Source organism: Rhizobium sp. ERR 942, from assembly GCF_007828395.1.
Taxonomy (GTDB): Bacteria; Pseudomonadota; Alphaproteobacteria; order Rhizobiales; family Rhizobiaceae; genus Rhizobium; species Rhizobium dioscoreae.
In genome coordinates, this window is the sequence record NZ_VIUA01000002.1 from 747,401 (window position 1) to 860,703 (window position 113,303).

At 59.4% G+C, this 113,303-nt stretch carries 106 protein-coding genes and 1 pseudogene (2 of these 107 running past the window's edge); 59 read left to right on the forward strand and 48 right to left on the reverse strand.

Annotated features, from left to right (window positions below; genetic code table 11):
- Positions 1-491, reverse strand: the 5' portion of a protein-coding gene (locus FBZ97_RS10275; protein WP_145319071.1) for an alpha/beta hydrolase. Its footprint begins 352 nt before the window's first position; only the first 491 of its 843 coding nucleotides appear in the window; it begins with the start codon at positions 489-491; the stop codon falls past the left edge of the window.
- 307 nt (positions 492-798) lie between these two features.
- Between FBZ97_RS10275 and FBZ97_RS10280 the strand changes: the two genes are divergently transcribed.
- Positions 799-1,419: an ABATE domain-containing protein gene (locus FBZ97_RS10280; protein ID WP_113329534.1), complete on the forward strand. Its 621-nt coding sequence runs from the start codon at positions 799-801 to the stop codon at positions 1,417-1,419.
- A 114-nt stretch (positions 1,420-1,533) separates the two neighbouring features.
- Here FBZ97_RS10280 and FBZ97_RS10285 read toward each other — a convergent pair whose 3' ends face one another.
- Positions 1,534-2,691, reverse strand: coding sequence for a patatin-like phospholipase family protein (locus tag FBZ97_RS10285; RefSeq protein ID WP_145319074.1), 1,158 nt, complete (start codon positions 2,689-2,691; stop codon positions 1,534-1,536).
- Positions 2,692-2,729: 38 nt separating this feature from the next.
- Complete coding sequence (locus FBZ97_RS10290) at positions 2,730-3,476, reverse strand: acetoacetate decarboxylase (protein ID WP_145319077.1); 747 nt, start codon at positions 3,474-3,476, stop codon at positions 2,730-2,732.
- 206 nt (positions 3,477-3,682) lie between these two features.
- Between FBZ97_RS10290 and FBZ97_RS10295 the strand changes: the two genes are divergently transcribed.
- Together FBZ97_RS10295 and ppk2 are read left to right on the forward strand one after the other, a co-directional pair.
- The gene (locus FBZ97_RS10295; RefSeq protein ID WP_113329531.1) at positions 3,683-4,471 is read left to right on the forward strand and encodes a 3-hydroxybutyrate dehydrogenase; all 789 of its coding nucleotides are present in this window, start codon (positions 3,683-3,685) and stop codon (positions 4,469-4,471) included.
- 96 nt (positions 4,472-4,567) lie between these two features.
- Positions 4,568-5,482, forward strand: coding sequence for a polyphosphate kinase 2 (ppk2, locus tag FBZ97_RS10300; protein WP_113329530.1), 915 nt, complete (start codon positions 4,568-4,570; stop codon positions 5,480-5,482).
- A gap of 103 nt (positions 5,483-5,585) precedes the next feature.
- On the opposite strand, the gene FBZ97_RS10305 is transcribed toward ppk2, so the two are convergent.
- Positions 5,586-6,365: a class I SAM-dependent methyltransferase gene (locus tag FBZ97_RS10305; protein ID WP_145319079.1), complete on the reverse strand. Its 780-nt coding sequence runs from the start codon at positions 6,363-6,365 to the stop codon at positions 5,586-5,588.
- A gap of 336 nt (positions 6,366-6,701) precedes the next feature.
- Between FBZ97_RS10305 and FBZ97_RS10310 the strand changes: the two genes are divergently transcribed.
- Complete coding sequence (locus FBZ97_RS10310) at positions 6,702-7,985, forward strand: cystathionine gamma-synthase family protein (RefSeq protein ID WP_113350695.1); 1,284 nt, start codon at positions 6,702-6,704, stop codon at positions 7,983-7,985.
- A 38-nt stretch (positions 7,986-8,023) separates the two neighbouring features.
- Here FBZ97_RS10310 and FBZ97_RS10315 read toward each other — a convergent pair whose 3' ends face one another.
- Both FBZ97_RS10315 and FBZ97_RS10320 read right to left on the reverse strand, forming a co-directional pair.
- Positions 8,024-8,407 (reverse strand): SgcJ/EcaC family oxidoreductase, encoded by a 384-nt coding sequence (locus FBZ97_RS10315; protein WP_145319082.1) that lies wholly within the window; start codon positions 8,405-8,407, stop codon positions 8,024-8,026.
- A 209-nt stretch (positions 8,408-8,616) separates the two neighbouring features.
- Entirely contained in the window at positions 8,617-9,537 is a 921-nt protein-coding gene (locus FBZ97_RS10320) for a LysR family transcriptional regulator (RefSeq protein WP_145319085.1), read from the reverse strand.
- Between the two features lie 134 nt (positions 9,538-9,671).
- On the opposite strand from FBZ97_RS10320, the gene FBZ97_RS10325 reads away from it, so the two are divergent.
- Positions 9,672-10,445, forward strand: a complete 774-nt coding sequence (locus FBZ97_RS10325) for an SDR family oxidoreductase (RefSeq protein ID WP_069610216.1) — start codon at positions 9,672-9,674, stop codon at positions 10,443-10,445.
- A 37-nt stretch (positions 10,446-10,482) separates the two neighbouring features.
- Here FBZ97_RS10325 and FBZ97_RS10330 read toward each other — a convergent pair whose 3' ends face one another.
- The 4 genes from FBZ97_RS10330 to FBZ97_RS10345 all read right to left on the reverse strand — a co-directional run bounded on the left by FBZ97_RS10330 (position 10,483) and on the right by FBZ97_RS10345 (position 14,912).
- Positions 10,483-11,259, reverse strand: coding sequence for a FadR/GntR family transcriptional regulator (locus FBZ97_RS10330; RefSeq protein ID WP_145319088.1), 777 nt, complete (start codon positions 11,257-11,259; stop codon positions 10,483-10,485).
- 119 nt (positions 11,260-11,378) lie between these two features.
- The gene (araH, locus tag FBZ97_RS10335; protein WP_162748756.1) at positions 11,379-12,335 is read right to left on the reverse strand and encodes an L-arabinose ABC transporter permease AraH; all 957 of its coding nucleotides are present in this window, start codon (positions 12,333-12,335) and stop codon (positions 11,379-11,381) included.
- Between the two features lie 16 nt (positions 12,336-12,351).
- Positions 12,352-13,857 carry an L-arabinose ABC transporter ATP-binding protein AraG gene (araG, locus tag FBZ97_RS10340; protein ID WP_145319091.1) on the reverse strand — a complete coding sequence of 502 codons (1,506 nt, stop codon included), beginning with the start codon at positions 13,855-13,857 and terminating at the stop codon, positions 12,352-12,354.
- Between the two features lie 71 nt (positions 13,858-13,928).
- Positions 13,929-14,912: an arabinose ABC transporter substrate-binding protein gene (locus FBZ97_RS10345; RefSeq protein ID WP_069610212.1), complete on the reverse strand. Its 984-nt coding sequence runs from the start codon at positions 14,910-14,912 to the stop codon at positions 13,929-13,931.
- A 380-nt stretch (positions 14,913-15,292) separates the two neighbouring features.
- Here FBZ97_RS10345 and FBZ97_RS10350 point away from each other — a divergent pair, with 380 nt between their 5' ends.
- The gene (locus FBZ97_RS10350) at positions 15,293-16,186 is read left to right on the forward strand and encodes an aldose 1-epimerase (RefSeq protein WP_145319094.1); all 894 of its coding nucleotides are present in this window, start codon (positions 15,293-15,295) and stop codon (positions 16,184-16,186) included.
- Between the two features lie 55 nt (positions 16,187-16,241).
- Positions 16,242-17,018 carry an SDR family oxidoreductase gene (locus FBZ97_RS10355; RefSeq protein WP_145319097.1) on the forward strand — a complete coding sequence of 259 codons (777 nt, stop codon included), beginning with the start codon at positions 16,242-16,244 and terminating at the stop codon, positions 17,016-17,018.
- A gap of 17 nt (positions 17,019-17,035) precedes the next feature.
- On the opposite strand, the gene FBZ97_RS10360 is transcribed toward FBZ97_RS10355, so the two are convergent.
- Both FBZ97_RS10360 and FBZ97_RS10365 read right to left on the reverse strand, forming a co-directional pair.
- The gene (locus FBZ97_RS10360; RefSeq protein ID WP_145319100.1) at positions 17,036-19,240 is read right to left on the reverse strand and encodes a DUF1217 domain-containing protein; all 2,205 of its coding nucleotides are present in this window, start codon (positions 19,238-19,240) and stop codon (positions 17,036-17,038) included.
- A gap of 242 nt (positions 19,241-19,482) precedes the next feature.
- On the reverse strand, positions 19,483-20,490 hold the full coding sequence (locus FBZ97_RS10365) for a LacI family DNA-binding transcriptional regulator (protein WP_113329517.1): 1,008 nt from the start codon (positions 20,488-20,490) through the stop codon (positions 19,483-19,485).
- Between the two features lie 201 nt (positions 20,491-20,691).
- On the opposite strand from FBZ97_RS10365, the gene FBZ97_RS10370 reads away from it, so the two are divergent.
- The 6 genes from FBZ97_RS10370 (at position 20,692) to ugpC (ending at position 27,079) form a co-directional block, all read left to right on the forward strand.
- The gene (locus FBZ97_RS10370; protein WP_145319103.1) at positions 20,692-22,011 is read left to right on the forward strand and encodes an alpha-L-fucosidase; all 1,320 of its coding nucleotides are present in this window, start codon (positions 20,692-20,694) and stop codon (positions 22,009-22,011) included.
- 35 nt (positions 22,012-22,046) lie between these two features.
- Positions 22,047-22,832 (forward strand): DUF4037 domain-containing protein, encoded by a 786-nt coding sequence (locus FBZ97_RS10375; protein ID WP_113329515.1) that lies wholly within the window; start codon positions 22,047-22,049, stop codon positions 22,830-22,832.
- A gap of 86 nt (positions 22,833-22,918) precedes the next feature.
- Positions 22,919-24,133: a sugar ABC transporter substrate-binding protein gene (locus tag FBZ97_RS10380; protein ID WP_145319106.1), complete on the forward strand. Its 1,215-nt coding sequence runs from the start codon at positions 22,919-22,921 to the stop codon at positions 24,131-24,133.
- A 77-nt stretch (positions 24,134-24,210) separates the two neighbouring features.
- Positions 24,211-25,137: a sugar ABC transporter permease gene (locus tag FBZ97_RS10385; RefSeq protein ID WP_113329808.1), complete on the forward strand. Its 927-nt coding sequence runs from the start codon at positions 24,211-24,213 to the stop codon at positions 25,135-25,137.
- The gene (locus FBZ97_RS10390) at positions 25,127-25,981 is read left to right on the forward strand and encodes a carbohydrate ABC transporter permease (RefSeq protein WP_113329513.1); all 855 of its coding nucleotides are present in this window, start codon (positions 25,127-25,129) and stop codon (positions 25,979-25,981) included. The genes FBZ97_RS10385 and FBZ97_RS10390 overlap by 11 nt, the downstream gene beginning before the upstream one ends.
- A gap of 30 nt (positions 25,982-26,011) precedes the next feature.
- A complete protein-coding gene (ugpC, locus tag FBZ97_RS10395; RefSeq protein ID WP_145319109.1) occupies positions 26,012-27,079 on the forward strand; it encodes a sn-glycerol-3-phosphate ABC transporter ATP-binding protein UgpC in 1,068 nt (355 codons plus the stop codon).
- Positions 27,080-27,139: 60 nt separating this feature from the next.
- Here the strand turns inward: ugpC and FBZ97_RS10400 are convergent, their stop codons facing one another.
- Positions 27,140-28,243, reverse strand: a complete 1,104-nt coding sequence (locus FBZ97_RS10400; protein ID WP_246661730.1) for an LLM class flavin-dependent oxidoreductase — start codon at positions 28,241-28,243, stop codon at positions 27,140-27,142.
- Positions 28,244-28,369: 126 nt separating this feature from the next.
- On the opposite strand from FBZ97_RS10400, the gene FBZ97_RS10405 reads away from it, so the two are divergent.
- Entirely contained in the window at positions 28,370-28,927 is a 558-nt protein-coding gene (locus FBZ97_RS10405) for a winged helix DNA-binding protein (RefSeq protein WP_113329510.1), read from the forward strand.
- A gap of 6 nt (positions 28,928-28,933) precedes the next feature.
- Here the strand turns inward: FBZ97_RS10405 and FBZ97_RS10410 are convergent, their stop codons facing one another.
- The 4 genes from FBZ97_RS10410 to FBZ97_RS10425 all read right to left on the reverse strand — a co-directional run bounded on the left by FBZ97_RS10410 (position 28,934) and on the right by FBZ97_RS10425 (position 33,207).
- A complete protein-coding gene (locus FBZ97_RS10410) occupies positions 28,934-30,226 on the reverse strand; it encodes an ABC transporter permease (protein WP_145319114.1) in 1,293 nt (430 codons plus the stop codon).
- Positions 30,223-30,909, reverse strand: coding sequence for an ATP-binding cassette domain-containing protein (locus tag FBZ97_RS10415; RefSeq protein ID WP_145319117.1), 687 nt, complete (start codon positions 30,907-30,909; stop codon positions 30,223-30,225). Before FBZ97_RS10415 ends, FBZ97_RS10410 begins: the two co-directional genes overlap by 4 nt.
- A gap of 4 nt (positions 30,910-30,913) precedes the next feature.
- Complete coding sequence (locus FBZ97_RS10420; protein ID WP_113350711.1) at positions 30,914-31,378, reverse strand: hypothetical protein; 465 nt, start codon at positions 31,376-31,378, stop codon at positions 30,914-30,916.
- A 74-nt stretch (positions 31,379-31,452) separates the two neighbouring features.
- Complete coding sequence (locus FBZ97_RS10425) at positions 31,453-33,207, reverse strand: alkaline phosphatase (RefSeq protein ID WP_145319120.1); 1,755 nt, start codon at positions 33,205-33,207, stop codon at positions 31,453-31,455.
- A 300-nt stretch (positions 33,208-33,507) separates the two neighbouring features.
- On the opposite strand from FBZ97_RS10425, the gene FBZ97_RS10430 reads away from it, so the two are divergent.
- The 8 genes from FBZ97_RS10430 to FBZ97_RS10465 all read left to right on the forward strand — a co-directional run bounded on the left by FBZ97_RS10430 (position 33,508) and on the right by FBZ97_RS10465 (position 40,014).
- The gene (locus tag FBZ97_RS10430; protein ID WP_069610199.1) at positions 33,508-33,987 is read left to right on the forward strand and encodes an Lrp/AsnC family transcriptional regulator; all 480 of its coding nucleotides are present in this window, start codon (positions 33,508-33,510) and stop codon (positions 33,985-33,987) included.
- Positions 33,988-34,127: 140 nt separating this feature from the next.
- On the forward strand, positions 34,128-34,844 hold the full coding sequence (locus FBZ97_RS10435; RefSeq protein WP_145319123.1) for a methyltransferase domain-containing protein: 717 nt from the start codon (positions 34,128-34,130) through the stop codon (positions 34,842-34,844).
- A gap of 169 nt (positions 34,845-35,013) precedes the next feature.
- On the forward strand, positions 35,014-35,997 hold the full coding sequence (locus FBZ97_RS10440; protein ID WP_145319126.1) for a TerC family protein: 984 nt from the start codon (positions 35,014-35,016) through the stop codon (positions 35,995-35,997).
- A gap of 68 nt (positions 35,998-36,065) precedes the next feature.
- The gene (locus FBZ97_RS10445; RefSeq protein ID WP_113350716.1) at positions 36,066-36,377 is read left to right on the forward strand and encodes a hypothetical protein; all 312 of its coding nucleotides are present in this window, start codon (positions 36,066-36,068) and stop codon (positions 36,375-36,377) included.
- Positions 36,378-36,425: 48 nt separating this feature from the next.
- Entirely contained in the window at positions 36,426-37,055 is a 630-nt protein-coding gene (locus FBZ97_RS10450; RefSeq protein WP_145319129.1) for an exopolysaccharide biosynthesis protein, read from the forward strand.
- A 175-nt stretch (positions 37,056-37,230) separates the two neighbouring features.
- Positions 37,231-37,947: a hypothetical protein gene (locus FBZ97_RS10455; protein WP_145319131.1), complete on the forward strand. Its 717-nt coding sequence runs from the start codon at positions 37,231-37,233 to the stop codon at positions 37,945-37,947.
- A 160-nt stretch (positions 37,948-38,107) separates the two neighbouring features.
- The gene (locus tag FBZ97_RS10460; RefSeq protein WP_145319134.1) at positions 38,108-38,659 is read left to right on the forward strand and encodes a hypothetical protein; all 552 of its coding nucleotides are present in this window, start codon (positions 38,108-38,110) and stop codon (positions 38,657-38,659) included.
- Between the two features lie 347 nt (positions 38,660-39,006).
- Positions 39,007-40,014: a hypothetical protein gene (locus tag FBZ97_RS10465; RefSeq protein WP_145319137.1), complete on the forward strand. Its 1,008-nt coding sequence runs from the start codon at positions 39,007-39,009 to the stop codon at positions 40,012-40,014.
- A gap of 484 nt (positions 40,015-40,498) precedes the next feature.
- On the opposite strand, the gene repC is transcribed toward FBZ97_RS10465, so the two are convergent.
- From repC to FBZ97_RS10485, 4 genes are all read right to left on the reverse strand, one after another.
- Positions 40,499-41,806 (reverse strand): plasmid replication protein RepC, encoded by a 1,308-nt coding sequence (gene repC, locus FBZ97_RS10470; protein ID WP_145319140.1) that lies wholly within the window; start codon positions 41,804-41,806, stop codon positions 40,499-40,501.
- 155 nt (positions 41,807-41,961) lie between these two features.
- Positions 41,962-42,963 carry a plasmid partitioning protein RepB gene (repB, locus tag FBZ97_RS10475; RefSeq protein ID WP_113329496.1) on the reverse strand — a complete coding sequence of 334 codons (1,002 nt, stop codon included), beginning with the start codon at positions 42,961-42,963 and terminating at the stop codon, positions 41,962-41,964.
- Positions 42,964-42,967: 4 nt separating this feature from the next.
- The gene (repA, locus tag FBZ97_RS10480) at positions 42,968-44,161 is read right to left on the reverse strand and encodes a plasmid partitioning protein RepA (protein WP_069610191.1); all 1,194 of its coding nucleotides are present in this window, start codon (positions 44,159-44,161) and stop codon (positions 42,968-42,970) included.
- Positions 44,162-44,637: 476 nt separating this feature from the next.
- A complete protein-coding gene (locus tag FBZ97_RS10485) occupies positions 44,638-45,114 on the reverse strand; it encodes a ProQ/FINO family protein (protein ID WP_145319143.1) in 477 nt (158 codons plus the stop codon).
- 925 nt (positions 45,115-46,039) lie between these two features.
- Between FBZ97_RS10485 and FBZ97_RS10490 the strand changes: the two genes are divergently transcribed.
- Entirely contained in the window at positions 46,040-46,576 is a 537-nt protein-coding gene (locus FBZ97_RS10490; RefSeq protein ID WP_145319146.1) for a hypothetical protein, read from the forward strand.
- Positions 46,577-47,055: 479 nt separating this feature from the next.
- Here the strand turns inward: FBZ97_RS10490 and FBZ97_RS10495 are convergent, their stop codons facing one another.
- The 4 genes from FBZ97_RS10495 to FBZ97_RS10510 all read right to left on the reverse strand — a co-directional run bounded on the left by FBZ97_RS10495 (position 47,056) and on the right by FBZ97_RS10510 (position 49,861).
- Positions 47,056-47,562 (reverse strand): HIT family protein, encoded by a 507-nt coding sequence (locus FBZ97_RS10495; protein ID WP_145319149.1) that lies wholly within the window; start codon positions 47,560-47,562, stop codon positions 47,056-47,058.
- A 339-nt stretch (positions 47,563-47,901) separates the two neighbouring features.
- Positions 47,902-48,327 carry a DoxX family protein gene (locus FBZ97_RS10500; RefSeq protein ID WP_183808836.1) on the reverse strand — a complete coding sequence of 142 codons (426 nt, stop codon included), beginning with the start codon at positions 48,325-48,327 and terminating at the stop codon, positions 47,902-47,904.
- A gap of 76 nt (positions 48,328-48,403) precedes the next feature.
- A complete protein-coding gene (locus FBZ97_RS10505) occupies positions 48,404-48,844 on the reverse strand; it encodes a hypothetical protein (RefSeq protein ID WP_145319152.1) in 441 nt (146 codons plus the stop codon).
- A gap of 141 nt (positions 48,845-48,985) precedes the next feature.
- The gene (locus tag FBZ97_RS10510; protein WP_145320029.1) at positions 48,986-49,861 is read right to left on the reverse strand and encodes an ornithine carbamoyltransferase; all 876 of its coding nucleotides are present in this window, start codon (positions 49,859-49,861) and stop codon (positions 48,986-48,988) included.
- A gap of 267 nt (positions 49,862-50,128) precedes the next feature.
- On the opposite strand from FBZ97_RS10510, the gene FBZ97_RS10515 reads away from it, so the two are divergent.
- From FBZ97_RS10515 to FBZ97_RS10525, 3 genes are all read left to right on the forward strand, one after another.
- Positions 50,129-51,295 (forward strand): GGDEF domain-containing protein, encoded by a 1,167-nt coding sequence (locus tag FBZ97_RS10515; protein ID WP_145319155.1) that lies wholly within the window; start codon positions 50,129-50,131, stop codon positions 51,293-51,295.
- Positions 51,296-51,393: 98 nt separating this feature from the next.
- A complete protein-coding gene (locus FBZ97_RS10520; protein WP_113329490.1) occupies positions 51,394-52,095 on the forward strand; it encodes a GntR family transcriptional regulator in 702 nt (233 codons plus the stop codon).
- Positions 52,096-52,219: 124 nt separating this feature from the next.
- A complete protein-coding gene (locus tag FBZ97_RS10525) occupies positions 52,220-53,182 on the forward strand; it encodes a dihydrodipicolinate synthase family protein (protein WP_145319158.1) in 963 nt (320 codons plus the stop codon).
- Between the two features lie 86 nt (positions 53,183-53,268).
- On the opposite strand, the gene FBZ97_RS10530 is transcribed toward FBZ97_RS10525, so the two are convergent.
- On the reverse strand, positions 53,269-54,306 hold the full coding sequence (locus tag FBZ97_RS10530) for an Ldh family oxidoreductase (RefSeq protein WP_145319161.1): 1,038 nt from the start codon (positions 54,304-54,306) through the stop codon (positions 53,269-53,271).
- A 224-nt stretch (positions 54,307-54,530) separates the two neighbouring features.
- On the opposite strand from FBZ97_RS10530, the pseudogene glnQ reads away from it, so the two are divergent.
- The 3 genes and pseudogenes from glnQ to FBZ97_RS10540 form a co-directional block, all read left to right on the forward strand.
- Positions 54,531-54,766: pseudogene (glnQ, locus tag FBZ97_RS34360) on the forward strand (glutamine ABC transporter ATP-binding protein GlnQ); the annotation flags it as partial.
- Positions 54,766-56,007, forward strand: a complete 1,242-nt coding sequence (locus FBZ97_RS10535) for an FAD-binding oxidoreductase (protein WP_145319164.1) — start codon at positions 54,766-54,768, stop codon at positions 56,005-56,007. The pseudogene glnQ and the gene FBZ97_RS10535, both read left to right, overlap by 1 nt.
- Before the next feature lie 72 nt (positions 56,008-56,079).
- Complete coding sequence (locus tag FBZ97_RS10540) at positions 56,080-57,777, forward strand: aconitase X (RefSeq protein ID WP_145319167.1); 1,698 nt, start codon at positions 56,080-56,082, stop codon at positions 57,775-57,777.
- 46 nt (positions 57,778-57,823) lie between these two features.
- Here the strand turns inward: FBZ97_RS10540 and FBZ97_RS10545 are convergent, their stop codons facing one another.
- The 5 genes from FBZ97_RS10545 to FBZ97_RS10565 all read right to left on the reverse strand — a co-directional run bounded on the left by FBZ97_RS10545 (position 57,824) and on the right by FBZ97_RS10565 (position 62,642).
- Complete coding sequence (locus tag FBZ97_RS10545; protein WP_145319170.1) at positions 57,824-58,585, reverse strand: SDR family oxidoreductase; 762 nt, start codon at positions 58,583-58,585, stop codon at positions 57,824-57,826.
- Between the two features lie 13 nt (positions 58,586-58,598).
- Positions 58,599-59,411 (reverse strand): ABC transporter permease, encoded by an 813-nt coding sequence (locus FBZ97_RS10550; protein ID WP_145319173.1) that lies wholly within the window; start codon positions 59,409-59,411, stop codon positions 58,599-58,601.
- On the reverse strand, positions 59,411-60,277 hold the full coding sequence (locus tag FBZ97_RS10555; RefSeq protein WP_145319176.1) for an ABC transporter permease: 867 nt from the start codon (positions 60,275-60,277) through the stop codon (positions 59,411-59,413). The genes FBZ97_RS10550 and FBZ97_RS10555 overlap by 1 nt, the downstream gene beginning before the upstream one ends.
- 87 nt (positions 60,278-60,364) lie before the next feature.
- The gene (locus FBZ97_RS10560; RefSeq protein WP_069610179.1) at positions 60,365-61,528 is read right to left on the reverse strand and encodes a spermidine/putrescine ABC transporter substrate-binding protein; all 1,164 of its coding nucleotides are present in this window, start codon (positions 61,526-61,528) and stop codon (positions 60,365-60,367) included.
- Between the two features lie 22 nt (positions 61,529-61,550).
- Positions 61,551-62,642 carry an ABC transporter ATP-binding protein gene (locus FBZ97_RS10565; protein WP_145319179.1) on the reverse strand — a complete coding sequence of 364 codons (1,092 nt, stop codon included), beginning with the start codon at positions 62,640-62,642 and terminating at the stop codon, positions 61,551-61,553.
- Between the two features lie 187 nt (positions 62,643-62,829).
- On the opposite strand from FBZ97_RS10565, the gene FBZ97_RS10570 reads away from it, so the two are divergent.
- Positions 62,830-63,642, forward strand: a complete 813-nt coding sequence (locus FBZ97_RS10570; protein WP_113350734.1) for a LuxR family transcriptional regulator — start codon at positions 62,830-62,832, stop codon at positions 63,640-63,642.
- A 13-nt stretch (positions 63,643-63,655) separates the two neighbouring features.
- Here FBZ97_RS10570 and FBZ97_RS10575 read toward each other — a convergent pair whose 3' ends face one another.
- Together FBZ97_RS10575 and FBZ97_RS10580 are read right to left on the reverse strand one after the other, a co-directional pair.
- Positions 63,656-63,934, reverse strand: coding sequence for a hypothetical protein (locus FBZ97_RS10575; RefSeq protein WP_113389446.1), 279 nt, complete (start codon positions 63,932-63,934; stop codon positions 63,656-63,658).
- A complete protein-coding gene (locus FBZ97_RS10580) occupies positions 63,934-64,731 on the reverse strand; it encodes a thioredoxin family protein (protein WP_145319182.1) in 798 nt (265 codons plus the stop codon). Before FBZ97_RS10580 ends, FBZ97_RS10575 begins: the two co-directional genes overlap by 1 nt.
- Positions 64,732-64,850: 119 nt before the next feature.
- Here FBZ97_RS10580 and FBZ97_RS10585 point away from each other — a divergent pair, with 119 nt between their 5' ends.
- The 3 genes from FBZ97_RS10585 to FBZ97_RS10595 all read left to right on the forward strand — a co-directional run bounded on the left by FBZ97_RS10585 (position 64,851) and on the right by FBZ97_RS10595 (position 67,392).
- Entirely contained in the window at positions 64,851-66,071 is a 1,221-nt protein-coding gene (locus FBZ97_RS10585) for a helix-turn-helix domain-containing protein (protein ID WP_145319185.1), read from the forward strand.
- Positions 66,072-66,119: 48 nt separating this feature from the next.
- The gene (locus FBZ97_RS10590; RefSeq protein ID WP_113350738.1) at positions 66,120-66,752 is read left to right on the forward strand and encodes a PQQ-binding-like beta-propeller repeat protein; all 633 of its coding nucleotides are present in this window, start codon (positions 66,120-66,122) and stop codon (positions 66,750-66,752) included.
- Between the two features lie 358 nt (positions 66,753-67,110).
- A complete protein-coding gene (locus tag FBZ97_RS10595) occupies positions 67,111-67,392 on the forward strand; it encodes a hypothetical protein (RefSeq protein WP_145319188.1) in 282 nt (93 codons plus the stop codon).
- 131 nt (positions 67,393-67,523) lie between these two features.
- Here the strand turns inward: FBZ97_RS10595 and FBZ97_RS10600 are convergent, their stop codons facing one another.
- Positions 67,524-68,849: an MFS transporter gene (locus FBZ97_RS10600; protein WP_145319191.1), complete on the reverse strand. Its 1,326-nt coding sequence runs from the start codon at positions 68,847-68,849 to the stop codon at positions 67,524-67,526.
- A gap of 391 nt (positions 68,850-69,240) precedes the next feature.
- Between FBZ97_RS10600 and FBZ97_RS10605 the strand changes: the two genes are divergently transcribed.
- Together FBZ97_RS10605 and FBZ97_RS10610 are read left to right on the forward strand one after the other, a co-directional pair.
- Positions 69,241-70,956 (forward strand): ATP-binding protein, encoded by a 1,716-nt coding sequence (locus FBZ97_RS10605; protein ID WP_246661756.1) that lies wholly within the window; start codon positions 69,241-69,243, stop codon positions 70,954-70,956.
- On the forward strand, positions 70,953-72,257 hold the full coding sequence (locus FBZ97_RS10610; protein WP_145319196.1) for a sigma-54 dependent transcriptional regulator: 1,305 nt from the start codon (positions 70,953-70,955) through the stop codon (positions 72,255-72,257). Before FBZ97_RS10605 ends, FBZ97_RS10610 begins: the two co-directional genes overlap by 4 nt.
- A gap of 560 nt (positions 72,258-72,817) precedes the next feature.
- Here FBZ97_RS10610 and FBZ97_RS10615 read toward each other — a convergent pair.
- Positions 72,818-74,413, reverse strand: coding sequence for a DHA2 family efflux MFS transporter permease subunit (locus tag FBZ97_RS10615; RefSeq protein ID WP_113329473.1), 1,596 nt, complete (start codon positions 74,411-74,413; stop codon positions 72,818-72,820).
- A gap of 17 nt (positions 74,414-74,430) precedes the next feature.
- A complete protein-coding gene (locus FBZ97_RS10620) occupies positions 74,431-75,630 on the reverse strand; it encodes an HlyD family secretion protein (protein WP_145319199.1) in 1,200 nt (399 codons plus the stop codon).
- 122 nt (positions 75,631-75,752) lie between these two features.
- On the opposite strand from FBZ97_RS10620, the gene FBZ97_RS10625 reads away from it, so the two are divergent.
- The gene (locus FBZ97_RS10625; RefSeq protein ID WP_145319202.1) at positions 75,753-76,409 is read left to right on the forward strand and encodes a TetR/AcrR family transcriptional regulator; all 657 of its coding nucleotides are present in this window, start codon (positions 75,753-75,755) and stop codon (positions 76,407-76,409) included.
- A 56-nt stretch (positions 76,410-76,465) separates the two neighbouring features.
- Here the strand turns inward: FBZ97_RS10625 and copC are convergent, their stop codons facing one another.
- The 5 genes from copC to FBZ97_RS10650 form a co-directional block, all read right to left on the reverse strand.
- On the reverse strand, positions 76,466-76,834 hold the full coding sequence (gene copC / locus FBZ97_RS10630) for a copper homeostasis periplasmic binding protein CopC (RefSeq protein ID WP_145319204.1): 369 nt from the start codon (positions 76,832-76,834) through the stop codon (positions 76,466-76,468).
- A gap of 135 nt (positions 76,835-76,969) precedes the next feature.
- Positions 76,970-77,566: an SCO family protein gene (locus FBZ97_RS10635; protein WP_145319207.1), complete on the reverse strand. Its 597-nt coding sequence runs from the start codon at positions 77,564-77,566 to the stop codon at positions 76,970-76,972.
- On the reverse strand, positions 77,556-78,035 hold the full coding sequence (locus FBZ97_RS10640; RefSeq protein WP_145319209.1) for a copper chaperone PCu(A)C: 480 nt from the start codon (positions 78,033-78,035) through the stop codon (positions 77,556-77,558). Before FBZ97_RS10640 ends, FBZ97_RS10635 begins: the two co-directional genes overlap by 11 nt.
- A gap of 64 nt (positions 78,036-78,099) precedes the next feature.
- Positions 78,100-79,473, reverse strand: coding sequence for a PepSY domain-containing protein (locus tag FBZ97_RS10645; protein WP_145319212.1), 1,374 nt, complete (start codon positions 79,471-79,473; stop codon positions 78,100-78,102).
- A gap of 221 nt (positions 79,474-79,694) precedes the next feature.
- Positions 79,695-80,099, reverse strand: coding sequence for a hypothetical protein (locus FBZ97_RS10650; RefSeq protein ID WP_186449478.1), 405 nt, complete (start codon positions 80,097-80,099; stop codon positions 79,695-79,697).
- Positions 80,100-80,314: 215 nt separating this feature from the next.
- Between FBZ97_RS10650 and FBZ97_RS10655 the strand changes: the two genes are divergently transcribed.
- Positions 80,315-81,409: a diguanylate cyclase gene (locus tag FBZ97_RS10655; protein WP_113329465.1), complete on the forward strand. Its 1,095-nt coding sequence runs from the start codon at positions 80,315-80,317 to the stop codon at positions 81,407-81,409.
- A 159-nt stretch (positions 81,410-81,568) separates the two neighbouring features.
- Here FBZ97_RS10655 and FBZ97_RS10660 read toward each other — a convergent pair whose 3' ends face one another.
- The 4 genes from FBZ97_RS10660 to FBZ97_RS10675 are packed head-to-tail and all read right to left on the reverse strand — an operon-like array spanning position 81,569 to position 86,624.
- On the reverse strand, positions 81,569-82,690 hold the full coding sequence (locus tag FBZ97_RS10660; protein WP_145319218.1) for an ABC transporter permease: 1,122 nt from the start codon (positions 82,688-82,690) through the stop codon (positions 81,569-81,571).
- A 2-nt stretch (positions 82,691-82,692) separates the two neighbouring features.
- Positions 82,693-83,844 carry an ABC transporter permease gene (locus tag FBZ97_RS10665; RefSeq protein WP_145319221.1) on the reverse strand — a complete coding sequence of 384 codons (1,152 nt, stop codon included), beginning with the start codon at positions 83,842-83,844 and terminating at the stop codon, positions 82,693-82,695.
- Positions 83,841-85,601, reverse strand: coding sequence for an ATP-binding cassette domain-containing protein (locus tag FBZ97_RS10670; protein WP_145319225.1), 1,761 nt, complete (start codon positions 85,599-85,601; stop codon positions 83,841-83,843). The genes FBZ97_RS10665 and FBZ97_RS10670 overlap by 4 nt, the downstream gene beginning before the upstream one ends.
- Positions 85,602-85,613: 12 nt before the next feature.
- On the reverse strand, positions 85,614-86,624 hold the full coding sequence (locus FBZ97_RS10675) for an efflux RND transporter periplasmic adaptor subunit (protein WP_145319228.1): 1,011 nt from the start codon (positions 86,622-86,624) through the stop codon (positions 85,614-85,616).
- Between the two features lie 133 nt (positions 86,625-86,757).
- Here FBZ97_RS10675 and FBZ97_RS10680 point away from each other — a divergent pair, with 133 nt between their 5' ends.
- Entirely contained in the window at positions 86,758-87,459 is a 702-nt protein-coding gene (locus FBZ97_RS10680; RefSeq protein WP_145319231.1) for a CerR family C-terminal domain-containing protein, read from the forward strand.
- 30 nt (positions 87,460-87,489) lie between these two features.
- On the opposite strand, the gene FBZ97_RS10685 is transcribed toward FBZ97_RS10680, so the two are convergent.
- Positions 87,490-88,818 (reverse strand): DUF882 domain-containing protein, encoded by a 1,329-nt coding sequence (locus tag FBZ97_RS10685; RefSeq protein WP_186449479.1) that lies wholly within the window; start codon positions 88,816-88,818, stop codon positions 87,490-87,492.
- Positions 88,819-89,257: 439 nt separating this feature from the next.
- On the opposite strand from FBZ97_RS10685, the gene FBZ97_RS10690 reads away from it, so the two are divergent.
- The 11 genes from FBZ97_RS10690 to FBZ97_RS10735 all read left to right on the forward strand — a co-directional run bounded on the left by FBZ97_RS10690 (position 89,258) and on the right by FBZ97_RS10735 (position 102,509).
- Positions 89,258-91,825 carry a LuxR C-terminal-related transcriptional regulator gene (locus FBZ97_RS10690; protein ID WP_246661731.1) on the forward strand — a complete coding sequence of 856 codons (2,568 nt, stop codon included), beginning with the start codon at positions 89,258-89,260 and terminating at the stop codon, positions 91,823-91,825.
- Between the two features lie 98 nt (positions 91,826-91,923).
- A complete protein-coding gene (locus tag FBZ97_RS10695) occupies positions 91,924-93,618 on the forward strand; it encodes a hydantoinase B/oxoprolinase family protein (protein ID WP_145319236.1) in 1,695 nt (564 codons plus the stop codon).
- On the forward strand, positions 93,615-95,678 hold the full coding sequence (locus tag FBZ97_RS10700) for a hydantoinase/oxoprolinase family protein (RefSeq protein ID WP_145319239.1): 2,064 nt from the start codon (positions 93,615-93,617) through the stop codon (positions 95,676-95,678). Before FBZ97_RS10695 ends, FBZ97_RS10700 begins: the two co-directional genes overlap by 4 nt.
- Position 95,679: 1 nt before the next feature.
- A complete protein-coding gene (locus tag FBZ97_RS10705) occupies positions 95,680-96,777 on the forward strand; it encodes an ABC transporter ATP-binding protein (RefSeq protein ID WP_145319242.1) in 1,098 nt (365 codons plus the stop codon).
- Between the two features lie 48 nt (positions 96,778-96,825).
- Positions 96,826-97,998, forward strand: coding sequence for a substrate-binding domain-containing protein (locus tag FBZ97_RS10710; RefSeq protein WP_145319245.1), 1,173 nt, complete (start codon positions 96,826-96,828; stop codon positions 97,996-97,998).
- 92 nt (positions 97,999-98,090) lie between these two features.
- Entirely contained in the window at positions 98,091-98,945 is an 855-nt protein-coding gene (locus FBZ97_RS10715; protein ID WP_145319248.1) for an ABC transporter permease, read from the forward strand.
- The gene (locus tag FBZ97_RS10720; protein WP_145319251.1) at positions 98,942-99,742 is read left to right on the forward strand and encodes an ABC transporter permease; all 801 of its coding nucleotides are present in this window, start codon (positions 98,942-98,944) and stop codon (positions 99,740-99,742) included. The genes FBZ97_RS10715 and FBZ97_RS10720 overlap by 4 nt, the downstream gene beginning before the upstream one ends.
- A gap of 73 nt (positions 99,743-99,815) precedes the next feature.
- The gene (locus tag FBZ97_RS10725) at positions 99,816-100,025 is read left to right on the forward strand and encodes a hypothetical protein (RefSeq protein WP_069610151.1); all 210 of its coding nucleotides are present in this window, start codon (positions 99,816-99,818) and stop codon (positions 100,023-100,025) included.
- Entirely contained in the window at positions 100,026-100,202 is a 177-nt protein-coding gene (locus FBZ97_RS34365; protein WP_156090751.1) for a hypothetical protein, read from the forward strand.
- A 148-nt stretch (positions 100,203-100,350) separates the two neighbouring features.
- Positions 100,351-100,773 (forward strand): TadE/TadG family type IV pilus assembly protein, encoded by a 423-nt coding sequence (locus FBZ97_RS10730; protein ID WP_145319254.1) that lies wholly within the window; start codon positions 100,351-100,353, stop codon positions 100,771-100,773.
- Positions 100,773-102,509 (forward strand): pilus assembly protein TadG-related protein, encoded by a 1,737-nt coding sequence (locus FBZ97_RS10735; RefSeq protein ID WP_145319257.1) that lies wholly within the window; start codon positions 100,773-100,775, stop codon positions 102,507-102,509. Before FBZ97_RS10730 ends, FBZ97_RS10735 begins: the two co-directional genes overlap by 1 nt.
- Before the next feature lie 84 nt (positions 102,510-102,593).
- On the opposite strand, the gene FBZ97_RS10740 is transcribed toward FBZ97_RS10735, so the two are convergent.
- Complete coding sequence (locus FBZ97_RS10740; RefSeq protein WP_095437261.1) at positions 102,594-103,502, reverse strand: LysR family transcriptional regulator; 909 nt, start codon at positions 103,500-103,502, stop codon at positions 102,594-102,596.
- A 257-nt stretch (positions 103,503-103,759) separates the two neighbouring features.
- Between FBZ97_RS10740 and FBZ97_RS10745 the strand changes: the two genes are divergently transcribed.
- From FBZ97_RS10745 to FBZ97_RS10765, 5 genes are read left to right on the forward strand one after another with little or no spacing between them, the layout of a single operon-like run.
- Positions 103,760-104,566 (forward strand): 5-oxoprolinase subunit PxpA, encoded by an 807-nt coding sequence (locus tag FBZ97_RS10745; protein WP_145319260.1) that lies wholly within the window; start codon positions 103,760-103,762, stop codon positions 104,564-104,566.
- Entirely contained in the window at positions 104,553-104,795 is a 243-nt protein-coding gene (locus FBZ97_RS10750; RefSeq protein WP_145319263.1) for an acetyl-CoA carboxylase, read from the forward strand. Before FBZ97_RS10745 ends, FBZ97_RS10750 begins: the two co-directional genes overlap by 14 nt.
- Positions 104,792-106,177 carry an acetyl-CoA carboxylase biotin carboxylase subunit gene (locus FBZ97_RS10755; protein ID WP_145319266.1) on the forward strand — a complete coding sequence of 462 codons (1,386 nt, stop codon included), beginning with the start codon at positions 104,792-104,794 and terminating at the stop codon, positions 106,175-106,177. Before FBZ97_RS10750 ends, FBZ97_RS10755 begins: the two co-directional genes overlap by 4 nt.
- The gene (locus FBZ97_RS10760) at positions 106,177-107,052 is read left to right on the forward strand and encodes a carboxyltransferase domain-containing protein (protein ID WP_145319269.1); all 876 of its coding nucleotides are present in this window, start codon (positions 106,177-106,179) and stop codon (positions 107,050-107,052) included. Before FBZ97_RS10755 ends, FBZ97_RS10760 begins: the two co-directional genes overlap by 1 nt.
- On the forward strand, positions 107,042-108,013 hold the full coding sequence (locus FBZ97_RS10765) for a biotin-dependent carboxyltransferase family protein (protein WP_145319273.1): 972 nt from the start codon (positions 107,042-107,044) through the stop codon (positions 108,011-108,013). The genes FBZ97_RS10760 and FBZ97_RS10765 overlap by 11 nt, the downstream gene beginning before the upstream one ends.
- A 75-nt stretch (positions 108,014-108,088) precedes the next feature.
- Here the strand turns inward: FBZ97_RS10765 and FBZ97_RS10770 are convergent, their stop codons facing one another.
- The gene (locus tag FBZ97_RS10770) at positions 108,089-109,099 is read right to left on the reverse strand and encodes a GntR family transcriptional regulator (protein ID WP_145319276.1); all 1,011 of its coding nucleotides are present in this window, start codon (positions 109,097-109,099) and stop codon (positions 108,089-108,091) included.
- A gap of 552 nt (positions 109,100-109,651) precedes the next feature.
- Here FBZ97_RS10770 and FBZ97_RS10775 point away from each other — a divergent pair.
- The 5 genes in view from FBZ97_RS10775 to FBZ97_RS10795 are tightly spaced (at most 48 nt apart) and all read left to right on the forward strand, a layout consistent with a single transcriptional unit that may run on beyond the window.
- Positions 109,652-110,725, forward strand: coding sequence for an ABC transporter ATP-binding protein (locus tag FBZ97_RS10775; protein WP_145319279.1), 1,074 nt, complete (start codon positions 109,652-109,654; stop codon positions 110,723-110,725).
- Positions 110,726-110,773: 48 nt separating this feature from the next.
- Complete coding sequence (locus FBZ97_RS10780) at positions 110,774-111,673, forward strand: ABC transporter permease (RefSeq protein WP_145319282.1); 900 nt, start codon at positions 110,774-110,776, stop codon at positions 111,671-111,673.
- Between the two features lie 2 nt (positions 111,674-111,675).
- On the forward strand, positions 111,676-112,521 hold the full coding sequence (locus tag FBZ97_RS10785; protein ID WP_113350768.1) for an ABC transporter permease: 846 nt from the start codon (positions 111,676-111,678) through the stop codon (positions 112,519-112,521).
- Positions 112,521-113,285 carry a glucose 1-dehydrogenase gene (locus FBZ97_RS10790; protein ID WP_145319285.1) on the forward strand — a complete coding sequence of 255 codons (765 nt, stop codon included), beginning with the start codon at positions 112,521-112,523 and terminating at the stop codon, positions 113,283-113,285. Before FBZ97_RS10785 ends, FBZ97_RS10790 begins: the two co-directional genes overlap by 1 nt.
- Before the next feature lie 13 nt (positions 113,286-113,298).
- Positions 113,299-113,303, forward strand: the start of a protein-coding gene (locus tag FBZ97_RS10795; protein ID WP_145319288.1) for an SDR family NAD(P)-dependent oxidoreductase. Its footprint extends 763 nt past the window's final position; only the first 5 of its 768 coding nucleotides appear in the window; it begins with the start codon at positions 113,299-113,301; its stop codon lies beyond the right edge, outside the window.

Here is a 113,303-nt window from a genome sequence, read left to right on the forward strand (position 1 = left end):
GCCGTCGCGTCCGGCTGAAGGAATGCCTTCAGGGCGTTACGATTTTCCTCGGAGGCTTCGCGCCAATAGGCTTGGATCGGATTCCAACCTTCGCTCAAGCCTTCTTCATAGGCATTGCCGTTCTGGGAGATGATCGCCGTGATCCGTTCCGGATGCTTCAACGCCAGTCGGAAGCCGGTCGGCGCACCATAATCGAAGACATAGACGGCATAACGGTCGAAGCCAACGACTTCCGTGAAACGGTCGATCGTCTCGGCGATGCTGTCGAATGTGTTGCTGCCCTTCGGCGCGTCGGATTGCCCGAAGCCGGGTAGATCTGGGGCGATGATGTGGTAGCGATCCGCCAGAAGCGGGATGAGATCGCGGAACATGTGGCTGGAAGTCGGGAAGCCATGCAGCAGCAGAAGCTTGTCCGCGCCGGCCGAGCCCGCTTCACGGTAGAAAACCTTGACATCTTCGATGTTGACGCTGCGATAGGTGATATCAGTCATGTTAAGCTCCTTTCGTAACCTATGAAAATCTATTTTTTAGGTTACCTCTCAGAATTCAAATGGTGCCGCGGACACACCTGCGTTGACACCGATATCGGCGACAGACGCCATCATTAGCGCGGACAACTCGACCCTCTGTAGTAGCATTGGCCTTCTCCCGCCAGTTGGAATAAATAACCTCTTTAATGACTCTGATATGGTTACTCTTCACATACGTAACTTGTCAAGAGGTTTTGGAAGGGTTATATAGTCGCTATGTTTTCGAGCGGCCTTTCAGTCCCCTGTCGGCCGGAATAAGGAGCAGTCGATGGACAGCCGTTCACCCGCCATCTTCGTTGGCGACACGCTGGGACTGGATTTCCTCAATTCGGTCGCAACGCCGGTGGATGTGCCGATCGACTGGATTGACGATGGAGAAGGTCTGCTGCGCTGGCTGGAACAGGCAGGCCTAGTGCCGCGGGAAACGCTTGCCGCCATGCGCAAGCAGGCGCTGCCGGGCGAACTCGACAAAGTCGCCGACCAGGCAAGAAGCCTGCGTGAGTGGTTCAGAACTTTCGTAAACTCCCACAGGGGAAAGCCGCTGGCATCAGAGGCCTTGAACGATCTGGAACCGCTGAACCGTCTGCTGGAACGCGATGAAGGTTTTAGCCGGATTGTCACAAGAAAGCCGGGCGAGGATCGCGAACTCTGCCTTCAGCCGATGCGGAAATGGCGCTCACCGGAATCGCTGCTATTACCGATCGGCGAAGCGCTGGGACGTTTCGTCTGCACGGAAGATTTTTCCGATGTGAAGGCCTGCGAGGGCCACGCATGCACCTTGATGTTCGTTGACCATACCCGCGGGCGCCGCAGACGCTGGTGCAGCATGGCGATGTGCGGCAATCGCTCCAAGCAGGCAGCCCATCGACATCGGCTCAAGCAGAGCTGACGCCAGTCCCGCAAAAAGACAGGCGTTTTGCTGGAAGCATGAATTACAGCTTGAAGCTAAGCCCAGCTCGCTCCTGCCCGATATCACCAGAGTCGAGCCGAGAACACCATTGGCTCAAGCCGGATCTTCCCTGTGAAGATCGTGAATGGCGACGGCATCATCGCTGAAGGGTGGCAGCAGCCAGTCGGTATGGCGCAGCGTGCGCTTGGTATCTTCAAGGCCCATGTCCCAATGCTCGCGCATCGACGTGCCGGAGAACTCATAGTCCTTGGCGTGACCTTCGTAGTTCTTGTGCTGATAGATCAGGTGCACGATATTGACGACGCCGGCATCGGAATAATCGGCAATTAGCTCTTCCTCTTCCGCGGTCAGCTGATCCTTCGGGACACGCTTTAGGGCGCCCAGGAGCTTCATCTTGAGCCCGTGGATGCGCTTGAAATTGTCGGTATTCTGCCGCGTGCGGCTCGAATACATGATGTCCTTGTGGCGCGAGAGCACGTCCGGCATGCTGCGCGGCAGGACGCCCCGGGCACTGAAGAGATCCACCTGGAAGACGAGCGAGCTGCGGTCCTCTTCCTGATCGAGCAGATATTGCAACGGCGTATTCGAAACGATGCCGCCGTCCCAGTAATATTCGCCTTCGATCCGGATGGACGGCAAGGCCGGCGGCAGGGCGCCGCTCGCCATGATATGCTCGGGGCCGATGCGCACTTTGTCGGTGTCGAAATAGACGAAATTACCGGTGCGGACATTCACCGCGCCGACGCTGAAACGCTTCTTGCCATCGTTCAGCACGTCGAAGTCGATCAGCATCTCCAGCGTCTTCTTGAGCTCTGCCGAGTCATAGAAGCTGGTTGCGCCCTCGGCTCCCGGCAGCTCGAACCATGGGTTGGGAAAGCGCGGCTTGAAGAAGCCAGGCTGGCCCATGGTCATCGTCATCCAGGAACTGGTGCGATTACGGATATCGCGGAAGAAATCGCCTTCCGGCGTATAGGCCCAGATCTTGCGGCCGGAAATGATCTGCCAGAACTGCTCCAGACGCTGCAACCGCCGGCCCGGCTCGTTGCCGGCGATGATCGCGGCATTGACTGCGCCGATGGAGACGCCCGAGAGCCAGGTCGGTTCGCATCCCGCTTCGGCAAGCGCCTGATAGACGCCGGCTTGATAGGCGCCGAGCGCACCGCCACCCTGGAAGACCAAGGCAACGCGATCATATTGCGCGGCTATTTCCGGGATGGTCGGCGCTGCCGCCTTGATATTTCGTTCGAGCACGATCCGTCTCCAGTATGGTCTAACAATAAGGCTTTCGGCTACCTGCGCTCGGCGAGATAGTCGTGAACGACTTCGCCTAGCCCGAGCGTCAGATCGGCGGTAAAATGAACCGCCGAAACCACTTCCAGCACGGGCAGTCGCGCGACGTCGGCCATGACATGCGGCCGAAGATCGAGGGCAGCCGGCGAAGTCCAGGCTTCCTTGATGGTGATATCGGTCAGATAGTAACGCACCAGCTCGCAGATACGCGGGGTCGCATCGACATGCGGCACAATCTTGATCAGGAAATTCGGTTCCGAGAGAGCTGATAGAAGCGGTACCTGGTCGATCGGCTTGTGTTTGTAACCCATCGTGCCCGTGGCGCAGAGAACGCTGCCGTAATGCAGCGTGCCGACGATGACTTCGCCTTCGTTGACGATCTTCGGATTGGCAAGCTTCTTCGGAAAGCCCCAGATCTCGCGGCCGCCGGTGATCGGCGCATCGTCATCAAGATACATGGAGTGGACATAGCCACCCTTTTGTCCGCGATAGGTCACGGGGATGACCTGTCCGGTCTCGGTGTAATCACCAAAGCCAGTGGAATCGGGCATGCGGATGAATTCGTATTTCACCAGCGGCTCGTCGATTTCGAGCGGCGCCGGGACGACCGCTTCAAGCGCCTCGCGCGTGGTGCGGTAGGTGATGATGATATATTCGCGATCGAAGAACCGATAAGGCCCTGGAGGATAGGAAGGATTGGTCAGTGGCATCGCATAGGCATGCTTGAGAATGTCTTCGACCTTCATCGTATTGTCCGTCGTTGGAGGAAATCGCCGGGCGCCAGAGCGAAAACTTGCACGGTTGCATGACAGTGAAGTGTCAGCCAATGATTGGCAGCGCCGCGAGGCAAAACCGCGCTGTTATCAAAGCGACATATCAGGCTGGCAGTGTGCGCTCATCTTGAGCATTTCCCTCTACCCAACCATGTCATAGAGATTGCAGGAGTTGCATCATGGGTTCGTTGACTTCGAAGAATGCACTGGTCACCGGTTCGACGAGCGGTATCGGGCTTGCGATCGCCCGCGCCTTTGCCGCCGAGGGCGCGAACATCACGATCAACGGCCTTGGGGACGCCGATGCGATCGAAAAGGAGCGCGCGGCGATCGAAGCCGATTTCGGCGTGAAGTGCCGCTATTCCGGCGCCAACATGATGAATGGCGAGGAAGTGACATCGATGGTGCGTGAGGCCGAGGAAGCCTTCGGCAGCCTCGACGTCCTAGTCAACAATGCCGGCATCCAGTTCGTCGCCCCGATCGAGGAGTTTCCCGACGACAAGTGGGAGGCGATTATCCGCATCAATCTACTTGCTGCCTTCTACGCCATCAAGGCCGCCATTCCCGGCATGAAGGCGCGCAAATGGGGCCGCATCATCAATACGTCCTCGGCACATGCGCTGGTCGCCTCGCCTTTCAAATCGGCCTATGTTTCGGCCAAGCACGGCATTACCGGTCTCACCAAGACCATCGCCCTCGAAGCCGCTCAGAACGGCGTGACCGTCAACTCCATCGCGCCCGGCTATGTCTGGACGCCGCTCGTCGAAAAGCAGATCCCCGAGACCATGAAGGCGCGCAACATGACGGAAGAGCAGGTCAAGCATGACGTGCTGCTGGCCGCCCAGCCGACGAAGGAGTTCGTAACCGTCGACGAAGTAGCCGCTATCGCGGTGTTCCTGTGCAGTGACGCCGCAAAGCAGATTACCGGCACGACGCTTTCCGTCGATGGCGGCTGGACCGCCGAATAATACCGCAGCCATAGCCGGCACATGCTTGAGCACCGTGCCGGCTCTCAGCAGCCCAGGGCTGCAGCATCAACATGAAAATAGAGCAGGAGGCGCACAATGACCGACGAAACCCAGGACCCGCTCAGCCGTATCAAGGATGAGATCGTCGACAGCTTCGACGAAGAGCTGGAGATGCAGCTCGAAGAGGACCGGCTGGACGAACTGGTCGCAGAAGGCCTTATCAGCGAAGGTGAGGCGACGCTCGACCGCCGCGTCTATTTCCGCGAACTTTTCCGGCTTCAGCACGAGCTCGTGCGCCTGCAGGACTGGGTCCAATACAAGAAGCTGAAGGTCGTCGTGCTGTTTGAAGGCCGCGATTCCGCGGGCAAGGGCGGCGCCATCAAGCGCGTCACGCAGCGCCTCAATCCGCGCGTCTGCCGCGTCGTCGCATTGCCGGCACCGACCGAGCGCGAACGGCATCAATGGTACTTCCAGCGCTATACAGCGCACCTGCCGACCGCGGGCGAAATGGTGCTGTTCGACCGCAGCTGGTATAACCGCGCCGGCGTCGAACGCGTCATGGGCTTCTGCTCGCCGGAGGAATTGGAGGAGTTCTTCCGCTCCGTGCCGGATTTCGAGCGCATGCTGGTTCGCTCCGGCATCATCCTCATCAAATACTGGTTCTCGATCACCGATGAAGAGCAGGAATTCCGCTTCAACATGCGCATCCAGGATCCGCTGAAGCAGTGGAAACTGTCGCCGATGGACCTGCAGAGCCGCGTGCATTGGGAGGAATATACCAAGGCCAAGGAAGAGATGCTGGAGCGCACCCATATTCCGGAAGCGCCGTGGTGGGTCGTCCACGCCGTCGACAAGAAGAAGGCGCGCCTCAACTGCATCGCCCACCTTCTGAGCCAGATCCCTTACGAAAGCGTACCGAAACCGGAAATCGTGCTGCCGGAACGTATGCGCAATGCCGACTATCACCGTACGCCGGTGCCGCCGGAAATGTATGTGCCGGAAATCTACTGATCAGGATCAATGAGGGGTCCGCCTCCGGCAGGCCCCTCTGATAGATTACTTGAAAAACAAAATCCCTGTCACTCCGCCACCAGCAGGCGAGGCCGGCTCAAGGTCAGGCTGAACGATAGGCCCATTCGGACATGGCGCCCAAACCCAGCCGCTGCAAAAGTTCATAGGCAACACGCCGATTGATGGGATTGTGCAGCCTGAGGACTTTCGAGCCAAGAAAATCCATCTCCGTATGCTCGAACGGCAGGAGATGCCGTGCTCTGCCAAGCGCGGCTCGATAGAGCCCATGAAAATCCCGGCGGCAGACATAGGTCTTGTACTTCGTCATGCAAAAGGCGACAAAGCTATCGCTGTTCCTGCGCAGAAAATCCGAAACGCCGACCGTCACCTCCGGCCAGGCCGGATTGAACGTATCGTCGAAGGCGATGATGCCGTGATCGGCCAGTACGCTCTTCGCCAACCGGCTATCGGCAACGATGTGGCGAAGCAAATGCCCTCCATCGATACTGAAAAAACGAACCTGCCCAACCTTGTCGATGATGGCCTGTGGATCGAGCTCGGTGCTGTCACCCGTTATGACGAGATCCTCATCAACGGGAATGCCCAGTGATTTTCCGTTGTCGAGGAAGCGTTGATATTGCGCACCATCCGCTTCTATGTCGAAAAGGTCGATCGCAAGCACGTTGTCATCGGGTGCGCTGATCTTGCGCAGCAAAAAATAGGACCGCCCGTAGTAAACCCCGATTTCGGCGAGGCCGCCATAAAGTTTCTCCTGCCTTTGCTTTTCGATCAAAGACAGGAAGACAAGCGCATCCGGCGGATCGATGTAACCATCGATTTTCTGAAGATCGCTAAACACAAATTTTCGAACGCCCGATTTCAAATGTAAACCTCACTGGTTTTCTTCATGCATTTCGCCTCCGAGCTTGCTCATCGATTGGAACCGGTCGATCAAGAAACGCCCCGTTTCTGCCACGACTGCGGCAGCGAAGCCGGAAGCTCTCGAAAATTGGGACGACACGGCCTCAAGGCGAGCACCGCTCACGAATATTGCGGCCTTTCTGTCGTATTCCGGATAGCCATGCGCGAGTTGGATAGTCCGGCCCATATTAGGATCAATGCCGAAACCACATCGCAGATGATGACGAATAGCGAGCCGGCATCCTAAGTGATGTATAATGTGAGTCTAAAATTCATATCATCGGCCGAGGAGACCGTCATGACTGCGCCGCATCCGTCCAAAACGCATATCGGCAACCATGCGCTGCATCCCGAAACTCAGATGCTGAATTACGGCTATGACCCGGAATTGTCCGAGGGCGCGGTCAAGCCGCCTGTTTTCCTGACCTCCACCTTCGTCTTCAAATCGGCCGAGGACGGACGCGATTTCTTCAATTATATCTCCGGCCGCACCGAGCCGCCGGCGGGCACTGGCGTCGGGCTCGTCTACTCACGCTTCAACCACCCGAACAGCGAAATCGTCGAGGATCGCCTCGCCGTCTATGAAAAGGCAGAAAGCGGCGCGCTGTTTTCCTCCGGCATGTCGGCCATCGCAACAACCCTTCTCACCTTCGCGCGACCGGGCGATGCGATCCTGCATTCGCAGCCGCTTTATGGCGGTACGGAAACGCTGGTCGCCAAGACATTCCTCAATCTCGGAGTAGCCGCCGTCGGCTTCGCCGATGGCGTCAACGAAGGCTCGGTGACGGCAGCTGCCGAGGAAGCGATGACCAAAGGCCGTGTCTCGGTCATTCTGGTGGAAACACCGGCCAACCCCACGAACAGTCTCGTCGATATCGCCATGATCCGCCGCATTGCCGATGCGATCGGCAAGAGGCAGGGACACACGCCGATCATCGCCTGCGACAATACGCTGCTCGGCCCGGTCTTTCAGCGGCCGATCGAGCACGGGGCCGATATCTCCCTCTATTCGCTGACCAAATATGTTGGCGGCCATTCCGATCTGATCGCCGGCGCCGCCCTCGGCTCAAAAGCCGTCATCAAACAGGTGAAAGCACTGCGCGGAGCGATCGGCACTCAGCTCGATCCGCATTCCTGCTGGATGCTCGGCAGGTCGCTGGAAACGCTGCAGATCCGCATGGAACGGGCAAACAGCAACGCACGGGCGGTCGCCGATTTCCTGCGGGATCATCCGAAGGTCGAGCAAATCCACTATCTCCCCTACACGGATCCATCCTCGGCAACGGGCCGTACCTTCGCCGCCCAGTGCAGCGGTGCGGGCTCCACCTTCTCCTTCGACATCAAGGGTGGCCAGCCGGCATCGTTCAAATTCCTGAACGCCCTGCAGATCTTCAAGCTGGCCGTCAGCCTCGGCGGCACGGAATCGCTGGCCTCCCATCCGGCAACGACGACGCATTCCGGTGTGCCTGTGGATGTACGCCATCGCATCGGCGTGCTGGAATCGACGATCCGCCTGTCGATCGGGATTGAACACCCCGATGACCTGATTGCCGATCTTGCTGCTTCCCTCGACGCCGCCTGATAAAGCCTATGCGGCCGAAAGACTGGGAGTGAGATGGATCAGGGCCGCACGGCCAGAAGGTTGGCATCGCGTGCGAGGCGCCACTCCCCGTCAGCCTCCTTGCGCAGAAGCGTGAGCGTATAACCCGATCGATGAACGGCGTCGCCACCCGGCGGTGTCACCGTCATGTCGATGTGATTGCGGATATAGGCCCAATCGCCGAGCACCTGCAGTTCGACGATCTCGCCCGCACCCTCCATCTTCATGCCCTCCATGCCTTTGGAAACCGCAGCAAATGCCGCCTTGCCGAAGGGTTCTTGGCCGGGAACCATGAAGATGACATCGTCCGTCATCAGTCCTAGGACGGTTGCCGTATCGCCCGCCTTGCTCGCGGCAATCCAGGTTTCCACGACTTTCCGGATTGCCTTTTCATCGTCGGTCATTCCAAATTCTCCTCGATAGGCGCCGCGCTACGCTGCCCCCTGTCAGCGGCAGCCTGTCGGTTGAACAGGTTTACCATTGCGACCTATCCCGTGTGATCAATCGCCTGCCCAGATCTTGGCTTCCAGATCGACATCATAACGGCAAGTGACCGTAAACTGAACAAACAAGCCGTCCGCATCATGGGCGTTTCTCACGTCCATCCGGCTTTTCATTCGAACGAGCTCGAGCGAGGGATCACGGTCTCCTCCAGGAGCGCCTGTAGCCAGTCGGCGAAAACATGAACGCGGCGGGAGAGATGCCTGCGATGCGGATAGAGCAACGTCATCTGCAGCGGTTCCGCTCGATAATCTGGCATGACCTCGACAAGTTCGCCCGCCTCTAGATGCTGGCGTAGGTCATAGGCCGGATTCTGGATCAAACCGAGGCCCGCGACGCAGCAGGCGATATAGGCCTCGGCGCTATTGACGGTCACGCGGCCTCGCATCGGCAGGCTGCGCAATACCCCGTCTTCCAACCATTCCCAGGGCTCGGTTCGCCCGGTCGAGGGCGAGGCATAATTCACGGCCCAATGGCGGCCGAGATCTTCGGGCGTTTGCGGCGTACCATGCCTCGACAGATAGGCAGGACTTGCGACATTGATGAGCGGCAATTTTCCGATCGGCCGGGCAATCAGCCCTGAATCAACAAGCGGGCCGACGCGCAACACGCAATCGACGCTGTCCTCCACCAGATTGACGGCACGGTCGGTAACGCCGAGATCCACTTCGATATCGGGAAACTGATCGAGAAACGATGGCAGCGCCGGCGCTATGATCAGGCGACCGATGCGGCCCGGCACATCCGTCCGCAATTTACCGGATGGTTTGGCGTCACTCTGTCGAAACAGGCTTTCCGTCTCCTCGACATCGGCAATTACCCTCAGGCAGCGGTCGTAGAAGGCCGTGCCATCCTGGGTGGGCGACACCTTGCGCGTACTGCGGTGAAGCAGACGCGCGCCGACACGGCCCTCCAGCTCCATGACGGCAGCGGAGACCGAGGAGCGCGGCAAGCCCAACGTATCCGCTGCGCGGGTGAAGCTGCTGCATTCCACGACACGCGTGAAAATCCTGAAGAGGTCGATGCGATCCAAAGCTATACCGCTATTGTCCGTTAATTCTGACAGATGATGTCAAATTAGACCGCTTTATCGGCAAATTCCAGACGATAGATTTGCTTCAGGAAGGGCGGCACGGTGCCGTCCCACTTCCCAAGGAGGGCTCTTTCATGACCGATCATTCGATCAAAGGGAAAACCGTCATCATTGCTGGCGGCGCCAAGAATCTAGGCGGCCTGATCGCCCGCGACTTCGCAGCGCACGGCGCAAAAGCGATCGCCATCCACTACAACAGCGCCGCTACCAAGGCCGATGCGGATGCGACAGTTGCGGCCATCAAGGCAGCCGGTGCCGAAGCTGCCGCATTCCAGGCCAATCTCACGACAGCAGGCGCGGTGGAGAAACTCTTTGCCGAGGCCATTGCCGCCTTCGGCCGCCCCGATATTGCGATCAATACGGTCGGTAAGGTGCTGAAGAAGCCGATCGTCGATATCTCCGAGGCAGAATACGACGAGATGAGTGCCGTCAATTCGAAATCGGCCTTCTTCTTCCTCAAGGAAGCCGGCAAATCGCTCAACGACAACGGCAAGATCTGCACGCTCGTTACGTCGCTGCTCGGCGCCTTTACGCCGTTCTATTCAAGCTATGCTGGCACCAAGGCGCCAGTCGAGCATTTTACCCGCGCCGCGGCCAAGGAATTCGGCGATCGCGGCATCTCGGTGACCGCGATCGGTCCCGGTCCGATGGACACGCCTTTCTTCTACCCAGCGGAAAGCGCCGATGCCCAGGCCTATCACAAGGGCGCCGCCGCTCTCTCGAAGTTTTCGAAGACCGGCCTTACCGATATCGAGGATATCGTGCCCTATATCCGGTTCCTGGTCTCCGACGGTTGGTGGATGACCGGACAGACCATTCTCGTCAACGGTGGCTATACGACAAAGTAAACGGGTCGTATCTGCTTCCGGCCTGTCCAAAAGCAGCCTATTCCGATCCGTCCTTCAGCTTAGCGGTACGCAGGGCGTCGCTAAGCTCCATTCTGGCCGTTCCGATGAGCTGCTCCATGGCAAAACGTGCAGCATCGGGCCGGCGCATGCGGATCGCATCCAGGACATCCTGATGGCGCGCGATCGCGTAATCATGCGACTGGCTGGCCCGGTTGGTCAGGCGAAAACTCGCGAGCAAAGCGGCGCGGATCGCAGTGGCGAACTGCCGGAAAACCCAGTTGCCGCTAGCATTGATGATCGCGGTATGAAACTCCAGATCTGCTTGGCTCCATGCCTCGTTGTCGCGGGCATTGGCAGCGACCATATCCTCGAAGGCCTCGGCAATCTGTGCGAGCTGCTTGGCCGTGGCATTGGCAGCCGCCTGTGCGGCGGCGGCGGGTTCCAGCACTTGCCGCGCATCGAGCAGGGAATCGTAGAAGCTGCGGTCATTGCTGAGTGCCAGGGTCGCATCGAGAACCAGCGGGTCCAGATAGTTCCAGTTCTCTCGTGGCAGAACAGTGGTACCGGCGCGGGTGCGCGAACGGACCATCCCCAGCGCCGACAAATATTGCATGGCTTCGCGCAGGCTGGTGCGGCTAACGCCGTAAACTTCCGAGAGTTCAGCCTCATTGGGAAGAACCGAGCCCTCGGCGAGAGAGCCCGAGACGATCTGGCCGATGAGCTTCTTCAACAGCTCCTCGCGCACGGTACGCCTTCCCTGCTCAGGCGCGGCCCCGGCCGGCGTCGTCCGTAAAGACCCCAAACGCGTACTCATCCCTAGCACTCCCTTCCGCTGACCCATCAGCGATCATGAGCGGCACCACGCCCCGGCATCAATGCGCAACTGCAAGCTCGATAAACTTCTCCCCAAACTTCTCCAAGGAAATCCGACCGTTACAAACGACTGCCACGCCCTACCGCGGACGAGCGCAGATTGTCCAACAGAACGGCAAGCAGCAGAATGCAGCCGCGCACGAGATATTGATAGAAGGCCTGGATATTGAGCAGGTTCATGACGTTCTCGGCAATGCCCATGATGAGGACGCCGACGATCACGCCGGTCATCGCTGCGCGGCCGCCCGCGAGAGACACGCCGCCAAGCACGCAGGCCGAGATGACGGAAAGCTCGAGCCCGGTTGCCGCGTTCGGCTGGCCCGAGGTGATGCGCGAGGCAAGCAGAATGCCGGCAATGGCGCAGACGAGACCCTGCAAGGCAAAGATCCAGATCCGCATATTGACGACATTGACGCCGGCCAGACGCGACGCCTCGGGATTGCCGCCGATCGCAAGCGTGTTCTTGCCGAAAACAGTGCGGTTGAGCGTAAAGCCGAAGATGATGAAGAGCAGCACCATGATCCAGATCGGCGTCGGCACCGTCAGAAAGCGCGACAGCGCGAGCTGATAGAAGGCCGGATCGTTGATGCCGACGGCACGGCCATCAGACGCGATCAAGGCGAGGCCCCGCACGATCTGCATCGTCGCGAGCGTGGTGATCAGCGCGTTGATGCGGAACTTGGCGATGACGACGCCATTGACGACGCCGACGACGCTGCCGCAGATCAGCGCGGCGAGCAGGCCGAGCGGAATGGAGCCGGTGGAGTTCGACACCATGACGGCGATCATGCCCGAGAAGGCGACCGTCGAGCCGACCGAGAGATCGAAGTCGCGCGAGGCCAGGCAGAACATCATCGTGCAGGCGACGATGCCGATCGTCACCACCGACTGCAGCAGGCCGAGCATGTTGCGCTCCGTCAGGAAGCTCGGCACAAAGAGCGAGACGATCACGAAGGCGATCGCGAAGATCACCACGAGGCCCTGTTCGCCGAGGAGAATTTTTTTCAACGAATTCATCACTACCATTCCTGAATTAGATCGTGCCGGCGGCATTCTTATCGGGCAAAGCTGCGGTCAGAATGGCCCGTTCGTCGAAATCGGCGCGAGCGACATTGGCGGCGACGCGCCCCTGGCACATGACGATGATGCGATCGGAAATGCCCATGACCTCGGGAAGCTCGCTGGAGATGACGACGATCGCCATGCCGCCAGCCGCCAGCTCGTAGAGAATTTCATAGATTTCCGATTTGGCGCCGACATCGATGCCGCGCGTCGGCTCGTCGATGACGAGGACCTTGACACCCTGTTCCGAGAGCCAGCGGCCAAGGATGACCTTCTGCTGGTTGCCGCCCGAGAGATTGACGATATCCTGCTTGCGGGAGGGCGTACGGACCCTGAGCTTGGCGATGAACTGATCGGCGACCGAGGCTTCCTTCTTCGGATTGAGGATGCCGAAGGGCGAGAAATGCCGCCGCGAAGAAATCGCAATGTTTTCCTCGATCGATCGCCCCTGAATGATGCCGTCGAACTTTCGATCTTCAGGGCAGAGAACCATGCCGGCACTGATGGCCGCCTTCGGATTGTTCGGCGCGACGGCAACGCCGTCTATCGAGACGCTGCCCTGATGACGATGATCGGCACCATAGAGAAGGCGGGCCATTTCGCTTCGGCCGGCACCGATGAGGCCGAAAAAGCCAAGGATTTCGCCCTTGCGAACCGAGAAGCTGACGGGATTGCGCAACTTAGAACCGGAGAGACCCTTGACTTCCAGACGCACCTCGCCAAGCGGCCGCTCGCGCCAGCCCCAGATATTGCTGATCTCGCGGCCGACCATTTGCGAGATGATCTGTTCGCGCGTCGTATCGGCAATGTCAGGATGATGGGCCGCAAGCTTGCCGTCGCGCAGCACGGTGAGGCTGTCGCAGAGCCGGAAGATCTCATCCAGGCGATGCGAGACATAAAGAATGACGGTGCCGTTGGCTCTCAACCGGTCTATCAGGGAAAACAGGATTTCGCTTTCACGTGACGAGAGCGAGGAGGTCGGCTCATCGAGCGCGATCACCCGCGCATCGACCATGACGGCCTTGGCGATCTCCACCATCTGGCGCGCGCCGATCGACAGCGAGGATACCTTTGCCGCAGGATCAACATCGATGCCGATTTCCTTGAACTTCGTGCGAACGGTCTCGATCAGCATCTTGCCGTCGATCACGCCGGCCTTGCCGGGAAAACGGCCGAGCCAGAGGTTTTCGGCAACCGTCAGTTCCGGCACCAGCTGCAGTTCCTGATGGATGACGATGACGCCGGCATGAAATGCATCGCGGACGGAGCTATAGTGTTGCTCCACGCCATCGATGACGATGCTGCCGCTATCGGCGGCCTGATCGCCGGAGAGAACCCGGATCAGTGTCGACTTGCCGGCGCCGTTTTCGCCCATCAGCCCGTGCACGGCACCCCTTTCGACATCGAAAGAGACGTTCGACAGCGCCTGGACACCGGGATAACCCTTGGAAATGCCCTTGAATTCAAGGAAAGCCATACTTGCTCCATCGAGAGAAGGTTCGGCGGCATTTGTGAGGCCGCCGGACGGACATCATCCTGCCTGGATGATCATTCGATGCCGAGATCCTTGCGAACTTTCTCATAGTCGCCGCGCAGTGCGAGGGAACCGGAAGTGAGCGTGAGCTTCGGCGGCTCCTTGCTGTTGGCGATCCAGTCATACATGTTGAGCGCCGTCTCATAGCCATGGCGCTTCGGTGAGATGATGACCGTGCCGAAGAAGCCGGTCGCGGCGGGCTTCTTGAATTCGTTGATCGCCGAATCCGCGCCGCCGATACCAACGCCGATCATGTTCGTTGCGGGAATGCCGACCGATTCCGAGGCGCGGACGGCGCCCAGCACAGCTTCGTCGTTAAGGCCGAAGGCAACCCAATATTTGATATCGGCATGCTTGTTGAGAACGGTGGTCGCAGCGTTGAGCGCTGCTTCCGTATCGGTCTTGGCCTGCGGCGCGTCGTAGATATTCGCAGCCGGGAAGCCTGCGGCCTTCAGAACCGAGATCGCGCCTTCGACGCGGTCGACGGCGGTCGGCAGCTGATCGTAGGACACGCGGATCGCGCCGACATTCTTCATGTCCCAGCCGCGCTTCTTGATTTCGTCGACGATCGCTTGGCCCACGGTCTCGCCGATCTTCGTTGCGGAAATGCCCATATGCGGCACATCTTCGAGCGGCTTACCCTCGGCATTCACCAGGCGGTCGTCGACGGTCATCAGTTTCAGCTGATTGGCGGCAGCCTTGGCAACGATTCCAGGGCCGAGCTTTACGTCCGGCGTGCAGATGATAAAGCCCTGCGCCCCTTGCGCACCGAGATTGTCGATCGCCGACTGAACCTTCTCGCCATCCTCAGCGCCGATCTTGACGAGCGTGAAACCCTTCTCCTTGGCCGCCTGGTCGGCGAATTTCCATTCGTCCTGGAACCATGGTTCTTCGGGCTGCTTCACGATGAAGCCGATCTTGACGTCCTCCGCGAAAGCAGAGCCGGCCGCCAGAACGGCAAAGGTGCCGGCAAGGATAGCCGCTTTGAAAAAGCGCATGATCTCTCTCCCTTTGTTTGCGCGTCCCCATCCATCTCCCGGGAACCGCTCGATTTCCGTAAGTTATATTGTAATACGAGTCAATTATTTGTATAACAATTAAACTGCATTTGCAGCCCAACGAACCCGAGACCCTTGAATATGAAAAAACATCATACCAGTCAATATTTATGTATTATTATTTATGCCATTGTGGCATTGGCTGATCGCCAGAGGCTCGCTTAAGATGCCGAACAGGGATAGATTGCGGGATATACCGGCAAGAACCTCAGAGATGATCCAAAAATAAATCATATATATCCGTTGACATGGGCCGAGGCAGATATAGGGTGTCACGCGTTCGGCACCGGCCTTGGTTGTAGGGAGAAGGCAACCGCTTAATGACCATCATCGATTTGCGGGACGGTTTGCTTTCTGCTCGCGTTTCAACCCTAGGCGGCACATTGCTCGATTATGCCTGGACGGTGGAGGGGCGCAGGATTGCGTTATTGAGATCCGCACCGGACGATGCGCATGCGTCCGCCTCCGCCTGCTATCCCCTCGTTCCCTTCGGCAACCGCGTGCGAAACAATCGTTTCGCGTTCGCGGGGCGCGACTATCGGCTGAAGCCGAACACGGCTTCGGATCCTCACTACCTTCATGGCGACGGTTGGCAGGCCGAATGGTCCGTCCTCTCCCGCAGTGGCAACGAATTGCAGATCGGCTTTCATCACCGGGAGGGTGATACGCCCTACAGTTACGCAGCGAGGCAGATCATCGCGCTGTCATCCGAAGGGCTGATGCTTCACATGGGCGTTGAGAACACTGGCAAGGAGGCGCTGCCCTTCGGGCTAGGCTGGCATCCATACTTCCCGATGACCCCTGAGACGACGCTCTTTGCGCCGGCGAAGCGATTTTGGACCGAAACGGAAGGCTGGCTTCCGGGAGAACGTACCGAGATTCCGGACGATCTCGACTTTTCCGCGCCCTCACCCCTGCCTCGCCGCTGGGTCAACAACGGCTTCGAGGGATGGAGCGGCGAAGCGGAGATCGTCTGGCCGGAGAGACATGCAGGCCTGCGGCTGACCGCCGACGCTTCAGTCAGACACGCATTCATCTTCATTCCAGATACGAACTTCAATCCGACCTTTCGCCATGATTATTTCTGCTTCGAGCCTATGTCCCACATCGCCAACGGTCACAATCTCCCCGACTTCGGAGATTTGAAAATCCTGCAGCCGGGAGAGACATTTGCAGGATCGATCCGCCTGCGGCCACAGGAATATTCGCGGTAGCCTGCGCGGTCGGCTGACCGCGAGATTTCCGCCCCAGCACAAAGAGGAATACTGAATGTCAAATCGCCTTTCGGGAAAACGGATCTTCATTACCGGAGCCGCGCAGGGGATCGGGCTGGCCATAGCCGAGGCATGCATGGCTGAAGATGCAAGCATCTTCCTGATCGATCGCGACGAAGCTCTGCTGGAACAAGCTGCGGATAGTCTGAAGGAAGACGGTGCCAATCTTGGCTATCAGGCGGCCGACATCACCGATGCCGAAGCCGTGCGCGCAGCCGTGGCCAGAGCATCCGGCGAAATCGGCGGCATCAATGCGCTCGTCAACAATGCCGGGGTCAACGTCTTTGCCGAGCCGTTGAAGACGACGGACGAGGACTGGGAGCGCTGCTTTGACATCAATCTCAAGGGCGCCTGGAATTGCTGCCGGTCCGTGCTGCCCGAGATGATCGCCCGTGGCGGCGGCGTCATACTCAACATCGCTTCAACTCACGCCTTCACGATCATCCCGCATACCTTCCCCTACCCGCTTGCCAAGCATGCTCTTCTCGGCATGACCAAATCTCTGGGGATCGAATATGCCTCGAAGAACGTGCGCGTGAACGCACTCGCGCCCGGCTATGTCGCAACGCAGAAGGCCATCGATTACTGGAACAGTTTCCCCGACCCGGAAAAGGCGAGGGCCGAAACGATGAAGCTGCATCCGGGCGGCCGTATCGCCACCCCTCACGAGATCGCCATGGCAGCGGTCTTCATGGTCTCGGACGAGTGTCCCTTCATGAATGCCGCCTGCCTGACCGTGGACGGGGGCTTGAGCGTGTTGCAGCATCAATAGTATCGCAAACGAAGACGCTATCGCGATCTAAGCTGGGCAATCGAGAGCATCAGATCCGCGCTCATGCCAATCCCCGATCTCCGCGTCAGGATGGCGGATGCGGCAGAGGTCGTATTCCCGCCATTTGCCGCATCATAGACGGCCGAGAAGCGCTTGAGCAGATTGTTCACCTTGCCGGCATCATGCAAGTCTTTGATCGGGAACAGCTTTTCAAGCATCGCCGCCTGGCGGGTCACATCCATGTTCGACATGGATGCGGGCAGCGAATAGGTCGTCTTGATCACATTGTAGAGCGCCGGATCCGACATGATATCGTAGACGGAATTGACCTGCGGCGCCTTGCGCTGGAAATAGAGAGCGAGACGGACGCCTTCGTTGGAGCTTCCCTGCTGCGTCTCCAGGGTCTGATGAAGATAGAGATCGTTGGTGGCGAGACGCGCGCCCTTGTTCTGTCCCAGCTCGATCTTGGCTGTGGTCAGATTTCCCTTGGCGTCGAAATTGAAGGCGTTCACCATCGCCTTGAACTGCTGGCCTGCCTGCGTGTTCAGAAAGCCCTTGGCATCCTCGGGGTCCGCGGTGAAGGCCTTCTTTAAGCTATTCTTGTCGACCGACTTGGGATCGATATTGTTCGCAACGAGAATAAACTCCGTCAGCTTCTTGTCTGCGAGGAGTTCGTCGACCGTCTTGATCTTGGAGATCGACTTGCTGAATTCGGTCGCTGCGTCCTTCGCATCCTTGACCGCCTTATCTCGCATCTCGCCGGTCAATCCGAAGGTCTTCGACTTCGAGTAGGCTGAGATCAGGCTGTTGATCGAAGTCTGGGACAAGGGCGCGACCGGCGCCCGCAGATTGCCCTCACTGTCGAAATTGAAAGCCTTGGCAAGCCCGACGAATCTGTCGTCTTTCAGCGAATTGACATAGCTCTTGCTGTCATACGGATCGCTCTCCAGTATCTTGCGCAGCTGGTCCCTGGAGACCTCGTTCTTGCCGATCCCAAAGGCACGAAGCGCCATGTCCTCCACGGTTGGAAGATTCTTGTTCTTGGTATCGTTGGCGGCAAAGAAGTCCGCAATCGTCTTTATCTCGCCGACCGCGCTCTTGTAGTGTTTCTCCGCATCGCCCAACAGGTTCTGTTTCGCATCTTTCGCCTGGTTCAAATATTTGGTCGAGATGTCGTCGATGCCTTGCGGCGTCTGCGCCGGCTGACCGGCGGGCAGCGTACCATCGGATGCAAACTGAAAGTGCGAAACCATATCCGCCATTCCAGTCACGGCGGCATAATCGGAGTTCGTAAAAACGAGGTTGAATTGGACCGGAGTGAGCTTGGGATTCAGGTTGAATGCGGTCTTTATATAGGAAAACAGCCTGTTATCGCCGGTTATGTCGCTGAGCGACTGAACTTTCGTGATCGTCTGACGATAGTAATCGTCGTTGCTGGCGGCCGCAGCCGGGCTCAACAGGCTCGGGACCATGCTGTCATACCGCGAGATCATGGCCTCCTTCTGCTCCGCCGTCTGCGCGGTCGCGCCGGAAAGCGTTCCGTCGGCATTGAAGCTGAACTGCGATGCGATCAGCTTGTATGTCGGCTGCAGCGATGCCGTCGAGAAATTGCTCGCCGTGTTAACGAAGCTGTTCGGGTCGTTGACATCGCTGGTCAGAACCGACTTGAGGAACGCCTTCGAGATATTGTCCGGGTTTAAACCGTGCGCCCGCAGGATATAGTCCGTCATTCTGCTGCTGTTGACGATGTCGTCGACGTTCGACACCTTATCGATCCAGCTATCGTAGAACTTGCTTTCCTTCTTGGCCAAAGCCGTTTCATTGGCGAAGGATTGCTCATAGAGTCCGATCGTATCGCTCTTCTGTGAATCGCTCTGAGCCGATTGATTTTTTGACGTGCCGCCGAAATTGAAAGCGGCAGCGAATTGCCGGTAACGGCTGTCCGTCAGTTTGTTTGCAAAGCTGCTCGTGTTGCTAAGATCGCTGGTCAGGACCTTTTTCATGAAAGCCTTGGCGTAGGTCATGTCCTCGAGGCCATAGGCCTTCATCGCATAGCTATACAGCTTGTAGTCGCTCAGAAACTCATCGACATTCTTAATCTTGCCGATATGCGCATCGTAATATTGCTGGTCGCTTTTGACCGTCGCCTGCTTGGCGATGCGCGCAAGCGTCGATGCCATGTCCTTTGTCGCGGACACATAGCCGAGATACGTCGAAATCATAGATCGCCCCCACAGCGCAGTTCATCGATATTCGCCCCGCGTGAACTATCGCAACCAGACCTTGCGCGAGACTAAATCGGCAATCTATGGGCCTAATTTCCCGGAATCGTATCCATGTCGGCAGGGCGGGACGTTTCTGTCTGAAATATCGCATCCGGCAACCAGTTCTGAGACAATCCCGAAAGCGTCCGCCGTCAAGGCGCAAGAGGTCTTCGGCGCCCCAATGCATGGTGTACAGAACTCTAAATTCTCCGGCAGGAATTGCCCGGAACGAATTTCGGCGTCAGCACGAAATCCTGCGGCGGCTCGACCGCACCTTGCGGATTGGTGATGCGGTGCATCAGGCGTCTTGCAATGATGCCGCCGAGCGCCAGCGTATCCTGGACTACCATGGTAATGCGCGGCGTGATGACCGAACTCCACTGCACATTGTCGATCATGGCGAGCGAGATGTCTTCGGGACAGCGGAAGCCCAGCTCCTGCATGGCTTGCAGCGCCGAGAGCGCAACTGCGTTATTGGTGCCGAGGATCGCAGTGGGGCGTTCGGGCTGGATCAGCAAACGCATGGCCGCCTCGTAGCCGGCTGTGCGCGTGAACTGGCCGTCGACGACGAAATTCGGATTGATGTCTACGCCGGCATTGGCCATCGTATCGGCAAAGCCGCGATATCTCTCCGTCGCGGTATGCATATGGCTCGGGCCGGTGATGACGGCGATGCGCCTGTGGCCGAGCTGCAGGAGATGTTCCGTCAGCATCGCCCCGGCCAGATAGTTGTCGGAGCCGACGAAATCGCGCTCGATGCCGGCAACCTTCTGGTCGAAACAGACGATCGGCAGGTTCAGGCCGGCAATGAAGTCGATATAATCCCGATCATGGCCTGACGGCGCAAGCGCAAGGCCTGCGGTCTTCAGGCCGATCAGGTGCTCGACCATCGCCCTCTCGCGATCCGTTTTGCCTGAGGAATCGGTGACGACGACGAAGTGCTGGTGATCAAGCGCATAATTTTCCAGCTCGCGCCGGATATCCCCGAAAAACGGGTTGCCGACATTGCCGACGATGAAGCCGATCATACGGCTGCGCCCACGCGCCAGGCTCTGGGCAAGCGGATCGGCGACGAAGCCAACCGCGGCGATCGCCTGATGAATTCTTTCCAGTGTTTTCTGGCTAACGCGCGCCGGATTGCTCAAGGCCAGCGACACCGTCGAGACGGATACGTCAGCAAGTTTGGCGACGTCACGAATGGTGGCCATGAATTTTTCGAACCGTTTCTATCGCCTCGAGCCTTCCGATCAAAGGCTCCCTTCCGTGAATCTCCGCCATAAATCTACCATTTGCCGGCCGTGAAGCAATATGCGGAAAGAGATTTCAACAGTGCGCTTGACATACCGGGCATGAGGATCAATTATCAAATCGAACCGGTTCGATGAAGCCTTAACACTTGGGAGGATAGTGTGAGCGACGCAGCGATCAGTGGCGGCCAGGATGTGGCCGACGGCAAGGCATGGTTTGGACACGACCGCTTCGGCATGTTCATCCACTTCGGACTTTACGCCCTCGGCGCACGTCACGAGTGGCTGAAGAACCGCGAGGAGTTCACCACCGAGGCCTATCAGAAGTATTTCGACAATTTCGACCCCGACCTTTACGACGCCCGCGAATGGGCACGCCGCGCTCGCGAAGCCGGCATGAAATATGTCGTTCTGACTGCGAAGCACCATGAAGGCTTCTGCCTGTGGGACAGCAAGGTCACCGACTACAAGGTCACCAACACACCCTATGGCAAGGACCTGATCGGCCCCTATGTCGAAGCGCTTCGCGCCGAAGGGCTCAAGGTCGGCTTCTATTATTCGCTGCTCGACTGGCACCACCCCGACTTCCCGATCGACGGACATCACCCCCAGCGAAACCATACCGACGCCGCCAAGCTCAACGAGGGCCGCGACGTCAAGCGTTATGCGAAATACATGCGCGATCAGGTGACCGAGCTTCTGACGAACTTCGGCAAGATCGACGTGATCTGGTTCGATTTCAGCTATCCCCAGCGCGTCTACAAGGGCCTGCCCGGCAAGGGACGTGCCGATTGGGAGAGCGACGACCTGATGAAACTGGTGCGCCAGCTACAGCCCGATATCATTGTCGGCGACCGCCTCGACTTGCCGCGCGATGCGGATCACATGCCCGAACTCGTCACGCCGGAGCAATATACGCCGCGCGTCGCACCGACCGTTGCCGGCCTGCCGGTACGATGGGAGGCTTGCCACACCTTCAGCGGCTCCTGGGGCTATTATCGCGACGAGAGCAGCTGGAAGGATGCTGGCCAGCTCATCAACATCCTGGTCGACACGGTCTCGCTCGGCGGCAATCTGCTGATGAATGTCGGCCCGACCGGCCGCGGCACCTTCGACGCCCGCGCCATCAAGGCGCTCGACACCTATGGCGAATGGCTGCGTCTGAACGGCCGCTCGATCTATGGCGCGGGACCGTCGACCTACAAGGCGCCAAACGGATGCCGCTTTACCCAGAAGGGCAATCGGCTCTACCTGCATATACAGACCTGGCCCTTCCGCCACATCCATATCGAAGGGCTGGGGCGCAAGGTCAAATATGCACAGTTCCTGCACGATGCCAGCGAGCTTCATTGGCTCGACCCGGATGCCGAAGTCGACTCCAATGTCGGCGTCGCCGTCGGAGAGGGCATTCTGACCCTGGAACTGCCGGTGCTCAAGCCTGACGTCGTCACCCCGGTCATCGAACTGATCCTCAAGGATTGAGGGAGATAGCGAAGCCCAGCCGTCCCTGTGCCGTCGTGAGCCGCGAAACCGAACTCATAGCCGCGATGACCCCCTTGATCGCCGATCTGGCAGAAGACGGCAATGGTGCCGTTGCACTCGCCGGATCGCGCGGCAAGGGGAGGTCGGATGCGCAATCAGATTTCGACTTCAGGGTCTATGCCGACGCCTATCGCGGACCGGAGGTCCGGCAGACTGCGGCGTGGCGGCGTTTCGATGCCGCGCTGCGAGACTGGCAGGCCGAAGGCATCCGCATGGATGGCGTCTGGATGCGGCGGTATGCCGGCGTCCAGCGCGACCTGGATTCCTGGCTTGCCGGAGTGGTCGTGCCCAAGAGCTTCGAATGGACGATCTGGGGCTATCATCTGCCGACCGATCTTGCCAACCAGCAGATCATCGCCGATCCTAGGGGTTTGCTGGCCGGCTGGAGGCAGCAACTAGCGCAATATCCGGAAGCGCTCAGGGCCTCCGTGCTCAGCCAATATATGGATGTCCTGCGCTATTGGGCCCGAGATTATCACTATGAGAGCAAGGTCGTTCGCCGCGACCTCGTCTTTCTCGTCGGTCTCACAGGCAAGCTTGCCAATGCCATTCTACAGACCGTCTTTGCCTTCAACCGGGTCTATTTTCCGGGCGACGGCTGGAATCTGCCCATGGCAGCCGAACTCGAACGGCTGCCGCCCGACTTTCTCCAGCGGATGACGGCCATTCTGGAGCCGGAGCAAGGCCCGGACACGTGGCAGCGTCAACGAAGCGAACTGATCGGCCTGATCGCCGACCTGGAGGCCATGATCGCGGCGTGAACGAGCCGCAAGACCAAGCCGGAGGGGAGCATCCGAATAGTGATGAACGTCACTGCAACGAAAGTCATTAAGGAGGAGGAACAATCATGAAGCGTTCATTGATCTTTGCCGCCGCCCTTGCGGCGATTTCACTACCCGGCATCGGCGCGCAGGCCCAGGATGCCCCCGTGACCCTGACCTGGCAGATGTGGGGTCAGCCGAACGATGCCGAGCTCTGGCAGCAGCTGGCCGATCTCGTCAACAAGCAATATCCCGATATCAAGGTCAAGCTGCAGCTTTCGGGCTGGACGGACTACTGGACACGCCTGCCGGTTCTGGCAGCATCGGGTCAGGTCGCCGATATCGTCTCGATGCAATCGATGCGCCTGCCGAATTTCTCTTCGATCCTGACACCGCTCGATGATTACGTGAAAGGCAGCGACGTGAAGGTGGCTGATTTCGAGACATCGATCATGTCCGGTCTTTCGCAGGACCGCAAACTCTATGCGCTGCCCTACGATGTCGGCCCGTGGATGGTCTTCTACAATCGCGACAAGTTCGCAGCCGCCGGCTTGAAGGAGCCGGCCAAAGACTGGACATTCGACGACTTCAAGGCCGACGCCAAGGCACTAACCAAGGATGGAGTCTACGGCTATGGCACCCAGGCTTTTGATTTCATCGCCGGCCCCGTCGCGCTCGGTGCTGATTATTTCAACGCCGACAATGAATTCGACCTTACCAATGCCGGCTTTGTCGATGCGTTCAGCAAATACGCCGATCTCACCGCCAAGGACAAACTCTCGCCGGTCTTTGCCTCCGCGGCCGATGCTTCGGCCGCAAGCGGCCGCTTCGCTTCGGGCAATGTCGCTATGTATATCGACGGTCCTTGGTCATTGATTACCGGGCAGGCCAATGTCGATTTCAAGATCGGCATCGCACCGCTGCCGCGCGGCAGCGGCTCTTCGCGCTTCATTACGGCCGGCTCGGGCTGGGGTATCTCCGCCACCAGTCAGCACAAGGATGCCGCATTCAAGGCGCTGCAGGTGCTGACAGGCCCCAAGGCCGCTGAAATCCTTGGCGCGGCCGGACGCGCACTGCCGGCCCGGCTTGCACAGCAGACCACCTGGTATGACGGCGCTGCCAAGAATGTCAGCGGCACACGCGATACGCTTCAATATATATTTGCCCACACCACGCCGTTCCGCATCAACGAGAAATGGAACCAGTTCGAGAATCTGGTGATGCAATATGTGCCGCTCGCGCTGACGGGAGACTCGAAACCCGAAGGCGTATTGAGCGACATTCAGAGCCAGCTGCCATAGACCGGACGTCTCGTCGGCCTGCGGGCCGGGCTCATCGGCTCGACCGCAGCGCCATCGCCGGAAAGGAGAGGCCCATGATGCTGGGCAAGCATACCGACATGATCGCAAGACCAAGGCCACGCTCGCGCAAATGGTTCAGAGGCGAGGGATGGACGGCACTGTTCTTCCTGCTGCCGGGCCTGATCGGCATCGTCCTGTTTCTCGTCCTGCCGATCCTTGCCTCGATCGCGCTCAGCTTCACCAATTGGCAGCTGCTCGGTACGCCGCGTTTCGTCGGCATTTCCAACTATGTGCGCCTGTTTACGACCGACCCGCAATTCTGGACGGTCTTGCGCAACACCCTCTTCTTCACCGTCGAATATCTTGTACTGAACATCATCATCTCGCTCGGGCTGGCGACGTGGATTTCGAGCCTGAAGATCGGGCAGCGTTGGTTCCGGGTGATCTTCTTTCTCCCGACCTTCACCCCACTGATTGCGGTCGCCATGGTCTGGATGTTGATCTTCACCAGCGGCGGGCTTTTCGACAGTCTGATGGCCTCACTATCGCTGCCATTGTCGGGCGTGCTGAACGATCGCACACTTGCCATGCAGGCGGTCGTCCTCACCTCGATCTGGGCCGGCGTTGGCTACAATACCGTTCTCTTCAACGCCGCGCTCGACATGGTGCCGGCAAGTTACCTCGAAGCAGCCCGCATCGATGGCGCGACGGCCTGGGACCGCTTCTGGAAAATCCGGCTGCCGCTGATTTCGCCGACGCTGTTCTTCGGCACCGTCATGACGGCGATCACCTCGCTGCAGGTCTTCGACCAGATTTTCGTCATGACCAAGGGCGGGCCGGGATCGTCGACCGCGACGCTCGGCTATGCCATCTACCAACGCGGCTTTCAGAACTTCCAAATGGGCTACGCCTCTGCCATCGCCTGGGTGATGTTCGCGCTGATCATGGCGCTGACGGCCCTGCAATTCTGGTTCCAGCGCAAATGGGTGCATTATGACGCTTAAATCCGAAGCCAGAACACGCCGGAAGCTGGTGCTCGATGTCGTCAATCACCTGGCAATCACGCTTGTCGCCATCGCCTTTCTCTTTCCCTTCTTCTGGATGGTATCGAATGCAGTGCGCTCAAATGCCGAGGTGACGGCGATACCCCCACGTATCCTGCCCGATATCTTCGAATGGGGTAATTTTGCCGCCGCCTGGACTCAGCTGCCCTTTGGCCGCTTCTTTTTCAACAGCGCCATCATCGCGATCTGCGTGACAGCGATCACTGTCGTCGTCTCCTGCCTTTCCGGCTATGCCTTCGCGCGGCTGAAATTCAGGGCGCGCGAAACGCTGTTGCTCGGTTATATCGGCACGCTGATGGTGCCGCCGCTGATGCTCATCATTCCGCTGTTTCTGATCGTCAACAAGCTGGGTCTGGTCAACACCTTCCCCGGCGTGATCCTGCCGATCTCCTTCGGCACCTTCGGCGCATTCCTGATGCGGCAGTTCTTCCTCTCCATTCCCATGGAACTCGAGGAAGCCGCCAGGATCGACGGCGCGTCCCGCCTACGGATCCTCGTCAGCATTATCGTGCCGCTATCCATGCCAGCGATCGGGCTTCTGTCACTCTTCACCTTCATTGGACAATGGAACAACTTCCTCTGGCCGCTGATCGTCATGACGGGTGCCGACAATGCTACCCTGCCGGTCGGCCTCACCCTGTTCCAGACGCAGCAAGGTACGCAGTGGAACTATCTCATGGCGGGTGCGACGCTTTCCATGCTTCCGGGCATCTTCCTCGCGATCATCCTGCAGAAGCTCATCTACAACAGCATCGCCCTCAATGCGGGCATGGGCGGTCGCTGAAGCGCCCGCCGAATTTTGGGAGAGATATCCATGGCGAAACTGACCATTCGCAACGCCATCAAACGCTACGGCGCGCTTGAAGTGCTGCACGGCGTCTCCGTCGCCGCACAGGATGGAGAATTCGTGGTGCTTGTCGGACCCTCGGGTTGCGGCAAATCCACCCTGCTGCGGATGATCGCCGGGCTGGAAGGCATCAGCGACGGCGAGATCGAAATCGGTGACCGCATCGTCAACGATCTCGAACCCAATGAGCGCGATATCGCCATGGTGTTCCAGTCCTATGCGCTCTATCCGCACATGACCGTGCGCGACAACATGGCCTTTTCTCTGAAGCTCGCGCGCCGCAGCCGCCAGGAGATCGAGCAAAAGGTGAACGATGCCGCAGCGATCCTCGATCTCGCCGCCCTGCTCGATCGCTATCCCCGGCAATTGTCCGGTGGGCAGCGCCAGCGCGTGGCGATGGGGCGCGCCATCGTCCGCAACCCCGCCGTCTTCCTCTTCGACGAACCGCTGTCCAATCTCGACGCCAAGCTGCGCGTGCAGATGCGCACCGAGATCAAGACGCTGCACCAGCGGCTTGGCACCACCATGGTCTACGTGACGCACGACCAGATGGAGGCCATGACCATGGCCGACCGTATCGTCGTCATGCGCGGCGGCCATATCGAACAGATCGGCTCACCGCTTGAGATCTACGACGCGCCTGCCAACAGCTTCGTCGCCGGCTTTATCGGATCGCCGTCGATGAATTTTATCGACGGCCTCGTCACCGACTTAAACGGGACGTTGGGGCTGCAGGACGCGCAAGATCTGCATTGGCCGCTGCCGGAAAGCGCCCGCCGCCATCTCGGCCGATCCGTCCAGCTCGGCATTCGCCCGGAACATATTGCCGTCGATACGGATGGCGTGCAGGCCAAAGTCATTATCATCGAGCCGACAGGCTCGGACACGCATCTGCAATTGCAGGCCGGCGCGCAATCAATCGTCGCTGCCATCAGGGACCGTCCTTCGGTGTTTCCCGGCCAGCCAATCCAACTGAAGATCGATCCGGCAAAGACACATCTGTTCGATCCGTCGAATGGCCAGCGCTTGCATTGAGAATGCTTCTCAGCTTGTGACGGAAGCCCCCGCAGCAACCTCCTGATATCCACGATGGATTTAGACCGTCACATGGGGCACTGAAACCGGCTTGCGAATACCGGCCTGTTCGAGCAGCGGAAGAACCCGATCACGGAAATATGGGAATTCGGCATTGTAATCGACAAATGAAATGGTCGTTCCGCTGAAGCCCGCCTTGTGAAGGGCAAGAATACCCTCCACCACCTGCTCGGGCGTCCCGATGAGCGGGAAACCACCATGTCCGGCAGCCATCCGGTCCCGGATCAATGCCAGAAGGTCATGCGGAAAGGATTGCGCATGCGCGAATTGCAGGCGCACCAGATTGTCGACCGCCTCCCAATCCGCATTGTCCTTTCCGAAATGCTGCAGATAGTCTCGCGCTTCGCCTTCCGTCGGCCGGCAGACCACATGGGCAAAAGTGAGGACACCCAAATTGCGACCGGCGGCTTTGCCCTGCTGTTTCAACTCCGCGATTTCAGTCGTGGAACGGCTCAGATCTATGGCCGGAGTAAACAGAAAGTCTGCATTCCGCACGGCAAAGGAGCGGCCTTGGCCGGAACCTGCAGCGTTGAGGATAGGTGCGCGATGCCCGGGGCGAGGATCGCCAAGTACATTTCTGAGATGAAAGAATTGCCCATAATAGTCAAAGGCCCGATCTCGCTCCCATAGGCTTTTGACGATATCAAACCATTCCTCCGCATAGGCATAGCGGCTTTCATGATCGGCGGGCAGGTCAAGCCCCAACGCTTCGTATTCCGGCTGGTTCCAACCGGCAACTATGTTGAGGCCGATCCGTCCTCGGCTGATTTGATCGATCGTCGCGATTTGCTTGGCGACGACGACTGGATGGTTCGCGGCCGTGTGAATAGTGGCAAAGACGTTGATGTTGTTCGTGCTGGCGAGCAAGCTCGCCGCCCATGTCATGGTTTCCAGCACATTGCCGTGAAAATTGGTGTCGCCGCCATATCCGATCCATCGGGCGATCGGCAACATGAAATCGATACCTGCTTCATCCAGCTGCTGGGCCAATTTCAGATTGTTGTCCCAGGAATTGACCCAGCGTTCCGGCACTTTGGTAACGCTCATGCCGCTGGAGCAATTGCTGGCGAAGGTGCCGAGCAAAAATTGCCCTGCGGCGAACATGGAGTTCTCCGACATTTCGTTCCCTTTATTTTTTGATATAATTTACGATAGAAATTTTATTTGAAACTTGAAGCTTGTCAACTCTCGCCGTCTTGGCGTCACCCCAATATCCCGCAAAGGAAGCATATGAGCACCGAAACCGAAGACCAGAAGGGCCATCCACGCGGCTTGGATCGAAGCTGGCATCTGGCGCAAACACCGCTGCAAGTGGACCTGACCGAATTGGAATTTGCCCTCATGCGCGCGTTCGAGGCCTTCGGACGCTGGCAAACCGAGTGTCTGGCTTCGGTCATTGGACTGGCAGCAAGCGGCCCTGAGAATGCCATGCTCCATATAATTCGCATGCATGATAGGCCTAAATCCATCAAGGATCTCGCGCGCCTGTCCAATCGAGAAGACATCCCGAACATGCAGTACAGCTTGAGAAAGCTGGTCGGTGCAGGACTGGTAGAACGAAAGGGCAGCGGCCGTTCGGGGGTGACATATTCGGTGACAGAAAAAGGTCGAGACGTCACAGATGAATACGCCGCAGTGCGCTCGGCCCTTCTGGTAAAAGCTGTGCAAGGCGTCCCGAACATGGGCCGCCGTTTGGAGGAAGCGTCCAGCACATTGGACTTGATGACCGGGATTTATGAGCACGTGGCCAGAAGCGCAGCGACGCATCGCCGTTTTACGGACGACTAGACTTTCTTAGGCGCGCAGCGCGGCAGCCGGGCTGGAGCGTAGCGCGCTGAACGCCGGCACGATGGAGATGATCGCGGCAACGGCTGCAAAGCCTCCGACAAACCAGAGATCATCGAAAGAGAAACCGACGGGCAGGCGCACGGCGGTCGCTGCCGCCAGCCTGACGGAGATAACCAGCGCTGCCGCGTAGCCGAGGGCGATACCGAGCAGGATGCCGGCGGCGAACAGGACGAAGAGCTCGCCCCAGACGAGCGTGATGATCGAGCGGACCGGTGTTCCAAGCGCCCGCAAGGCGCCGATCTGCCGGCGCCGCGAGCCGACATGCATGACGGTGACCAGCACGATCGCGGCAATCACGATCGCCTGGGTCCCAAATGCGATCGCCAGCAGCAGGCTGCGGGCATCGCCGAGCGTTGCATAGAGCCTGGTCAGCACCTCAGCCGGGAAAATGCCGAGTGTCGTACCCGTGCGGTATTCCTGCCGCAGGCGATAAGCATCGGCAATCGTCTTCGGCTTGACCAGAACGGCCGGAACGCCGGGCGTCTGCACGTCGAAATGCTCGTCGAGCGGCGCATTGGCATCAACATGACCGTGCTCATGGTCGTGGCCTTCTTCGCGCCCGTCGTCATGCTGATGCGGCTCGGCTGCGCCATGCATATTGGCTTCGTCGTCATCATCGTCGTGATGGTCCGCGCCATGCATTCCGTGCAACTGCCAGACGGCACGGATCGGCACCAGGATGGCGCGATCCCAGGCTGTTCCCGTCGGCGCCATGCGGCCGGTGATCTTATAGGCGATGGCCGTATGGGTTTCGCCGCCGGTCTCGGCCGTGCCATGCATTGGTTTGACTTCCGCGCCGGTCGACAAGGCGACATCCGAGCCAACAACCGCTTCGCCGAGACGCGCGAACATCACCCCCTGCGAGAGCGACGGCGAGAGGGACGAAATGAGGCCCGTGGTCGTGCCGACAATCGGATGTCCGTAGGCGGAATCGCCGAAGCCGACCGGTGCCGCCAGTTCGACACGCGGATCACTGGCAAGGCGAGACAGAACGGCACCCTCCATCAGCGGCAATGGCGCCGGCTGTAGGAAAACGGCGGAAAGCGCCAGCTGCGTTTCACTGCCGGCAGCCCCCACGAGCAAATCGAATTTTTCCGCGGCGCGCGCGCTGCCGAGCCGGACAGCCCGCTCCTGCAGAGTCACCGTCACGCTCAGCGCGACCGAAAGGGCAATCAGCACCACAACGGCCAGCGCGCCGCTCCAGAAACGTCTGAGGTCAGCAAGAATGAAGGTGATCATCGAGCGGCCACCTCTTGGCTGTCTTCTTCGATGCGACCGTTTGCTAGATTGATGCGACGACCGAGGCGCTCGGCGAGTGCGACGTCATGCGTGACCACGACAAGCGTCGTCCCCTCCTCGGCCGAAAGCTGCAGCAAAAGCTCCGCGACATCACTACCCGCCTGACGATCGAGGCTGGCGGTCGGCTCGTCGGCAACGATGACGCCGGGACGCGACAGCAGTGCGCGGGCAACGGCAACACGCTGCATCTCGCCGCGTGACAAGGTTTCGATCTTCTGCTGCGGTCGGGCGATACCGGTGACAGACAGCAGATAAAGTGCGCGTTCCCGTTCCTTGGCCACAAGGCGCCGCGCCAGCTTGATCGGCAGCACGACATTCTCGAAGGCGGACAGGCCGGGAAAGAGATGAAAATCCTGCATGATAAGGCCGATATTGCGGGCGCGGAACGCATCGCGCCGGCCGGACGACAGGCGTGTGATCTCCGTGCCGCTCCAGGATATGCTGCCATTACCGACATCTTCCAAGCCGGTAATGGCGTTGACGAACGTGCTTTTGCCGGAGCCTGAAGCACCGGTGATCGCAAGCCTGCCGCCCGCCGGCAGATGGAAGCGGTCGATGGCGAGAACCGGCGCGGCCAGGCCGGGAAACTGCATTTCAAGACCGGAGATATCGAGCGCAAGCATGTGTTCAGACGGTCCTGAACGATGCGTCGCGGAGACGCAGCTGGCTGATGAATCCGGTTTCCGGATCGGTCCACGAGCCGAATTCCAGCACGCCCCGCGCCGTAATCGGCGCGTTGTACTGCACGAATGTCTGCTTGGAAGAGAGATAGACGACCATGATGTTGTCGGGCCAATCGGCATCGGAAGAGCAGAACGGGCAGAGCGACATCGGGATTTCAGTGAGCACGAAGAAAGCGGCCTCGGCCTTCAATGGCGGCGCCATGAAGCCATTGATGGCGACTTCCCTGCCGCTCAGCTGCTTCACCTTGTCGGAAAATTCGAGCCCGAGTGGGCCGAAGCTCTTATAGAGTTCGCCGAAGCCCAATGTCTCGGCGGCATTCGCACGTGCAGCAATGCCCATGACCGGCAAAATCGCGGCAGCGGCCAAGAAGCCCCGACGATTGATGGTGGCGATCCTGTCCCCGGACATCGCATATCCTCATGAAAGGTGAACAGACAGGCGGCCTCGAAGCCGCCTGTCATGGTCATACGATCTGTAACAACTTACATCTTTTCGGAGCCGAACGCGAAGGTATCGGCCAGCACACGGTAGACGTCGCTCTGTTCCATGTAGCCACGGAAGCCTTCGGCGCCGGGACCAGCCGCCTGCAGCACGACATCATCGACGGCGTGGACACCGCTGTCCTCGTCCCGCGGAATGTTGCCCTGCACGAAGACGGCACCGGGCACGTCCTTGTAGGCTTCATTGGCGACGTACTCCTTCTTCTCGTTCTGAACGGCCGGCACGAAAGGACCATCGAGCTTCGGGCGGAAGGTCTCGTAGTGGTCCGGACCGTTGTTGGCGGCCATGAACAAGCGACGCGAAACGTCGACGCGATCCGGATAGCCGTCGCCATCCTTGTCCTCATAGTTCGGGAAGCCGGCAGCCGCATAGGTGCCGACCTTCTCGCGCATCTCGGTGCCCTTCTTTTCGTCATCGACGGTGCCGATGATCGAAACGCCATGCGTGTGGTCGCCGGTGACGACAACAAGCGTATCCGGATTCTTGGCCTGAAACTCGCGGGCGACGGCAACGGCCTTGTCGAACTCGATGGTTTCGACCAGAGCGCGATCCCAGTCGAGCGGATGGCTCATCTTGTCGATGGAAGCACCTTCCACCACCAGGAAGAAGCCTTCCGGGTTCTTGGCAAGCTTATCGAGCGCGACCTTGGTCATGTCGACCAAGCCCGGCTGGTTCGGGAACTTGTCGACGGTGCCTTTCTTCAGGAATTCACGATCGAGCGTGACGTCAAGGTTGCCGGTGTGGAAGAGGCCGAGCAGCTTGTCCTGGTTGGAGCCTGCAGCCGTCGCCAGTTCGTTCTTGTCGGTGGCAACCGCGTAGCCGGCATTCTTGAAGAGCGCGATATAGTCCTTGTCGTCCTTGCGTTTGGAGCCAGGAACGCTCTTCGCCAGGAAATAGGCCGAGCCGCCGCCGAGCAGGACATCCGGCTTGACGTCGTACATCATGCCGACGATCTCCGCCTTGTCGCCGCGCTTGCGGGTATGGGAAACGAGCGCTGCCGGCGTCGCATCTTCGACTTCGGCCGTGGTGACGATGCCGAGCGACTTCTTGCCGGTGCGGCGCAACGCCTCGCCGATCGTTTCGACCTTCGGGTCGTCCAGGCTTGCCGGCGTACGGTCGGCGTAGACGCCGAGGGCGTTGACGGCCGACTTGTGGCCGGTCATGTAGGCCGACATGGTGTTGGCGCTGTCGGTGGCAATCGCAGAGGTCGAGGAGGTGCCGATGAAGGCGACCGGCGGGATATCGTCCATGGCAAGACGGCCATTGGCCTTTCCTTCGGTCATGCCCTTGGACATGATGCGGGCGCCGGTTCGGTGTGCAACAGAGAGGCCGTCGCCGAGCAGGAAGATGATGTTCTTGGCCTTCGGCGTGGCCGACGTGCCATAGACATCCCAGTTGACGGACTTCTTCTCATCGCCGGCCGAAATCTCGACCTTGTACTGGCCGGGCTTTGCGAGCTTGATGCCGCGCAGGATCAGGGCCGATCCGAGTACCTTGTCTTCAGCGCCCTTCTCTTCTGCGACGAAATCAGCCGCCTTGCCGAAAACCGCGTCGTAGCTTTCGCCGTTGACCGTGACCTTCACGTCTTCCGGCTTGACGACCTTGTTGAATTCCACCTTGAAATCGAACGGAGAGCCGGCAAGTACCGTTGCCCGGTCCAACGGATAGACTGTCGCTGCATGGGCTGCGCCGGACATCAAGGCCGCAGACATCATGGCGAGAAGAAGTTTACGCATTTATACCCCCTGCGTTTGGTTGCTTCCCGCTCCCCACTTATAAAAGCCAGATGACAATCACGTAAAATGGAGTCAACTTTCTCAACCGCTAATTCCAAAACGACGATCGGTAAGTAAGATTGATTGTGTGTGCCGCATCTAAAATGCCAGCCGAACGTACGGACCTTCTTTCCAATTCGACACAATCCGCGCAACCTTCGTCATGCAAGCTAAGCCGACATTCATGATGTCAAACTTGCCATCCTCATAAGATAAGCGAATACTACACACGCTTCGTGAGGATTCTCAGAGTTTTGCGCAATGGATGAACAGCTCGACAAATTGGATCTGCGTCTGCTGGAGGAGCTTCAGAAAGACGGCAGACTGACGAACAACGAGCTCGGCGAGCGCATTGCGCTTTCGCCGTCGCAATGCTCGAGGCGACGCACGAGGCTGGAGGCAGAAGGCTATATTCGCAGCTACCAGGCCAATCTCGACCGGCAGAAGCTGGGGCTGGACATGCTCGTCGTCATCTCGGTGACGCTTGCCACCCACAACAGGGATAATGCCCGCCGGTTTTCGCAGCTCATCAACGGTCTGCCGGAGGTGCTGGAAGCCTATGCGCTGACAGGAGAAATGGACTATCACCTGAAGGTCGCCACCCGCGGGCTTACCGATCTCTCCCGTTTCGTCAACGACGTGCTGCTTCCGCATGAATCGGTCCAGCATGTGAAGACGGCAATCGTCCTCGATACTCTCAAGACCTTCGAAGGATTTCCGATCGCCCTGCCGCAAGGCTGACATGGCGCCGACGCTCGATGATCGTTGTCGCGCGGCCGTATCCTACCGGGCATCAGGGGCAAGTTTTGAGGGCTTGCTTTCGGCGCATGCAGCCTTTCCAATCACGCCAAAGACAATATCCTTGGCGAGGACAGGCTTGCATGACCGGCACGGACGTACAGACGCGGCATTTCGAAGAATTTGCCGAAGTTCTGCTCAGATGTAATCATCTATACCATCCCAGCAACGATTCCATTGCCTTGCGCAATGCTGTCGAAAGCAGGCGCCAGATCGAGATATTCGACTATAGTCGTTCCGCCGATGCCTTCACGCGTGCGTTCGGAATGCGAAATTCACTGAAGTGCCTGCAGGTACTTACCAGCCTCGAAGCAACGGTCCACAAATATAGAAGGGTATGCGATCTCGGCTGCGGCTCAGGCGCCTTCAGCCTTGCCTTTGCCTATCTTGCCGGAAATCCCGAGCTCGAGGTTTACGGGCTGGACATATCCGAACATCAGCTCGCTCTCGCCAGGGAGCTGATGTCAGCGGCTGGCCTGCCGGGACGTTTCCAGTTCGAGCAACGAAGCCTGCCGGCGCAGATCGGCTACCTTCCCGACCTGACGATCTCCTCTTACTGGTTTTGTGAAAATGAGCATGTGATCGATGATCCGCTGCTGTTCGACCTTGTGGCCGGACAGGAGATATTGATCGTCGATTATGAAACGATCATCGGCCGCATCGCGACCTGTCTTCCGAAGGGATTCCATATTCTCGCGCGGCATACCGCCCAGGTCGAAATTCCTCCCGCCCTGGCTGATTTCGTCGCGCAGGAAAGGGCAAGCGTTTACGGCATCCATATCGGTCGGACCAACATTTAGACGCTACGTGACATTGCCGTCTTTGCAAAATGCACGCGAACCCTTGAAACGCCAACGTCGACTTCCCAGCTATTGGCCAACCCGCTGGTCCGGGCCCCTCTGGTGAGAGCCGTCGGCGCTCTTGCGATGTCGGACCTTTCCGACACCGCGCCGACAGGGGTTTTCCGACATGGAAACGTCTTTGCTCTTCGTGGAGTGGCTGGGAAAGCCGCTCTGGATGTGGGTAAGCTTCCTTGCGCTCGTCATCGCCATTCTCTCTTTCGATCTCGGTGTGCTGCATAAGGAAAACAAGGAGATCGGCGTCGGCGAGAGCATCAAACTCTCCGTTCTCTACATCACGCTCGGCCTCGCTTTCGGCGGCTGGGTATGGTGGTATCTCGGTGCCGATTCCGGCCTGGCCTACATGACGGGCTTCGTCGTGGAAAAAACGCTGGCTCTCGACAACGTCTTCGTCATTGCCCTCATCTTCGCCTTCTTCGCCGTGCCTCGCCTCTATCAGCACCGCGTGCTCTTCTGGGGTATTCTCGGCGTCATCGTGCTGCGCGCGATCATGATCGGCGTCGGCGCGACGCTTGTGGCCGAGTTCTCCTGGCTGCTCTATGTTTTCGCCGCCTTCCTCATCATCACCGGCATCAAGATGCTGGTCGTGAAGGATACCGAACCAGATGTGTCGAAGAACCCGCTGGTACGCTTCATGCGCGGCCGCTTCAACGTCACCGACCACCATCATGGCGAGCGCTTCTTCGTCAAGCAGCCGCATCCGCAGAACGGAAAAATGGTCTGGTTCATCACGCCGCTTTTCATGGCGCTCGTGCTGATCGAAGTCGCCGACGTCATCTTTGCCGTGGATTCGGTTCCTGCGATCTTCGCGATCACCACCGATCCGTTCATCGTCTATACGTCGAATATTTTCGCGATCCTTGGCCTGCGTGCCCTCTATTTCGCGCTTGCCGCCATGATCCACCGCTTCCGATACCTGAAGCCCGCGCTCGCCGTCGTGCTCGTCTTCATCGGTTCGAAGATCTTCGTCGCCGATATGCTGGGTCTCGAAAAATTCCCGGCCGCCCTCTCGCTCGGCATCACCTTCGCGATCATTGCAAGCGGCGTCGGCTGGAGCCTGCTGAAGACGCGCGACAAGGCTGAAAGCGCCTGACGCCATGAGGTGCCCCGCTTGGGGCACTTCCCTCCCCGCTTCAAACAGATTTCCGACAAGGTACAGACATGATCTCCAATCTCCTCGCAGCCCTGTTTGCAACTTTCGCCCTTGGTCCGCTTCAAGCCGAAATCGAGCGGCATGCCGCTGCCGCCGGCCAGCCTGTCGGGATCATCAGGCAATCGCAGGCATGTCTCTCGTCGGAGGTCCCGGCGCTGGCGCAACGCGCCTCCGAAGACACTTTCTGGACGATTTCCACCGTCATCGGCCTGTCGACCGGCTGGAGCAGCCCTGCCGATCTGCTCGACAAAAGCAATCCGGACTGCGCGCCCGTCATCAGGCTTATCCAGGGAAAGGGCGAAGGTGTCGATGAAGCCTGACGCTTTGTGCAATCAAGAAATTCCGGTGACCTCATCTGGTGATGTCCGATGACAGAACAGACTGCCGATACGACTGGGCATGATGACAGGGCATCCACTCGCCTGCACCATCTTGCCAGGCTCGCCCATGAGCAGGACGGCATCTCCATCGGCGAGGTGCTCAGCGGCCTTGGGCACACGGGCATGGCCTTTACCATCCTCTTTCTCTCGCTGCCGGCACTGATCCCGATCCCAGGACCGTTCGGCATCGTCTTCGGAAGCGCTCTTGCTCTGGTGGCGGTGCAGATCGCACTGGGCCGCCGGACGATATGGCTACCAGCCTTTCTCAACCGACGCCGGCTTTCGCCGGCAGTCGTGGAACTCATCGTACGCTACAGCGCGCCGATCCTCGCCAGGGTCGAAACCGTCGTTCGTCCGGGTCGTCTGGCCGCTTTCACGGGCGGCACCATGCAATGGCTGCTGTCTTTTCCGATCTTCCTGCTGGCCGTCGCCATTGTCCTTCCGATCCCGCTCGGCAACTATATGCCGGTCGTTGCCCTCGTGGCGATCTCAGTCGCCCTGATGGCACGGGACGGATTGCTGATCCTGGCGGCGCTGTTCGTCTCAGCACTGGCCTTCATCGCCACGGCCGGTCTCATTCAGTTGGCTTTCACCAGCCTGAATGCAATCGGATCGTAAGCACCTTATTCAGTAAGGAAGACAGCGGATGATTTTGCGGCCAGTTGCCGCGCTTGTCCGCAACAGTCTTTTCGGGTCTTGCCAATAGTGGCAAGCCTGCCATCTATGCCAGCGGCGCATTTCTCAGCCATTAGGTTCCGGCCTGTAAAATCATCAGTGCAGAGGATTTCATCGCATGCCATCAAAGCCCCCGTCATTCGTCCGCATGATTGCCCTCGGCAGCTCCGTCGCCATCGCGCTTGGGGCGCACACGGCGACGGCGCAGGAAATGCCGGCTGCCTCTCAGTGGCCCGACACGCCGACCTCGCGTCTGGAAGCACTGGCAATCCTGCAGACCCTGAATGCCGATCTCCTCAGCAATGCCAGTGCCACGCTGACGCTCGATCGCTGGTGTGCTGCGCATAAGCTTGCACCGGAAGGCTCGAAAATCGTTGCGCAGCGCGTGCGCGGTCAGGACAAGCCGGCCGATGATTCAATCCGGAAGCTGCTGGCGGTCGGACCTGACGAGCCTGTCGCCTATCGTCGCGTTCGCCTGGCTTGCGGGGATCGTATTCTGTCCGAGGCGGACAATTGGTACGTGCCGGCAAAGCTCACAGCCGAAATGAACAAGTCGCTCGATACGAGCGACATCGCATTCGGCCGTGCCGTTCAGGCTCTCAATTTCACCCGCACGAACCTGTCGGCAAAGCTCCTTTGGTCGCCTCTCCCGCAAGGATGGGAAACCGGCGCCGATCTGCCGCCATCCGGGAGCGGGTCTCTCGCCTTGCCTTCCTTTCTTCTCGAACACCATGCCGTGCTGAAGCTGCCGGATGGAACACCGTTCAGCGCACTGATCGAAAGCTATACCAGCCGGGTGCTGGACTTTCCCGCTCCCCATCTGCCATCGCGATAGGTTCGATCCCGCGCAAAAGCAAACTAGTCGCCGCTCACTAATGCGCAAACCTTTCTCGGCCTTCCATTGAAAGAAGCTCCTTCCGAGCAGTTTGAAACATTGAAGTAAGGTTTCCTTCGGCCACGATGTAGTAGCTTCATCGGCAATATAGGGTGGCGTGATGGTAGTTTTGGACAATGGTTTTTTCTCAAGCTTCGACTGCAGTCATCGGATGGGCGCGATATTTCTGAGCACCTTTCTGATGCAAGCGGCGGTTGTTGCAAGCTTCACCGCACATGTACGCAGGCCGAACCGCTATGGACCTCCAGTAGAAATACTCGACGAAGGCCCGCTCTTCACCCGCCGGCGGATTATAGTCTGGAGCGTGTGGGCAATGATCTTCACTCTGGTTTCGAGAACGTCCGCCCTTCTGCGAACGGTTACTGCGGTTTTGCTGGATTCAACATCGATCATCGAAACGAGTTGCATCGGGCCTTTCCAGAGCGAATATAGGCTCGATCGCACCAAGCTGAACGTCATTTTTGGCCACGATCCGGACTGGCTCGTCAAACGTCCGCTGGAAACAGGCTATCTAGCGATCACGCAAAGCGAGATGCCGCGGCCGATATTCATTCATTTGAACGGTCGTCCTGGCGCGAAGGAACTTATCGAGCTGGCACCAGAGGCAATGGCCGACTATGCCCGCTATCGACTGAGCCATGGAGCTCGTTAGGATTCTTTACCTTTAGCGTAATATCGCAGGCTTGAACAACCGTCCCTCCGGCAAGCCCAGGGCCTTTCATATGCACAACCCTGCCCGAACTCCGCCATATTTGCGCCGCGATCGCTGAAGAAGGCTGGCGCGAACAGGTGGAGTATATCAACGGCAGGCAACAATTCTCTGTGGCTGCCGCGATTTCCGGCATCTGTTAGGATCTCGTTCAGCAAAGCAGCGCACAAGTATGAGTTCTGGATCTAAGCGTTTGGCAGGCGAGCTTGTGGGGCAGGCAGGCTGTCAACATTGCTTTTGACGGCAGCAGCGAATGCCGACCCAGAATATTTGATAGGAGAACTAATTCCGTGCGGTTGAGATATGCCCTTCGAAGCGTCCCCCAGATGCTCAGCCTTTGCTCCCTCGCCCTCGTCATTCCCGCAACATCGCAATCCCTGGCAGCCACCCGGCAGCCGGACATTCCGGCCTGGCTCGGAGCTTATGTCGGTACCGGCGACGGGCAGATCGCTCAACCAGTCCTGCAAAGGGCCCGCGCGCTCTACATCCGAAAGGTGAGCGAAGGCACGGTCAAAAATCCCTGCTATTTCGCCATGGACGCAACTCGTCCGAACACTCCAAATGACGGCAAGTCCGCGGGCCGCTTCTACATCGTTTGCGAGGCGACACAGACGTTCCGTGTCGTTTCATCCGGCCACGGCAGCGGCCGCGATCTCAAGGGCGTAGCTGATTTCGGCAACGGCCGCATGTGCGCCAAGAACTTCGGCAATGCGATGGACTCGAACCTGACGACGGGCGGTTCCTATGTGACGGAGGAGACGAAGACGACCTTCAAGGGCTACTACAAGCTCTCACAAACCAAGGAAGCTGCCTATCTTCGCACGTTCCTCCAGTTCGATGGCGAAGGCGAGACCGCGAATGCTCGCGAAAGGACGATCGGCGGACATGCGGCCGCCAAGGTTGCGGGCATCTGCATGAAGAAGGATCCGCAGAGCCCCTATGCCAACCGGGACGGATATGTTCCGCTCGGAAAGCTGGTGGAATATGCCGGCGGCCGTAGCGACGGCTGCACCAGCTGGGCAGCCTCGGATGCCAATCAGATCATTTCCATGGTGAAGGACAATCCGACGACGCTCTACATCTATCCGGAGTCCTCGGACATCAAGGCGATCGCCAAAGCCGTTGCGGCGGGGCGCTCTCCGGCCCAATCCGGATTGTACTGGAACGACTCCTGCTTGAAGGAGATCGGCACGCCTAAGTTCTGGCCGAAGGAAACGCTCGAACCGATCATCGTGCAATACAAGAAGGACCATCCGGCACCGCCTGCCAAGCCGATCCCGATCTGCGACCAGCCGTGACGGTGGCCGAGAGCTAAATCAGGAAATTTGACAGGTGACGGCCGAGATCATTGCCGCGCCTGTTTAAGGGAGCCCGGATACAATTTCTCCTGTCGCGTCCAAATGCCTGCGCGGTAACCTTGCCTGTGGATACCACAGTGCCGGATCGACGCGAAAATATATGGACATTTGCCGGTAAAAACGGCATAAAAACTTTAGATCGGCGGACGATAAGAACGTCTCCTATGACTTTTTCGGCTGACTTGGCTGAATTTTACACAATCTCTAGCCGATTGATTTCATTGAGATAAAGCCTCAATCAGAAGCTATCCCTCTCTTTCCTGCCGTTAGCCCTATAGGAGGGCCGTGCGCCGTCTTTCGCATCAACCAAAACCGTGGTCGATGCGTCTCAGCAGACTTGATCAGGTCTGCGTTAAACCAGCGCTCCGTATCGAGGCCTAGGCGGAACCGGATATCAATCTTTCCACATTGAAATTAGAACCGGCTAGGCCACCTTTGGCGCGGTCGTATTTGCCCGCAGAAGGCTCATAAGCATGGGACCGATCGCAAACTCTCCTTTCTCCGTTCGCCGGGTCAGATCGCGAAGATAGCCGCCGGCTGAATTGATGTATGGGGCGCGTTGGAGGATGCAGGCGATGACGGTGGCAGCATTTTCTGTCCCCATGATCCTGCAGGCCTCCTGATAGGCTCCAGGGCTGATATCGAGTGTTGATTTGACGATGATCGAGGCTGCAAGCAGATCACGCCAGTTGTTGATAGTCCCTGCTGGTCCATAGGACATGATGTCCGGACAAGCGCGGAGAATGAGATCCAGTGGGAAGGACTTTAGCTCCATCGCAGTCTCGTTACGAGCTTCAACGCGAAAGCTGCGCATTGTTGAGGATATTGGTTCGATAACGCCCGGAGATGTTGCCGCTTCGGGCGTCTGTGGTGTTGTCCGTGGAAATACGGTCTCGTCCAGTGGCATTTCTTGCTGTCCGGCCTCGGTTTCAGATTCAATTAGGGATTCGGAGTCTGAATTCTGTATGTGCCGCTCATTTTGATAGGGATTGCCGCTTAGTTTCGTGGCTTTTACATGTGTTTCCAATTGGTTGATGATTTGGTCGTGCAGGCGGCAAAGTTTATCCAGGAGAACGTCCAGCTCCATTGCGGTGGGAGATCGCGAAACACCGTCAATCAACGCACGGAAAGCCACGTAGACGGCTTCCCAAGGGCCTTCCACAGCTTCGGCAATGGCAGTTTCGATCAGTTTGGTGATATCGCGTCTGTGGAGGCTAATACGCTCGCGCAAGCTCTGCATATGGAGCCGTTCGGCCGCAACCCGAGCGGCGAGATGTTCGATCTCTTCGGCGCGTGCGAGAAGAGGCGCCAATGAGAAGCCATAGGCCTCATTGAGGTCCCCTGCCCTGCTCCGACGAGCATAACGCTTGCCGTTGGGGCTATCCCTGCGTACCAGAAGCCCGGCAGCGATCAACGCAGCCAAGTGGCGGCGAATGGTCTGCTCGGCCATCCCATGGGCGCGCAACGAGAGCTGCGCGTTCGAGGGAAACACGATCAGGTTGGCGTCATCCGATAGTTCGTTTTTCGGATAGAAGCTTAAGAGCGCATTGAGAACTGCAAGCGCACGATCAGTCACCCCGAGAAGAGGCTTGGCTTCACAGAGCGCGCGATAAATCTTCCATTTGTCGACGGACCTGATGCCCTTCCCATGCTCGGCTTGTCTTTGAGCCATCAACATGGCAAGCGTCATCGGCCGCCGCCCAAAAGGCGTCGTCACATATTCGGCTTCCATTTTCTTTCACCTACGTTGTGGCAAAAGAAGACAGCTCACCAAAACGGCGTCAAAGACTCTTGACTGTGATTCGGGGAAATGCGATTCTCGATTTGCTTAAGATCAGAGAAGGGCTTCCACGACGACGTCGTTTGGGGGCCTTTTTCTTTTGCGGGTTACGTTTCCTTTCCTTGCTGAAACTCGTTGAAGAGAGATTGCAGTCTCTCCTGCACGAACTCGTCAAAACCGGGCGCAGCCTTGCTGTCGAAAACAAAAGTGGCGCGCGCCGGGGTTCGCTTAAAGGTTACCGGAACTCCGGCTATGGATGAGGGAGCTGCAGTGCTCTTGCCAGAAGCGGGCTTACCTGTTGCCAGAGCGAGTGCCTGCTGGAAGCGCTCATCGCTAGACATCTTCCGATAGTTGTCCGCGGACAACTCGGCAATGATCGGCTCGGAAGCGATGCTCTCAAGGCGTTCTCCCAGCTCCAGCCAACGTCTGCGGCCGATTTCAGGAGCAGGCCCGATCACGCTGATAAGCGGCAGAGGCACCTGTCTCGTGACGATCAGCATCTTGGAAAGCGCTGCCTTGTCCACACCGAGTGCGGCCATGATGATATCGCGGCCGAAACCACGCTGCTCGAGGCGCAACGCAAACAACGCTCGCTCGACATAGGAAAGATTGGTGCGTGCGCTATTTTCCTGGCCCTGACTAACCACCAGCTGGTCATCCGTGAGCTGACGGACGACAGCGCGCACTTTGATGCCGAGTTCCTTCGCGGCTGCCAGACGACGATGACCGTAGGCAACCTGAAAGCGCCCCTTGGACTCCGGATGCGGTCGCACAAGGATCGGAACCTGCTGGCCGTGCTCGCGTATTTGCTCAACCAGTTGGCCGAGCTCAATGGGATCTATTTCGAGGCGATCGGTAACGAAGGATCCGTCGATGACATCGGGATCGATGTCGACGACCGTCTGCCCTTCCGCCAGCTGCCGTTCGAGGTCGCTGGCGCGTTCCATCTTCTCCGTGATGTTTCCGAGTGTCCTCGTAATGCCGCCCACGGGACCACCACCCCTCGCCTGCGGCAGGAAGCCTGCAATCGGGCGATTGTCCTTTGCCGCTGGCGCATCCGTGCGCGCCGTGTTCGGCGCCGAAATTTCAAGAAGGTTTTTGCGCGCCATCTATTTATTTCCTTCCCCAGGTCAGGCGGAGATGCATCTCGATCTCGCTGTTGACGAGATTGAGCGAATCCAGAGCCCGGTCGTAGGTACCCCTGGTGAATTGGGCACGATCGACCTCATAAAGCGTTTGTTTGGTGACACCGGCATCGGCAACGGCCGTCGATTTGACCATGGCATTCTGCAGCATGCGATTGCCGAAGATGGCTCGCATAAAGCCTGTCATCTGGCTTTGCGGCCCGTCGTTCGGTTCGAAACGAGTGACGAGATAGCGCATCCAGTCGTAGCTGGTGCGCCCGCCGGCATTCTCGACCACGGACATAAGCTCGCTCGTCATTGTCAGGAACTGCGACATCGACATGACGTCGAGCATCTGCGGATGAACGGTGATGAGGATCGACGTCGCGGCGCAGAGCGCAGACATCGTCAGGAAACCCAGCTGCGGCGGGCAATCGATGACAACTACATCGTAGAAACTTTCGATCTCGGTCAGAACCTCACCAATGCGAGCAAAGAACATGGTCTCCGCACGACCTGCCGCCATTGCGCGCGGCGTTTCGTGCTCGAACTCCATGAGCTCGAGATTGCCGGGGATCAGATGCAGGTTCGGCGTATAGGTCGAGCGGACGATATCGGCGATCGGTCGCGGCTCTTCATAGCGTATGGCGCCATAGAGGGTTTCATTTTCACCGACATCAAGTTCCGGCTGATGACCGAAGAGGGCAGACAAGGAGGCCTGCGGATCGAGATCGATGGCCAGTACGCGATAGCCCCTCAGCGCCAGATATTGGGCGAGGTGAGCGGCGGTGGTGGTCTTGCCCGAACCGCCCTTGAAATTCATGACCGAGATGATCTGGAGCTTTTCCGACCCTCTGCGCCAGGGAACATATTTAGGTGTCCCGTTGCGCTCATCCAGTACCTTGCGGATGCGGTCCATATCCTCGGCGGCATAAAGCCGGCGCCCATTGGAAAGCGGGTCGGGTCCATGGCCTTCGGCTGCGATCTGGCGAAGATAGCCCTCGCCGATGCCGATGAAGGCTGCAGCTTCGGCCGGCGAAAACATCCGCATAGTTTTCTGTGACTGAGGCGGGAAGATCTTTGCCTGATGTTGCTGGAGCTGATAAGACAGTTCCTGCGCATCTGTCGCCAGAAGCGTTGGAAGGTGCTCTTGATCTTCTTGTAGCACGAGACTCGGCTGCATGGTTGTTTTCCCAATTAACTGCGCAATTGTGACAGAATGCTACTGAACTACGCAGTTACAATATGCTCCGATTCGTGTCCGTTTTACAAATGCTTAGATAAAAGGCAGTTTTTGATGCGTTTTTACGCATCAACAGCATGCGGCGACGTTCGATCCGATGCCGCTTTACTATTTCGGCGAATTAGGTAAGGCCGATCTGGATAGCGATTCGCATCCCAATTTTCATGAACGAACGGCGAGTGGTCCGCGGACCACTTTCGCTGAAGACCAACAGGATTCTGGAATGGTCGCGTCCAAGCGTGTCGCTTCGTGAACGAAGCTGATAGGCCGGTAGTCCGCGGACTACCGGGACGCAGCCGGAACTGCTGTCAATTGTATCGACTGTATCGACGCACCACCACGCCAAGGGCGCAGCGTTTCCATTACGGTCGTTACAATGGAGGCGAGGAGGATATGAGGCGATGCGCCCAGGCGCATCAGCGGGCGGCGCGATCGGAGCGTCGGCCGAGGAGGGAGGCTCGAATGAGTTCTGCTTTGCTCAAAGCTGGCGGTGGTGGCGGCTCTTCGCGTTGGGCTGCAGCCTTGGCCTGCGTTTGGCGCAGCGTGATCAGGCGCTGCTGTGCGGCAAGCCTGTCTTCGGCCGAAAGCGGCTCGACGGGATTGCCGGCGAGATCGTGCCGCATGGAATTCGGCTGGGCGCAGGCATGATAATATCGTTTGGAATGCAGAAACGCGCTGGTGGAGCGACGCAGAGACATGACTGGCACGTCAGGTTTCAAAAGCGGACGGATTTCATTCCAGAGGCCAAGCGCAAAAGGACGGATAGGGTCGCCGGCTTTGGCGGGTAGGATGGCGATGGGGCGAAGCAAGAGCGTGTTGATCGCAGCTGCCTTCTTGACATCGAGTTCGGTCGCCACGATCGGCTCGCGATTGGTTGTCCAAGGTTCTTCCATCAAATCGTTCCTCTGCGTGCAATTCCATTACGGACTGATTGTGAAGTGATTTTGACGGGATGGCAAAGAAATCTGTCCCGCTTGTTCGCCCTCACGCCAAGCCGACGTTCATATATGAGATGGTGCAGCCTGCAGCAAGTTTTTGGTTAACGAGATTTTTATAGTTGGACGGCTAGCTTTCGCGAAGCCGCGATAGGTAGCGCGTACGCGGCGCATCTTCCCTCAATCCCGAATTTGTAACAAGCTGCCTGCGAAAATGTCGCAGGGCTCTGGTTTGCGCGGGTTGGTGTGTTCAAAAGGGGAGGGGCCTTTTATTCGGGCGGCTGCAAACCAAATGCTAGCGGAGCAAGTCACGGCCAATAGGCGATGGGTCGACGGTACTCCTTATATTTGCGGTTGTTCAGGTTGCCTGGTGAAGCTGCGTCCTTCGAATAGTCCGCGCGCAGTGTGGTGTAACAGAGTATTGCATGGGTTTGGCCTTCGCTGCTCCACGCCAGCTGTTGGCTTCAAATGTCGGAGGCTCTCCATTGCAATTCTCCGGCGCCGAGTAGCATCCTTCATCGGCAAGGCAGCGAGGGAGCATTCGTATTTGAGGGATGCTGCAGACGGAGAAGCGGTTGCGAGAATGAAGCCGTCGAGGGCAGGGGGCGGGTATCGCGCGGGAACGCGCAAATCGCGTCTTGCGTCGTAAAGCCAAACCGGCGCCCTTCGGTCCATTGAAGAGGGCTGCTCTATATCAGGGTGCGTTTTCTCGCAGGTTGAAGCACATTCCGCGACCGTCGTCATCTAATCTGTGAGCCCGGTAAAAAATCTGGAGATAGTTGCTATGGGCGACTTGGCTGGCGGCGATCGTAGCGATAGATACAGCAGCACGGTCGACACGATCCAAGTTCGAACGGCTCGTCAGTCATTGGGGGAAGTCTTCTTGAGCATAGCAGCATCCCTTTCACTGGGCGTCGTTGTTTCACTCACGCTCGGTTCGAGTGCGTTTGCTTTCGACAAAGCTTCCTTCTTCGAAGCCGCCCTTTGCAAGCCGCCTTATTCGACTACCAGCGCGACAAAGATGTATGATGAGGCTGAAAAGCTCGCGAAGGCGGATACGTCGCTCATGACGGCTGCCGTATACAAAATGTCTACGGACTTTGGCCGCCAAGGCTTCAAGACGAGTGAAATCGTCTTCGCCGGAACGAGCTTCGGTATTCTGGTCGAGGGCTTGCGGGCGGACGATCTGGCTAAGACCTATCACCTGACACCGGATGGGCTTGGCAATCTCCTCGGCACCGCAACGAAGTCATATGGGCGCGCTTTGCGCAAGGCTGAGCAGCCCGCGGCCGAGATGGGAGTAGTCTCCGTGGTCGCCCGCGAATCCGCGGTCTTCCCGGGCAAGACCCTGCTGGCTTGCGAGTTCGTCTCGCATGAAGACCTCGAAGCCATGAAGAGCATGCAATCACCGCCGAAGTAGTGCGCGCCAGGGTATGGGGCCGCTGCTTTTTCCTGCGGTTGGAAGGCAACGGCAATGGTCCTCCGCGGAAGAGGAACCTTGGGGCGCAATCTGTTTCTCCGAAGCGGCTCTTGGTTCGAGAGTTCGGTATTCTGTTTCTCGGCATTGCCAAACCCGATTGCAGGGATGCTGGCGTGTGGCGGAAGCAAAATCTTAAATAGCTTCGGCTAAGCGAAGTATTAACCATAATCTCAAGCTATTGTGAAACCTGCGGTTTGACGCTTCCGGGCAGCAGCAACGCTATTTGGAGCAGCAAGGGTGATCGTTTTGACTTGGAAGCCGACAGACGCAAAATGCCGCTGCTGACTGAATTGGCGGCCGCGCCAATCTGACGATCATCCTTTAGGACCAAGATTTCCCGCCTTGCATCGCCGGTATGTTACAGGAGAACCGCTATCATCTCTTTGAACCGCAAGTTCCGTAGGAAGCCTAAAGTCGAACTATGATGCGGTCAGCTCAGAATGATAGGCTCCAGCGATCCGCAGCGCCATTTGCGCCATTTGGTCGTCAGCTATACGCAGAACGCCGTGCTCCGCCATCAAAGCATGGTATTGCTGCTCCTCGAGCGGCACACCTGCAGGCAAGGGGACGACATGAAAATGTAAGTGGCTGTTGGCTTGTCGGCTGCCGAGTGAAAGTACGTAAATTCGCTCGGCGTCAAACACCTTTTTGAGGGCGCGAGACAACAGATGCACCCTTTCCTGTAATCGGAGATACTCTGCCGTCGACAGATCTTGAGCCAAATCCTCGCGGTGCTCTCTCGGACAGACAAGGCAGTAGCCAGGCAACGTTGGATACTTGCTCAAAAAGATAATCGTTTCGCCGTCCTCAAAAATGCGGTGATGAAAGCAAGAGGGATCATTCTTGACCAAGCCGCAGATGAAGCATGGTTTTGTTTCGCTGTCGTGCACATAGGTCTTGAGATCGAATGGTTGCCGGTCGCTCATTTTGAACCTCCGCCCTGTTGCTCGCACAGCGTATCGGCTTTCAATCTAGCGCATCAATTCAGGTTGTGAAGTTGCTCTAGCAACGCCACCCATCCCGCTCCACGTAGCGTAGCAAGGGAACGGGGAGCAGATTGGATGGCGTGTTCAAACTTGGTGGAGCGAACGGCAAACGTCGCCCATCAATTGAGCGATACATGCTTTGTGCTTCAGCAGGGAGCAGAATTCCAAGCTGCTAGCGCCCATGATATGACCGATGTGCTGCAAGTTTGCGCCAGCGGACTATCCATCTCCCCTCAAAACGGAATGGTGCGGTCAGCTTCAGATCATGCTGAAGCGGCGTCATATCCTTTCCGACCAAGGCGTCCACCTGAGGGCAAATACGTTTCCCGGCCCATGCACGGCGGCGAAGAGCAGTCCCGCTACGAAAACGAAGTGATCCACGAAGAAGCCGAATTCAGCTTGGTTGCCGGCCCACCGGCCCGGACCATGGAATGAGAATCCAAGAAAGATGACATACACGGCTGCAACGAGCGTCGCCGGGACGAACAAAGCACCGGTCAAGAAAGCGACGGCAAGCAGCACTTCAAGGATTGCGGCACACCAAGCCAAGAATAATGGAAATGGAAAGCCGGCGGCAGCGATGTAGCTCGCAGTCGCGCCCATATCCATAAACTTGAACGAGACGGCCATCACAAAGACGGCGGCGAAGATGAGGCGCGCGATGAGAATGGCGGCTGTCTGCCAAATTGATTGAGCGTTTTCCACGATATCCCTCCAGGTTGACGCGGTTGATATTCCAAGGACGGCCAACCGAAGGTGATTCCGACAGGGAGGATGAGAATTATTTGCCGGACTCCCGTGATTGTCCGCTCATGCCGGAAGTATGGCTCGTGATGACGTAGCGATCGTTCTCGTCGAGTGCGTCCGGATCCACCAGAACGACGGAAGGCTCTCCGGCGCCGGATATCAGAATGAAAGAATAGGGATTCGTTGTCTCGTCGTTGGCAACTAGGAGCGATCTCTGGAGCAGTCGTGCTAGTTGGCTGGCAGCGTCCAGAAGAAGCGGCGGGTGCAGGTCACTGGAGTGATAGATGCTGATGATCTGCGAATAGTCATCGAAAGCTTCCGACGTCACGAGGCATGTTGCCGGCATATCCGCGATTTGCGCTATGTCGTGGATTACGTCCACGCTGTCGGTATCGACACTGAGTACAGTCGCGATGGAACGCCGCAGAAGATCATCGTCAGCATGCTTTTCAAGAGCGGCATCAAACCAGATCATTGTCCGCGGTTCCGATTTTCAGGATTTATGTCACGCAGGCGCCTTTATAGCCAAAGCTCTTCCGTCGCTTCAAAGTTCGAAAACCCATCAGAGTCGTGGTCGCTATTTGCGTCGCATCGCAAGACATGTCGTCATCGACGATTACGACGTCATCATCCACTCCATCAAGGCATTCTGGGCATGAAGCAAAAATGCTTTGGCCACTCGGCTTTGGCAGGCTGGATGCAGCATTGCATCCGCCGTCAGTTCCTGACCTCTCGTGACTGGCGGGCATGGCAAAAAGATAGCGCCTTGCTTTCCTTCGTTGAGAAGCGAAGCCGACACCCGATACTCGGCCAACGCATCTTCTTCCGCGTCCGTTGGCCATGAATCGGTAATGATGACGTCCGCATCCAGCAGATGGCGAATGTCCCTGCTGCTTTCAAAATTCGGGCTCAGAAGGTCCGGGTCGGTGACGTGCCAGCGCTCCGGATAGACCTGGACGACGTGCATCGGCATCGATCGTGATGCCTCGGCCCATGATCTCAATATATTGGCGTCTGGCGCAATTCCGACAACCTTGAGGCCATCAAGCGTTCCTCTTACGCTCTTGATATAGGCAAGATCGCCAAGCGTTTCGCAAGGGTGATTGGTTCTTGTTCGGGCATTGATAACGGGTGCTTCTGCGGCGGCTGCAAGCTCATGCAGAGTAGCAAGCTCCTTTGTCCTGACGACAAGAAGATCAAACCAATTATCGAGGTAGCCCGCTAGATCGGCTGTGGGTTCGCGAGTACTGAAGCTGATGGGAGGTTGAGCAGATATGCCGCCCATCGCCTTCACGCCGAGATCGAAAGCGGTCGTGTTTCTCCATCCCGTGTCGCAGACAATGATGCCCACGCGCTTGCCGAACAGGGCTTGTGGCATCGTGCGTTCATGCCAATGCTTTGCAAGTTGGTCTGCCCGGTCAATAATCCCTAGGATAACGCTCGGGGGCAACGAGTGAAACTCGAGAAAATCTCTGTTCGACATAAAATTCATAGCGTGTTCAAGGTTGAATTCGGCAGCTTTCTGCAACGGAGGCGAGGCGTTTACCCTAGGCAGTTTTCGATCCGGCGCAATGGCGGAGAAGCGTCAGCCGACCGGTGCTGCCTTGATGCCAGTCCCGCCCATGGCGGTGATCTGCTTTCGGCGAAGACTTATCGCAGATGCTGCTTTTCAAGATCTTTAGCAGCCCCATTGGCAAAATCTTTAGATCGTCCGGAGTATTGAGGCGGCAATGCTTTCCGGCTGCTTTGGTAGTTTTCGATGATCAATGAATTAGATATGCCGACGGTGCTCTTTCTCCAAAAGACATCCTATATCGCTGGTGCGGTGACTTTGGGTTATCTGAAATATAGCTCGAATGAAAGCCGCGGCGTTGGTCTGCTTGCCTCAAGTTTCGTAATTCTCGCTGCGGCATCAACATTGGCCGGATATGCCGAAACCTATCCGGCATTCTATGCGCCTCTCAGCCTTATCAATCTCGTTTGCGCCGTGCTTGGATATTCGCTGCTCGGCTCATCTTTCGTAGTGATCAGCGATCCCGACAGAAAGGTGATACCGGCTCTTGCATTGCTGCCTGCGCTGCTGACTTTGCTCGTCGGAGCTTTCACGGCATTTCATTTGAACAATACATATCGGGCGGTGACATTCAATTCCCTCGGCAGCGTGATGCTTGCCGGCGCGGCGATCGTCATATTCAAGGATTCCTTCCGCGAACCGCTGCCGATCAGAAAATTCGTTGCCGCAATATTATTGGCCTGCAGCCTGCTATCGCTGATAATGGCCTTCGAGTTCTCGTTCCATTCCTTTGTCCTTCTCGATGTGGCGAGCGGCTTCCTGCTGATGATCCTTTCCAAGTTCGTGCTGGCGCTGTCGATCGTCATTTTCATAAGCGAGCGCCAACAGATAAAACTCAGACAAACAGCCGAGCGAGATGGTCTGACCGGTCTTTATAATCGCCACTTCTTCAACGAGAACGCTTCCGCACGGCTTCGCGATGGAGATGCCATTCTTTATCTCGATATCGATCACTTCAAGCATTTCAATGATCGCTGGGGCCATGCGGCTGGAGATGAAGTTCTCGTTGCAGTATCGCGAACGATAGAGGCGATCCTGCCGTCGTCCGCCATTTTCGCGCGGCAGGGAGGAGAGGAGTTCATAATCTTTCTTCCTTTGAAAGCAGGAGAGCCGCTTATCCAGGCCGAGCGCATTCGAGAAGCTGTTCAGCGAACCCGATTTCCGGATCTCGGTGCCGATGTGGTGGTGACGACGAGCATTGGCATTTCGAAGGTGAGCCGGAAATGCAGGTCTCTTGCCGAGCTTTGTCGCGAAGCGGATCGTGCCCTCTATCTGGCGAAGGCAGGCGGACGAAACCGGATCTGTGATGCGAGCAGCGACTTTGTCGCCGAAGTTTACGTTCGCTCGGCGTAATCCTCGATTTTGGTAAAGGCCCGGAATGCCGGGAAGCGGCGTTGATTTAGCTGGCATGCCCCTTTATTTCTCACGCTGAAAGAAGAGGTCAGTTAGCTATGGATAATGAAACAAGCCTCCGAAACGAGCGCAAGCGCGGCTCCGGCGTGAAGGTGGTCTATGATATCCTGCGGGACGAAATTCTGGATCTCGAATTGCCGCCTGGCAGCCCCATCGACGAGGTGCAGCTTTCCGAACGCTTCGGCATGTCGCGCACGCCGATCCGCGAGGCGCTCGTGCGGCTGGCAGGCGAGGGGCTGATCGATACACTGCCCAACCGCTCGACCATGGTCTCGCAGATCGATTTTCTCAACATGCATAGCTATTTCGATGCGCTGGTGCTGATGTATCGGGTGACAACGCAGCTTGCCGCCAAATATCACCGTCCGGAAGATCTCCAAGGTGTGCGCGCGCTTCAGGCTGAATTTGCCGATGCCGTCGAAGCGCAGGATGCGCTCGCCATGATCTCCACCAATGCTGCGCTTCATCTCGCGATCGCCGAGGCTGGCCGCAACCCCTATTTCACCAGCCTCTTTTCGCGATTGCTAGATGAGGGCCGGCGCCTCCTGCGCCTCTATTACCAATCCTATGACGATCGTCTGCCGCGTCGTTTCGTCGAGGAGCACGATGAAATCATTGCCGCCGTCGAGGCGCGGGATACGGAACTTGCCGAGCGCCTTGCGCGCGAACATGCCGAACAGATCGTCGCCCAAATCCAGAAATTGCTGATGCGCGGGGACCGTCTCGACGTTAGTCTTTGATTCGCATATTTCTTGTCGACAAAATAAATACAAAGGTATATCAATGCTGCGAAAACGGTGAGGCGCGGTGGCGGATGCTGCTGGGCTGATAGCCGATCCACCCCCGGCCCAAGAGGATAGAAAGATGAAGTCCAGCATTTTCTCCGGGGTGATCCCGGCCTTGATGACTCCGTGCAAAGCCGATCGCAGTCCCGATTTCGATGCGCTGGTGCGCAAGGGCAAGCAGTTGATCGCCGAGGGCATGTCGGCTGTGGTCTATTGCGGCTCGATGGGCGATTGGCCGCTTTTGACCGATGCGCAACGCATGGAGGGCGTCGATCGTCTGGCCAAAGCGGGCGTGCCCGTCATCGTCGGCACCGGCGCCGTCAATACGGCATCGGCCGTAGCCCACGCTGCCCACGCCCAGAAGGTCGGTGCCAAGGGGCTGATGGTCATCCCCCGCGTGCTGTCGCGCGGCTCGGTGATCGCTGCCCAGAAGCCGCATTTCAAAGCGATCCTGTCGGCCGCACCAGATCTTCCGGCCGTCATCTACAACAGCCCCTATTATGGTTTTGCAACGCGCGCCGATCTCTTCTTCGCGCTACGCGCTGAACATGCCAATCTCGTTGGCTTCAAAGAGTTCGGTGGCCCGGCCGATATGCGCTATGCCGCCGAAAACATCACCAGCCGCGATGATGACGTGTCGCTGATGATCGGTGTTGACACGGCGGTCTTCCACGGCTTCGTCAATTGCGGTGCAACCGGCGCCATTACCGGCATCGGCAACGTGTTGCCGAGGGAAGTCATTCATCTCTGCAACCTCGCCCAGGCCGCAGCCAAGGGCGACGTCGATGCGCGCCAGCGCGCGCTCGAGCTGGAGCAGGCGCTTGCCGTTCTGTCTTCTTTCGATGAAGGTCCGGATTTGGTTCTCTTCTTCAAGCATATGATGGTCCTGAAGGGAGATAAGGAATATGAGCTGCACTTCAACGAAAGTGACGTCTTGAACGATAGCCAGCGCGGCTATGTCGAGGCGCAGTTCAAGCTTTTCAATACTTGGTATGCCGAGTGGAGCAAGCTTCCGGGTGCCGTTGAAAAGTACAAGGCCTAAGCTCTTACGATAGCTTAGATGCAAGATGGGAGAGGCCCCGCGGGGCCTCTTTCATTATCTTCCGTCGGCCGCCACTTACATTTGGTTCAGACCACTGCGTCTAGGCCGAGTTCCTCAAGGCGATCGAGTTGCCGGATTTCCTCTGCTGTCAGCGGGATACCGTCCTTTTCCGCGCGAGCGCGGGCGGCAAAGCGGCGTTGAGACGGCAGGCGCGCGCCTTGGCCGACAATCGCTTCGAACAGCACTTCCGCACGGGCGAGCGGATTTCCAGGTCGACCAGCAGCGAAGGCCTCCGGCGAGAAGGCGACGATGAGTTCGCCGTGCCGCGGTGCGAAGGCCGTGGAGCCGAGATAATCGAGCGCTTCGCGGCTGGTGAAGTCGCCGATCATGATGCCGGCCAGAAGCTCGATCATCGTGCCGATCGCCGACCCCTTATGCCCCCCGAACGGCAGCATTGCGCCGGCCAGTGCCGCTTCCGGATCCGTGGTCGGCTGGCCCTCGGCATCGATCGCCCAGCCCTCGGGGAGGGGTTTGCCGGCGCGCCGATGCAGCTCGATCTCGCCGCGGGCGGCAACCGAAGTCGCGAAGTCGAAGACGTAAGGCGGATTATCGAGGCGCGGCCAGCCGAAGGCGAAGGGATTGGTTCCGAGGAGCGGCGCTGTGCCTCCGGCGGGTGCCACCGTGGAATAGCTCGGACACATGGCAAAGGCGGCAAGGCCTCGATCCGTCAGGGCTTCCACCTCCGGCCAGAGCGCTGCGAAATGCGTGCAGTCGTTGATGGCGAGTGCGGCAATGCCGAAGCGGCGAGCCCGTTCGGCAAGCACAGGCATGCCGAGCTCGAAGGCTGCATTGGAAAAGCCGCTCTTGGCATCGACGCGAACGATGGCGGAGCCATCATTTTGTTCGAGAACCGGCACCGCATCCGGCCGCGCCTTGCCAGCCTTGACCGCACGCAACACGCCTTCGATGCGGTAGAGGCCGTGCGACTTGCAGGCGTCGCGTTCGCCGGCGACAATCACCCGCGCGATTGCACCGGCCTGCTGCGCATTGATGCCGGCTTTTGAAAGGATCGCTTCGACACGGCCTTGCAGCGCATCAGGCGTCAGGGTGATCACGTCAGTCAATTTCGGTTCTCCCATATTATGCTCGCTTGCATCATAGACTTGAAAATTATAAATACAAAAAGAATACAAAAAATCGACATGCTATGCCGTCGCGCTTTTCGGCTTCAGCTAAGGAAGGCCAGTGAATTGCCGTCACCCGCAAATATCTGGTCGCTGCAGCCGAAGAAATGACGGTAAAACGGATCCGCACCGGCGTTGCCGAGACGTTCTTGATCCTTCCGACAAGAACGCTTGCCATGGCGCCGGAACATATGTTGTCTGATGACGTAATATCCGCGCTTGATCCCGCATCGGAGGAGGGATGACCATGATCTGCCTAACGCTTGGACCAGCGCCTGCTCGCGATGTCTCCGATCGCGTTGCCTCTTTCCACCGGAGCGTCATGACCGAGATCGGCAAGTCCGAACAGATTTTCGGCGCGCCGCAGTATCAGCAGAAATCTCTCGCGAGCGTGCGTTGATGGCAAAACCGGACGTTATCGTCATCGGGGCCGGCGTCATAGGCCTATCCGCCGCGATTGCGGCTCAGTCGCGCGGTTTGAGCGTCGTTGTCGTCGACCGCGAGGGGCCGGCCGCCGGCGCTTCGGCCGGCAATGCCGGTGCCTTCGCCTTCACGGATATCCTGCCGCTGGCGTCCCCCGGCATCTTGAAAAAGGCGCCGAAATGGCTCCTCGATCCGCTGGGGCCGCTCTCGGTGCCGCCTGCCTATGCACTCAGGATCGCGCCCTGGATGTTTCGGTTCTGGCGTGCCTGCCAGCCCTCACGCGTGGCCCACTCCACGGCGGCGCAGACAAGCCTGATGGATCTTTCCAAGGCCGAACTTGAGCCTTTTCTCACCGCGACGGAGACGCTCTCCATGCTGCGCAAGGAGGGTAATCTCCAGGTCTATGAAAGCGAGGCGGAATTTCGCGCTTCGCTGCCAGGCTGGGAGGTTCGCCGCAATCACGGCATCGAATTCCAGCATCTGAAGGCCGACGAGATGGCGGCGATCCAGCCCGGGTTGGCGTCGCGCTTCATCCTCGGCACCTTCACGCCGGGCTGGTATTCCATCGCCGATCCCAAGCTTTACACGCTGGCGCTGGCCGCGCATTTTTGCAGCCGCGGCGGCGTCATCGAGACATCGGAGATTTCGTCGCTTCGGGCGCTCCCGGTTGGGGTCGAGGTGGTGGCTGCGGATGGAAAGCTGCGCCAGGCCGGCAAGGTCGTCCTAGCCGCCGGCGCCTTCTCGCATCGGATCGCCAAAACGCTGGGCGAGCATATGCCGCTCGAAACCGAGCGTGGCTACAACACGACGCTTCCGGCCGATGCCTTCGACCTGCGCACGCAGATCACCTTCGGCGGCCATGGCTTCGTCGTCAGCAAGCTTTCGACCGGCATTCGTGTCGGCGGTGCGGTGGAGCTGGGCGGATTGGCCTTGCCGCCGAATTTTCGCCGTTCCGAAGCCATGCTGCAGAAGGCGCGCACTCTCCTGACCGGTCTCAAGCCGGAAGGTGGCGTGCAATGGATGGGCTTCCGCCCATCGCTGCCCGACAGCCTGCCTGCGATCGGCAGCGCCAAGGCGACGCCGGACGTGATCTATGCCTTCGGCCATGGTCATCTCGGTTTGACCCAATCGGCCGGCACGGCGCGTATTGTCGCCGACCTTTTGACACGGCAGGCGCCGGCGATCGATCTGACGCCATTCTCGCCGCAACGCTTCTAATGCAAACAGACATGCCGATGTGCATTGCCACATCGGTGCTTACAATCCTCTCGCATATGGACCCACGATGAAATGAACGACACGGCATCGGCTCGCAGCATCATGGGTGGCACGGCGGAGGGCTGCGTCATCGCCACGCAAGAGGCCCTCAGCTTCTGGGGTGGGGTCGATCCGGCCACCGGAAAGGTCATCGATATCCATCATCCGCTGCATGGCGAATGTCTCACCGGCGCAATTCTGATGATGCCTTCGAGCCGTGGCTCCTGCAGCGGCTCCGGCGTGCTGCTCGATCTCGCGCTGACGGGCCGCGCGCCGGCTGCCCTGATCTTTTGCGAAGCCGAGGATGTGCTGACGCTCGGCGCACTTGTCGCCGCCGAAATGTTCGGCCGGCAGCTGCCTGTCGTGCGGCTCCATCCGGATGTCTTTGTGCGCCTGGCGCAGGCAAAAACGGTCAAGGTCGAAACCGCTGCCGTCGTCGCAGATGGCGAGACCATGCCCCTTTTGCCACCTGCTATCTCCGGGCTTTCCTTGACGCAGGCCGACCGGTCCATGCTGGAGGGCGGCGAAGGCGTTGCGGCTGCTCAGGCCATGCGCATATTGACCGCCATGGCGGCTCAGCAGGGTGCCACTTCCCTTATCGACGTGACACAGGGCCATATCGATGGATGTATCTATGCAAGCCCGGCCAACCTGACCTTCGCCGAAAAAATGGCTGAGCTCGGCGGGCGTGTGCGGATACCTACCACCATGAACGCCATTTCGGTCGATCGCACCAATTGGAGATCGCAGGGCGTGCCGGAGGATTTTGGCGATCCCGCCGCGCGGCTCGCGGATGCCTATGTGCGCATGGGCTGCCGCCCGACCTTCACCTGCTCTCCTTATTTGCTCGACGGCGCACCGGGCGCCGGGGAGGCCATCGGCTGGGCGGAGTCCAATGCCGTCATCTTCGCCAACAGCGTGCTGGGCGCGCGCACCGCCAAGCATCCCGATTTCCTCGATCTTTGTATTGCATTGACAGGTCGCGCGCCGCTTTCGGGCGTATATCTGGATGAAAATCGCAAGGCGACGCGTATCCTCGACGTTGAACTTTCAGAAGGTCGCGACGATGCTTTCTGGCCGCTCATCGGCTATCTTGCCGGAAAAGCGTCTCCCGATCGCATTCCGTTGCTGCGTGGTCTTGCCGCCGGACATCCGTCACGCGACGACCTGAAGGCGCTCTGCGCTGCCTTTGGCACGACGTCTGCTGCTCCCATGCTGCATGTCGATGGCGTGACGCCGGAGGCTGTCGATGCTCACGATCCGAATGCTGATCGCCTGACTATCACACGCGCCGACATGGCAGCCGCCTGGAAAATACTGAACGAGGGGCCGGAAGCCGTCGAGCTTGTCGCCATCGGCAGCCCGCATGCCTCGCTTGCCGAATGTCATATGCTCGCCGACGCCTTTGCCGGCCGCCGCCGCTTGCCTGAGGTAATGGTCATCGTCACAGCAGGACGCGATGTCATCGCGGCTGCGGAGGCGGACGGGACGCTGGCGCGGTTGCGCGGCAGCGGCGTGCAGGTTTTGCCCGATCTTTGCTGGTGCTCGATCTCGGAGCCGGTCTTCCCGCCCGGCACGCGTGCGGTCATGACCAACTCGGGCAAGTATGCGCATTATGGTCCGGGCCTCAGCGGACGCGCAGTGCGCTTTGGCAGCCTTGCCGATTGTGTCGAGGCGGCTGTCGTCGGGCGCGTTGCAGCGGGGTTGCCGGACTGGCTTTGGAAGGAATGACGGTGCACCGTTTCCACGCATCGGTGCGACGTTTTCGTCCGTAAGCCTAGACGACCGTTTCGCCGCCATCGACGACGAGGATTTGTCCTGTCATGTAGGAGGAGCGGTCGGAAACGAGGAATAGGATCGGTTCGGCGATTTCCGACACATCGGCCCATCGTCCAAGCGGCACTTTCTCGGCGATGTAATCTTCAATGGCGCTGCGTCCACCCATCTGCGTGATGAATGGCGCGTTGAACGGCGTGTCGACCCAGCCGGGGCAGAGCGCGTTGACGCGGATGCCGAAGCGGGCATAGTCGCCGGCCATCTGGCGGGTCATGGCGATGACAGCGTGTTTGGAGGTGGTATAGGCGATCATCTCGCGATCATAGAGCACGCCCGATGACGACGAGGTGTTGAGGATGACGCCCTTGCCAGCCTTCTTCATGATCGGCATGACGAAACGCGAAGCCATGAAATGCGCCCGGACATTCAGGTTCCAGGACGTATCGAAGCCGGAAACCGCGACCTCTTCCAGATTACCGGCGACCTGAGCGCCGGCGTGATTGTGCAGAATATCAATGCGTCCGTGCCGCGCGGCGATCTTTGCGACACCGGCCTTAAGCGCCTGATCGTCCATGACGTCAACGACCAGGCTTTCGGCGCTGCCACCCGCCTCGGCAATCTGGTTCACAGTTTCCTCGGCATTTGCCAAGTCGATATCGGCGACGACCACATGCGCGCCTTCGCGCGCCATGATCAGCGCGCCGGCGCGGCCGATGCCGGAGCCGGCTCCGGTGACGATTGCGACCCGATTCTTGAGTATCATGATGTTTCCCTGGTCAGTTTGTCGTTGTCTTTTCGCGCATCAGGAAACGCGCGATGAGAATGAGGAAGAGCGATGCGATCAGCACCATGGTCGCGATCGCGTTGATCTCCGGCGTGACGCCGCGGCGGATCGAGGCGAAGACATAGATCGGCAGCGTCGTGTTCGATCCTGCGACGAAGAAGGCGATGATGAAATCGTCGAAGGAGAAGGTGAAAGCGAGCAGGAAGCCGGCGAGGACCGACGGCATGATCTGCGGCAACACGATCTGCCGGAACGTGGTCAGCGGCGTGGCGTAGAGGTCGCTGGAGGCTTCAACGATGTCACGGCCAAGGCTTGCAATGCGCGCCTTCACGATCATCGTCACCAGCGCCATGGTGAAGAGGCCGTGTGCCGCGATAATCGAGCCATAGCCGAGCGCGAATTTCGGCGGCTGATCGCCAGGCCAGACGGCCGCGATCAATGGGTTGATGATGCCGAAGACCTCGACGAGTGCCACCAGCGTCGCAATGCCGATGACGACACCAGGCACGACGATCGCGGCGGCAAAGAGCCCGTCGAAGACGGCGCGGGCACGAGGACCGAGCCGTTCCAGGCCGATTGCTGCCATCGTGCCGAAGACCGCGGCAAGTGCTGCACTGGTGAAGGCGATGATGAGGCTATTGCGCAGCGCTTCCATCAGGAAGGTATTGGACAGCGCCCGTCCGTACCATTGCGTCGAAAAGCCGGTGAATTCGCTGGCATTGCGGCCGGCGTTGAAGGAGAACAGGACGACGAGCGCGATCGGCGTATAGAGAAACAGGTAGACGAAAGTAACGAGTGCGCGCATCAGACGAGATCCACCTGGCGCGTACCGGCAACGCGCCAAGCAATGCGCATCGCGACTACCAACACGATGACGACGACGGCAACGAGCGTTACGGCGATCGCCGATCCGAACGGCCAGTTACGCGACTGAAGGAAGAGATCGACAAGCGCATTGCCGATGAAGAACACCTTGCCGCCGCCGAGCAGCTGCGGGATCAGATATTCCCCGAGCAGCAGGATCGTCACCAGGGCGACGCCGGTCATGACGCCTGGCAAGGAGAGCGGCAGCGTAATGCCGAAGAAGGTCGAGATGGGCCTGGCGCCGAGATCGGCAGAAGCCTCCAGTAGCCGGCGGTCAAGCTTTTCCAGGCTGACATAGATCGGCATGATCATCAGCGGCAGATAGCCATAGACGATGCCGAGCAGCACGGCTCCGGGCGTGTTGATGAGCCGGACATTCTCTATGCCCAGGAATTCCAGCAGATGCGGTATGCCGCGTGCGCCGAGCAGATACATCCAGGCGTATGTGCGCACGAGCAAGCTCGTCCAAAAGGGAACGACGACCAGTGAAACGAGCAGCAGGCGGCGTTGCGGGCTCGCCTTGACGGCCAGATAATAGGCGACCGGATAAGCAACGAGCAGGCAGGCAGCCGCACCAATCGGCGCAAGGATCAACGTATTGATGAAAGCTGCCGACCGCGAGCCAAGATTGGCGAATTGCGCGAAGGTGAAAGCTGCCTGATAGCCACCTTCGGGTGCACGCTCACCAAAGGCAAAGACGATGATGGCGATGAAGGGCAGCACCAGGAAGACGAGCAGCCAGATGCTTGCCGGCCCGACAAGGGCAGCGGTGACGAGGCGCCGTTTTGTGGCTGGGTTAAGGGGCATCGAGAGGTTCTTTGTCTGCCGGTGCTGGGAAGGAAGCCGATCCCTTACCGCCGTCATGGTGCAAGGGATCGGGTCGAAGAAAAACGATCAGGCCGACTTGAAGCGTGCCATCAGTTCGGCACGGCTCGGATCGGTGAGCGTCACGGCGGCACCGAATTCGAGCGGCGTCAGCGAGGCTTCATCCGGATAGACGATCTTGTTCGAGGTGATTTCCTTCGGCAGGAGCTCGATCACACGGCTGTCGGTGGTCGGCGCGCCGTTGGCGATGTGCTCCTTCACCGCATTCTTCGGGTCCATCAGATAGTTGAGCAGGGCATAGCCTGCCGCCTTGTTGGGTGCATCCTTCGGGATCGCGTAATAGTCGGTCCAGATCTCGCCGCCATCCTTGCCGAGCACATATTCAAGCTCGGGCATGTCGCGGTTGAGCTGCGCGCCATCATTGGTCCAGCACATGGTCAGCCAGGCATCGGTCGAACGCATCGACGGCTGATAGTCGGAGTTGATGGCAAAGAGATGCGGCTTGACCTTGATCAGCAGCTCCTCGGCCTTGGCAAGCTCTTCCGGCTTGATCGAGTTGAAATCGTAGCCGAGGGAAACGAGTGCGCTGCCGATGGTGGTCAGCTGATAGTCGTGGACCATGGCGCGGCCGTCGGCCTCGGTCTGGGCGATCTCGAAGAAATCCTTCCAGCTCGAAAGCTTGGTCTTTATCTTCTTGGTGTTGACCGAGAAGCCTGTCGTGCCCCAGTTCTTCGGCACGGCATAGGTCTTGCCGTCGATCTGTCCTTCCTTGGTAAAGCGCGGGCTTTCCGTTGCCTGGCTGAAGTTAGGGATCTTTGACAGATCGAGTTCCTCGATGAGGCCGAGTTTGTGATAGGTCGAAATCGTGTAGTTCGTCGGTACGTAAAGAGACCAGCCGGAGGCGCCTGCCTGCAGCTTTGCGAGCATTTCCTCGTTCGAGCCGAATACGTTGACCTCGACGGCAACGCCGGTTGCGGCCTTGAAATTCTCGAAGGTCGCAGGATCGTGATAGTTCGGCCAGGTCGCGATCGACATCTGCGTGCCGAGTTCGCCGGCGGCATAGGCGGGTGTCGACAGCGCGCCAGGGACGCGCGACAGGACCGCCGTTGCAAGGCCGAGGCCGGTGATATTCAGAAAGTGACGACGGCTGATAGAGCCGCGCTTCAGGCGCATGAATTCGTCCATGAAGCCTTCGGCTGAAATCGGAAGGTTGTCTTTGTAATCCTTGCTCATGATGCTGTTCCCTTGTTTTGGCTTATGCATTCGATGCTGGAAAGACATGGAGGGCCGTGGGGTCGAAGCCGAGGAAGACCTCTTCGCCCGGACCCACGAGATCGCTGTCGTTCATGCTGCGGCGATCCGACGTGATCAGGAAATCGCCGAGACCGGGGACGGTGACTGCGTATTCGGCTGACGAGCCCAGGAAGATGCGATGCGTCACCGTGCCCTTAAAGGACATGCCGGATGTAGCCATGTCGCGGCTGAGATGGATTGCCTCCGGGCGCAGAGCCGCAATTGCCGCGCCCGGTGCCAGTCGCTTGCCGGACGAAAGCGCCGAACCATCCGCGAGGCGAAGCGTTTCGCCATCGGCTTCCATCGTCGCCTCGATGCGATTGGTCTTGCCGACGAAATCGGCGACGAAGAGATCGGCCGGGCGATCATAGACCTCTTGCGGCGTGCCAAGCTGGCGAATGCGCCCTGCGCTCATGACGCAGACGATATCGGCCATCGACAGCGCTTCCTCCTGGTCGTGGGTGACAAGAACGAAGGTAATGCCGAGCTCGCGCTGCAGCGTCTGAAGCTCGATCTGCATGGCCGAGCGCAGTTTCTTGTCGAGGGCCGCCAGCGGCTCGTCGAGCAGGAGCACGGAGGGACGGTTGACGATGGCGCGCGCGAGCGCCACGCGCTGCTGCTGGCCGCCGGACATTTCATGGATGCGCCGCTTGGCGAAACCGCCGAGGCGAACCATCTCGAGCGCTTCGGCGACGCGCCGGTCGATTTCGGCACCGCCGATCTTCGGGCGCATCTGCTTCAGCCCATAGGCGACATTCTGGGCGACGTTGAAATGCGGAAACAGCGCATAGTGCTGGAACACCATGTTGACCGGGCGTCGGTAGGCAGGCACGCCGTTCATCTCACGCCCGTCGATCAGCACCGTGCCTTCGCTCGGCTGTTCAAAGCCGCCGATCATGCGCAGGCAGGTCGTCTTGCCGCAGCCGGAAGGGCCGAGAAGCGCCAGAAATGCGCCCTTGGGCACATTGAGATTGATGTCCGTTACGGCGGTCACGGCGCCATAGCTCTTTGTGACCGAACGGAATTCGATATCGTTCGTTGAAGCGGATGCCACGTCTGTTCCCTGCGGTTGGTCGGCAGTCTTGATCTGCCTTATTGCCACCGTCGTTAAGGAAAGAGTAAGCCCGAGCTTCTCGCGAGGTATATACCCCGAAAGAGGTATTTTCGTGCCAAATGCTTCGTGGGAGGTGTATATAGGGATTGCGCTCAAATGCGCAGGGCGGCAGAGGGGGATCCGTCGCATGAGCACCGACCTTGAAGGGCTGTTTGCCGCCTTCAACGCCACGATCGGCCGATCGTCGATGACGGATGCCGAATTCGGAGAGACGTTCCGTCAGATGATGGCGGCGCTGGTGCGGTTCGATTACGTCGTCGTCTTCGCCTATCGCGGCAAGGAGCGGCCGATCGATCTCTACAGCACTTTCGATCCCGGGGAACATGTCGTCTTCGTCACGCTCTACCAGGCCGGTCCCTATCTGCTGGACCCCTTCTACCACACGGCGCGCAGCCGCCGCGAAGGCGTGCTCAGGATGCGGGAGCTGGCACCGGATCGCTTCTTTTCCAGCGAGTACTACCGAACCTATTACGTTCAGACCGGCTTGGCCGAGGAAATCGGCTTCTTTGTCAATGCCGACGACGACATTACGATCGTCCTCTCATTGATGCGACGCGAGAGGACCGGGGTTTTTCCGCCTGCGGAATTTGCGACGCTGAAGAAGGTCGAGCCGCTGGTCGCAAACATGGTGCGATACTATTGGTCCGGCCTCGCCTCGCGCTTCGATGCGCAATTGGCGGCCGGCAGCAGGGGCCGGCGCAGGAAGGGTGAGAACGAGACCGTCCCGCCAGCGGAAGCCGTCTGGCGGGATCTCAATCTGACAAGCCGTGAGACTGCCATCGTCGAGCTCGTCTTGCAGGGGCACTCATCGGAATCGATCGGCCTGAAGCTCAATATTTCGACGGGTACAGTGAAGGTTCATCGCCGCAACGTCTACCGCAAGCTCGGCATTTCCTCTCAGACCCAGCTGCTTTCCCTCTATCTCAAGAATCTCGCATAGTTCGGTCGAGACTCTAGCCCGACATCCGCGCACCATTTCCATCTCTCGCAAGCAGCTTCAGCCAGGGACCGCAATGGAAGAAGGTCATGAGCAGATACATCGGCACCATCCCGCCGAGCATCGAGCTGCCCTGTGTGGAACAGATCATGTCGCCGGTTGAACCATAAGCGGATAACACGGTCATCAGGGCGAAGCTCGGCGCGGCGGCCAACGCCAGCAGCCGGCCGGCGATGACGGGCAGGGTAGGGGCGGTGCGGCCGCCCCTCTCACCGATTTCGGACGAGACGGACATCAGTTTGCTCCGTACCGATCGTGGTGCTTCCACCATACGCCGGTCTCGTTGCGTCCGAGCGGGGCGCGGTCCAGCCACTGATACATCCCCCAGAGCCCGTCAAGCCCGCGGGCATAGGAGGAGTAGGTGTGATAGATCGCGCCGTCCTGCATGGCGAAGGCGCTGACGCCAGGCCGGTCGCGCGTGTAGGTCGCGATATCCGTCCCCGTCATCGACGCCATTAGTTCGACCGGGCCTTCGCTGCCGCGCAGCTCCCATTGCTGCATCGTCTTGCCCACCTGAGCGTCGGGTATTGGAGGCTCGCGGCGATAATTATATTCGATGCCGCCGTCGCGCTGTTCCTCCGGCGTGAACCAGACATTGAAATCATGGTTGAAATCGCTGTTGGCGGAAGAAGCCCAATCGAAAGTCCAGCCCATGCGCCGCTTGAACTCCTGCAGCTTCGCGAACGGGGCGCGGGAGATGGCCGAGAAGGCGACATCGTGATTTTCAAGATGTACGGCGATGCCGTTGAAGCCGTCTGCGATCGATGAGCAGGATGGGCAGCCGGCCGTGTAGTCCGGTCCGAACATGAAGTGATAAACGAGAAGCTGCGAGCGCCCCTTGAAGAGGCCCGAGAGCGGAACGACACCCTGGTCGGTCTCGAGCCGATAGTCCTTTTCCACCTTCACCCATGGCAATTCCTGACGACGGGCGGCGATCTCGTCGCTGCGCCGCGTCAGCTCTTTTTCTTGCTCCAGCAGGGAAAGCCGTGCCGAAAGCCATTCCTTGCGCGTTCCGGTCCTATGCGTCGTCATGGTTCATCTCCTCTTTGTGTCAGGTCTGTCCTTGTCGGCGCTGCATCTTGCCAGCCGATATGCGATAACTTACCGCTAGGGGCGTAAGGGGTGGGAGTTACAAGTGTGACGGGATTTCGATGGATTCGTTGATCGTCGCGGCTGCCCAGGCGCTTGCATCAGGCGACGTGCTGGGCGCGCTGAAGCGCGTCGCGCTGCGCGACGACGCCCCGGCGCTGGCACTGCGCGGCATCGCAATGGCGCAGCTGGGCGACCTTGCCCGCGCGAAGGTGTTGCTGAAGAATGCCGCGCGCGCCTTCGGCCCGCGCGAGGCGGTTGCCCGTGCTCGCTGCATCGTGGCCGAAGCCGAGATCGCCCTTGTCTCGCGCGACCTCGGCTGGCCCGAGAAAGCGCTGGAGACGGCACGGGCCGCTCTCGAAAAACACGGCGATCAAATCAACGCCGCCCATGCCTGCAATCTGCAGATACGGCGTCTGCTGCTGGTCGGTCATCTGGACGAGGCCGAACGGCTGCTGGCAAAACTCGATGCGTCGCCGCTGCCGCCCGCTGCAAAGGCAAGCCATGAACTGGCGGTTGCCGGCATCGCCATCCGCCGCCTGCGCATTCAGCCGGCACGCGCCGCTCTGGCGCGCGCCGGGGAAGCGGCCGGCAAAGCGGGAATCCCCGCGCTTATGGTCGAGGTCCGCGATGCGGCGCGCGCGCTCGATGAGCCGGCGGCACGCCTGTTTGTGCAGGGGCGGGAAAAGCTGTTGTCGCTTGACGAAGTCGAGACGCTTCTGGCGTCCGATACCTTGGTTGTCGATGCCTGCCGCAATGTCGTGCGCAGCGATGGAGACATTATCTCGCTTGCGAGCCGGCCGGTGCTCTTTGCCCTGGCACGCGCGCTGGCCGAGGCGGCACCCGACGACGCGCCGCGGGAGCTGCTGCTTTCCCGGGCATTTCGCGCCCGTCACGCCGACGAATCCCATCGGGCCAGACTGAGGGTTGAGATTGGCAGGCTTCGCGCCGCCCTAGAGCCGCTTGCCGATATCAATGCGACACAGCACGGTTTCGCGCTGACGCCGCGAGGAAAGCGAGATGTCGTGGTGCTGGTGCCGCCTGTCGAAGTCGAGAATGCCTCGCTGCTTGCCCTGCTGTCGGATGGAGAATCCTGGTCGAGTTCGGCGCTATCTATCGCGCTCGCGATAAGTCCGCGCACGGTGCAGCGCGCGCTCGACGCACTTGCCGCGGATGGGATGGTGCAGGGCGTCGGCAAAGGCCGGGCTCGCCGCTGGATGATGCCGCCGGTTCTTGACTTCCCGTCAACATTGTTACTCCCGGGACCACTGCCGAGCGACTAAGCTTTTGCATCATCGACACTCAACCAATCCCGACTGGAGGATGCATCCATGAAAAAATCCCAAGCGGAAATCATTCGCGAATATGGCCCCTTCGACAATGCGCCGCGTGTAAACGGCGTCACTTTCGACGGGCAGCACGTCTGGTTCGCCTCCGGCGACAAGCTGCATGCCCTGAACCCGGAAAGCGGAGAGCAGGTGCGCACGATCGACGTCGCCTCGCACGCTGGCACCGCTTTCGACGGCCACAATCTCTATCAGATCGCCGAGGACAAGATTCATAAGGTCGACCCTGGAACGGGCAATATTCTCTCCACCATTCCCGCACCGGGCAATGGCGGCGATTCAGGTCTCGCCTGGAGCGACGGCAGTCTGTGGGTGGGGCAGCATCGCGGCCGCAAGATCTACGAGATAGACCCGGAGACCGGCGCCATCCGCCGAACCATCGAATCCAACCGTATCGTCACCGGCGTGACATGGGTGGATGGCGAGCTATGGCACGGCACCTGGGAGGGTGACGAAAGCGATGTCCGCCGCGTCGATCCGGTGACTGGCGAAGTTTTGGAGCGGCTCGAAATGCCGGAGGGTACCGGCGTTTCGGGGCTGGAATCCGATGGCAAGGACCGTTTCTATGCCGGTGGCGGCGGCAGCGGCAAAGTGCGAGCAATCCGCCGTCCGCGCTGAGTGGCGGCAACGAAGACGTCTTGCGCCTGGAATCGGTCGATCGATCCCAGGCGCTCGGTTTTGGAAAGAGTTGACTTACGTCTCCGGCTTGAAAGATCGTATCCCGATCACGACCGGATAGCGCGACTTTGAAGTTCGACGAGCTTTAAACGGAGCTTGGGCTAGATCCTGCGATCGCCATCTCACGCATTTTGAACCAACCGCAATGCCATGCGTTTCCAACATGGAAGCCATGCCTTGCCGGCTTCCGCTTTCATTGCCATATTTCACTTACCAACCGCATTTCAATCATTCCAAGTTGCGAGCCGCGCCGATCCTGACGGATGTCGTGAATGGTCGGGCACGCCAAGGAGAAGTCATGAGTGAGATCACGAAAAGTCTTGGCGAAATGAACTTGCAGGAGCGCGCCGATCTTATGGCGGCCGTCGCGGATGTACTGCAAGCCACCGCCGAAGAGGCCGAGGAGGATGGCGATACGCTTGCCGTCACCAATTCGCTGTTCCTGGCATGTAATCTGCGCGGCTGTTCGTCCGATCTCGGGCTGAATGATCTCAAAGCCGCGGAACTGCTATTGGAGCAGGGGATCACCTTCATCCATCTGCTGAATGGGCGTAAGAAAGGTCGTGGGCTGCTGCATTGACGCAATAAATGGCCGGCCCGGCTGCATCCATCCGATTCAGGACGTACGGATGGATGCTTTGCGCGGTTTGGTTTCCCGTACCATCGGGCCGGCCTTCTCCGGCCGACATGACGACAGTTGGCGCGATCGTCTCAATCTTCCTGAATGGCGCTGTCTTTGGCCGTATCCCGCATGAAGAGATAGACGATGAGCGAAATGCCGATCATCGCGGTCACGTACCAATAGAAACCCTGTTCCCAGCCGCTGCTCTTGAATTTCAACGCCACGAATTCGGCTGTGCCGCCGAAGAGTGTGTTGGCCAGCGCATAGGGCAATGCGACGCCGAGAGCCCGGATATGAGCAGGAAACAGTTCCGCCTTCACGACTGCATTGATCGATGTGTAGCCGGTGACGATGACCAGTGCGCCCATGACGAGCAGCCCGGCGAGGAATGGATCCCTCGTGGTTTCGAGCGCCGAGAAGATCGGATAGGTAAACAGCACACCGCAGAGACCGAAGCCGATCATCAGCGGCTTGCGGCCGATCTTGTCGGAAAGCCCGCCTGCGATCGGCTGCAGCAGCATGAAGATGAACAGCGTGATTGCGTTTATCTCGCTCGACGTTTCGCGGCTGAACCCGGAAGTATTGACCAGGAATTTCTGCATGTAGATCGAATAGGCGTAGAAGGCGAGCGTGCCGCCGGCCGTCAGCAGCATGACGAGCGCAGTTTCCTTGGGGTGCCGCGTGATGAGCATCCAAAAGCCGGATTTTTGTGTATCGCTTGCGCGTACATTTTTGAAGCTTTCGGTTTCTGCCAGGCCGCGGCGCAGCCAGAAGACCACGACTGCAAGCGCTGCTCCCATGAAGAAGGGAATGCGCCATCCCCAGGCATTCAGCGCTTCCGTCGTCATCACCGCCTGCAACAGGATCAACAGGGCAATGGCAAGGAGCTGGCCTGAGATCAGCGTGACATACTGAAAGGACGAGAAGAAACCGCGACGCTGGCGACCGGCCATCTCGGAGAGGTACGTCGCGGAGGCGCCATATTCGCCGCCGACCGACAGGCCTTGCATTAGGCGGGCGAGAACCAGAAGTGCCGGTGCCAGCACGCCGATGGTCTCATATCCCGGCGTCAGCGCGATAATTAGCGACCCCGCACACATCAGCGTCACCGAAAGGGCGAGGCCGGCTTTGCGGCCCTTGCGGTCGGCATAGAGCCCCATGATCCAGGCGCCGATCGGCCGCATGACGAAGCCGACGGCAAAGACAGCTGCCGAATTCAACAGCTGCGCCGTCTGGTCGCCGGCGGGGAAGAAATGCGGTGCGAAATAGAGCGCGAATGCAGCATAGACATACCAGTCGAACCATTCGACCAGATTGCCGGTGGAACCGCCGATGATCGATTTCAGACGTTGACGCCGCGCGGCTCCTTCGGTCGCCGCCGTCGTCGTGATGGTATCTTCTAATGTATTCAGCATTGTTCCTCTCCTCCCGTTCTCACTTCGGATCGTCGTTACGCGGCGATGGCGCAGCAAACGACAGGTTTGTCAGGAGAGCCCTATGCATTTGGGCGGCTGGCGGTCGGCCATTTAAGGCGCCATCGGCAATACCGTAGCTCGACCCCAGTAGCCAACTGTTCTGCGTATTGAAGGTCCACTCTCCCAGTGATCCTATTGATAAGTGGGGAAAACGCGAGGTGCGAGATTTTAGGAGAGGTCAGGATATTCTATTGATATAATTCACTTTTCCTCGGACGTACTGCCGATTGCGGGGATATGATGCGCAAGATTTTGCATGACTATTTCGGGGTTTGTGCAATATTCTGCACATATGAGGGGATCAAGTCTGAAGCGAATTGTGCTGTTGGTGGTGGCCAGTTTGGCCGCTGCCGCGGCCATTTGGTGTTCGGCCCTTTTGCTTGCGCGTCAGGATGCGCTGAGGCGGCTGGATGCGGAGGCGAACGGGCTCGCGGTCCAGCACATTCGCCTGCTTGACAGTGAGCTCGCGCGGTTTCGGCTTCTTCCAATCGTGCTTGGCGAATATCGTGATCTTGGCGAGGCGCTCGCTAGCCCCACGACGGACGCTGCCCGGCGGCTTGATGAAAAACTTGGTTTCCTGGCGCGGGAAACCGGCGCCTATATCATCTATCTCGTCGATCAGAAGGGGCTTGTCATTTCCGCATCGAATGCGGGGACCGAAGATAGTTTCGTTGGCAAGAACTTCAGCTTCCGCCCCTATTTTTCCGAGGCGCTGAAAGACGGCACGGCGGAATATTACGGCGCTGGAGCGATCAGCGGCCGGCCAGGTCTGTTTCTGGCCCGCAGGGTTGGCGATGCCGCGGCTCCCACGGGAGTCGTGGTCGTCAAATTCGAGTTCGATGCGGTATCGCGGATTTGGGCCAACGACCCCGGAAAAACGTTTGTGGTCGACGAGCATCAGATCATCCTCGCCGCGTCCGAGCCGTCACAGGTGCTGACGACGCTTGCACCTCTATCGTCCGAAGTCCGGGTTGGCATCGCCGCAAGCGGCCAATATCGCGACGCCGCCCTTGGGCAGGGAAATTATCTTGCCGAGGATGCCGGTCGCATACGCGGTCCACGAGGTCGGATCATGATCGCTGCCGAGCAGCCGGTGGGCGGGACACATTTGCGTCTCCTGCATCTTCTCGATACCCGCGCGGCGCTGCAGGAGGCACAGGCGCGCGCGTGGCTGCTGGCGTTACCCGTCATCGTCGGTTTGGCCGTCGTTGTTGCTGCGATCTGGTGGCGGATGACCCGGGCGGCCAGGGCAGCGGCTGATCGGCGAGCGCTTGAGGAGGCCGTCGCCGCACGCACGGCCGAGCTGCACGAGGAGATGGCTGAACGTGCGCGCGCCGAGGACCGATATCGCGATGCTCGGGAGGAACTTGCCCAGGCGAACCGGCTTGCTTCTGTCGGTTCGATCACGGCGGGGTTGATGCATGAAATAAATCAGCCTGTCGCGACCATCCGCACCCTTGCCGAGAATGCGCGCCACCATCTCGCGGCCAATCGTCTCGATCGCGTTGGCGCCAATCTCGATGCCGCGGTCGAGGTGACGGCGCGTATCGGGACGATTACGCAGGAGATGCGACGGTTTTCGCGCAGGGGGCGACGCGCAGCAGCAGCGGAACCGCTCGATGCCATCATTGCGGGCGCCTTGCTGCTGGTGGGGAATCGATTTCGCAAAGCCGGCGTGCGGCTGGATCTGCCGGCGAAAGGGCTGCCGCATGTGCTTGCCGAGCGGGTGCGGCTGGAGCAGGTCATCGTCAATCTGCTGCAGAACGCTATCGATGCGGTTGCCGGTATCGAGGATCCGCATGTTGCGCTGCTCGTGGACGCCGCCGGAAAGGATATGGTGAAACTGACCGTCGCCGATAATGGCCCCGGCATCGATCCGGCATTGGCCAAGGAGATATTCCGCCCATTCATTACCGGCAAGCCCGATGGGCTCGGTCTTGGGCTCGGGATCGCGCAGGACATTATGAACGATCTCGGCGGATCGTTGACTATCGGTTCGTCGCCGCTCGGCGGCGCGGCATTCGTAATGACTATGAGGCGGGCATGACCCTGGAAGCGTCGCAGAAAATCCTTCTGGTCGAGGACGATGGTCCCTTCAATGCAGCGCTTACCGATTCCTTCGTCATAGCGGGCTTCGACGTGGAGACGCATGGTGATGGGCAATCTGCGTTGGCAAGTCTTGCAACCGCATTGCCCGGTGTGATCGTCAGCGATATCCGCCTGCCGCGCATCGATGGGCACGATTTGCTGGAAGCCGTGCTGGCGCGCGATCCGGATTTGCCCGTTATCCTGATGACCGGCCACGGCGATATCGCCATGGCGGTCGGCGCGCTGAAACAGGGCGCCTACGATTTCATTGCCAAGCCCTTTGCCACCGATCACCTGATCGCATCCGTGCGCCGGGCGCTGGAAACGCGCCGCCTGGTGCTGGAAAACCGGCGTTTGCGACAAGCAGCCGCAGAGGCGGAGGACGCAGCGCCGCTTCTCGGCCAGACGGCGGTCATGGCACGGTTGCGCGAGACGATCCGCCAGGTCGCAAATGCCGACGTGGATGTCCTGATCGAAGGCGAAACGGGGACCGGCAAGGAACTCGTGGCTCGGCTCATCCACCGCTGGAGCAGGCGGCGCGCCCGCAGCTTCGTCTCGGTCGATTGTGCCTCCCTGCCGGACGCGATCGCCGACGAGGTCCTGTTCGGAAACCGCGCCCGGCGCGGACGTATTGCCGAGGCAGATCGCGGCACGCTGTTTCTCGACGAGATCGATAGCATGTCCCCCATGCTGCAGGGACGGCTTCTGCGCGTTGCCGAGGAACGCGAGCTGCCTTCGGTGAGCGGCGAGTCGACCCCTGTCGATCTTCGCATTGTCGCTGCGACGAAGAACGCTCCGCATGGCTCGGTGGCTGAAAACCGCGTTCGCGCCGATCTGCTCTATCGGTTGGAAACCGTGCGGATCCGTATTCCGCCCCTGCGGGAGCGCCGGGCTGATATCGGACTGTTGTTCAGCGCCTTCCTCGACGAGGCCGCCCGCCTGCACGGCGTGCCGCGTCCGCCCATCGATGCCGCGATGGAGGCGCGATTTCTAACCGACGACTGGCTGGGCAATGTCCGGGAGCTGCGCAATTATGCGACCCAAGTGGCGCTTGGCCTTGCCTCCGCTTGCAGCCAACCTTCCGTGGAGCTCGGCCTCTCCGATCAGATGGATCACTTCGAGGCAAACATTCTGCGGGCCACGCTGGAGAGATATGGGGGGGATATTTCCGAGGTTGCGCAGGCGCTCAAACTGCCGCGCCGAAGTCTCTATGCCCGTCTGCAACGCCACGGCATCAATCCATCGGCCTACCGTAAGTGAGATCAGTCGCAAGTCGAGAGTGAGAGGGCGAGTATAGTTTACTGCCTCAACTTGATGGCGTGATGCGTATTGAGTGTAATTTTCTCCATATCTGTATAGATGTGCGATGTATAAAATAGATTAACGATGTATTAATCATAATTATTCTGCGTAAAATAGAGAATAATTAATACATGTTGAGATATTGTGGCTCGCCTGCATGATGCAGCAGTTAAATTAGAGAGCTATGATATGCTTGATTTGCCTAAATTGATGCAGCTATTACTATTTGCAGCCGTTATATTGTTATTTTTCCGCTGGGTCGTCGAGGACATGAACAGGTAGCCGCTTTCGGCGCCTGAAGAACCAGCGCCGCGCGATTTGCTTCTTCAGTTCACCGTTTCCCTGTCGTCCCGGCAAGACCGCTTGCGTCTCTATTCGGCAAACTGACGGGGACTGAACAATAGCGCCTGGGGTTTCCGGACGCCATTGAGGCGCATCGTACGATTGTCATGGTACAGGCGCAGATCGCTCTTACCAGCTTCAGGCCATACGGTATCGCGTGCATGAACCCGCATGGTTCAGTGGGCACCTGCGCCGCCGCCGGCTTGCGGACGCTTGGTGAACAGCATGGTGATCGCTGCGATGGCAAGCACCACGCCGATGACGGCGAAGGTGTCGCTGAAGCCCATGATCAGCGCCTGTCTCTTGATGATCTGGCCGAGGGCGATGATCGCCTTCTGCTGGGCTGCCTGATGGTCCGAAACTCCATGCGACAGGAAGTAGCCGGTCATCTGGTCGATCCGCTCGCGAACCTCGTCACGGGCAAGGGTTACGGATTGGCCGATGATGTTGGAGTGGAACTGCTCGCGTTTGGTCAGGATAGTCCCAAGCGAGGCAGTGCCCACGGCGCCGCCGAGGTTGCGCAGCATGTTCGTCAGGCCCGAGGCCGCGGCAGCGTCCGCCGGAGCAATTCCTGCTGTCGTGATCGCGGTGACGGGCGTGATGACGAAGGCTTGGCCGATGGCGCGAACGATGTTCGGAATGAAGAACTGGTCTCCGGCATTATCGGCGGAAAGCGTGACGTTCATGAAGCAGCTAAGCGCAAAGACCGCAATGCCGAAGAAGGCAAGCCAGCGCACATCCACCCGCTTCATCATTAGCGGAACAAGGGGGATCAACAGCAGCTGCGGCAAGCCCGTCCAGGCAAGGACGTTGCCGATCTGCTCGGCATTGTACTTCTGCACCTGGCCGAGATATTGCGGCAAGATGTAGACCGTCCCGAACAGCGCGACACCGACGAGAATATTGGCAAGCACGCCCAGCCCGAAATTCCTTTGCTTCAGCAGCCGCAATTTCACCAGCGGCTTCGAAACCTTCAGTTCGATGATAATGAAGAGCGTCAGGAACACGGCCGCGACGATGCTGAGCCTGACGATGAAGGGCGAGGAGAACCAGTCGTCCTTGTTGCCTTCTTCAAGCACGGTTTGCAGGGCGGAGAGGCCGATCGCCATCGTCACGATACCGGCCCAGTCGCCTTCGCGCAGCAATTTCAGCTGCATGGGCTGTTTGTCCAGCGTTAGGGCAAGTGCCACGACCATGATGGCGCTCGGGCCGGCATTGATGAAGAAAATCGTCTGCCAGCCGTAATTCTCGGTCAGATAGCCGCCGATCGTAGGGCCGATAGCCGGAGCGAAGGTGACGGACAGCGCGAAGATCGCCAGCCCCAAGGGCTGCTGCGGCTTAGGAAGCTTTGTCAGCACCATGGTGAAAGCCATCGGGATCAGCACGCCGCCGGCAAATCCCTGCAGGCCGCGAAGCACGATCATCGTTCCGAGATCGTGGGCAAAGGCGCAGGAGAGAGATAACAGCGGAAACAGTACCGAGTTCACCAGGATATAACGGCGAAATGAAAAGACGCTGCTGAGATAGGCGGTGAGCGGAATGACGACGATCTCGCCGATCAGATAGGAGGTCGAGATCCAGGCGCCATTATCAACTCCGGTGCCGATGCCCCCCTCGATATCGAGGAGGGAGGCATTGGTGATCTGGATGTTCAGGATCGCCATGAACGCGCCGATCATGCCGGCCAGCACTGCGATCCACTCTCTTGTCGATGCGCGCGGCTCCGCCGCTGCGGCCGGCATCGCGCGGCCATCCATTGTGATGGTGGACATTGTGGGGGCTCCCGCCGTCAGTTCCGCTGTGCGGCGTCTGCTTTGGTGTTGATACTCGGCTCGACGGACATTCCCGGGCGAAGTTCACCGCTATTCATGGTCTGCGGGTCAAGCGCAATCCTGACCGGAATTCGCTGAACGACCTTGGTGAAGTTGCCGGTCGCATTGTCCGGCGGCAGCAGGGCGAATTCCTGTCCGCTTGCCGGCGCAAGGCTGTCGACATGACCATGGAAGACCTTGCTGGGGAACATGTCGACTTCGATATCGACAGGTTGGCCGGCATGGACGTTCGTCAGCTGCGTCTCCTTGTAATTGGCGACGACATAGGCCTGGTCGGTCGGCACGAGCGACATCAGCTGCGTTCCCGCCTGGACATATTGGCCGATGCGCAGCGTACGGTTGCCGACGGTGCCGTCGACGGGAGCCGCGATGGTCGTATAGGAAAGGTTCAGCTCGGCCTGGTGCTGGAAGGCCTGACTTTTCTGCAGGGCGGCGGTTGCCTGTGCGATCTGGGCCTTCAGAAGTGCAACCTGTTTGACGGCACCTTCCAGCGTTGCGGTATCCCTGACGATGGAAGCCTGCGCCGCAGCGATCTGCGATGCGGCCTGCTGCGCGGTCTGCACGGCGGCATAACCGTTGGAGGCGAGGCTGGCGTAGCGCTTGTTGTTCTGCTCTGCGAAGGTTTCGTTGGCCTTGTCCACATCCAGCGTTGCGCGGGCTGCGGCGATCGTCGACTGCTGAATATCCAGCGAGGCCTGCTCGGCCTCTATGGTCGCCAAGGCCGCGGCGACATCGGCCTTTGCCTGGTCGAGTGCGGCCCGGAAGTCACGGTCGTCGATGCGGGCGAGCGGCTGGCCGGCCTTTACTGTCTCATTGTCCTTGACCAGCACTTCCGCCAGATAGCCTGAGATCTTCGGGGCGATCGAGCTGTTGTCAGCCTGGACATAGGCGTCGTCGGTCGACACCTCGAAACGGCCGTTCTGCCAATAGTCGTGCCCGTAATAGCCCACGGCGGCGATAATGGCGATCGCGCCCACGCCATACATCAGCCGGCGCGGCGTCTTGCTGCGCTTTGCTGCAGCATTGCCGCCCGCCTGGCCCTGCGGTACCTCCGGGCGAGGCTCGGCTGTTATGCCTTCCTTGGCTTTCGCCTCAACAGTCCCCTGGGCCTCACTGGAAGCGCCTTCGGACGTTACGATATGCAGATTGTTAGCCATGTACTTGCTCCTGACAACGGTCGCTGCCGGGCAGGGGTAGCGGCCAAGTTCATTTTAGAAACTTGCTGTTTTCCAAAATAAGCGCTATAAAATCCAAGTCAACTGTATTTTGGAAAATATCTATGGTCCTAAATCAAAAAGCCACGAAACGACCACGAGGACGGCCGCAAGTCCGCTGTGATGACGACACCAAGGCGATCGTGCTTTCGTCTGCGCGCAAGCGTTTTCTGGAGGCGGGCTATGCCGCTGCATGCGTCAACGACATCGCGCAGGATGCGGGAGTATCGACCAAAACAGTCTATCGGCTGTTCGAAAGCAAGGGCGAGATCTTCAATGCCGTGATTACGGATCGCATCGCGCGCTTCAACGTCGAGGTGGATCAGGGCTTGCTCAAGCACACGGATCTGCATCATGGGCTGGAACAGATCCTGATTGCCTACGGCCGTCTGGCACTGGACCCGGAAACCATCGCGATCAATCGTCTGGCCGTAGCCGAGGCTGATCGCTTTCCCGAAATCGCGGCCTCCTTCTACGAACGGGCGATCAGGGCCTCGACCGTGGTTTTCGAGGTATGGCTGCGCAGCCAGCACGATAAGGGAGCGATTAGAATTGCCAATATCCCCCTCGCGGCCGGCTTCCTCAGGGGCATGATGACCATGGAGCCGCAGCGGGCTGTCATGCTGGGCCAGCGCGAGGCTCCTGACGATGAGGAAATAAGAACCCGCGCGACCGAATGTGCGGCGATCTTCCTGCAGGGCTGCATTTCCGGCTCGGCTTGAGCCGGAAATGGAAGGGCGAATGGTGTCCGCGCAATTGCGGGCAGCCTTCGGACCGGTCAAGGCGCAATGGTGAAACTGTAGCTCCCGTTGGTCTTGTGGCCGTCCGTGGAGAGCGCATGCCATTCGACCGTGTACTTGCCGGCCGGCAATTTGTCGGTCAAAGGCACCATCAGCGTGGTGCCGCTGTTCATCAGCATGCCTTCTCCGGTCTTTACGCTCGCCTTGTCGGGGCCGGTGACCTTGACGCCGCTGAATTTCAGATTGAGGCCTTCCGAGAAAGTCAGGTCGAGTTCGGATGGTGCGGCCTTGACTGTGCCGTCGGCTGCCGGAACGGCCGACTTCAGATGGGCGTGTGCCATGGCCTGGCCGGCAAAGGCGATGCCGATGACGCCGGCAGCGAGGAGCAATTTCTTGATCGGGGGCATTTGGTTTCCTCATCCTGTTGATGATCCGAAGAAGGTCTGCGGATCGTATGATGGCGATCGCTCGATCGCCGATATCCGTTACGGGCAGAGCCGGACGGAATTTCCATTTCCCAGTGGTGCTTACGCGCCACGGAATTAATCCTGCCGCAGCAGATTTCGGATCTTCTGCAGCGCGACATCGTTGTTTTCCTGATAGGCGATGGTGCCTCTGAGATTGCCGCCGGCATCGATGAGCAGCACGGAGGCGGTATGATCCATGGTATATCCACCGTCTGGGCTCGGCACCTTCTTGGCATAGATGCGCCAGCCCTTGATGGCCTTCTGCATTTCGGTGGGATCACCCGTGATCCCGGTGATGCGGTCGGTAAAATTGCCCGTGTAGCTATGCATGATCTCCGGCGTGTCGCGCTCCGGGTCGACGGTAAAGAAATAAGCTTTCAACCCATCGGCCTGCGGTCCGAGCGTCTTGAACCAGCCCGCCATATCGTAAAGCGTTGTCGGGCAAACGTCGGGGCAATGCGTGTAGCCGAAATAGACGAGCGAGGGATGGCCCGACAGGGCCTTTTCGGTGATGGGCTCACCGCGATCGTCCGTGAGCGTGAAGGCTGCGCCGGGACCGCCCGTGGCCTGCACCTCAGGCAGCACGAGGAACGTTGCGTAGCCGATCGCGCCCGCACCGGCGACAAGCATAAGGGCGACGGTGGCTGCAACGAAACGTCGTCTATTTGACATGGGACGTCTCCTTGTTCGCCGCTATCGATCCGACCGGGAAATCGACGTCGACAGAGCCGGCTTTTTCGAATTTGAGCGTTGCTTTCACCGTCTGGCCCTGAAGGAAGGGCTCGTCAACCTTCATGAACATGAGATGATAGCCGCCGGGTTTGAGTTCGACGGTCTGGCCGGCCGGTATCGGCAGGCCGCCGGCAAGCTCGCGCATGATCATGACCTCCTTGTCCATCTTCATCTCGTGAATCTGGACTGTTGCGGCGCGCGGTGAACTTGCAGCCACCAGCCGGTCGTCGGCGCCGCCCGTATTCGTGATGGTCATATAACCGCCACCGACGGGAGCTCCCGGCACCATGGCGCGAACATAGGGCGCGGAAATGGTGAGATCGCCGATTTTGACATCGTCGGCACAAGCGAGGGAGGAAGAAAGGAACGCCAGCCCGAAAGCGGCAAGGGCAAAAATCTGTCTCAGCATGATCGATATCCTTGATCCGGAAAAGGAGCGGACAGGCGAAGCCTTTGGGCTCCGCCCGGTCTCGTCAGGAAAAGAAACGCCGGAGCGGCGGCACGAAACGAACCACGAACCGGTCGAGGAGCAGCATCGCGACGATGGCGGCTCCCGTCAGCGGGAAGGCCACCCCGAAGATGATGGCGATGAGCCACAGGCCGATATAGACCGATTTCTGCGGCGGCATCGGCGGCACGCCGAGACGGCCCGATGGCCTTCGCTTCCACCACATGGTGGCAGCCGTCACGCAGCAAACAATGATGGCGAGACAAGTGGCCAGCATCAGGAGCTGGTTGAAAAGCCCCCATTCCTGTCCCTGATGGAGGTTGATGCCCCATTCGATCGCCTTGCCGAGCGCCGGATACTGGTCATAGGAAATGTCGACGAGCGGCTTGCCGGAATATTGATCGATGTGGACCGTTCGCTCCTCGCCGAGGTCGCCGAAATAGTGACTTGCGGTATAGACGCCGGTCGGATCTGATGGGATCGCAAGATCGGAGCCTGCAACCATGCCTAGGCCATGCATGATGTGGACCGCTTTGTTCAGGCCGATCGGCCTTGCAGATTGCGCTGCGGCGATATCAGAGAGCGGAACGGGCGCATTCTCAACCACCCAGCCGGCGCGGCTGACAATATCCTGTGTGACTTTCGTCGATTTCGGCACCTCGTCCCACACGGCTGCCGGCGTGCCGAGATTGTTTGCAGTCAGCCAGGCGTTGACGTTGGCGCCCCAGTAACCGGACCACGGCATGCCACTGAAGGCCAGGAAGAAGATCAGGATGCCGGCAAAGGCCCCCGTCACGGCATGCAGGTCGCGCCAGAAGACGCGCCGGGACGGATTGCCGCGAACCGTGAGCACGCCGCCGCTCTGCTGTCGCGGCCACCACAGATAGATGCCGGTCACCACGAGGACGAGGGCAAAGCCCGCGACGACCTCGATGAGGCGATTGGTCCATGTCCCGAAATATTCGAGGCTGTGGATACGCTTGACGACCCAGCCGAATTCCTGCTTCGAGCCGACCGATCCCAGAATGCTGCCGTCATAAGGATTGACGTAGACGATGGTTGATTGGCCGTCCTTGGATACCGTTACCCAGGCTGAGCGGTTCGGTGCCGACGCTTCGTGATAGGAGGTTGCGCGGGTGCCGGGAAAGGCTGCGAGTGCCGCATCGGTGATCTGCTGTGGCTGCAGCATCGTGCCGGTCTCGGCAACGAGGTAGCGATGCGAATAGAAAGTGTCGGCAATCTGATCCTTGAACAGATAGAGCGAACCGGTGATCGCCAGATTGAGCATGAAGGGAATGACGAGAAGGCCAGCAAAAAAATGCCAGCGCCAGATCGCGCGATAGAGCGAGACATTATGGGTTGCTGCGACTGCAGGCTCTGCAGCGGTAAAGGCAGACATGAAATCCTCCGAAGATCGGCAGGCTGCCGCGATCGATCTGGGGAGGGGTGGCGATGGTTCGCCATTTGAGGTGAGCTTGCTTCACTTGGGCGGCCGGACCAATCGGCCCCGTCTTCTTCGGCAAAGTACAGTCAGGAACCCCAATCCTCAGATTTTACGACCAAAGGGTCGCGATGCGGCAGCGTTGACGGCGGGCGTCACGGCGAGGCCGCAGCGCCGGTTCAGCCAACGATGTCGAGGAGGGGAGGCGCTCTCGGTCCTGTGTTCGGCGGATAAAGCTGGCGGTGGAAAGCCTCCGATCTTGCGACGACGGTTTCTCCGCGTAGGGAAGCAAGGCACTCGCAAATGTCGGTCGGAGGCGTGGGCAGCATCGCAGCGGACGCGATCCGGCATGCCTCGCATCCAGGCGCATAGGCTTTCCCATGCACCTTGCCGTCGGCATCCTTGTAGGTGACGCAGAGGATGGGCAGCGATCCGTCCGGAAGCCTGTACTGGGCAAGCTCGATTGGGGATACTTCGTCCGCTATTGCCACGATCGGCTGATGGGCGAAGCCGACAAGCAACAATGCAACGGCGCAAAGAATGCGCGTGCTCCACTGTCCTATACGCGAAATTGTCTTCCGCATTCTTGTCCCCACCACCGCATTCGCGGATAAGGTTTCACTCATAGGGCAGGCCTATCACAAGCGCAATGCGTCAATTCGTGCCGTGATCCTGCCGCACTGCCGATCGATGAGAAGCATATAAACTATTTTTAGAGATCGCATGGTATCTCGTAAGGACTTCGACCATGCCGCCACAGCTCATCCATTGCGGCGCGTAGCGAAGACTGGGAATAGCCATGGAAATCGAAACACATTTGATCTCGCTAATACGTGTCCTCGGCCAGGTGGCGATCATTGTCTATGCCTATTCCTGGGTCATCCGTATCGTCGAGCGCGGCGCTTTGAAATCCGTGGCCGTCGGGCTGCTGTTCGGGCTGGTCGGCATCCTGTCCATGGGCGATCCCATCCAATGGATGCCAGGTGTGATCCAGGATGGCCGGTCGATCCTCCTTGTTCTTACGCCGATCTATGGTGGCCTTCTAGGAACCATTGTCGCTGCGGTGATGATGGCCCTGTTTCGGTTCATGGTGGGCGGCATGGGCGCCGTGGTCGGCGTTGCCGGCATCGTGATTGTTGCGGCCGTGGGCTATGCGCTCAGTCTGCTGCCGCGGCAATGGACCGGCACGGGCTGGCGGCGATCGGCCCTGTTCGGTCTGGCGACCTGCTCATCCATTGTGGTTGTCTTCCTTTTGCCGTGGGCGGTTGCGCACGCCCTGCTCCTCTCGGCGACACTTCCGGTGACGATCGTCAATATCCTCGGCGTCATGCTGCTGTCAGACCTGCTGCAGCGGGAGCAATATCGCATCGGCATACAGCGTGCGCTGGAGAATGAAGCGAGCCTCGACCCACTCACAAGGCTGCCCAACCGCCGCGTGCTGCAGCGCGAAGGCGATCGATGCAGCAAGGAAGCGGGTACGCGGCGCATCCCTTTCTCGATTATCATGCTCGATATTGATCACTTCAAGAAGATCAACGACAGCTGGGGCCATTCCTTCGGCGACACCGTTCTGGCGCGGCTGGCCGATGTTATCAGGCAAACCGTGCGCAAGACCGATATTGCGGCCCGCTATGGCGGCGAGGAGATCGTCGTGTTGCTGCCCAACACGGACATGAGGGCTGCGGCTGCCGTCGCGGAGAAAATTCGCAAGGACATCGAGGGTACAAGCCTGATGTTCGAGCAGGAAGCCGTCCATGTCACCGTTAGCATCGGTATTGCTTGCTCCCTTGAGCCGACGACGGATTTCAAGCATGTGCTCGAGGCTGCCGATAAGGCACTCTATCGAGCGAAGGCGAGTGGAAGAAATCGGGTTGAACTGGCGGAGGCCGCATAGGCCGGCTGTCATTCTTCGGCGATGAGCACGGCATGCTTTCCCGCATTTCCCGGCAACTCGCATGCGCGAGGATCTGCTGCAGGAAGCATCCCGGCAGACAATGCATGATTTCGCCGCCCTCGATCCCTCGGAGCGATCACGGGAAAAACGCGATGTGGTTCAGTTCAAGCGGTGGCGGAACATCCAGGCGGCAACCGGCATCGTCGCGGCGGCGATGGCGACGAGTGCCAGCATATCCGGAAACAGCGCGTCGATGCCGGCACCTTCGAGATAGACGCCGCGCGTGATGCTGATCGCGTATTTCAGCGGATTGATCATCGTCGCATATTGCAGGACTTCCGGCATGTTGTCGGTCGGCGACATCAGACCGGAGAGCAGCATGAACGGCATCAGGAAGACGAAGCAGAGGATCATCGCCTGCTGCATGTTGGCGGCAATCGACGATAGGAATAGCCCGAAGCCGATGGCCGCGGCAAGGAAGAGGCTAAGCCCGAGATAAAGCGTCAGGAACGAACCAGCAAACGGAATGCGGAACCAGAACAAGGCCACCAGCAGGATCGTCGATGCCTGGGTAATACCGACGATCATCGAGGGAACAGCCTTGCCGATCATGATTTCGGTCGGCGTGAACGGTGCGACAAGCAATTGATCGAAGGTGCCTTCCTCGCGTTCGCGCGCAACGGACATGGCCGTCAGCATCATCGTCATCAGCATGGTGATTGTGCCAATGAGCGAGGGAACCATGCTCCACCGCGTTTCCAGTTGCGGGTTATACCATGCCCGCGTCGTGACCCTCATGCTGCTGTTGAAACTCCCCTTTTGCGCCAGCCAGTCGGAGGTGAAGTCGCTGACGATCGTGTTGGCATAGCCTTGCGCAATGCCGCTGGTGTTGGAATTCCTGCCATCCGCGACGACCTGCACCGTGCCCGTGGTTCCGGCTTCCAATTGCCGTTCGAAATCGCGCTCGATGACGATGATGAGTACGGCTTGCTTGGTATCGAGCAAGCGAATGGCCTGTCCGGTCTGCGTCAGTGTCGCCACCCTTTCGAAAATGCCCGATCCCTCGAGCTTTGCTACGAGGTTTCTCGATGTCGTCGTCCTGTCCTGGTCGACGAGCGCATAGGGAACATGATTGAGATCGTAGGTGGCGGCGTAACCGAAGATCAGGCATTGCAGGATCGGCGGCACGACAAGGCTTGCCCGGCTTCTCGGGTCCTTCAGGATAACGAGAAGTTCCTTGCGGATTAGGGTCAGGATGCGCAGAAGCGATGCGATCAACATGGCTATGCGATCCTCTTGCGGGTCATGCGCACGGCAAGGGCCAAAAGCGCTGTCGCCATGCCGGCAAGCACAGCGGCGTTGGGCAGGATGACGCTCCAGATATTGCCGGCGAGAAACAGGGTTTGCAGCAGGGTAACGAAATATCGGCCGGGGAAGATGTAGGTGATGATCTGCACGGCCCAAGGCATGCTCCTCGGATCGAACATGAAGCCGGAAAGCATCATGGCTGGCAGGAAGGTCACGAGAACTGTGACCTGGCTGGCAATGAACTGGCTCTTCGTGATTGAGGATATGGCAAGGCCGAGTCCCAGCGCGACGAGAAGATAGAGCATGGATACGACGGTCAGGACCAGCAACGATCCGCGAAGCGGCACGCCAAAGAGAAGCCGGCTGCCGACGACGCAGAGCGCAAGGCCGGCAAGCCCCAGAAGAAAATAGGGGACGGTCTTGCCGAGCAGGATCTCGGTCGAGCGCACCGGCGTCACGAACAACGCTTCAAAGGTGCCGCGCTCCCATTCCCGCGCCATGACGAGGGCGGTCAGCAGCGCGCCGATCAGCGTCATGACGAGGACGACGAGACCGGGGACGAGGAAATAGCTGCTGTCGTTGGCCTCGTTGAACCACAGGCGGGATTCGATGGTGACGCCGCTGCCGCCGACCGTCCCTTTGCGCGAGGCTTCCTTGGCGGCCCAGACGCCAACGGCCGCTTCGGCATAGCTCAGCGAGATGCGCGCCGTATTGGTATCGCTGCCGTTGACGACGGCCTGAACCTCGCCACTGCCTTGAGCAACCTTTCGCGAGAAATCCGAGGGAATGCGCAGGATCGCCTGAACTTCGGAGGACAAGAGCATCCTTTCTGCCTCCGCCATCGTCTTGACGGGCTTCGGGGAGAAGTAGCTTGAGAGCTCGAAGGCCGAAGCGAGGCCGCGCGCCTCGGCTGAATTTTCTTCCATGACGATCGCGACGGGAACGTTCTTGACGTCGAGATTGATGCCGTATCCGAACAAGATCAGAAGGGCCACGGGCATGACGATGCCGATCGCGATGCTGCTCGGATCGCGCAGGAGCTGCCAGGTTTCCTTGCGGATGAGGGCGCGGATGCGGCGCAAAACTGGGCGCAATCCTTGGCCGGAGCTGTCTATGGGCTGGTTCATGCCGCCTTCTCCATTTTCCGATGGCGCTCCTTCTCGACGATCGCAATAAAGGCCTCCTCCATCGTCGCTGCCGCCTCGCCGTGCGCTCCCGCGTGAGCCCGGATTTCGACCGGTGTTCCCTCGGCCAGGTTTTTGCCGGCATCGAGAATGATGATCCGGTCGCAATATTCGGCCTCTTCCATGAAATGCGTCGTCACGATGATGGTGACGCCCTGTTCGGAGAGCGCAGTGATCCGTCCCCAGAATTGCCGCCGTGCCAGCGGATCGGCGCCGCTGGTGGCCTCATCAAGGAAGAGAATATCCGGTTCGTGCAGCAGCGCGGCGGCCAACGCCAGCCGCTGCTTGAATCCGCCTGGCAACTGTCCGCTTGGTAGCTTTGAGAACTGGTCGAGTTCGAACTGGCTCTTCAGGGCGCCGATCCTGTCCTTTCTGCGCCGGCCGCGTAAGCCATAGGCGCTCGCGAAGAATTCCAGATTTTCGTCGACGCTGAGCTGGCCGTAGAGCGAGAATTTTTGCGCCACATAGCCCAGTTTTTCTCGTGCTTTCGCACCTGCCGTCAGGAGGTCGGAGCCGGCGACCATCAAGGTGCCGCCAGTGGCCGGAAGCAGGCCGCAGAGCATCCGGAACGTCGTGCTCTTTCCTGCGCCATTCGGACCGAGGAGGCCGTAAACCTCACCTTTGCGGACGCTGAAGCTCACATGGTCGACGGCCGTGAAGTCCCCGAATTTGCGGAGGAGGTCGCGCACCTGCACGACCGTTTCATCGCCGTTGCGACGGTCGGATGGCTGGCCGGTGTGCGTCTGGCGCTCGGCGTCGCCGACGACGGCGGAAAACAGCATCATGAAGGCGTCTTCGAACCGGGGCGCGACGCTCTCGGTATCGAGCTCAGTCTCATCCAGCCGCAGCGGCTCGTGCGTCCGCTCCGGCTTGCGAACGATCCGGACGCGGCCGGCTTCCGGCACGGCATCCACAATGCCGGGCAGCGCGAACAAGCGCGCCTGCAGCGATCTAGCCGGCATGTCCTCCGGACCCTGTACCATGAAGCAACAGCCATCGGCCTTTGCCGTAATCTCTTCCGGTGGCCCCTGATCGAGGATTTTGCCCGCATGCATCAGCACGGCATGTTCGCAGCGTTCGGCCTCATCGAGATAGGAGGTTGCCACGATCACCGAAAGCCCGTCCTCCTTGACGAGCTTGAAGACGATCTCCCACAGCTCGCGTCGCGATAGCGGATCGACGCCGACCGTTGGTTCGTCGAGAAGCAGCAGTTCCGGCGCCCGCACCAGCGTGCAGGCAAGGCCGAGCTTCTGTTTCATGCCGCCGGATAATTTTCCCGCCGGCCGCTCCTTGAAGCGACCGAGCTGCGTCATTTCGAAGAGGCGCGGATAGGTCTCGTCACGCTGGGATTGCATCACGCCATGCAGATCGGCGTAAAGATCGAGGTTCTCCTGAACGCTCAGATCCTCGTAGAGACCGAACTTCTGCGGCATATAGCCGATCCGGTCCTGAACGCGCTGCGGTTCCCTAGCAATATCGACGCCGATCACCTGCAAACCGCCTTCATCCGGCGCGATGAGGCCGCATGCCAGGCGCAGCAATGTCGTCTTGCCGGCACCGTCCGGGCCGACGAGGGCGGTCAGCGCTCCCTTGCGGACGTCGAGCGAGACATCGGCAAGCGCCTCCACCATTTCGCCGGTGTCGCGGCGAAAGGTCTTGCGGACATTCCTTGCTGTGACTGAGAGATCGCCGGCGCTCATGGCATTCCCACTCTATTGCTGCTGTGCGGTTGCGACATTCGCCTGCTCGCCGGGAAGCGGCCGGACGGTTGCCGGCATGCCCAGCCGCAGCGCGTTATCGGGATCGTCCACGAAGACCCTGACTTCATAGACGAGACTTGTGCGCAGCTCTTCCGTCTGCACCGATTTCGGCGTGAACTCCGCAACCGAGGAGATGAAGCCGATCCACCCGGGGATCGCCCGTCCCGGCAGCGAATCCACGCTGACGTTAGCCTTCATACCGGGACGAAGCATTCCAAGCTGTGTTTCCGAGACATAGGCGCGCACCCATTTCGGGCTGATCGTCGCAAGCGAGAATGCTGCTCGCGTGGGTGAGGCCATCTCGCCGGGCTCGATCAGTCTGGACTGCACGATGGCGTCGACCGGCGCTTTCAGCTCGGCATCGGCAAGCTGCTGGTGCAGAAGCGCGACATTGGCTTCCGATGCATGCAGCTGCGCTTCCGCCTCCTGAATGTCCTCGACGCGGGAACCGACGACAAGCAGATCGAGCGCCTTCTGATTGGCGACGACCTTGGCGTCGGCAACGGCGGCGGCAGAGCGCGCCTCATCCAAAGCCTGTTGGCTGACGGCGGCCTTGGGAGCAAGCGCGTTCTGGCGCTCGAACTGGGCGCGGGCATTGACCGCTTCCGCCTTGGCGGATTCGAGATTGGCGCGGGACTGCGCAATCTCTTCCGGACGATTACCGTTCTTGAGGCGCTCAAGATTGGCCCGCTGGCTTGCTGCCTGCGCCTCGGCCTGGGCGACCTGGGGCTGAAGACGGCTCGTATCCAGCCTGGCGACGACCTGGCCTTTCTTGACTTGCGCGCCCTCTTCGACAAGGACTTCGGCGACGCGTTCGCTGCCGTTGAAGGCGAGGGTAAGTTGCCGGAAGTCGATATTTCCATAAAGAACAAGCTCGTTCGAGCCGTTGTCCCGATGGAAATACCACCAGGCTCCGCCCGCGGCGGCGATCAACAGGAGCAAGATGACGATGATGCGCTGCATGCTGTATTTGAACTCCAAAGAGATGCCAGCTTTGATGAAACGAACGGTGACAGAGATCGATCCGCGGGACGATTATAACACTTGTCAAATTCAAATTTCAAATTAATATTTGAATTACTAGAAGGCGAAAGCAATGGCCAGAGGCATAAGACGAACGGCGCGATCTCGAGATCGGCAGGACGGGGCTGCCACACGGATAAGCCTGCTTGAGGCGGGCGGCGCCGTTTTCGCCGAATTCGGCTTCGATCGCGCGACTGCAAAGGAAATCGCCTTGCGTGCGGGAACGAATGCGGCGGCGGTCAACTATCATTTCGGCGGCATCGAAGCCTTGTACGAAGACGTTCTTGCCGAGGCGCATCATCGCCTGATGAGTTACGATGTGCTTGCCCGTACGGTGAGCGCGGACATCGAGCCGAAGGAGAAGCTGCGCCGATTTATCGGGTTGCTGGTCAAAGTGGTGCGAACCGGCAATGAGCACTCATGGCCGGCCAAGGTGATTGTCCGCGAACTGATCGCGCCGACGCCGCACATCGACAAGCTGCGGCGCGAGGAAATCGAGCCCAAGAAAGGCCTACTGTTCGGCGTCATCGCCCAGATCATCGGCGTGGCGCCGGACCATCCGCTCGTTGCTCAGGCGGCGCTTTCGACGATGGCGCCATGCTTCATGCTGCTGGTAGCCGAAAAGCGCGTGTCCGAGATCATTCCGGCGCTTGGACGGGAAGCGACCACGGATGAGGAGCTGGCAGACCGGCTCTTTCGCTTCACGCTTGGCGGCCTTACCCAGCTCTCCCTGCCAGTACAGGCGGCGGCGGGATCACCGGAACAGCCGAGCTGACTCCTGGCAAATCGCGCCTCGGGAAATGCTTCAGCCTTCGAAACCGAAACGTTCGACATCGAAGTCGTCGCCATCGTACGCTTCGGCCTGGGCCTCCGCCATGTCGTCATGCATCGGAATGGGCGCGCTGACGAGGCTCGGGAGCGTCATGTCGACTGCCATGCCCGGCGGTTGCAAGGCCCAGGCGACGATGGCTCCGGTCGACATGGCTCCGACGCCGCCGGATACGTCCTGCACGGCAGAGCTTGGCAGCCGCTCCATTGGCTGCATCTTTGCCATGGCGCTATCGGCTGTATTCTTCGCATTGTCCGAAACTACGAGCTTTCCGGCGTCGCTGCGTCCCACGATCAGGCTGGCGAACACAGCGGGAGGGGTGGGTCTCTCCGGTGCGGCCGTCGGGACAACGACGATGCTGCTGGTCGGCCGCCAAGCCGGCAGCGGAACGGCATAGGCCGCAAGATCGGCAAAGGGCTGGCTCTTGTTTTCTTCGGTCACTCGTTTGCCGAGCTGAAGCTCCAGCCCGGTCAGGGCCCGGTTCCTGGGCGTCGGCAGCATGCTGGTGAGAAGGCTGCGGTCGGGCGTGTCATTGCGTGACGCTATCGATGACCCGGCGTCGTCATCGTCATCCATGACGGCTGCGATCCTGCTGCTCATTTGAGATGGCCGCTTTTTGGATTGTGCGACCGCCACATCATAGCCCGGCAGCGGTCTGCCATCTGCGGGCACATGAAGCGTCTGCCCATTCGGGAAAAGCCGCGCGAGTTCCTGGCGCGACATTCTCGGCCAGGCCCGCACCCTGCCGACATCGAGATGCACGAACGGCGAGTCGGAATTGGGATAAAAGCCCACGCCGCCGATCTGCATCTGCATGGCGATCGCGCGCAGGCTCGCAAGTTTCACGCCGGGAATGTAAAAATCCATCGCCTTGCCGAGCGTATGTTGGCTGTGTTTGGCAACGCCGGAGCTGCGCGAGCGGTTGCGCAGCATGCTGTTGGTCGAGGGAGAGCGGTAGGCCGAGACGACGTGAATGGCCTCGTTGGCTCCGCTGCGGCGATAGACTTCCCAGACGAGATCGAGCAATTCCGGATCGATCCTGGTCGGCTCGTTTTTTCGCCAGTCGCGTAAGAAACGATTGATCTGAGCAAGGCCCCGCGGGTCATATTTGCCGCCGCGTTTGAAGACGATGGTCGCTCTTTCCCCCGTGTGGGTGAAGAAGAGCTTGAGTGCCCGATCCTCGGCCGCCGCGGTGCCGGCAAAAGCACCGAGCACCAGCATTGCGATCAGCGCCACCCGGCAAGCGACGAATGAGAAAGTCGTGGCGAAAACCGTCGCCGGAATGGAAAAGATCACGTGATGCACGGATACGACTTTCGCCCTTGCTAAGAGAAACAGAAATCAGAGGCGCCGCGTCCGCGGCATCGCTATACCCTCCAATTATGGTCAACAAATCCCTAACGGACCGTTTATAGGTGGAAACGGCAAAATTTTGTCCGTTCGAGCGCATTCATAGGGCGGCGGAAGTCACCTCCAGCCCTGGCGACCCTTATTCCGGAAAGCTTCAGCTGTACCGTTGCAATTTTGTGAGGGCATCAACCAGTGCCTGTAAGGCGCCGTCTTTCGAAAGATGGGGAAAACCCGGCTTTGCAAACGTTTTCGCGTGGGTTGCAAACTGCCGGCCAAGACAGCATCATCCCGCCCCATGAGTGGACAGAATCGATTTGCTCCCCCATCAAGCGGGCAGCAAACAATCAGACGTAGCGACCTGTTGCGGCAGCTCCGGCGGGCCGGACTGCGCCGTTTGACGACCATTGTCGCACCTGCCGGGTATGGCAAGACCTCTCTTGCCGTTCAATGGTATGAGCTGTTGAAGGAGGATGGTGTCAAGCTCTGCTGGGTGTCGCTCGATGCCGAACATACCAATCAGGAAGCCTTTCTGCTCGCGTTGATCGATGCCCTGCAGACGCTGCTTCATGAGGATGGCGCGGATGCCGGCAACCTGCCTGCGGCGGCATTGCTTTCCGTGCTGGCGACGCGCCTGCGCAAGATCGAGGGGCCGCTCGTCGCCTTTCTCGACGACTATCATTTCGCCCAGACGGATGCGACCGAAGCGCTGATGGCGAAGATCCTCGCCGACCTCTCGCTCGAACATGTCAAGCTGGTGCTGGTCAGCCGCAGCCCGCCGCGCTTTCCGCTCTCCGCATTGCGGTTGCGTGGTGAGTTCAAACAGTTCGGTGTTGCCGAGCTTGGCTTTACCGATGCCGAAGCGGGAGAGCTTTTCGCCGGTAAGGGCACTCATCTGACAGAGGAACAGGTCGGTTCCTTCAATCGCCGGACCGAAGGCTGGGCCGTCGCGCTGCAGATGGTGAGCCTGCTCGTATCGGAATCGGAAGAGAGCGACAGCATTCTGGCTTCGTTCGATGGCGGCGGTGCTGATATGGGCTCTTACCTGTCGGAGCAGGTGTTCGAACATCTGCCTGAAGACATACGTGAGTTTCTCATCGGCACGGCCGCCCTTCCGGCCTTCAATCATTCGTTGCTCGAAGCCGTGCTGGAAAGCAGAGAGCAGGCGGATCTCAGCGAGAGGCTGGCCGACTATGCGCTTCCGGTCACATTGCTGGCAGGCCCCGGCAACTGGATGCGGTTTCATCCGGTCTTCAACGAGTTCCTGAAGAAGACCGCCAGCCGCAGGGGTATCGATGCCAATCTTGCACTCAATCGTGCAGCCCACTGGTTTGAGGCGCAGGGCGACATAGATCGGGCCGTGCATCATGCGCTTGCGGCGGGCGACGCCAATCTTGCCGCGCGCATCGTCGAAACAGCTGGCGGCTGGCGGCGTGTCTATGCCACCACCCGCGGCGGCGCGACGCTCTTTCAGGCCTTGAGCGGACGCGCCTCGGAAATCGATCTCGTCCGCTTTCCGCTTGCAACACTTGGGCTCTCGATCTTCAACGCCAAGGCGGCGCAGCTTGCTGCGGCCAATCATTATCTTGTCATCGCCGAACGGGCCGCTGCTGCAGACCCGACCTTGGCAAAGGACCTGCGCGTCGTGCGCATCCTTCTGGCGCTTTATACGGATCACTGGGCGACGGCGGCCGATCTTTCCGCACTTGAAGATGATTTGCGGCAGCCGGATGGAATGGAGCTCATTCATCGGGCGCTGGCCCTTAACATGCTTTCCTACAATTTCCTGATCCGCAGCGAGCTCGACCGGGCCTTGCACTACGGGCATCTGGCCATTCGAGCCTTTCGCGACGGCGGCGCCGATTTCGGCGCCATGCACCTTTATACCCATATCGGCCAGGCCTTCTTTCTCTCCGGCGATTGTGCGAGTGCTCTGTCGGCCTACGAAGAGCTGATCTGCGAAGCGCAGACCAATATCGGTCCGGGCAGCGATCTCGATGCCGTCGGCCAGGTGTTGAAGGCCGAGGTTCTGTCGATGCGCGGCGAGGCGGAGCCAGCGGCAGAGATGCTCGGATGGGCGCTGCCTCACCTTGAGCTTCATGATACCTGGTTTGACCTTCTGGCTGCGGGCTTCATGGCCGAGCAACGGATCCTGCGCATGCGCGAGGATTTGCTTTCCGCCCATGCAGCGATGGATCGCATTCGCGCCGTGGCACGGCGACGCGGCTTCGATCGGCTGACGCGACTGATTGACGGCGAGCGTGCCATGCTGCTCATGGCATCGGGCGATCTCGATCAGGCAATCCGGCATGCCGAGGCCAACGGCTTCGGCATGCAGGCAATCGTTTCAGATCGCGCCAATGCGCTGGCCATCCATCTGCGCGGAGCCACGCCGGCGATCTTCTGGACACGCGCCTACCTGGCTCTTGGCGAGAAGGCCAAAGCGCGCGAGGTCTTTGATCAGTTCAGGATGGGTCAGTCGCAACGTCCGCATGTCCCGCGCGCGATCGAGCTTGCTCTCATCGAAATAGGGATCCTTCTTGCGGAAGGCCGCGCGGATCTCGCCGCCGCCAGCCTTTCCGATCTCGTGTTGACGACCCCCCTCGACGACTACCGGGCGCTGCTTCATCTCGATCACTCCGCGGGACTGGGCGAGCTTCGCGCACTCGCCAATCATCCAACTGTCGCAAACGTTCCTCGAAAGCGTCTCCAGTCTCTGCTCATGAGTGGTGAGACGGTGCACGAACCTGCCGCCGATGATGGCGGCTATGCCTTTACCGGCCGGGAACGCATGGTGTTGGAGCTGTTGAGTTCTGGGCTTTCCAATAAGGAAATCGGCCGGATTCTGGCCTTGTCCGACAATACGATCAAGTTTCACCTGCGCAATATCTTTGCGAAGCTCAATGTCTCGACGCGGACTGCGGCCGTGACCGCAGCGCGTCAAAAGGGCATGCTCGATCGCTAACCTACCCGTTCGGGTAGGTTTTGAGGCGCCCGCCCACCCATCGGGAAGGCTATCGACGGACGAAAAAACACCTAATCTGCACGCGTGCGAATATAATAATGAGGGGAAGATTCGTGATCGTCGTCGATCCGGTGACGCAGGAGATTATCGAGGGCAAGCTGGCAGCCACCGTCGACGAGATGGGCGTGGTCATGGCCAGGACCTCAATGAGCCCGGTGATCTATGAAGTGCTTGATTTCGCCTGCGGTCTCCTCACCCGTGACGGTGAACTCGTGGCGCAGATGAACGGCATCACCCTGTTCACCGGCACCTTCGGCACGCAGGTCAAATCGCTGATCGCGCTCTACGGCGATGATCTGGAAGATGGCGACATCCTGCTTACGAACGATCCCTATTCCGGCGGCACGCATGCCTGCGATTTCGCCATCGTCAAGCCGATCTTCTTCGGTGGCCGGATATTGGCCTATGCCATCAATGTCGCCCATTATCTCGATGTCGGTGGCTCGGTTCCAGGTTCTCTTGCGCCGAACGCCACCTCCGTCTTCCAAGAGGGACTGAGGTTGCCGGGCGTCAAAGTGGTGCGCAGCGATCGCTTCTCGGGCGAAGTCCTGCGCATCATCCGCGAGAATGTCCGTCTGCCCGAAGTCGCGATCGGCGACCTCACGGCTCAGGTGGCGACCGTTCGTGTTGCTGCGCGCCGGATGGGCGAGCTTGCGCACAAATATGGCACCGATGTCGTCAAAGCCGCGTTTAATCACCTCCTGTCGGTCAGCGAGAAGCAGGCGCGTGCCGCCATAGCCGCATTGCCGGACGGGATCTATGAGGCGGAAGATATCATTGACGGCGATGGCGTCACTACCGATCCTATTTCGGTCAAGGTTGCCGTCACGATTTCCGGAGATCGCCTGACGGCGGATTTCACCGGTTGCCCGCCTGCCGTCGCAGGCCCGATCAATTGTGCGGCGGGCGCGCTGCAGTCGGCGGTGCGCACCATCTTCAAGGCGCTGGTCGCACCACAGGCACCCTCCAATGAGGGCTGGTTCCGGCCGCTCTCCGTCATTGCGCCGAAGGGTTCGGTTTTCACCGCCGAGAAGCCTTCTCCGACGGGCTGGTATTATGAGGGTTCGGTGCATGCTTCCGAACTCGTCTGGAAGGCCCTTGCAAAGCTTATGCCCGAGCGCTTTTCCGCCGGTTCCTATACAAGCCTCTGCGTCCTCTATGTTTCCGGCAAGGACGAGGCGGGGCAGCCATTCATCCATATCGAGCCGCAACACGGCGGCTGGGGCGCGAGCAGGGACGGCGATGGCGCCAATGCGCTGATCGCGCTAACCGATGGCGATACCTACAATTACTCCGTCGAGGTCATCGAAGCGCGCTTTCCCTTGCTCGTGCGCCGTTATGGGCTGAACGTGGAAGGGGGATCGGGTGCGGGCCGCCGTCGCGGAGGTTTCGGTGTCATTCGCGATTATGAAATCCTCGGGGACGGTGCTTCCGCCTATTGCAGCTTTGGGCGGACCGACACGCCTCCCTGGGGAATAGAAGGTGGTAAATCCGGCAGCATCAATCTTCTGCAGCTGAAAGAGAGCGGCGGAAAGGTCCGTAATTTCGGCCGCGAACCGCATATCGCGCTGAAGCGCGGCGATCTCGTGCGGATCATTACAGGCGGCGGCGGTGGCTGGGGTGACCCGCGTGCTCGCGAACGGGCACAGGTCCGCCGCGATGTCGAAGATGGCTATATCACCAGCGAGGTGGCGCGCAGCCTGTACGGATATGAAGAAGGTATGGCGTCATGATCAGACTGGCAACGGATGTAGGTGGTACCTTTACCGACCTCGTCGGTTATGATGAGCGCACGGGCGAGATCTTTACTGCCAAGAGTCTGACGACCGTTCACGACCAATCCGAAGGTGTGCTTGCGGCAATCGAGCTTGCCGAGAAGAAGGACGGGCTTTCGGCGCGCGACGTGATTTTCTTCGCGCATGGCGGGACAACCGTCATCAACGCGATTACGGAGCGAAAGGGCGTCCGCACGGCGCTCGTGACGACCGCCGGCTTTCGCGACGTCTTGGAAATCGGCCGCGGCAATCGCCCTGATCTCTACAATCTCCAGTTCAAGAGCCCGGAAGCCTTTGTGCCGCGCAGCCTGCGCTTCGAGGTGCGCGAACGCATGGATGCCAAAGGCCGGGTGCTGACGCCCATCGAGCTTGGCGATATCGAGCTGATCGTCCGTGAATGCCGCGCTCGCAAGGTCGAGGCGGTCGCCGTCGTCTTCCTCCACAGCTATGCCAATCCCGAGCATGAGATCGCCTGTGCCAAGGCGATCGCCGAAGCGCTGCCGGATGTCACGGTTTGCGCCAGCCACGAGGTTTCCCGTCAATGGCGGGAATATGAGCGTTCTAATACGGCCGTGCTTAACGCTTATGTGCAACCGATCATCAAGCGCTATTTTGCGCGGCTCGAAAGCGCGCTGACCGAGCGCGATCTCACCTGCCCCTATTATGCCATGCAGTCGAACGGCGGCATCTCCACCTTCGATCAAGCACAGACGAGCCCGCTGACATTGGTCGAATCCGGGCCGGCCGGCGGTGTGGCGGGTGCCGCGCGTATCGGCACCGTGCTTGGCGAATCCGAAGTGCTGTCGCTCGACGTCGGTGGCACGACGGCGAAATGCTCGCTGATCCACGATAGCCGCCCGACGCTTGACAGCGAATACAAGCTCGAGCACACCCGCATCGCACCCGGCTATCCGGTGCAGGTGCCGGTGGTCGATATCGTCGAAATCGGTGCCGGCGGCGGCTCGATTGCCCGCATCGATGAGCGCGGAGCGCTCTGCGTCGGCCCGGAAAGTGCTGGCTCGACACCCGGGCCTGCCTGCTATGACCGTGGCGGCGACAAGCCGACGCTATCCGATGCTTTGCTGACGCTTGGCATCTTCGATCCGGCAAGCTTTGCGGGCGGCCAGATGCAGCTCGATAAGTCCAAGGCTGCGACGGCAATCGCGACGGTTGCCAAGCCGATGGAGCTATCGGTCGAGGATGCGGCGCTCGCGATCGTCGAGATCGCGCATGCGTCGATGATCAACGCGTTGAAGCTGGTAACCGTCCAGCGGGGACACGATCCGCGCGATGCCGCTTTCGTCATTTCCGGGGGCGCAGGGCCGGCGCTTGCCGCCCGCCTCGGGCGCGATCTCGGCGTTAAGATGACTGTGGTGCCGCCGCATCCCGGCATCTTTTCGGCCTGGGGAATGCTGGCCGCGGAGCCACGAGCCGATTTTCGCAGCACGTGGTTCTCGCCCCTTGGTCCTGAAGCCGTCAGCAGTCTGAAGCGTCGTTTCGACGAGCTGAAGCGTGAGGCAGTCAGATATTTCTCCAAAGGCGATGCGGCGGAGATACGCTATGCCTGCCGCGTCGAAGCTCGGTATCGCGGACAGGAGCACGGCGTCTTCGCCCCCTTCGAAATGGAAGACGATGCTGAAAGCTTTGCGGAACGCTTCCATGCCGCGCATGAGCGCGCCTATACCTTCTGCCTGCCAGGTTCGCCGGTCGAGATTACCATGATCCATCTGGAGGCAGTGCTCCACGGCCCGGTCATTGCCATTCCGAAACTCGATGGCGCCGGCCGGTCGCTGGATGCAGCCTTCAAGGGGTGCCGCGAAGTCTATTTCGGCGGAACGACCGGTTGGGTGTCCTGCCCCGTCTACGAGCGCACGCGGCTCCCGTCTTCCGAGAGGATTGCCGGCCCGCTCATCATCGAGGAGGCAACTGCGACATCGCTGGTTATTGCCGGACAGGAACTGGAAGTGAGCGAGGAAGGCTTGCTGCTCATCCGCGAATGTGATGGGGGACGCGTCTAGCATGGCGATAGCGATCGGTCTCGACCATATCGTCAGAAATTACGGGCCGACGCGCGCCGTCGACGACGTGACGCTCGACATCAGGGCAGGGGAGTTCTTTACGCTGCTCGGCTCGTCCGGTTGCGGCAAGAGTTCTCTGCTGAAGCTGATCGGCGGCTTCGATAAGCCCACCTCGGGCCGTGTGCTTTTCGATGGAAGGGACATGGCCGATGTTCCGGCCAACCGCCGGCCGGTGAATACTGTCTTCCAGTCGCTCGGGCTCTTTCCGCATATGAATGTCGCCCAGAATATCGGCTATGGGCTGAAGCTGCGCGGGTTGTCCGGTGCCGCCCTGAAAGGCAAGGTCGATGGCGCACTGGACCTCGTCGAACTTTCGGGTTTTGCGGATCGCGACGTCAATCTTCTCTCAGGCGGCCAGCGCCAGCGCGTTGCGCTGGCTCGCGCGCTCGTCATGGAACCGGGCATTCTTCTGCTCGACGAACCTCTGACCGGGCTTGACGAGCGGTTGCGCCAGCAGATGCGCGACGAATTCGGCCGCCTTCACAAGCGTACCGGTGCGACCTTTATCCTGGTCACCCACAATCAGGACGAGGCGCTCAGCCTTTCCGATCGGATGGCTGTCATGCACAAGGGGCGGATCGAGCAGACCGACGTGCCGTCGCGCTTCTTCGAGGCACCGGCCAATGCCTTTGTTGCCCGTTTTGTCGGCATCGATACGCTCCTCAGGCCCGAAAGCATTTCGGTTTCAGGCGGCAGGGCTCTCGTTACGATTGCGGGACAGCGCATCGGTGCGAGCTTTTCCGGAGCCGCGCCTCCGTCCGATGCGCTTGTCGCAATCCGCCCGGACCGAATTGAGCTGATCCCGGCTGCCGAAGAGGCTGCCGAAATAATTGAACTTAAGGTTGTCGAAAGCATCTATCGCGGACTCAGCCATGACGTTACGCTCGCTTTCGCCGACAGCCAGCGCGTGGTGTTAACGACTAGCGCGGACGCAACTCCGCCCTTGCCGGGCGAAAGCGTGCGCGTGTGTCTGAAGCCGGGCGCTGCGCTCCTGATCGATCGTTCCGGAATACCGGCTCTGGCTGGAGGCGATGAGTAGAACCCGAATAGCTGACACAAGCGAAAAATGAGGGAAGGGAATGACACGATGAACAAGAGCAATAATCTCGTCTCCTCCGCCTTGAGGAGTAATATGCAGCGCCGTGACATGCTCAAGCTGATGGGTGCGGGTGCGGCCGCACTCACCGTCGGCGGGCTTTCTGCAACGAGTGCCATGGCCGATGATGCTACGGTTGCATTCTGGGGTACCGCCACGCTCGATATCGGCGACAAATGGCAGGAGTTTACTCGCCAAAGTGGCGTTTCGCCTGAGTTTACCGATAACGGCAACGATGTCGGGCCGGTGGTCGCGCGCCTTGCCGCCGGCAATGCCAACGATCTCTTCGATGTCGGCGGCTTTCAGGGCGGTGCCGAGCGCGAGCTCGCCAAGCAGGGCCTGATTGCCCCCTGGGACGTCTCCAAGATCTCGAATTTCGCCGGCATCTGGCAATGGGCCAAAGATATCCCGACCTTGACCTATGAGGGCAAGCAGTACGGTATTCCCACCGTCGTCAACGCCGACTCCATCATTTATCGCCCCGACAAGCTCGGCAAGGTCGACAGCTATGGCGTCATCTTCGACCCCAAGCTCAAGGGCCGGGTCGCGATGGAAGATGCGTGGATCAACAGTGCCATCTTCACCGCCATCTATCTGAAGGAAGCCGAGAACAAGCCGATCAAGGAGCCCGGCAACCTGACGGAATCCGAGCTCGGCCTCGTCATGGAGTTCCTGATCAAGCACAAGAAGGATGGCCAGTTCCGCACTTTCTGGAACGGATGGGAACAGGGCGTGCAGCTGGTGGCGAACGAGGAAGTCGACGCTATGACCGGCTGGGAGCCGATCGTCTATGAAGGCCGCAAGCGCGGGCTGCAAGTGGAGTATGCAGCTCCCGTCGAAGGCTACGAAGGCTGGGGCAACAATACGGTACTGCTGAAGGGTGCCACGGAGCGCGGCAAGGCGGACGCCGCCCACAAGTTCGTCGATGGCCTGCTTGCGGGCCTCTATGGCTGCGAGCTCGGCAAGGCGCGCGGCTATCTAGTCCCGACCGACAACAACCTCGCCTACGCCAAGGCCCATCCGGATGAATACAAGGCCGACGATGTCGCCAAGCTCGCCGACCATGTGAAGGCCAAGTTCTCCGGAAAGGTCTACTGGCAGAATTGCCGCCCGGACAATTTCCAACTCTACGAGGAGTGGTGGCAGAAGCTGCGCAACGCCTGATTTAACATGATGGATCGGGGCTGGCGTATCTGCCGAGGGAGAGGCCGGTCCCGAGCCAATGCGATCAACGCCGAGAGAAGGAGGGTTAGACGATGAAAACACCAGTTCTATTGCTTGCTGCTCCGTTCGCGGCGATCATCCTGCTCGGCCTTGCGCCGCTCGTTCTTGTCGTGGTCTGGAGCTTCTGCGCCTGGGATTCCGCCACCTACTGGATCAAGCCGGAATTCAGCCTCGCTGCCTATGGCGCCATTCTGGAGGCCGGGCGCTGGAGCGTGTTCCTGTCCACCCTTGGCAAGGCGTTTCTGACATCGGCTATCTGCCTCGTCATCGCTTATCCCACCGCCTATGCGATGTATTTCCTGGCGGGCCGCACCCTGTCTGTGGTGCTTGCGGCCCTGCTGACGATCCCGTTTTTCACGTCCTATCTCATTCGTTCCTTCTCCTGGCGCTTGCTGCTCGGCCGCACCGGTGTCATCAACACGCTCCTTCAGCAGGCCGGCATCACGGACGCGCCGCTCGACTGGCTGCTGTTCAGCGATTTTGCTGTCATCGTCGGACTGATCGCCTCCTACCTGCCGTTCGCAACCTTCCCCATCCTGCTTTCCATGCGCCGTGTCGATCCGATCGCGCTGGCGGCGTCGCGCGATCTCGGTGCCGGATTCTGGACGATGGTCCGCACGGTATTGCTGCCGCTGACCTATTCCGGCGTCTTCGCCGGCTTCCTGTTCGTCTTCGTCATGGTTGCCGGCTCCTCGACGGAGGTGCAGATGCTCGGCGGCGCTGGCGCTTCAATCGTCTCGGTGATGATCAACGACGTCATGCGCGTCGCCAATTTTCCGCTCGCCTTTGCGATTTCGACGCTGATGCTCGCCATCGTCTTTGGGCTGGTGCTGATCGGGGATGCCCTGTTCGGCCTCTCCTCACTATTCGAGGAGCGAGGCCAATGATCGTCAGAGAAGGAGCGACCCCGCGCATCGTCATCTGGGCGCTGACCGTCTTCGGCCTCATAGTGATCTATGCGCCGCCGCTTTACCTGCTCGGTGTCTCGTTCAATCCTGCACTGCAGCCGGGGCTGCCGCATTTCTCCGACATCACCCTGAAATGGTACCTTGCACTCGGCTCCGAAAGCGCGCTCGTCGCCGCGCTCGGCCAGTCGATTGTCATTGCGCTTGCGACGGCTGTCATTGCGACGCTGCTGTCGCTCGGCGCGGCGCTGGCGCATCGCGAGCTTCATCGTGGACGCAGCCTATGGTTTTTGACTGTGCTGCTGCCGATGTTCGTACCCGGCGTCATCCAGGGGCTGGCACTATCGACGGTGATCAGCCGCGCCGGTGTGAAGGCATCGGCTTTGACTGTCATTGCCGGCCATCTTCTATGGGCAATGCCCTTCGCCTTCATCGTTATCCTGACGAGCTTTGCCGCGGTCAAACGGACCTACCTGATGGCGGCGGACGATCTCGGTGCCGGCCACTTCCGGCAGTTTTGGGATATTACCCTGCCATTGATCCGGCCGGGTCTCGTCAGCGCCTTCATCTTTTCGTTCCTGCTGTCCCTTAACGAATTCACGCGCGCCTTCTATCTGGCAGGCCGCCAGAACACCTTGCCGGTCGTGCTGTTCGGCAAGATGAATGCCGGTGCGTCGCCGACAATCTATGCGATGTCCGGCGCAATCTTCCTTGTTTCCAGCGTCTGCGTGGTGACCGTGGCACTGCGTTCGCTGCTCATGCAACGCCGAGTAGGGTGATCGATATGCAAATAGGACTGACAAGTCGCAAGTTCCGCCCGCCCTTAGACCTCCATCAACGGGAGTATAGAGGATGAAACAAGAATCGAAACTGATGGCGCTGATCCGCGCGGGAAAGAGGCAGGAGGCACTTGACATGGTCGAGCGGCTGAAGGCGGCGACGCAATTGCTGCCGACGTCTATCAAGGTGGATCGGACAGGCGCCGTCACCTATTACAAAGGAAACTGCCGTTTCGTGAGAAACATTCAGGGCGGCTGGGATCTGGTGCCGAAGAAGAAGTAAATGTCTGCTGTTGATCGGGGCAGCCAACAGGCCAGCGCTGTCGAAGGTACGGCGCGGGCGAGACGCAGCGGTTGGAAAGGACAGATTTCCATCGACTGCAAATGGAAGGTCATGGTGCCAATATTCTGGCAAGCTTTTCATGCTCGGAGTTTTGCCAAGACTGCTATTCCCCAGTGAAATAATGATTTGGTTAAGTATTCGATATCTTTAAGATATAAATAATATTAGAAAATATCTTATTTAGAAATATAAAATTAACGTCCGAAGCCTAAGGTCTCCTCGACTGTCATCGCGCAGATGAAGGTCGATTGAAGGAGACAGGACCATGTATCGTGTTTCTCATTTCAACAGGGAGAAAGAGGGCGCCGCAGCAGTCGAATTCGCTCTCATCGCGCCGCTTTTTTTCCTTCTGCTTCTCACGCTGGTTGCCTTTGCCATCTATCTTACCGCCGCTCATTCGCTGCAGCAATTGACGGCCGACGCTGCCCGCACGGCAATCGCCGGGTTGTCGGCGGACGAGCGAAGCCAGCTGGTTCAAAGCTTCGTCACCAATTCGACGATCAACGACGCTTTCATCGACAAGAGTAAGTTGACGATAACCGTCGCCACCGACCCAACCAATGTCAATCAATTCACAGTCAGCGCCAGCTATGACGCGTCGGATCTTCCGATCTGGAACCTCTATACCTTTGCGATGCCGGATCAAACCATCCGCCGCTATTCGACCATCCGGCTCGGAGGTCTCTGATGCAGCGGCTTCTCGGTCGGCTCGCTTCTCTGCGGGACAGGCGAGGAAACGTCGCCATAACGACTGCGCTCGTCTCGCCCCTCATCCTCTATTGCCTTGGCCTCGGCATCGATTACGGCATGATGACGCTGCAGCAACGGCGCCTGCAGCAATTGAGCGACATCGGCGCGATATCGGCTGCTTCCGATATCGCAAATGCGCGGACTGCGCTTCTGAACAATCTCCAGAGCAATGGCACGACCGCGGCAGTTGCCTCGGGCAGCAACTATATGACGAGCAACGGGCTCGTCACCGCAGCTGCGGCCAACTCCGGTCAATATGAGACCGTGGCCAATCTGGTCCTCGGCACCTACACGGCAGATACATCGATCCCGCTTGCAAACCGCTTCTCCTCTACGGGAACCTCGCCGTATGATTCCGTCAAGGTGACATTGACCCAAAAGGCGGTGATGCCTTTCGCTTCCGCCTTTGCCACGCCGCCGACCTTGAGCGCGACGGGCACCGCGTCCAGCGAGCGTCTGGCTGCCTTTTCGGTGGGATCGCGGCTTGCGAGCCTCAATGGCGGTATTCTGAACCAGCTCCTTGGCACGTTGCTAGGAACGCAAATCTCTCTGAAAGTCGCCGATTATCAGTCGCTTGTCAGCGCGAATGTCAATCTTCTGAGCTTTCTCAATCTGCTGGCTACGGATCTCAAGCTTACTGGCGTGAGCTATAACGAGCTTCTGGCAACTGACGTCACCTATGACAAGATTCTCGGCGCTCTTGGCAAGTCGACCAATCTTTCGACCGGAGTCGTCACCCTCATCAACAATCTCGGCAAGACGCTCGGCACAACGAAGCTGACCGTCAAGCTGCAGGATATCGTGAATCTCGGTCCGTTGGGGAGCAATGTCGTCGGCACCTCCCCGAATCTGACGGCCACCATGAACGTGCTGGATCTGATCTCGGCGACCGCAATGGCTGCCAACCAACAAAGACAGATCGCGATCGATCTCGGGGCCGCTCTGCCAGGTGTCGCGACCGCGAAGCTGACGCTGGCGATCGGGGAAATGTCCCAGCAGACGCCGGCCCTTGCCGTGGGCGCTCCGGGCACGATCGTTCGTACGCCGCAGGTCCGTGCGGCGCTCGAAGTCGCCGTCACCGGCCTGTCGCTGATCGCCGGGTTGAAGCTCAGAGTTCCGCTCTATATCGAGCTTGCTCCCGCGGAAGCCAAGCTTGCCTCGATCACCTGTGTCGGCGGTTCCATGCCGAACGCGGTCGTCGGAATAGACGCGGTGCCTGGTGTTGCCGAGGTAGATCTTGGTGACGTCAATACGTCTGCTTTCGTAAACTTCGGCTCCGAGCCGCGGGTAACGCCGGCTGCGATCATCGATTCCCTTCTTCTCAAAGTGATAGCGGGTGCGCAGGTCGATATCGCCAATATGAGCCCGACACGATTGAACTTTCAGCCGTCGGAGATCTCGGCAGGTACGATCAAGACGGTTTCCACCAGTACTGTCCTGACGTCCACGGTCTCGTCGCTGCTGAAAAACGCGACCATCACCATCCAATTGCTCATCTTGACCATTGGAACGCCGTCGGGGGTGCTTTCAGCCGTTGCCGATACGCTATCGGTCGTGACGGCGCCGCTCGATCAGGTTCTGTACGGTCTGCTCGGCCTTCTAGGGCTTGGTATCGGTCAAGCCGACGTAAGCGTTACTGACGCAAGATGCACGCAGCCTGTGCTGGTACAGTAATGGCTTCGCGGTGCGTATGGTCGAGCCGCACGCTCTAAATCCAGTTGTGCCTCGAACGAGGAGCTGGATTGCCAACCGATCGGATCAGGAATTCGTGCCCGGCAGGCTGTAGGCCTGCTGAAAATAACGCCTGAAGGCAAGCATTGGCTGGCTGAACTCGACATTGGCTCGCCACGCGAGCCCCACATCCATGGGCGGAACCGGGTCCTGTATGTTCACGGTCTCGATGCGCCTTCCCTCAAGCGACCAGGGGCGGTGCACCATGTCCGACAAAATAGCGACGCCGAGGCCGTTCGCCACCATCGATCTGACGGCTTCGATCGAACTCGTCCTCAAGAGCACCTTTGGTTGATAAGGGCTCCTGCTCCAGTAGCGCAGCGAAGAATGTGCCGCCTCATCGACCGTCAGCATGATGTAGGGTTCCTCGGCGATTTCACGCAGACCTATCCCGTCGCGGCGCTGCAGGTCATGGCCGGCTGGCAGCCAGAGGCGCCTGACCGAACTCAGAAGCGTTTCGGTCATCAGCATCGGATTGAGGATATTGGAAGTCAGCAAGACCGAGATGTCGTAGCGATTGCTCAGCAAGCCTTCTTCGATCGACTCGCGATTGACTTCGTAAAGCTGGATTTTCAGCTTCGGATAGAGGCGACGGATACGCTCGATATGCATCGGCAGGAAATAGCCGATGACGGTGTAGGTCGCTGCGACGACGAGCTCGCCTTCAATGTCGCTGCTGACGAGGTTGAGATGGGTCGCCTCGTCGACCTTGGCCAGAATTTCATAGGCATGGGACAGGAATTGCCGGCCCGCTGTCGTCAGATCCATGCCCTGTGGTGTACGATTGAACAGAGAGACGCCGACCGTGAGTTCGAGATCCTTGATTGCCGCAGTCACCGCCGATTGTGAGATCGACAAGCTGACGGCTGCATGCGAGATCTGCCCATATTCCGCCGTTGCCACGAAGTAGCGAAGCTGCCGCAGGCTCAAACTCATAATGTCTCCCCATCTATTTATCTGAAAACCTCTGCCGCGATTGAGATTTCATGGATCCAAAACGAGCTGATTTTCGATAAACCGTGCGCAATTTTAATAAGTAATTGATATTACGTGATATTTTATGATGCTATTTTACGCATAGATATCAGTTTATCAGATATTGCGCCTTTGAAAATTGTATTTTTCAAAGGCATCCTTTGTCTCTAGCGTTTGCACGTCGGTCCCGATTTGGATGCAGGTGCGAGGGAAGGCATTTGAAGGAAGTTGTCGATATCAATTGCGACATGGGGGAGGCCTTCGGCCGATGGCGGATCGGCGATGCGCATGACGAGGAGCTTATCTCACTCGTCAGTTCGGCCAATATTGCCACCGGGTTTCACGCCGGCGATCCCAATCTCATGGACGAGACCGTGCGGCTGGCAGCCGCCCACGGCGTCGGCGTCGGGGCTCATCCCGGCTACAATGACCTCCAGGGTTTCGGACGGCGCAAGATCAACGGTACTAGCCGCGAGATCGTCAACGATCTGATCTATCAGGTCGGTGCGCTGCGCGAGTTCGCCAGACGCTATGGCGTGCCCGTGCAGCATGTGAAGCCGCATGGCGCTCTCTATATGGAATTGGCGGCGAACGCCGATCTCTCGCAGATATTCATACAATATATGCGCACCGTGGCGCCGAATATGTTCGTCTTCTGCATGGACAGGTCGGCCACTTGCCTTGCTGCTGAAGAGGCGGGCCAGCCTGTCGTGCGCGAGTTCTACGCCGATCGCGATTATGGCGATACAGGCTGGATCGTCTTTACCAGGGATGTCGGTCGCCCCGATCCCAGGGCAATTGCCCGCAAGGTCGTGAGAGCCTGCACCGAAGGCGTCGTGCGGACCGTCAACGGTGCGGATATTCCGATCGTCTTCGATTCTATCTGTTTTCATTCCGATACTTTGGGTGCGCTCGATATCGTGCGCCACATGCGCGAAGCGCTCATTGCCGAGGGTATCAGGATTGCACCCGTTTCACAGATTTTGAACAGCGACGCAGCGCGGAGGTCCCATGAGCAAGCTTGAGATCAGATCACCCCTTCCGGGAACCTTCTATCGGGCTTCCTCCCCGGACACGCCTCCCTTCAAGGTCGATGGCGACGCCGTTGTGGCCAGCGATACAATCGGTCTTATCGAGGTCATGAAAACCTTCCAGCAAATCCCTGCTGGGCTCGATGGCAAGAACATCACCTTTCTCGTCGATAATGAAGAGCCCGTCATGGCCGGCCAGATCATAGCGGAGGTGGACCCATGACGATCCGCTCCGTTCTGATCGCCAATCGCGGCGAAATCGCCGTCAGGATTATCAGGGCTGCCAAGGCGCTCGGCATCCGAACGGTGCAAGTCCATAGCGCCGCAGATGCCGACATGCTGGCGGTCAAGCTTGCGGACGCAGCAATCGATATCGGCTCGCCGGCCCCGAAGAAATCCTACCTGAACATCGAAGCCATCCTTTCGGCAGCGCGGTCCGCGGGCGTGGATGCCGTCCATCCGGGCTATGGGTTTCTGTCAGAAAACGGAGATTTCGCCGATGCCGTCGAGGCGGCGGGCATGATCTTCATCGGGCCGAGCGGCGAGGCCATCCGGCTGCTCGGCGACAAGGTGGCAGCCCGCGAGCTTGCGAAACGGGCCGGCGTCCCGACGGTGCCGGGAAGTGATGGTCGCGTGGTGGATATTGCGGCTGCAGAAGCGATTGCCGAACGCATCGGCTTTCCCGTCATGATCAAGGCGGCCGCCGGCGGAGGTGGACGTGGTATCCGCATCGTCCAGTCACTTACCGAACTCAGGGAACAGTTTCCGCTCGCCTCGGCGGAGGCGGCGGCCGCTTTCGGCGATGGCGGCCTCTACATGGAGAAGGTCATCACCCGCGCCCGCCACATCGAGGTGCAGATTTTCGGCGATGGACGGAATTTCGTCCATTGTTTCGAACGTGAGTGCTCGCTGCAACGTCGCCGTCAGAAGGTGTGGGAGGAAGCGCAGGCCTCCACGCTGCCCGATGACATCAGGCAGCGCCTTTGCGCCAGCGCCGTCGCCCTTGCGGCGGAAGTCGGTTATCGCGGCGCAGGCACCGTCGAATATCTCTACGACGAGGATAGCAGGCAGTTCTATTTCATCGAAGTCAATACCCGCATCCAGGTCGAGCATCCGGTAACCGAAATGATTACCGGCATCGATCTGGTGCAGGAGATGTTCAAGGTGGCCGGCGGCGCTCCCTTGTCACTGACGCAATCCGATATCCGGACGCGCGGTCACGCCATCGAATGCCGGATCAATGCCGAAGACCCTGCGAGGGGCTTTCTGCCGGCGCCCGGCACTGTGACGCGGCTCTCGATTCCGGAAGGCGAAGGCATCCGCTTCGATACAATGCTCTACGCCGGCTATACCGTGCCGCCCTTCTACGATTCCCTGCTTGGCAAGCTCATCGTCTGGGCCGAGGATCGCGATGCCTGCCTCGACAGGTTGGCCGGCGCTCTTTCCGATCTGACGATCGAAGGCTTGCCGACGACGATCCCTCTGCATCTCGCGCTCGCGCGCGATCCATCCGTGCGCAAGGGAGCATTCCACACGCGTTTTCTCGAAACCTGGCTGGAGACCGACTTTGCCGCGGTTGACGGCGTATCGGCGGAGGTTGCCTGATGCCAGCTCGCTTTACGTTCGGAGGTGACGAGCATCTCTTCGTCGAATGCAGCGACGAGATGTCCCTCGAAGCCTTCTTCAAGAGCCTGTCTATGGCCAAGGGGGTGCGCAAGAGCGCCATTAAGGGCGTCACCGAAATCTGCCCTGCCAACGCCTCCTTTCAGATCAAGTTCGATCCCGACATAATCAAGCCGGACGATCTCCTGCGCGAGGTCAAGGCGATCGAAGGTGCTGCCGAAAAGGCCGACCCCGTCATTACTACCCGCATCGTCGAAATCCCTGTTTTCTACAATGATCCCTGGACGCATGAGACGCTGATGCGCTTCCGCGAGCGGCATCAGGAGCCGACGGGGACCGATCTCGACTACGCTGCCAGGATCAATGGCTACGATGCGGTCGAGGATTTCATTTCGGCTCATGCCGGCTCGCCCTGGTTCGTCTCGATGGTCGGCTTCGTCGCCGGTCTGCCGTTCATGTATCAGATGGTGGAGCGGCAGCGGCAGATCGAGGTGCCGAAATATCTGCGCCCGCGAACCGACACGCCACGGCTGACTGTGGGTCACGGCGGCTGCTTCGGCTGCATCTATTCGGTCCGCGGGGCAGGCGGCTACCAGATGTTCGGCATCACGCCGATGCCGATCTTCGACCCCACGCAAACGACGAGCTATCTCCGCGATTTCATGGTGTTCTTCCGTCCGGGCGACATCGTGAAGTTCCGGCCGATCGATCGCGACGGCTATGACCAGGCGGCCGAGGATGTCGACAGAGGCCGCTTCGCGCCGCCGATCCGCGACGTCAGTTTCGATCTCAGGCAATACCAGGCCGATATAGACGGCTACAATGCCAAGCTGGAGGGCGCGCTGCATGGCCATTAAGGTTCTTCATCACGGCCTTTCCACCACGATTCAGGATCTCGGACGGCCCGGCTATTTCCATCTCGGCATTCCCGTGGGCGGCGCCATGGACCGTTACGCCATGCGGGCGGCAAATCTTCTCGTCGGCAATGATGAGGGTGCGGCCGGGCTCGAAGCCGTCTTCATGGGGCCTAAGCTCGAATTTCTCGACGATGCGCTGATTGCGGTTACCGGCGCCGACATGCCCGTCAGGATCGACGGCGAGCTCCAGCCGGGATGGACGGCACTCAGGGTCAGGGCAGGGCAGACCGTAAGCTTCGACTTTCTGAGGTCCGGGGCGCGGATCTGCATTGCGGTGTCGGGCGGCATCGATGTTCCCGAAGCGTTAGGCAGCCGGTCGACCTATGTGATCGGCGCCCTCGGCGGCCTGAATGGTAAGGCTATCGCTGCCGGAGATGAGCTTCCCGTTGGCTCCGGTTCCATGAAGAACGAGGGGCTATCCATTGCCGAGGAGCTGCGCCGCAAGCCCGGTACCCCGGCGGAGCTCCGGGTTCTGCCGGGGCTCTATTGGGATCGGTTGACAGAGCAAACGAAGAGCAACTTCTTTGCCGACCAATGGAAGGTTGCGCCGGAGGCCGATCGCATGGGGTATCGCTTCCGCAGCGGTCGCAAGCTCGAATTCGTCGAGCGCAAGCAGCCTTTCGGTGCAGGCTCGGATCCGTCGAATATCGTTGACAGCTGCTATCCATATGGCTCGATCCAGGTGCCGGGCGGAACGGAGCCGATCATTCTGCATCGCGATGCTGTCTCCGGCGGCGGCTATTTCATGCTGGGAACGGTGATCTCGGCCGACATGGACCTGATCGCCCAATTGCAGCCACATATGCCGACGCAATTTGTGGAGGTCTCCATGGATCAGGCGCTGGCGGCCCGGGCGGACCGGCAGGCATTGCTTGCGCGCCTTCGTGCTGCTCTGGCGTAAGGGATCAAGCGGATGGCTGCTCCTTCGATCCCGCGTTTCCGACACAGATCGAATAGGTTAGGGCGTGCCTGCATCTCACTCGAGAACGCGGGTGAGATAAGCGGCCGTCACGCCGGGGCCTGGGATGATCGCGACGATCTTCATCTGTGCGATCGTGCGGTCGACGGAGGCTTCGAGATGGTTTTCCATCATCGCTGCCGCCGCCTTGACGGCGCCCCGCAGAAGCAGTTCCGCGATCAGGCGGAGCTCCGTGATGATGGCGGGATCGCCGGGCAGGCCGAGGCGCCACAGCAATCGCTCCGTCGCCGTGACGGGCAGCAGGTTATTGCGGATGGATTCCTTCAGCCGCTCGTTCGGCGTCGCAAGGATGCAGATGTCGATGAAGTCGGCATGGATAGCTTCCAGCGCCGCAAGATGATCCGCCGGTTCGTGCCGTTCGAGATCGGAAAGGCGCAGAAACAGATCATTCAACCGCTCCCGGTCGACGCGGCTGGCTCCCGCGACCAGCGCCTGCGGCTCCAGCATGCCGCGCAGGCCGTAATGATCCTTGATCATCTGCGCCGTCAGCGGGCCGGCGATCCAATGGGACGACTGGTTCTTGCGCACGAGGCCACGCTCGCGCAGCCGCGTCAGCACGTCACGGACGACGGTACGGCTGACATTGAAATGGTCGGCGAGCTCGATCTCGATAATGCGGTACTGGCCGAAGACGACGCAGCCGGCGACATCGGCCTCGACAGTATTGTAGATGCGTTCCCAGGAGGCGCGGCTCTGCAAGGCTTCGTCTGCGTGGCGCGGAATGGTCAGGCCGAGGGTCTTGATATCGGTGCGCTTCGGCTCGATGCCTTGTCCGGCGGGGCCGACGAGATAGCCGCGTCCGTTGAAGCGATGCACCAGACCTTCGCTCTCCAGCGTCTGCAGCGCCCTCTGCACGGGCGCGCGCGAAATCTGCAGGATATCGGCGATCGGCCCTTCGAGCAGCACCACGCCCTGCGGCAGCGTGTTGTCCTCGATATTGCCACGCAGAACATCTTCGGCGATCTCGTAGCGCTTTTGCGCATTGGGGCGAGCACGGTTTTCGGTCATCTGGTGCAATGGACTCACGTCGTTCTGATGCCTCACTCTTACGCGTTTTGTAATTCTAACATAGCGCAAAAATAAATGACTATTGAATACAAAATATGTTTTACACGCGAGCGCGGTGAATCTCTTTTTGCTGGTTGTTGACCCATAGCGCCGTGATCGGCGCTATTTTCTGAATGTTGTCCGGGTGCGGCGCGTCACGCTTTGGCGCCCGTAATGGCTGCGTTGATGCCAATTCTACGCGGAGGCGAGGGTGCTCGCCAGCGTCGCCGCCTTCCGCCGGTCGCCCTCGTTTAACTCGTGTTTCTGGGTTCGGCATTTTCACGAAAAAGTCTATTGAATACAAAAATCATTTATGTAATGCTCTCAACATCAAGGCGCTCGTCAGAAGCGCCGCAGGCGGAACTCTTTGAAACGCCAAGGAACATCTCTTTGACGCGCATGTGATCATGCGCGAACCCAGGCAGACGTCTGAAGGTCCGGATACTTGTGATCCGGGCGAAGGCGGAGCTCTGCCCGAAGGATGGTCCTTGCCTTGAAACTGGTGGGAATTCGGTGTCGACCGTTCTTCAGCTTAGTCAAGTCACCAAGTCCTATGGCGCGGCGCCCGCGCTGGACAGGATAGATTTCTCTTTGCCCGACAATGCCTATATCTCGCTGCTAGGCCCGAGCGGCTCGGGCAAGACGACACTATTGCGCGTCATTGCCGGCTTCGAGGAGCCGGATGCCGGCTCGATCCTCTTCCATGGCAAACGGCTCGATGGCGTCGAGCCGCATGATCGTGGCATCGGTTTTGTTTTTCAGAACTTCGCTCTGTTTCCGCATCTTTCCGTTGCTGAAAACGTTGCCTTCGGCCTGCGCAACCGCAAGATCGATCCGGTGACGGATGCGCGCGTGCTGGCAAAGCAGGTCCAGGACATGCTGTCGCTGGTCGGTCTCAAGGGATTTGACGACCGCGCCGTGACGCAGATTTCCGGCGGTCAGCGCCAGCGCGTCGCCCTGGCACGTACACTGGTGACGGAGCCGAAGATGGTGCTGCTGGACGAACCGCTCGGTGCGCTTGACGCCAATCTGCGCGGCCGTATGCGCAGCGAGCTCAAGATCATCCGCGAGCGCTGCGGCGTGACCTTCCTGCATGTTACGGGCAGCGAGAGCGAAGCTTTGGCGATGGGAGATCTCGTACTCGTGCTCGATCGCGGTTGCATCGCGCAGGCCGCCGCCTCGGATGTGGTCTACAACAGCCCGGCAACGGCCTCGGTCGCCCGCTTTCTCAATTGCTACAATCTCTTTGCCGGCAATGTCGTCGAGGATGCTTTTGTCGGACCGGCCGGCCGCTTCCCTCTGAATGGATCGCGCCGAAAAGCGCTGCAGCCGACTTATGCGATCCGCTACGACCGCGTTTCGATCCGCTCCCGCGATGCGGTGCTCTCGGATGACGAAGTGCGCATCGAGGCGGATTTCATCGCCAGCGAATATTCCGGTGCGGCGGTCAACTCCTTCTTTGCGCTCGATGACGGCCACGTCTTCGAGGTCGAATCTCATCTGAGCCATGCCCGCCCGCCGGCCTTTGTCGAAAAGGATCGCTATGCGCTCGTCTGGAAGAAGGAGGATGCCCTTGTCTTCGGCTGATGTGACTTTTTCCAACCCTTCCGCCGGACCCTCCAAGGAGAGCGAGAGATGACCATGGTCGCGACATCAGAGGAAGCCGTGCAGGAAGGCGCGACTGTGCGCCGAAGATCGAGCAAGACATTCTGGCTTCTGGCGCCGGGCATAATCTGGATGGTGGCCTTCCTCGTCCTGCCGATGCTGATGATGGTCTATGTTTCTTTCTGGACGCAGACGACCTTCAAGATCGAGCCGACACTGACGTTGCAGAGCTGGGTCACCTTCCTGACGAGCCCCACCTATCTCGGCGCGCTCTGGACGACGATCCGCATCTGGTTGCTGGTGCTGGTATCGACGCTTATTGTCGGCTATCCGGCGGCGCTCTTCGTCGGGCTTCTCATCAAGAACAAGACGCTGCAGACCGTGTTGCTCGTGCTCTGCGTCATCCCGTTCTGGACCTCCTTCCTGATCCGTGTGCTTGCCTGGCGGCCGATGCTCGGCACCGAGGGCGCCATCAACATGATCCTGATGAAGCTCGGCATCGTGCAGCAGCCGATAGAGGTGCTGCTGTTTTCGGAGCTGTCCGTGATCATCGGCATGACACAGATCTACTGCGTCTTCATGGTCGGGCCGATCGCCTTCATGATGGGTCGCATCGACGCCTCCGTCATCGAGGCGGCGCAGGATCTCGGTGCCGGCTTCTGGCGCATCTTCCGCACCATCATCCTGCCGTTGTCCATGCCGGGCGTGGTGGTCGGCGCGATCTTCGTCTCCGTCATGGTTCTCGGTGAATTCGCGACGTCCGCTGCCCTGTCCGGCCGCAAGGTCAATCTGCTCGGCAATATTATCGTCACGCAGGTCGGCTCGCTGAAATGGGCCTTTGCCGCGGTCGCCGGCGTTGTCCTGACGATCATCATGGGTGCTGTCGTCGCAGCGCTGCTCAAGGTCGTCGACCTCAGAAAGGAGCTCTGATCATGAATGCCGGCGGCATCAAGCTTGGCCTGGGTGTCTATACGACCCTCTTTTTGATCTTCCTCTACGGACCGCTCGCGGTCCTGGCGATCCTGTCGTTCCAGACCGGTCCAGAGGGCGGTCCGCAATTTCCGATCATCGAATGGTCGACCTACTGGTATCGGCATCTCTTCGGTCTCACGCCGCCGTCGCGCATCGCACCGTTGCCGATCGATCAGGCGCTGATCCGCTCGCTTTTTCTGGCGCTGATGACCATGATCGTCTCGACGGTGCTCGGCGTCATGTCCGCCCAGGCCTTTCGCCGCAAGTTCCGCGGCTCGGGCGTCGCCTTCTATCTGATCGTTCTCGGCATGATGGTGCCGGGCGTGCTTGTCGGCCTCGGCATGGCGCTTGTCGCCAATGCCTTCGGCATCGATCGTCACTGGTGGAGCACGGCCTTCGTCCTGCACGTCGTCTACACCTTCCCCTTTGCTTTCCTCGTCATGCTCGCCATCTTCAACAGGTTCGATCCGAGCATGGAGGAGGCCTCATGGTCGCTCGGCGTCACGCCGGCACGCACCTTCCGCAAGGTCACTTTTCCGCTGATCTTCCCGGGCGTGCTTTCGGCCATGCTCTTTGCCTTCACGCTTTCCTATGACGAGTTCTCACGCACCCTGTTTGCTTCCGGCCGCGAGCTGACGCTGCCGCTTGCCATCTACGGCACCTTCTCCGTCGAGGTGCATCCGAACGTTTTCGCTTTCGGGGTGCTGACCACGCTGTTTTCCTTCGCGCTTCTCGGCACCTACGCGATCCTGATGGGTCTGTCGGTCAGGCGCGCCAAGCGCGTCCGCATCCAGGAGGACGCGTGATGGCTGAGAAGGCTTCCGCCGTGATCTCCGCCCCCCTCTCTGCCATCGTCACCGGCGCGGGCTCGGGTATCGGTCGAGCTATCGCCCTTCGCCTGGCCGCCGACGGCTATGCTGTTCTGGTCAACGACCTCTCGGGCGACCGGGCCGAGACTGTTGCCTCGGAAATCACCAAGGCGGGCGGTGCGGCAACCGCGATCGCCGGCGACGTCGCACGGCTCGAGGATGTGGCGACTATCCATGCGGCTGCCAAGGCCTCGCACGGCGACGTCGCCCTTCTCATCAACAATGCCGGTATCGCGCATCAGGCAGCATTTGAAAACCTCGAGCTTGAGGATTTCGACCGGATGTTTGCGGTGCATGTGCGCGGCACCTTCCTGATGACCAAGGCTGTCATGCCGTCGATGCTGGCGCGAGGCGAGGGCGTCATCGTCAACGTCGCCTCCCAGCTCGGGCAGATCGGCGGTGTCGAGCTGGTCCACTATTCCGGCGCCAAGGCGGCGATCATCGGCATGACCAAGGCACTCGCCCGCGAGGTTTCCAGCCGCGGAGTGCGCGTCAACGCCGTAGCGCCGGGGCCGATCAACACGCCGCTGGTGCGGGGTCTTTCCGAGGAATGGCGCGAACGCAAGAAGCGCGAACTGCCGCTCGGCCGCTTCGGCGAACCGGAAGAGGTGGCGGCGACCGTGGCGTTTCTGGCGTCGCCGGCAGCGAGCCTTTTCGTCGGCCAGACGCTTGGGCCGAATTCCGGCGATGTGATGCTCTGAAGGAGACAAGCAGATGGA

Excerpts from the sequence above, each read along its gene's own strand:
- FBZ97_RS10785 (WP_113350768.1), top strand. The coding sequence starts at position 111,676 with ATGAATGCCGGCGGCATCAAGCTTGGCCTGGGTGTCTATACGACCCTC.
- FBZ97_RS10635 (WP_145319207.1), bottom strand. The coding sequence starts at position 77,566 with ATGTCAAATAGACGACGTTTCGTTGCAGCCACCGTCGCCCTTATGCTT.
- FBZ97_RS10390 (WP_113329513.1), top strand. The coding sequence starts at position 25,127 with ATGACGCTTAAATCCGAAGCCAGAACACGCCGGAAGCTGGTGCTCGAT.
- FBZ97_RS10425 (WP_145319120.1), bottom strand. The coding sequence starts at position 33,207 with ATGCGTAAACTTCTTCTCGCCATGATGTCTGCGGCCTTGATGTCCGGC.
- ppk2 (WP_113329530.1), top strand. The coding sequence starts at position 4,568 with ATGACCGACGAAACCCAGGACCCGCTCAGCCGTATCAAGGATGAGATC.
- FBZ97_RS10290 (WP_145319077.1), bottom strand. The coding sequence starts at position 3,476 with ATGAAGGTCGAAGACATTCTCAAGCATGCCTATGCGATGCCACTGACC.
- FBZ97_RS10590 (WP_113350738.1), top strand. The coding sequence starts at position 66,120 with ATGAAAAAATCCCAAGCGGAAATCATTCGCGAATATGGCCCCTTCGAC.
- FBZ97_RS10625 (WP_145319202.1), top strand. The coding sequence starts at position 75,753 with ATGGTCCTAAATCAAAAAGCCACGAAACGACCACGAGGACGGCCGCAA.
- FBZ97_RS10350 (WP_145319094.1), top strand. The coding sequence starts at position 15,293 with ATGACCATCATCGATTTGCGGGACGGTTTGCTTTCTGCTCGCGTTTCA.
- FBZ97_RS10380 (WP_145319106.1), top strand. The coding sequence starts at position 22,919 with ATGAAGCGTTCATTGATCTTTGCCGCCGCCCTTGCGGCGATTTCACTA.
- FBZ97_RS10735 (WP_145319257.1), top strand. The coding sequence starts at position 100,773 with ATGCAGCGGCTTCTCGGTCGGCTCGCTTCTCTGCGGGACAGGCGAGGA.
- FBZ97_RS10760 (WP_145319269.1), top strand. The coding sequence starts at position 106,177 with ATGCCAGCTCGCTTTACGTTCGGAGGTGACGAGCATCTCTTCGTCGAA.
- araH (WP_162748756.1), bottom strand. The coding sequence starts at position 12,335 with ATGAATTCGTTGAAAAAAATTCTCCTCGGCGAACAGGGCCTCGTGGTG.
- FBZ97_RS10345 (WP_069610212.1), bottom strand. The coding sequence starts at position 14,912 with ATGCGCTTTTTCAAAGCGGCTATCCTTGCCGGCACCTTTGCCGTTCTG.
- ugpC (WP_145319109.1), top strand. The coding sequence starts at position 26,012 with ATGGCGAAACTGACCATTCGCAACGCCATCAAACGCTACGGCGCGCTT.
- FBZ97_RS10780 (WP_145319282.1), top strand. The coding sequence starts at position 110,774 with ATGACCATGGTCGCGACATCAGAGGAAGCCGTGCAGGAAGGCGCGACT.
- FBZ97_RS10730 (WP_145319254.1), top strand. The coding sequence starts at position 100,351 with ATGTATCGTGTTTCTCATTTCAACAGGGAGAAAGAGGGCGCCGCAGCA.
- FBZ97_RS10680 (WP_145319231.1), top strand. The coding sequence starts at position 86,758 with ATGGCCAGAGGCATAAGACGAACGGCGCGATCTCGAGATCGGCAGGAC.
- FBZ97_RS10280 (WP_113329534.1), top strand. The coding sequence starts at position 799 with ATGGACAGCCGTTCACCCGCCATCTTCGTTGGCGACACGCTGGGACTG.
- FBZ97_RS10540 (WP_145319167.1), top strand. The coding sequence starts at position 56,080 with ATGAACGACACGGCATCGGCTCGCAGCATCATGGGTGGCACGGCGGAG.
- FBZ97_RS10385 (WP_113329808.1), top strand. The coding sequence starts at position 24,211 with ATGCTGGGCAAGCATACCGACATGATCGCAAGACCAAGGCCACGCTCG.
- repA (WP_069610191.1), bottom strand. The coding sequence starts at position 44,161 with ATGCAGCCGAGTCTCGTGCTACAAGAAGATCAAGAGCACCTTCCAACG.
- FBZ97_RS10505 (WP_145319152.1), bottom strand. The coding sequence starts at position 48,844 with ATGATCTGGTTTGATGCCGCTCTTGAAAAGCATGCTGACGATGATCTT.
- FBZ97_RS10410 (WP_145319114.1), bottom strand. The coding sequence starts at position 30,226 with ATGATCACCTTCATTCTTGCTGACCTCAGACGTTTCTGGAGCGGCGCG.
- FBZ97_RS10495 (WP_145319149.1), bottom strand. The coding sequence starts at position 47,562 with ATGAGCGACCGGCAACCATTCGATCTCAAGACCTATGTGCACGACAGC.
- FBZ97_RS10645 (WP_145319212.1), bottom strand. The coding sequence starts at position 79,473 with ATGTCTGCCTTTACCGCTGCAGAGCCTGCAGTCGCAGCAACCCATAAT.
- FBZ97_RS10440 (WP_145319126.1), top strand. The coding sequence starts at position 35,014 with ATGGAAACGTCTTTGCTCTTCGTGGAGTGGCTGGGAAAGCCGCTCTGG.
- araG (WP_145319091.1), bottom strand. The coding sequence starts at position 13,857 with ATGGCTTTCCTTGAATTCAAGGGCATTTCCAAGGGTTATCCCGGTGTC.
- FBZ97_RS10665 (WP_145319221.1), bottom strand. The coding sequence starts at position 83,844 with ATGAACCAGCCCATAGACAGCTCCGGCCAAGGATTGCGCCCAGTTTTG.
- FBZ97_RS10420 (WP_113350711.1), bottom strand. The coding sequence starts at position 31,378 with ATGTCCGGGGACAGGATCGCCACCATCAATCGTCGGGGCTTCTTGGCC.
- FBZ97_RS10600 (WP_145319191.1), bottom strand. The coding sequence starts at position 68,849 with ATGCTGAATACATTAGAAGATACCATCACGACGACGGCGGCGACCGAA.
- FBZ97_RS10400 (WP_246661730.1), bottom strand. The coding sequence starts at position 28,243 with ATGTTCGCCGCAGGGCAATTTTTGCTCGGCACCTTCGCCAGCAATTGC.
- FBZ97_RS10715 (WP_145319248.1), top strand. The coding sequence starts at position 98,091 with ATGAAAACACCAGTTCTATTGCTTGCTGCTCCGTTCGCGGCGATCATC.
- FBZ97_RS10325 (WP_069610216.1), top strand. The coding sequence starts at position 9,672 with ATGACCGATCATTCGATCAAAGGGAAAACCGTCATCATTGCTGGCGGC.
- FBZ97_RS10675 (WP_145319228.1), bottom strand. The coding sequence starts at position 86,624 with ATGCAGCGCATCATCGTCATCTTGCTCCTGTTGATCGCCGCCGCGGGC.
- repC (WP_145319140.1), bottom strand. The coding sequence starts at position 41,806 with ATGGAAGCCGAATATGTGACGACGCCTTTTGGGCGGCGGCCGATGACG.
- FBZ97_RS10315 (WP_145319082.1), bottom strand. The coding sequence starts at position 8,407 with ATGACCGACGATGAAAAGGCAATCCGGAAAGTCGTGGAAACCTGGATT.
- FBZ97_RS10585 (WP_145319185.1), top strand. The coding sequence starts at position 64,851 with ATGGATTCGTTGATCGTCGCGGCTGCCCAGGCGCTTGCATCAGGCGAC.
- FBZ97_RS10705 (WP_145319242.1), top strand. The coding sequence starts at position 95,680 with ATGGCGATAGCGATCGGTCTCGACCATATCGTCAGAAATTACGGGCCG.
- FBZ97_RS10610 (WP_145319196.1), top strand. The coding sequence starts at position 70,953 with ATGACCCTGGAAGCGTCGCAGAAAATCCTTCTGGTCGAGGACGATGGT.
- FBZ97_RS10660 (WP_145319218.1), bottom strand. The coding sequence starts at position 82,690 with ATGTTGATCGCATCGCTTCTGCGCATCCTGACCCTAATCCGCAAGGAA.
- FBZ97_RS10575 (WP_113389446.1), bottom strand. The coding sequence starts at position 63,934 with ATGTCCGTCTCGTCCGAAATCGGTGAGAGGGGCGGCCGCACCGCCCCT.
- FBZ97_RS10295 (WP_113329531.1), top strand. The coding sequence starts at position 3,683 with ATGGGTTCGTTGACTTCGAAGAATGCACTGGTCACCGGTTCGACGAGC.
- FBZ97_RS34365 (WP_156090751.1), top strand. The coding sequence starts at position 100,026 with ATGTCTGCTGTTGATCGGGGCAGCCAACAGGCCAGCGCTGTCGAAGGT.
- FBZ97_RS10310 (WP_113350695.1), top strand. The coding sequence starts at position 6,702 with ATGACTGCGCCGCATCCGTCCAAAACGCATATCGGCAACCATGCGCTG.
- FBZ97_RS10360 (WP_145319100.1), bottom strand. The coding sequence starts at position 19,240 with ATGATTTCGACGTATCTCGGCTATGTGTCCGCGACAAAGGACATGGCA.
- FBZ97_RS10545 (WP_145319170.1), bottom strand. The coding sequence starts at position 58,585 with ATGATACTCAAGAATCGGGTCGCAATCGTCACCGGAGCCGGCTCCGGC.
- FBZ97_RS10710 (WP_145319245.1), top strand. The coding sequence starts at position 96,826 with ATGAACAAGAGCAATAATCTCGTCTCCTCCGCCTTGAGGAGTAATATG.
- FBZ97_RS10695 (WP_145319236.1), top strand. The coding sequence starts at position 91,924 with ATGAGGGGAAGATTCGTGATCGTCGTCGATCCGGTGACGCAGGAGATT.
- FBZ97_RS10700 (WP_145319239.1), top strand. The coding sequence starts at position 93,615 with ATGATCAGACTGGCAACGGATGTAGGTGGTACCTTTACCGACCTCGTC.
- FBZ97_RS10740 (WP_095437261.1), bottom strand. The coding sequence starts at position 103,502 with ATGAGTTTGAGCCTGCGGCAGCTTCGCTACTTCGTGGCAACGGCGGAA.
- FBZ97_RS10770 (WP_145319276.1), bottom strand. The coding sequence starts at position 109,099 with ATGACCGAAAACCGTGCTCGCCCCAATGCGCAAAAGCGCTACGAGATC.
- FBZ97_RS10720 (WP_145319251.1), top strand. The coding sequence starts at position 98,942 with ATGATCGTCAGAGAAGGAGCGACCCCGCGCATCGTCATCTGGGCGCTG.
- FBZ97_RS10445 (WP_113350716.1), top strand. The coding sequence starts at position 36,066 with ATGATCTCCAATCTCCTCGCAGCCCTGTTTGCAACTTTCGCCCTTGGT.
- FBZ97_RS10525 (WP_145319158.1), top strand. The coding sequence starts at position 52,220 with ATGAAGTCCAGCATTTTCTCCGGGGTGATCCCGGCCTTGATGACTCCG.
- copC (WP_145319204.1), bottom strand. The coding sequence starts at position 76,834 with ATGCCCCCGATCAAGAAATTGCTCCTCGCTGCCGGCGTCATCGGCATC.
- FBZ97_RS10535 (WP_145319164.1), top strand. The coding sequence starts at position 54,766 with ATGGCAAAACCGGACGTTATCGTCATCGGGGCCGGCGTCATAGGCCTA.
- FBZ97_RS10515 (WP_145319155.1), top strand. The coding sequence starts at position 50,129 with ATGATCAATGAATTAGATATGCCGACGGTGCTCTTTCTCCAAAAGACA.
- FBZ97_RS10570 (WP_113350734.1), top strand. The coding sequence starts at position 62,830 with ATGAGCACCGACCTTGAAGGGCTGTTTGCCGCCTTCAACGCCACGATC.
- repB (WP_113329496.1), bottom strand. The coding sequence starts at position 42,963 with ATGGCGCGCAAAAACCTTCTTGAAATTTCGGCGCCGAACACGGCGCGC.
- FBZ97_RS10790 (WP_145319285.1), top strand. The coding sequence starts at position 112,521 with ATGGCTGAGAAGGCTTCCGCCGTGATCTCCGCCCCCCTCTCTGCCATC.
- FBZ97_RS10510 (WP_145320029.1), bottom strand. The coding sequence starts at position 49,861 with ATGAATTTTATGTCGAACAGAGATTTTCTCGAGTTTCACTCGTTGCCC.
- FBZ97_RS10330 (WP_145319088.1), bottom strand. The coding sequence starts at position 11,259 with ATGAGTACGCGTTTGGGGTCTTTACGGACGACGCCGGCCGGGGCCGCG.
- FBZ97_RS10415 (WP_145319117.1), bottom strand. The coding sequence starts at position 30,909 with ATGCTTGCGCTCGATATCTCCGGTCTTGAAATGCAGTTTCCCGGCCTG.
- FBZ97_RS10615 (WP_113329473.1), bottom strand. The coding sequence starts at position 74,413 with ATGTCCACCATCACAATGGATGGCCGCGCGATGCCGGCCGCAGCGGCG.
- FBZ97_RS10450 (WP_145319129.1), top strand. The coding sequence starts at position 36,426 with ATGACAGAACAGACTGCCGATACGACTGGGCATGATGACAGGGCATCC.
- FBZ97_RS10640 (WP_145319209.1), bottom strand. The coding sequence starts at position 78,035 with ATGCTGAGACAGATTTTTGCCCTTGCCGCTTTCGGGCTGGCGTTCCTT.
- FBZ97_RS10755 (WP_145319266.1), top strand. The coding sequence starts at position 104,792 with ATGACGATCCGCTCCGTTCTGATCGCCAATCGCGGCGAAATCGCCGTC.
- FBZ97_RS10435 (WP_145319123.1), top strand. The coding sequence starts at position 34,128 with ATGACCGGCACGGACGTACAGACGCGGCATTTCGAAGAATTTGCCGAA.
- FBZ97_RS10560 (WP_069610179.1), bottom strand. The coding sequence starts at position 61,528 with ATGAGCAAGGATTACAAAGACAACCTTCCGATTTCAGCCGAAGGCTTC.
- FBZ97_RS10650 (WP_186449478.1), bottom strand. The coding sequence starts at position 80,099 with ATGCGGAAGACAATTTCGCGTATAGGACAGTGGAGCACGCGCATTCTT.
- FBZ97_RS10365 (WP_113329517.1), bottom strand. The coding sequence starts at position 20,490 with ATGGCCACCATTCGTGACGTCGCCAAACTTGCTGACGTATCCGTCTCG.
- FBZ97_RS10725 (WP_069610151.1), top strand. The coding sequence starts at position 99,816 with ATGAAACAAGAATCGAAACTGATGGCGCTGATCCGCGCGGGAAAGAGG.
- FBZ97_RS10655 (WP_113329465.1), top strand. The coding sequence starts at position 80,315 with ATGGAAATCGAAACACATTTGATCTCGCTAATACGTGTCCTCGGCCAG.
- FBZ97_RS10670 (WP_145319225.1), bottom strand. The coding sequence starts at position 85,601 with ATGAGCGCCGGCGATCTCTCAGTCACAGCAAGGAATGTCCGCAAGACC.
- FBZ97_RS10485 (WP_145319143.1), bottom strand. The coding sequence starts at position 45,114 with ATGGAAGAACCTTGGACAACCAATCGCGAGCCGATCGTGGCGACCGAA.
- FBZ97_RS10555 (WP_145319176.1), bottom strand. The coding sequence starts at position 60,277 with ATGCCCCTTAACCCAGCCACAAAACGGCGCCTCGTCACCGCTGCCCTT.
- FBZ97_RS10460 (WP_145319134.1), top strand. The coding sequence starts at position 38,108 with ATGGTAGTTTTGGACAATGGTTTTTTCTCAAGCTTCGACTGCAGTCAT.
- FBZ97_RS10430 (WP_069610199.1), top strand. The coding sequence starts at position 33,508 with ATGGATGAACAGCTCGACAAATTGGATCTGCGTCTGCTGGAGGAGCTT.
- FBZ97_RS10580 (WP_145319182.1), bottom strand. The coding sequence starts at position 64,731 with ATGACGACGCATAGGACCGGAACGCGCAAGGAATGGCTTTCGGCACGG.
- FBZ97_RS10355 (WP_145319097.1), top strand. The coding sequence starts at position 16,242 with ATGTCAAATCGCCTTTCGGGAAAACGGATCTTCATTACCGGAGCCGCG.
- FBZ97_RS10550 (WP_145319173.1), bottom strand. The coding sequence starts at position 59,411 with ATGCGCGCACTCGTTACTTTCGTCTACCTGTTTCTCTATACGCCGATC.
- FBZ97_RS10765 (WP_145319273.1), top strand. The coding sequence starts at position 107,042 with ATGGCCATTAAGGTTCTTCATCACGGCCTTTCCACCACGATTCAGGAT.
- FBZ97_RS10620 (WP_145319199.1), bottom strand. The coding sequence starts at position 75,630 with ATGGCTAACAATCTGCATATCGTAACGTCCGAAGGCGCTTCCAGTGAG.
- FBZ97_RS10595 (WP_145319188.1), top strand. The coding sequence starts at position 67,111 with ATGAGTGAGATCACGAAAAGTCTTGGCGAAATGAACTTGCAGGAGCGC.
- FBZ97_RS10520 (WP_113329490.1), top strand. The coding sequence starts at position 51,394 with ATGGATAATGAAACAAGCCTCCGAAACGAGCGCAAGCGCGGCTCCGGC.
- FBZ97_RS10455 (WP_145319131.1), top strand. The coding sequence starts at position 37,231 with ATGCCATCAAAGCCCCCGTCATTCGTCCGCATGATTGCCCTCGGCAGC.
- FBZ97_RS10405 (WP_113329510.1), top strand. The coding sequence starts at position 28,370 with ATGAGCACCGAAACCGAAGACCAGAAGGGCCATCCACGCGGCTTGGAT.
- FBZ97_RS10750 (WP_145319263.1), top strand. The coding sequence starts at position 104,553 with ATGAGCAAGCTTGAGATCAGATCACCCCTTCCGGGAACCTTCTATCGG.